We start from the raw sequence: 82,652 nt of genomic DNA, 5'->3' as shown, positions 1-82,652 counted from the left end.
CGAGCATCCTGTAATGGAAATTAACATCACTAAACTCCTTTTACGAAATTTGATCATTAATTGACAAGATTGTTTTTCTACAGTGTAAAAAAGCACTCCCATTAAGGAAGTGCTTTTGATGTTTATTCAAACTTCGTATCAGCTTTTTTATATTTAACTTCATAGAAACGAAGTAAATCTTTATAAATAATTGAGTTTGAATACTCAAGTGATTTATTTGCTTTTGCTAAGTCTTCTTTAGGTGGTTTTTGTCCTTTTAATTCTTCACCAGTATTTGGATCATACATCTTCTCGCCAGTGTAAATATATTTATCTGTAACGATTGTTCCGTCACGGAAAACTACAAAGTTTTTGTGTTTAGGAGAGAAAATATCATTACCAAAGTTGATAGATGTTTTATTTGGATTTTCACCTAATAAGTTTAAAATTGTAGGTTTAACATCAATTTGACCTGCAACTTTATGAATTGTTTCACCCTTAGTTTGTCCAGGTACATGGATAAAGAAAGGAACTTTTTGTAATTTAACATGTTCTGCAGGTGTAATGTCTTGTCCTAATACTTCACTCATTGCACGATCATGATTTTCAGAAATACCATAGTGGTCACCATACATAACAATGATTGTATTATCATATAAACCTTTTGCTTTCATTTCTTCAATGAAGTGTTTGATTGATTCATCTAAATAACGTACTGTTGTTACATAATTATCAACAGTTTGGTCTCCAGTTTTTAAACGTGGAATCATTAAATCCTCATCATTTAATTCGAATGGATAATGGTTAGTTAGTGTAATCATACGGTTGTAGAACGGTTTAGGCTCTGCTGCCATTTTGTCTACAGCTTGTTCAACGAAATATTTATCTTTTAGTCCCCAGCCAATTGAAGTGGCTGCAGTTACTTTAAAGTCAACTTCATTATAATAACGATCATAACCTAGACTTGGATACATCATATCTCGGTTCCAGAACGATTTATTATTTGAATGCATTACTGAAGTGTAATAATTTTGATCCTGTTTAAGAATCGCTGGTGTAGCAGTAAACGTATTACTACTGTTTGTAAAGTATACAGCACCACGATCTAATGGGAATAAACTATTATCAATTAAGAATTCAGCATCAGATGTTTTACCTTGTCCAGTTTGGTGGTAAAAATTATCAAAATAATAACTTTCTTTCGTAAATTTATTTAAGAAAGGCGTAATTTCTTGTCCATTAATTTTTCGTCCAATTACAAAATTTTGTAATGATTCTAATGAAACTACTACTACGTTTTTACCTTTATATTTACCATGTAATTGTGCATTCACACCTGTATCGTTAGCACGAATAAAGTTTTCGATTCCTGCTAATTCACTATCATCAGCCATCGCTTTTTGAGCAGATGTTTTTGATTGAATAACCATATCATATATATGATAATTGTATAATCCTAAGAATTTAACAATGTATTCTCTATCAAATGAACGTGTTAATAATTGTGGACGTTCAGTTTCTGCTAATCCAAGGTTAACTAAGAAAATAGCAACCGCTGCTAAGAAATAAGCTGTTCTAGCTTTCCCTTTAATGTTACCAGTAGTAAAGAATTTTTTACCCCAGAAATAATTAACAGCAATTAAGATAAAAATATCAGAAAAAGCTAAGATTGTTTTATAGCTGATCATTGCTTTGACACTTGAACCTAAATCCCCAAAGTTTCGAGTCATAAATAACACTGGAATCGTTACGAAATCGTCAAAGAATGAATAATAAGCAGTATCGGCTACTAAAATAAAGGACATGATTATAGTAATCCAAATAACTGCTCTATTTCGTTTTGGTCCTTTTGCAAAAAGAGCTATACCTATAAAAATTAATAATGAAGATATAGGAGCAATTATCAAAATAAATTCTTGCATTGAATTTTCAATTTCTAAATCAAAATAAAATTGGCTTAGAATAGTTGCTTTAATCCATAAAAGGAATACAGCAAGTAACGGGAATCCAAAGTTTTTAATAAACTTTTTCCACATATTCTGTTCCTCCTCTTGTTTAGACTATTAATCTATTTTATCTATTATAAAACAATGTTTGGCATTTCACATATCTATTTTATTGGCATTTAAATACCAAGAATTTTTGAAATGATTCATACAATTATTAGCTACTAAATGTATGGATCTAAAAATTTTATTTAACGTTACCTTAGGTTTTTTTCTAACGTCATTCAATTTATCATAAACTAGTTCCGTCGTCAAATAACTAATTTTTTTTTCAATTCAATACAATAAACATAATAAGGTACTTCAATTAGAAGCACCTTAAATTTAAGTTAAATTTCATTAGTAATAAATTTTTTTACTAAATAAGCTGCTCCAATTGCTCCTGCATCGTTCCCTAACTTGGCAATTGAAAGTTTTGTCGAATCTCGTACTGTTGTGAAAGCAAATTCGTCAAAATATTTCTTTAGAGGTTTTAATAACAGTTCACCTGCATTTGATACTCCGCCACCAATAATGATATTTTCAGGATTTAAAGTATTTCCTACTCCGGCTAAAACTAAAGCTAGATATCTCATTACATGATTAACGATTTCTTCTGCAACTTCATCACCATTTGAATAAGCATCAAAAACATCCTTAGCTGTAATTGGTGAATTATTCGACATTTCTTTTAAAACCGTTTCTTTTGTCGTATTTTGTAATTTCTCGTTTGCTATTCTAGCAATTCCTGTAGCTGAAGAAATTGTTTCTAAGCATCCCGTTTTTCCGCAGTTACATAATACTCCATTTTCAAGTTGTACTGTTATATGGCCAATTTCACCTGCAGATCCACTAATTCCATGTGCAACGTCCCCATTTACAATTACGCCTCCGCCGACTCCTGTTCCAAGCGTAACCATTACTACATCTTTTGCTCCATTTCCAGCACCTTTCCACATTTCGCCAACAGCTGCTATATTTGCATCATTATCAACGATTACAGGAATACCTGATTCCTTTTCTAGAATTTCCTTTAAAGGAAAATTAACCCACCCTAAATTTACTGCTGCAAATATAAGTCCATCTTCTAATCGAACCGAACCTGGAGCTCCAATACCGATTCCTGCGATATCTTCCTTTGTCTTATCCATCTGTTTAAGTTTTTCTTCAATTGCAATTGTAATTGTTTTAGGAATATGCTTACCACTATCAGATTTATCTGTTGGTACTTCCCATTTATCGATGAATTCCCCGTTATTTGTTAATAATGCCAATTTAATGCTTGTACCACCTAAATCTACACCTACAATCATTTTAGCCATAATGCCTTCTCCCTTCGCAGTGAAATCGTTTGCAATAGATTCTAAAAAAAACGATTTCTTCAAACCGTTTTATTTTTTATTTCATCCATTTCTTTTTTTAATATCATGGTAGCAATTTGTAAATCTTTACTTTCAAGTATATTCGCTAAAAATAATTCTTTTAGCTCATCTTGCATTAACATCAAGTCAGCTAATCGATCACCTGTATAAATAAAGGTGCCATAATTCTTTAGAAATTGTTGAATATCATATACGGATTTCATACTTAACTCCTATTATTTTATCTTTATAAACATGTAATAAGTATAAGTTGGAAACGATTACTCGTCAATGTGAAATACCAAACAAACCATTTATTTTGTAGGCATTTATAATTATTTTTTAGGCTTCATTACTTCTTCTAAAGCTAAATCATTTTTATATAAATATGTAGCGTATTTTATCCCGAGATATCTTATATGCCATGGTTCATAATTGTATTCAGTAATATCTACTTTGTCCTCTGGATAACGAATGATAAATCCAAATTCATGTGCATGTTCTGCAAGCCAAGTTCCTTCTTTCGTTTCTCCAAATCCTTGTTCAAGCTTGTTACCGAAATTTGGAGATGATACATCTATTGATAAACCAGTTTGATGTTCGCTTGTACCAGGCACAGCACTAAAAGATTGGGTCCAATCTTCACCATGAATTTGTACATAATAATTATACAAGCTTTTTTGTCGATCAAATGAGCGATATGCGGAAACTGGAGTAAGCTTTATGCCATTTGCTTCTGCTCTTTCAAATAATTTTTCTAAAGCATGAGCTGCCTCTTTTCTCATTAATGTCTTATCTTTGTTTACACCATGTAAAGGAACGATTGGATAAACTAGGTCTGGCGGTTCATACCCATCTGGTAGCTTCCTTTCTTTATTAACTAATACTAAATTAGATGTAGGATTCGTTACAGCTAATAATCCATTCTCAGCTTCGATCGCTGTATCATCGTAATTAGGAAATTTCAACGAAGTCTGTTTAGGCTTTTTTAGATGATGATTAAAATAATTTTGGTTTCCAAAAAATAGAGCTAGTCCAATAATGAATATTACTATTAATATCCATGCGTACTTACTATTTATTTTTTTCAAAATTACCTCCTTAATTCTTTTTGTTACTTTCACAATATTAAAAGATGGCATATTTTTCAAAGAATCTATACACTAAGACCTCTTTCAAATAGAAAGAGGTCTTCACACTGTTGAAAAATAATCTTGTCAATTTATTATCTAATAGCCTTTACTTAGAGTAACGTAACAGTTGTATAATAAACAGTTTGTAGATCAATTAATAACTAACTTTAATCTATAGACTAATCATTCGAAATTGTTTTTCTAAAAATTAACACATAATTCTAATGCACGTTTTCTCGATTGACCATTATATATTTCAACACTCTAACAAATAATACCTCTTTCAAATAGAAAGAGGTATTATTTGTACAAGTTTATAAAATAGGTTCCATCGTTTTTCTTAATGTGTCTACGGAGTTTTTAAACTGACGTTGTTCTAATTCATTTAAATCTAGTTCAACAACTTCTCGAATTCCACCACGATTAATTACTGCTGGAACGCCAATATATATATCGTGTTCTCCATATTGTCCATCTAAATATGCAGAAACCGTAATAATACTATTTTCATTTTTTAGAATCGCTTTTGTTAATCTAACTAAGCCCATTCCAATTCCATAGTATGTTGCACCTTTTTTCTTTATAATGTGATATGCGGCATCACGTGTATTTAAAAAGATTTCATCAAGCTCTCTTTGGCTGTATTTTGGATTTTTCTTTAATACATGGTGTACTGGTGAGGTACCAACATTTGTTTTAGACCAAACTGGTAGTTCACTATCACCATGTTCACCGATAATATATCCATGGATATTTCTTGCATCAACATTAAAATAATCGCCAAGCATATATCTAAAGCGTGCAGTATCTAAACTTGTTCCAGATCCAATCACTCTTTCTTTTGGTAATCCTGAAAATTTCCAAGTTGCATAAGTTAAAATATCTACCGGATTTGTGGCAATTAAAAAGATACCGTCAAATCCTGAAGCCATAATTTCTCCAACTATCCCTTTAAAAATAGCGCAGTTTTTTGCAACTAAATCTAAACGAGTTTCTCCAGGCTTTTGAGCTGCTCCAGCTGTAATGACGACCAAACTCGCATCTTTACAATCGCTGTAATCTCCAGCCCAAATTTTTGTTCTAGAATCTACAAAAGGCAAACAATGACTTAAATCCATTGCGTCCCCTTCCGCTTTATCTTTATTTAAATCAATCATAACTAATTCTTCGGCAACACCTTTATTTAACATACCAAAAGCATAGCTAGCTCCAACTGCTCCTGTTCCGATAAGTGCGACACGATTTATTTCTTTGTGTAACATAATATCCACCTCATTTGTGTTATAAAAGTGTAAGTAATTGTGACTTCTATATTATATATGTATTTCCACTCAAAGTTTGTGAAACTTTTTACAAATTTGTTACAATATTAGTCGTGTACAAATTTGATTATAATAAGACTTTAATTAAGTCTTATCTATTTTCAAACAAATCGTGTCACATTATGCACTTATTAAATTGCTTCTATTATTCTTGATTCTGTTAAAACCAACGGCATTTTAATATCATGTTTTTCTGTTGGTAGTTCATCAATGATTTGAATGTCATAAGCTAAGGCCAAGAGTTGTTTATTATAATCTTCTAAGTAACGATCATAATAACCACCACCATATCCTAGTCGTTCACCATTTTTTGTATATGCTACTCCAGGCACAATTATTAAATCAATAAGTTCTTTTCTTATTTCCTCGCATTTTTCTTCTATCGGCTCTTGTATTCCAAAATAACCTTTCTTTAAATCATCAAATGAATTGATTTTGTAAAAATGCATTTTTCTAGTCTCATGGTTGCATTTAGGCACAAGAACTGATTTATTCATTTCCCAACAAGCAGTGATTAAATACTTAGTATTTATTTCATGCTCCATAGGCATCGTTGTTGCTATAATTTCTGCACTCTTCATTTGTTCTATATTTAATAATTTTTCTATAATCTGTTGTGACTTTTCGTCTCTATCCGATACTGAAATATTTTTCAAGTTTTTCATCATAGAATTTCTAATTTCTTTTTTTTCCATAATATTGGCCTCCTTAGGTCAGGATCGAGTTTTCTTAAGTAAAAAGTTTTATTGATATGTATTCTAATTAAAATTATAAGTATTTAAATATAAAAAAAACAGTAGGAAAATTCCTACTGTTTATTTTGTTTCGCGATGAACTGTAACTTTTTTAAGTCTTGGGCAATATTTTTTAAGCTCAAGACGGTCTGGGTTATTACGTTTATTTTTAGTAGTGATGTAGTTACGATCTCCGCATTCTGTACATGCTAATGTAATATTTACGCGCATTTTATTTTCCCTCCTGACATAGTGACATAATCAGACTTGTATATAATAACATTCTTTCGCGATAATTTCCATAGTTTTTATTGATTCAATGTATTTCTTTTGATATTTTTTTTATTGAATTATGTACAAACCTATTCTCATAATTCAGAGTATATTTTTGAAAGACAGCTTGATGATGTAAAACACTGCCTTGATCGATTCGAATATTAGAACTAATCGACACATATGGGCCAATTACACAGTTCTCCTCAATCGTAACATCATTCCCAATAATAACGGGAGAAACAATCTTAACATTATTATTTATCGTTACATGCTCACCTAAAAAGATTCTTGGTAATATTTGAACAGCAGGAATAGGTAAGTTTAATTTCTCTTCAATCCAATCTACATTCAGCTTTGCAAATCTTCTAGGTGTCCCATAATCAATCCAATAACCTTTTAAATGAAAAGCATTTAAACAGATATTATTTTTTAACATTAAAGGAATCAGATCATTACTAATGTCAAAATAACGATTTTCTGGAATTTGATATAATAATTCAGGATTCATAATATAAATTCCCGTATTAACTAATTTACTAATTTCACTACCTTCATTCGGCTTTTCAATAAAATCGATTATTTGTCCATTTTTTACTTTTACATTTCCGTATGATCCACACTTATCAACTTGTTTTACAAACATAGAGAATCTACTTTTACTTTCTAAATGAGTTTTTAATGAATCTCTAATATCACCGTCAAATAAAATATCACCATTCACTAATAGAAAGGGTTCATGAAGAAAATGCTTAGATAGTCTTAAACAGCCAGCAGACCCTAAACTTTTTTCTTCTATAATATAATCAATTGAAACATTTTTTAATTTCATTGCATTGATCGTCTCGATTATTGCTTGGGACATATAATGAAGCTGAATGATAAATTCTTTAAACCCAAGTCTAGTTAAATGTAATATTAAATGCTCAATTGCTGCTCTATTTGCGATTGGTAATAGTGGCTTAGGAATGTTGTTAGTAATTGGTAAAAGCCTTTGACCGTATCCTCCAGCTAAAATAACAACCTTCATTTATTACCACCTCAATATCTTATACTAGTTAAAGAAGTATGCTTAATATTACATAAATATGACAAAAGGGCATTCAGGTAAATTTTGTCTGAACACCCTTTTAATTTATTTAACTGTTATAAACTATAGTCTTATATTATTGATTTAATAAATAATGTTTCCCTTTAACTAAATAATAAATATTCTCTGCAATATTTGTTGCATAATCTGCAATCCTTTCAAGATATCTGCAAATAAATGCCATTTGCATGATATTGGATACATGCTCAGGTGAATTTGCAATACTTGTCATTAAAGTTCTAACAGTAGTACCATATAGTTCATCAACAATATCATCAATTTCACCAATCTCTTTGGCTGCTTGTAAATCTTCTGTTCGGTATGCTTCTGAAGCTTTTGTTAACATATCTAAGCCAAGTTCATGCATCTTTTCTATATTCTCTAATGGTAAGTTTTCTTGACGACTACGAATACGAATTGTCGATTTTGCAATATTTACAGCATAATCTGCAACTCGTTCAAGATCATGAGCAATCTTAATAGCAGTTAAATTTCTTCTTAAGTCTACAGCAACTGGTTGTTGTCTTGTAATAATCACTAATATTAATTCATTCACTTCTTTTTCTAATTTATTGATGCGATCATCTTCGTCAATTACTTCTAAAGCTAGTTCAATATTTTCAGTACGAAATGCCTCCATACTTTTAATGACTGCTTTTTTTGTTTTCTCAGCCAATTCGATAATCATTTCTTGTAATGTTTTTAAGTCTGCTTCAAATTGATTTCTCATCTCTTTTCACCTGTTCCCTTCTATTATCCGAATCGTCCAGTAATATAGTCTTCAGTACGTTTATCTTTAGGTGTTGAGAACAGTTTATTTGTATCTGAGAACTCAACTACTTCACCGCTTAAAAAGAATGCAGTTTTATCAGAAACACGGGCTGCTTGTTGCATATTATGCGTCACAATAATAATACTAAAATCCTTCTTTAAATCGTGAATCAACTCTTCAACTTTTAAAGTTGAGATAGGATCTAGTGCTGACGTTGGCTCATCCATCAAAATAACATCTGGCTCGATTGCTAAACAGCGTGCGATACATAAACGTTGTTGTTGCCCTCCTGAAAGACCAAAAGCATTCTCATGCAAACGATCTTTAACCTCATCCCAAATTGCTGCGCCTTTTAAACTTTTTTCAACAATCTGATTTAATGTAGTTTTATCTTTAATACCATGTATTTTCGGTCCATATGCAACGTTTTCCCAAATTGATTTAGGGAATACATTTGGCTTTTGGAATACCATTCCTACGTGCGTTCTTAATTCTTCAACAGGATAGTTTTTATCGAAAATATCTTGTTCGCGGTAAAGGATTTTCCCTTCTGTTCGAACTGAAGGAACTAACTCAACCATACGATTTAACGTTTTTAAATAAGTCGATTTACCACATCCACTAGGTCCAATAATCGCAGTAACTTCATTCTCATAAATACTTAAATTTATATTTTTTAATGCTTTATCTTGTCCATACCATAAATTCAAATCTTGAGTATCATAAACAATTGATTTTTTTACGTTTGTATTTATCTCTTCAATATCATCGTTTTTAATTGTATTCTCTCTATTTAATGTCATTGTCATAACTTTCGATCCCCTCTCATCCTAAAGGAAGCTTTCTATTTTTGATAGATAAAATATTAACTAAACAATAGATAAAACTTATAATCGTTTAAATTCAGTAATACGTTACATGAATAATCATATTCTCAAACTATTAAACCTGTTTTAACCGAATGTAAAGATTATGTAAATAAGTTCAGAAGAAGAATGAAGAGTGTAAAAAAGGAGTTTTCCAAATAAAAAAAGAGAAGGGTTTAATCCCTTCTCTTCTTATTGATTTTTATTTTGAGTATCTTGGTTATCTTGACTATTTTGATTGTCTTGTGTGTCTTGATTATCTAAATTGTCTTTTGGTTCGTCATTATAAATAGATTGTCTTTCTTTTTTCAATTTAAAGTATTCATCCATAATATCTCGGCCAATGTATTTATTTACTGGTGCTTGGTCAGTTTGCAACCAAGGAACTACTACTACAAAGGCAATTTCAGGATTGTCATACGGAGCATATCCCATCAATGTTTCATTATAAGTTTTTTGTGGCCCATTGTATTTTTTACGATCTGGACCGTCGTAGACAGATTGGGCTGTACCTGTTTTACCGGCTATTTTATAGTCTACGCCTATGAAGTATTTGCGAGCAGTACCACCAGTCTCATTATATACTTTGATCAAACCTTGTTTAACATGATCGATGTATGATTGTTTCATATCTATTCGATTTAATACTTTAGGTTTTACTTCTGTTCTTATAACACCAGAATCTTCACCTATAGAAGGCTGTCTTATTTCTTTTGCAACATGCGGTTGAATTCTATAACCGCCATTAGCAATTGTAGATACATATTGAGCTAATTGAAGTGGTGTATAAGTATCATACTGCCCAATTGCCATATCTAGTAGGAAACCTGGGCTTTTGTCTACACCCTTAAATCCAATTGCTTCATTTGGTAGATCAATTCCAGTTTTAACACCAAGCCCGAATTGACTGAAACTGTTTCGGAATGTATCAAACGCTTTTACGTCGATATCTAAAGGCCTATTTTCAACATAATTTGCATGTCCAATAGCCATAGCCGTTCGGAACATATAAACGTTTGATGAATATTTTAAGGCATCTAAATCATTAATCCATCCGAAGTTTTTATATGACGCTTTTACTGGTGTTCCCGCAATTTTAATCGGTGTATCGAATTGCCTTTGTCCTGGAGTAATTGCTCCTGTTTGATAACCAGTTAAAAGAGTTGCACCTTTTACTGTTGAACCCATCTCATAAGATGAAGTAAGATTTCCTGTTGCGTAATCTACAACTTTATTTTTGCCTGTCTTTTTGTCTTTAACAATTTGCTTTCCAGACATAGCTAAAATTTCACCCGTTTTCGGGTTAATCATTGTAACAAATGCTCTGTCCAAATATCGACCATTTGACGTTGCTTTTGCTTGTAAAAGCCTATCTTTAATTATTGAATCAACTTTACCTTGAAGTTCCATATCAATTGACAGTACTAAATCACTTCCAGGTTCCCCTTCAGTAATCACTTTCGTATCAACAACATTTCCATTTGAATCAATAACATTTTGTGCCTTACCTTTTGTACCACGTAAAACATCTTCATATTGCTTTTCAATATAACTTTTTCCTACACGATCATTACGGTCATAACCCCGTGCTAAATAATAATCGACATTTTGAGCAGGTAATCCTTCTTTTTCAGAAGTAATATTACCTAAAATTGTTCGGAACGTATCACCATAAACGTATTTTCTTTCCCAATTTGTCGTTACATCTACACCTGGAAGCTGGTCCAAATGTTCACTAACTGTTGCATATTCTTTTTCAGTAACTCCCTCACTTTTAATTGTTTGTGGAGTTAGTGCATAACCAGCACTCATTTGCTTGTAAATTGCAAGTATCTGTAAGTCATTTGCACTAAGAGAATTGATATGATCAGCTGTAATTTTATCAATCTGTAAATTATAGTAAGCCTTATTGTAAGCAGCGTCATCATCTTTATTTTGGGCTTTTAGTGTTTTATCCTCTTCTTTTGAAACTAGTTTTTTTGCATCTTCAGGATTTGTTAATAACCAATAATCTTTTCGATCTCGTTCTGTTATTTTATTAGTTGGCATCTTAAGATAACTTTTTAACTTTGTAGCCATTGTTAATAACTCACCTGAAGTTGTCCCTTTTTTTCTTGTATACGTAATTGTACGTAAAGGCGTATTATCTACGACAACCTTTCCGTTACGATCTAAAATTTTTCCCCTTGGTACAGCTTGATCGACGGTCATATTTTCTGTACGCTCTAATTCTAATTTATAGTCTTCACCTTTAACAATTTGTACGACACCTAATCTTAGAATTAAAAAAGAAAATAAGACAAACACAAGAAAAAATAGTGTATTCAGTCGTGTTGGTAATGTGATTTTATATTTCTTAGGCTTATTCATTTTTTCTCCTCTTTTTTCAACAATTACTAATTCTACATATTAATATTTTAATGATTTGGAAAAAAGAATCACTGCTAAGTTTTTGACAATTTAGTGACAATACTTAAGCATGCTTATATTCTAATTTTCTCATTACGAAATAGACCAAAAAGTGTCCTGCACCAAATAAACACATTAATAATGGAATAACTTGTTCTGGTTGGAATAGTGATGTACATACAATGAAAACTGCAATAGAAAACATTCTACCGCTATTTAAATACACTTCACGTATTACGATATATTCCACTCTATATTCCCTGGCCTTATACGATTTTCCTATTATATCATATGTTAAAGATAAGTAAGGTACTAAAATGATTGGATATGCCAAAGAAATTATTGCACCGTAAATGATTAATAAAGGAAACGAAACTTTAAAAGCGATTACAAAAACAGCGCAGAATAATAGAAAACCACCAATAAATATAGCTTTCATTCTAAAATTTTCTTTTATAATCCTTGTAACAATATAATAGGTAATAAAGCTAATTAACGATGTAATTAATCCGTATTTCCCCAGAGCAAATTCACTTCCCGTAGATAAGTAAATATAAATTGAAATAACAAACATAAAAATCCCTTCACGAATCCCCTGAAAGAAATTAGCATAAGTTACTTTCCGCCAATTTTCATTTAATTTTCTTTCTTGAATGACGCGCTTAATATTGAATTCACTATCAAGTTCCCGTCTAACTAAGAAATAACTTAAGACTACTGCACATATAAATAAAATAACTGCAGCAAGAAACACAAAATGATAACCTTTATTTCCGATCATTGAAGAAATAATCGCTCCAGCTATAAATGGGCCAAGCATTCCCGTGAACGAATTAATTAGCCCTAAAAAACCATTAAAAAATTGTCTAGTTTCAGGTTCAGTAACTTCAAACGTTAATAAGTTAAACGCTAAATAGTAACAGCCATTACCTACCCCTAAAATCGCTCCAATCAAAATTGTTGCTAATAATGTCTTCGTTTCAAATAGTAAAACGACTATGTAGAATATCGCCAAAAAAGAAATACCCACTCTTAAAATGACAACTCGATCAATTGTTTTAGCTAATCTGCCTGCTATTACGAATGTAAGAGCTTGAAAAAATGCGATCGAAAATTGGTACGAAGCAATTGGTAAATAATTATTTGATTGCTTCCACAAATAAACATTTACAAATGTACTAGATAAAGCTGTCGCTAAAGTAAACAATCCACCGACACTCAGTAAAAGAACTAAATCTTTATTTAAATCTACGTCACCTAATAAAAATTTCCACTTACTCATATTAAACTCTCCTTTGTCTCATGAACTAGTTTTCCGAGTAAATGAAAATTTATCCTTTTTTGAAACATAAAAAAAAAACACTACTTAAATAAATTAAGTAGTGTTCATTTTTTATAAATTATTTAGCAGCTTGGTATAATTCTTCTACTTTTTCCCAGTTTACTACATTCCAGAATGCACCAACGTAATCAGGGCGTTTGTTTTGGTAGTTTAAGTAGTAAGCATGCTCCCATACATCTAAACCTAAGATAGGAGTTTTACCTTCCATTAAAGGTGAATCTTGGTTAGCTGTGCTAGTCACTTCTAACTCACCATTGTTTACTACTAACCAAGCCCAACCAGAACCGAAACGAGTTAATGCAGCTTGAGTGAAAGCAGCTTTTAACTCATCTAAGCTACCGAATTTAGCGTTAATTGCTTCAGCAACTTCACCAACTGGAGTGCCTGTGCCTTCTGGAGTTAATAAAGTCCAGAATAAGCTATGGTTAGCATGTCCACCACCATTGTTACGTACAGCTGTACGGATACCTTCTGGAAGTGCATCTAAGTTTGAAATTAATTCTTCAATTGAAGAAGTAGCTACTTCTTTACCTTCTAAAGCAGCGTTTAAGTTTGTTACATATGTATTGTGGTGACGAGTGTGGTGAATATTCATTGTTTCTTTATCAAAGTGTGGCTCTAATGCATCATAAGCATAAGGTAATTGTGGTAATTCAAATTTTGACATTTTTTATTTCCTCCCAAAGATAATAGTGAATTTCAATTTAAAGTTATCAAATATACCGAAAGATTTCAATAGTTATGCTTGAGAAAAGGGAAAGAAAGTAAAAAAGATTAATTTTTGGAAGAAAATTATTTAAGCGTTGGGGATCATAGAAGATATAAAAAACGAAAAAAGTCTTCAACATGAAAGTTGAAAACTTTTTCACTAATTAAGGAGTAAGAGGGATTCGAACCCCCGCGGGCTGTTACACCCCTGTCGGTTTTCAAGACCGATCCCTTCAGCCGGACTTGGGTATTACTCCATAATAAAATATTGGTAGCGGCGGAGGGAGTCGAACCCACGACCTCACGGGTATGAACCGTACGCTCTAGCCAGCTGAGCTACACCGCCAAACTATATAAATGGCTCCGCAGGTAGGGTTCGAACCTACGACCACTCGGTTAACAGCCGAGTGCTCTACCACTGAGCTACTGCGGAATAATTCGTGTTGTCCTTAAGACAATATTTAATTTATCATGTTTCAAACTAGACGTCAATACTTTTTATTATTTTTTTGATTATTAATTTATATTAATTATTTTTTAGTGAAAATAAATTGTTTTATCGAGATTTAAAGCCAAACTTAAGTACGATTCTTAAACCATTGTCTTGCTCTTCTTATTTACTCTTATCATTTTAATTAAAGTTTAATATTCAATGACCAAAAAAAGATTATAATATACAAAATAGCCCGAAAGTTACATAATAAATTTCGGGAAGTGAAATAACATTAAATAAGAAAGGATGAGTTTATGAATATATTTAAACAATTTTGGTTTAGTTTATACTCTCCAAAAACAATATCAAGATATAGACTCCAAAAAATCGGTAAAACAATCTTTTTTCTTTTCCTACTAGCAATTTTATATACTCTTCCGGGTTTCTTTTCATTTGAAAAAAATGTGAAGCTTCAGGTGAACAATGTTTCTGATTTGCTTAAAGACAATATTCAGTCAATTTCTTTAAACAAAGGAGCTATATCAATTAACGATAATACGCCGTTCGAACGAAATATCGGCGAATATAAATATGCTTTTTATCCAAATGAAACAGTTATACCTTCAAAATTAAAAAATGAACAATTTGCTGTTGTTGTTTTAAAAAATAGAGTAATTATTAAAAATGATAAAGGAGAGCAAGATTACCCTTACCCTTCATTAAAATCTACAAAAATAAACAAAGCAGACGTTTCAAAATTTATTAAAAATATTAAAGAAGCTCTTCCAGTATTTTTAATCGCATTATTTTCCCTATTTTATTTAGGCTCTTGTATCTTCATATTTATAGTTGCTACATTATTAGCGTTTTTAACAGCTTTATTTAAATCGACTAAGCACTTGCCTTTTAGACAACGCTTTGCAATGGTTTCGTATAGCTTAACACTACCTACTGTTATCTATTTATTGCTAGGGTTATTGAAAATAAATATTCCATTCCAAACTTTAATTTTTATTTTGATTACAGTTGGTATGTACACATTAACAATTAAAAATTTACCTTCTAAAAAATAATGTTTACTGAAGTGTGTTTCACACTTCTTTTTTTTTGCTAAAATATTTATTAGTCCAAGCTCCTAGTAGGAATATTCGTTGTGGACAAGCATATAGTCTACAAAAGGAGTGATTATTAATGAAAAAAATAGCTTTTTTACTAGGTTCTTTATTGCTTGCATATATAATATTTTTTGACCTACAAGTAGGGACAATCCCAACTAAACATATAGCTACAGTGGCAAAAGCAACAAAATCAGAAACAAAAGCAACCTCACTTCTAAAATATGAAAAAATTCAAGTTAAAAATGGTGACACTGTTTTAGGAATTATCGAAGACCTTAACCCTGATTTTAACCAGCCAATTAGCCAAATTACAAAAGATTTTAGTGCATTAAACAATGGACTTTCACCTGCTAAAATTCAAAGTGGAAAATCATATAAATTCCCAATTTACTCTTCACAAAAATAAAATTTGTGATATATTTCTTTAGAACCAGTTGATAAAAAGAGTAATCATGTAGAAAATATGATAATGTAGATTTATACAAAATAGAAATAAAGTTATTTTTGAAGGAGCGAGTTACTCGTGAACGAAATTACACATAGAAGTAAAACACGTGCAGTTAAAGTAGGTAATGTAGTTGTTGGTGGAGCGAATGAAATTTCGATCCAAAGTATGACAACGACAAAAACACACGATGTTGAAGCAACAGTTGCAGAAATTAAACGACTTGAAGAAGCTGGATGTCAGATTGTTCGAGTTGCAGTACCAGACGAAAGAGCTGCGAATGCAATTGCTGATATTAAAAAACAAATTAACATACCACTTGTTGCAGATATACACTTTGATTATAAATTAGCCTTAAAAGCAATTGAAGGCGGAGTAGATAAAATAAGAATTAATCCAGGTAATATCGGTCGTAAAGAAAAAGTTGAAGCAGTAGTGAATGCTGCTAAAGCTAAAGGAATTCCAATTCGTATCGGTGTTAATGCTGGTTCATTAGAAAAACGAATCTTAGAGAAATATGGTTACCCAACTGCTGATGGAATGGTTGAAAGTGCATTACATCATATTAAAATCCTTGAAGATTTAGATTTCCATGACATCATCGTTTCGATGAAAGCATCTGATGTAAACCTTGCAATTGAGGCATATGAAAAAGCTTCAAAAGCATTCAATTATCCTTTACATTTAGGTATTACTGAATCAGGCACTTTATTTGCTGGTACAGTTAAGAGTGCCGCTGGTTTAGGTGCAATCATTAGTAAAGGGATCGGAAATACAATGCGTATCTCATTAAGCGCAGATCCAGTTGAAGAAGTAAAAGTTGCAAGAGAATTACTTAAATCTTTCGGTTTATCTTCAAACGCTGCGACATTAATTTCTTGCCCAACATGTGGTCGAATCGAAATTGACTTAATTAGTATTGCGAATGATGTTGAAGAATACATTTCAACATTAAAAGTACCAATTAAAGTTGCCGTACTTGGATGTGCAGTAAACGGTCCTGGTGAAGCACGCGAAGCAGACATCGGTATTGCTGGAGCTCGTGGTGAAGGATTACTATTCCGTCACGGGGAAATCGTACGTAAAGTACCAGAAGCAACAATGGTTGAAGAACTAAAACGCGAAATCGATATCATTGCCAAAGAAAAACTAGCTGAACTAGAAGCAGCAAAAGGTTAATAATAACAAAAAGGTTAAGGACACTGCTCCTTAACCTTTTTATTTTTTCCTATCTTTTCAAATAGAATAATCTTGAGGACTAAATACCTTCAATTCATTAGGACGGACAAATACCCTTTCTCCAAGTTGAATATTTAGTTCGTAAAATAATTCATTCATCAGTTCAATTTCAACATAATCATTTGTATCTTCCCGTAGAACTTCCACATATACGATAGGTCCTACAGCATGAATATGAGTTACGATTGCACTGATCGACGTTTGATTTGTTTCAAATTTTTCGATTGTAATTTGATGAGGACGAACATAACCAGTAACCTCTTTATGTTCTTTATGTTCTTGTTCATCTAATTCGGGTAACGGGATTTCTAATCCTCCACTTATTAAGCTCCCCTTATTGATCCTTCCATGAAATAAATTTACTTTGCCAAGAAAATCATAAACAAACGGACTTGCTGGCGTATGGTAAACTTCTTCAGGTGTTCCGATTTGTTCAATCGTCCCTCCATTCATAATGACAACTCGATCTGCAACTTCAAGTGCTTCCTCTTGATCATGTGTTACAAATATACTCGTAATATGAATCTCATCATGAAGTTTACGTAACCACCTTCTTAAATCCTTTCGAACTTTTGCATCTAATGCCCCAAATGGTTCATCTAATAATAATACACTTGGTTCAACAGCTAATGCCCTTGCTAATGCAACACGTTGCCTTTGTCCACCAGATAATTGAGAAGGAAATCGATTAGCAAAGCTTTCTAATTTTACTAAAGATAGTAATTCCATCACTTTCTCATTAATTTTTCTTTTTAAAGGACGTGTAGCTCTTGGTCTAACCTTCAAACCAAAAGCAATATTTTCAAAAACAGTCATGTGCTGAAATAAAGCATAATGCTGGAATACAAATCCTACATTTCTTTCTTTTACCTGCACATTTGCTACATCCTGATCTTCAAAAAATATTTCACCCAAATCTGGATTTTCTAAACCGGCAATTATTCGCAACAATGTTGTTTTACCCGACCCGGATGGACCTAATAAAGCAACTAATTCCCCTTTTTTTATATTTAAATCAATTCCTTTTAAGGCAGTTTCATTTTCATAACTTTTTATTACATTTAAAACTTTAATTGACATACGATCCTCTCCTATTGTTTCTCTTCCTTTAGAACTTTCCATTCAATTATATTTTTAATAAGTAATGTCAGAATCGCAAAAATGGACATGAGTGACGCAACTGTATATGCTTGTGGAAATTGGTACTCATTATATAAATTTTCAATATGAAGTGGCATTGTAATTGTTTCTCCGCGAATATGCCCAGATACAACTGATACAGCACCAAATTCTCCAACCGCTCTTGCATTGCATAATATAACGCCATACAAAAGTCCCCATTTAATTTTTGGAAGTGTCACCTTCCAAAAAATATGCCATCCGTTCGCACCCAAAGTTAGTGCGGCTTCTTCTTCAGCACTCCCTGTTGCCTGCATAACCGCAATTAATTCTTTCGCTACAAAAGGCAACGTGACAAAAATTGTTGCTAGAACAATTCCTGGGGTTGAAAAGATGATTTTCAAATTATGTTCCTTTAACCAACCACCAAAAATCCCATTATTCGGACTAAATAATAGAACAAATAAAAATCCTGCTACAACTGGCGACACTGCAAAAGGAAGTTCAATTAAAGTTACTAATATATTTTTTCCTTTAAAATTATATTTCGTTGTAGCCCAAGCAATCGAAACGCCAAAAATCGCATTAAGTGGTAACGTAATAATCGTTACCAAAAACGTCAATTTAATTGCTGCTAACGTCTCATCATTTACAATCGCTTCTTTATAAACTCCAAAACCATCTTGTAAAGCCTTTATAAAAATGGAAACTAATGGAAGAAATAAAAAAAGCGCTAAAAAAAGTATGACAATACTAATTAAAATGATTGGAATCGCATTGCCGTTCAATTTTGCTTTTTTCACAGTACTAGCATTCACTTCTATTTTTCTCTCTATCTTAAATTCTCTTTCCATGCTTAACCCTTACCCCCTTGAACAAAAGCACGATTTGCGTATCTTTGAAAAATACTAATGATCAATAAGAGTAAGAAAGAAGTTACTAATAACACAATTGCAAGTGCAGTTGCACCCGAGTAATCATATTGCTCTAATTTTGTCATAATTAACAAGGGTGTAATTTCAGTCTTCATTGGCATATTTCCCGAAATAAATACGACAGACCCATACTCACCTAATGATCTTGCGAATGCTAAAGAAAATCCAGTCAATAATGCTGGTAAAATCCCTGGAAAAATTACCTTCCAAAAAATTTGAAAACGGTTTGCCCCTAGACTTGCTGCTGCTTCCTCAACATCTTTTTGAAAATTTTCAAGAACAGGTTGAACCATTCTAACTACAAATGGTAACCCGATAAATGTAAGAGCTATAATAATCCCAAGTGGTGTATAAGCAATTTTGAAAGAGAAAAATTTTCCAACCCAACCATCAGGAGAATACAATGTTGTTAAAGTAATACCAGCAACTGCAGTCGGTAATGCAAAAGGTAAATCAATGAATGCATCTACAATTCGTTTTCCAGGAAAACGATAACGTACAAGCACCCAGGCTACTAATAAACCAAAAACAGCGTTAATAATCGCCGCAATAAAGGCAGTTCCAAAACTTACTTTATAAGACATTAGTACTCTATGTTCACTAATAATTTTAAAAAATTTTGACCAACCTATATCGAAAGAATGTAAGAACAACATCGATACCGGAAGAAAAATAAAAAAACTTATATATAATATTGAAAATCCAAAGGTTAATCCAAATCCAGGTAGGATTCTTTTCCGCTTCTTAAACAAATTCTGTCAATCCTCCTTAAAATAAAAATCAAATAAAGAAGATTTGGTTTAAGCGCTAGTAAAACGCTCAATAAAGTCCAATGTCCTCCTCATTTTCCAATTACGTGATTATTGATAAATTTGGTCGAATACGCCACCATCATCAAAATGCTTCGATTGAGCTTTACTCCATCCTCCGAAATCTTTATCAATTGTTAACAATGGCAGGCTAGGATATTGTTCACTATATTTAGCGAGTATCTCTTTATCTCTCGGACGATAATAATTTTCGGCAATGATTTTTTGACCTTCTTTACTATAAAGATAAGATAAGTAGGCCTTTGCCACTTCTTCAGTTTTCTTTTCCTTCACATTTTTATCAACAACCGCGACAGGTGGTTCAGCTAGAATACTAATCGAAGGATATACAATTTTATATTTCCCCTCACCTAATTCCTTCACAGAAAGTAATGCTTCATTTTCCCATGCAATTAATACATCTCCAATTCCTTTTTCAACAAATGTAGTTGTTGAACCGCGTGCGCCAGTATCTAATACTGGAACGTTTTTATATAATTTCTTCATAAACGCTTTTACTTTTTTCTCATCGCCATTATATTTTTTGTCTGCGTAGCCCCAAGCAGCTAAATAATTCCACCTTGCACCACCCGAAGTTTTTGGATTTGGAGTAATTACTTGAACTCCTTTTTTCGTTAAATCATCCCAATCCTTAATATTTTTCGGATTTCCTTTCCTTACTAAAAAAACAATTGTTGATGTATAAGGAGTTGAATTGTATTTAAATTCTTTTTGCCAATTAGGGGATATTAGTTGTGCCTTTTCATTGATCGAGTCAATATCATATCCAAGAGCTAGTGTAACTACATCAGCATCTAAACCGTCAATTACTGCCCTAGCTTGCTTTCCAGAACCACCATGAGACTGTTTAATTGTTACAGTTTGGTTATGTTCTTTTTCCCAATATTTACTAAAAGCCTTATTATAATTTTCATATAATTCACGAGTTGGATCATAAGAAACATTTAACAATTCCACGTTTTTATTTGCTGCTTCAGTATTAGTAGCCTCAGATTTATCATCCTTCAAGGTCGCATACAATACTCCCGAAACTGCTAATACAACAACTACCGAGCTAATAATCCATTTTTTTGCCCCCACAATGTCTGCCCCTCTCAATTTCAATTTTCCGTTTTTTATTTGTACCCATCTCTACCTTCAACACATTAAAATCTCCCCTTTAAGGCACAAATGTAAAGAAAACTCTTCGATTGCCTAGCCTTTTAGGCGAAGGCAGAGACGTAGTTGCACTTATACTTTATTCCTATAATTGGCAGCTACACCGAGTACTCTTCATCGCTGCCAATTTATCCTTTTTAAAGTGCAAAAAGACCCTTAACTAATGAAAATAGTTAAGGGCCTTTGGTCTTCCAATCAGCCATATTGATTTTTTATATAAGCTTAATAATAAACACACTATTCCTATGTGTCAACTATGATTTTAGAAAATTTTAAATTATTTCTCTTGTTTTTCACTTTTTATACAATCCTCATTGTATACTCATTATATTTACTATTTACATTAAATTTTATGGAGGATTTCATGCTAATCGAGTCATATTTTAAACACATCCGTTTAAATAAAACCCAAACAATTTCATATTCCTCATTAAAACAAATTCATAAGCACCATTTACTTTCAATACCATTTGAAAATATCGATATTATTTCTCAAATACCGCTCTCAATGAATCCTTCTGAAATTATGAAAAAAATAGCTACAGGTAAGCGTGGTGGGATTTGTTTTGAAACGAATTCATTACTTTTTTCAGTCCTACACGAATTAGGTTTCAATGTATCTTTTATTTCAACTAAATTTTGGAATGAAGATAAACAGTGTTGGAATCCCGAATTCTCACATTTATCTATATTAGTAAAAATTGACGATCAAAACTATCTCGCAGACGTAGGAATTGGTAGCGGTTTTTTAGAACCACTCTTGCTTCGTGACTATTATGAATACTCAGATCCAAATGGATCCTATCGAATGATCGAACAAGACAATTCGAATTTCATACTTCAAAAATTCAATGGAACTTGGAAGGACTTACTATTCATTTCAATTATTCCAAAACAGCTCCAACAATTCGAAGAACAATTTAAGTACTTCCAAACTAGTAATGAAACCATTTTCACCCAATATAAAATCGTCAACTTATTAACGAAAGAAGGAAGAATTTCATTATCAGATCACCAATTAAAAGTAACCAAAAATCATAGAATCTGTATAACTGAGATAAAAAATCAAGATGAGTGGCAATCAATTTTTAATAATTTATTTAATCAAAAAGTAGAAATAAAAGGTTAAACGAATTGGCCATGCCCTGAACATTCCCCCTTTTCGCTCCTCAAACTTCTAATAAAATAGTTAATTTTAGCACAAATTAACTATAATCGAAGTGAAGGGAGCAATTAAGTTGAAAAATCGCGAAAAGGAAAACAGCATTATAAGAGAAAGAAGAGAAGACGAAATAAATAATATAAATCAGAGCAAAAAAAATAACCAACCACTTCCACAGCCAAAGGATATTGAAGAAATAGAATACTAAAGAAAAATAAAACCTTCTAATTTAGAAGGTTTTATTTTTCTTATTTTATTTTACTAATCATATGAATCACTTCTTCTACTATATATGGCACTTCTTCAAAAGCATTTCTCATATGTAACCTCTCAGTTAACTTATGGGCATCTTTTCCGAACGGTCCAATATTTAACACCGGTGCATTTAATTTTTCCATTAAACTAAAAGGTAAAGTATAACTGTCTCCCCATACTGGTGTGTTCAACTCGAATGCTGTCCATCCGCCAGACGAATCACTGTAATTAACATAACTTAAGTCACTTATTCCATTAAAATAGTGAATCCGTTTTACAGGTAAATTAAACTGATTACTAGCAAGCTCAGAAGAAAATTGAATACATTTCTCCACTAACTCATCTCCAGTAGAATTTATTGCTGGATAGTAAGGTGGTGCAAATAAAATGATAATAGCAGGTGCAAGTTCCTGACATTCAATCATTAAATTGTCTGCAATTCTAAATGACTTCTCACGATCATCCCATTCACTGTGCGAATGAATTTCTTTTTTAAGGTTTAACACATAATCCTCGCCGAGCTTCCTAGTTGCATATTGCTGTAAGTCTGCATATTGGATAACTTTTACTTTTCCAACTGGATTTACGTTATTTTTTTTGCAAATATTTTCATATTCAAAACTACATTCTTCAGCAGCTTCGTGTGCTACTTTTTCGAATAAAGTAAAAACTTCAGAAGCATTTCTTTTCATTAAAAACACATTGTATAGCGCACATGAACGAAAAGGTGTTTGAGTCGAATACTCCAACCTCAAGTCCTTCTGCTGTAATGTAACAGGTAACGGCGTCTTCTCACCAAAATCAATCTCTTGAAACTCCTCATTCCACTCCATTTTTTTAGTTAAAAAAGATGCAATGTATGGAGATGTTATGCCACTTAATGGTTCTCCAGCATGAGTTTCTTTACCATAAAATAATGCTGCTGGCATTATTTTGCCAATTGTACCAGAGTAAATATAATATTTTGGATCTCCTGGTTCTTGTGAAAATACGGGCTCACCATTTAAAAATAATTTAAAATTCAAATCATATTCTTCCTGAAGATTTACAAGAGTTGAGACCGCGTCACGCATTCCAGCCGAATTTACCTCTTCATCAGGAACAGTTAATAATAAAAGATTAATTGGCCATTCCTCAATACTCGCTTTCTCAATAAGACTCATATGCATCGCAAGTCCCATTTTCATATCCATCGAACCGCGACCAAATAAATATTCACCAGAATTCAAATCACTTTGGACTTCTTTTGATAATTCATTTAGCCGTTCATGAAATGCATTTGTTAAATCCTCTGTTTTTGTAGACAAATGTTCAAGCTCACCATATTCTTCTGTATTTACCGTATCAAAATGACTTATAAGACAAATCGTATCTTTTACATCTGGCCTTTTATACAATGCAGTTAAAAATTTCCGACCTTTATCTGAATCATGTAACTTCAGTTGATGTGGTAAGTCTTTAAAATATTGTAAAGCTGATAGCTTGTTTAATAAATTAACAGGAAATTGCCGTTCCCCATCTGTTAGCGTTATACTTTTCCAGCTTACTAGTTCTGTTAGTAATGTTTTCAAGTTTTCTGGTGAATTCCATAACATCTCATTCATAACTGTCCCCCATAATCATTCTGTAATTTAAGTTTCAATATCTCTAATTGGAAATGGGTAATGCGATCAATATCTCACCTATTCTATAAATGTAACTTAATACCTTTTTTAAATAGTAAAAACGGTAAAATAAAAAACCATCTATTTCTAGATGGTAAAATTAATAGCAGTATATATTCAAAGTAGTTCTTACAAACTTGATTGTCAGACTGATTACAAGCGCTTGGCACAGTCTTACGCTTAATATTGAGCACCATTTATATTCCATACAATAAAAGTACACACAAAAATTAGTCCAAATAAGAACATTACTATAAATCCCGATAATTTTGCTAACCCTTTTTCTTCTTTTATAATTGCTACTACACCAGTAATTAAGCTCGCAAAAAGACAAATATAATAAATATAAAATGATATAACCTTTATTGTATTTAAAGTTTCGATAGTAAATGCAAAAATCGCACTAATTAAACTACCTAAAACAAAGAAGTATGCTAACTTACCGATTTTTTGACTAAACTTTATTACTCCATTTGTAATAACTCCAAAACAACTAATTAGCGAAAGCCAAAAAATCCCTTCTAAGATTCTTCTGCTAACAATTGGCAATGAGTTCGCAAAATGTCCTATAAATGAAATAAATATAACAAACAATAATATGAAGACATTTCTTCTATATTTTTTGAGCTCCTGCAAACCACTCAGCCTCCTAGGCTATAAGTTTATTAAACATCTTGCCCTAATGCATACTATTCAACAATAGAGGCAATTCCCCTCTATTTAACGGATAGATTAACAAATAAAAAAAGAACAAAAGTTCCCGTTTTATGTCGGAAAAAATTTAAATTAATCTACATTGCAAACATATGTTCTTTATTTTATAATTTAGATATGGATAGAATAGAATATGGTAATGGATAGACAAGCATATTAGAATATTTAAGTTTCTTTCAAATTAATAAAATTAATTTTTAAACAAGGAGTGAAGTGGAAAATGTCATTAGAATTAATCCCTTATTTAATCATGGATGGAAATGCTCAAGAAGCAATCAATTTTTATGAAAAAGCACTTGATGCAAAGGTATTATTTAGTCAAACTTATGGAGAAATTGGAGACGATTCAGAAGGAAAGATACCGTCTGATGCTAAGAATTTAATCATGCACGCAACGATCCAAATTGGAGAATCAGTACTAATGCTTTCAGATACTTATCCTGGTTACCCGTTCCAAAGTGGAAACCAAGTAACAATTTGTATTTCTACAAATGAAATTGAAATATCAAAACGATTTTTTGAAGGCCTTTCAGAAGGTGGCGAAGTAGAATTACCATTACAAGATACTGGATTTAGCCCATGTTATGGTAAAGTAGTAGACAAATTTGGCGTACTTTTCCAAGTATTTACACACCCTGCCGGGCAGCAATAATATCTTTTATTAATTCCACACCTATTCGCGAATACATCGCTTGTTTAATTTTACATAGTTCTAAACTTCCATGTTAAAAGAAATTATTAGTTAGAAATTCATACATAATTTAGCAGCAAAAAAAAACGACTCGGTCAAATATGCCTGAGTCGTTTTAACAAATTATATTCTTCTTTGGATATATCTTACAACATTCGTAACTAATTTTCTTGGCATGAATCGAACAGAATTTGCTAGTATTTTATTCGTCATACCAGGAATCACAATTGTCTTTCCATCTCTAAATCCCCTATATGCTACTTTAGCAACATCTTTTACATTCCCTACTCCACTTTGGAATAAATTTGATTCATGCATATTGGCACGTTTTCCAAAATTCGTTTCTGTTGCACCAGGGCAAACAGCTGTTACTTTAACATTTGTTCCTTTCATTTCATTCGAAAGTGCTTCCGTAAAAGAAAGAACATAAGACTTTGTAGCATAATAAACAGCCATAAATGGTCCAGGTTGAAATGCTGCTGTAGATGCGATATTCATCACTCCACCTTTATTTCGATCAATCATCCCTTTTAAAAACAGTTTTGTTAGATGTGTAACCGTACGTATATTTAAATCAATCATGTTTAACTCATCGTCTAAATTTGTAGTTGCAAACTCTCCAAATAATCCAAACCCAGCATTATTCACTAAATAATCAACTTGAATAGTTTCGGCATTTAATTCCTTTTGTAAAGAAACTATTTCCTCTTCCTTAGATAAATCTTTTGAATGTAGATGAATCTTTACTTTCGACATTGATTCAATTTCACTTTTTACTTCCATCAAATTATCAATCGATCTTGCTACTAAAACTAAATCGAATCCATCCCTTGCAAATAAAATAGCTAATTCTTTCCCAATTCCTCCGGATGCCCCTGTAATCAATACGGTCTCATTTGACTTCATCGTTTTTTCTCCCTACTCTTCACACTTATATTTTTTATCATTTAATTCAAATTAAGATTATACGTTTAAACGTTTAAACGTATAGGATGAAACTTACTATACCTTATAAAAGAAAAAAAGACAATCATATATTGTCTTGAGAAACTTGGAATATTAGACTATTAATCTTTTTTTAAGTTTTCGTTTATCTTATCAAGCTTTGCTTCAACCCTCTGTATTTGCAGCCTATACTTTCTAATAAAACGAAAAATAAATACAACCAAAATAATAATAGCTACTGGTATTAAAAATACAATCAACTGAAAGATTAAATCTCCTATAGCCATACGATTTTCTCCTTCCTTATTTTAAGTGCATCAAAATAATTTCTCACTTTTAGTTAAAGTATAAACGAAATTGGAAAATTATGTAATATATATTTATACCTAAAATAAATAGAGAGTACAACCGTACTCTCTAAAGTGGATAGAATTCAACTACATTCTGGACAAAGACCGTATATTTCAAATTTATGGCTTTGTACTGTATAACCAGGTAAATCAACAGATAAATTGTCCATAGGGCATCTATAAATACTTTTTGTATTACCACAATCTAAACAAATAAAATGATGATGATGCTCTGAAGAAGAACACTTCGATCGAAAACGTTTTTCACCATCTAGTTCTGTAACTTCCACTACATCAACCTCAATAAATGTGGATAAATTACGATAGATCGTATCGAAGCTAAGTCCTTTGTATTTATCTTTTAATGCTTGCTGAATATCTCTTGCAGTTACATATTTATTTTGCCTAAAAATATATTCAAGCATATCATATCGTTTAGGCGTATTTTTGAAGCCTCTTTCTTTTAATAATTTTGATGCATCTGCTAATTTCATTTAATCACTACCTTTGACTTGTTCTTAATTTCTTCAAACTTAAAGTAAAAATAAGAATAAGGATTTGCAGGATCACAATCGTACCACCAGGCGCGAGATTTAAATTATAAGAAAGCAAAATACCTGCAACAACTGAAAACTCTCCGAAAATAATTGAAAAAATAATTGTTTGCTTAAAACCTTTTGAAATTCGTATGCTCGCTGCTACTGGTAAAGTCATTAGAGAGGATACTAATAAAACCCCTACAACTCTCATAGAAATGGATACTACTAAAGCAACTAATAAGATAAACAAATAATGAATCCATTTTGCATTAATACCTGAAGCAACTGCATATTCTTCATCAAATGATAATAGGAACAATTCTTTATAAAGTACTATGATAGATATTACTACAAAAACAGCTATAATTATGACAGTAATTAAATCTTCTTGTGACACAGCACTAACACTACCGAATAAATAACTAAATAGATCTGTATTAAATCCATTAGCTAATGAAATTAAAATGACACCTAATCCCATTCCTCCTGAAAGAATGATTGGAATTGCTAACTCTTGATAATGTTTATAAACACTTCTTAATTTTTCAATTAAAAATGCTCCTGCAACTGAAAATGTCATCCCCATAAATAAAGGGCTAATAAAGCCAGATGTAAAGAAAAACTTTTCAAGCAAAAGACTTGCTGCAACTCCTGATAAAGTTACGTGACTCAATGCATCAGAAATAAGTGATAATCTTCTAAATACAACAAATACACCTAATAATGGAGCCATAACCCCAATAATCATACCAGTGATTAATGTATTTCTCAAAAAATCATAATGAAAGAAATCCATCATATTCGATCTCCTCCATTCTCGTGATTGTGAGATAGTACATGCACAGAATGGCCATATAAAAGAGACAAATCCTTCTCAGTTGCATCTTTAAACTTATCTCGACTACCATGGAAGTGTAGCCTTTTATTTAAACATGCAACATGTGATACTTTATCAGTAATAATGCCTATGTCATGGGAAACTAATAATAAAGTAATACCAAGCTTAGTATTTAAATCGCTAAGTAATTGATAAAAGCTTTCTACATTTTCAGCATCTACCCCAACGGTTGGTTCATCGAGTATTAAAAGTTCGGGATTACTTACAAGTGCTCGCGCTATAAAGACACGCTGTTGTTGACCACCTGAAAGTTCGCCGATATTACGATTTGCAAATTCATACATTCCAACTGATTTTAATGCTTCAGCGACTTTTTGTTTATCCGAATTTTTAAAACCGTTAAACAATCCAATTTTAGAAACAAGACCTAATGATACTACTTCAAAAACCGATGCTGGAAAGCCAGAGTTAAAGCTATTCGCTTTTTGAGATACATAGCCGATCTTATCCCAGCTTTTCATTTTTCGAATATCAGTATCGAATATCTCTATTTTTCCTTCATCTGGTTGTTGGATACCTAATATACATTTTAGTAAAGTTGATTTGCCACTACCGTTTGGACCAACTAGACCTAAAAAGTCTCCTTTTTTTACTAGAAGATTAATGTCTGTTAATACCTTTTGACGTTCATAGCTATAAGACAAATCTTCAATTTTTATGATATTTTGACTCATTTATTAAAACACCTTCATCTATTTAGGAATAATTACGTTTTACTTCAAGTTCTTAGTATAAGAGAATACTTCTTATTTGTAAACAAAGAAAACTCGGCAAAATATTTATTCGTTTTTTAATTAATTTCATCTTTATTAAAACTTTAAATCCCTTAATTTTCCGATAAAATCTTTAATGTATTTTTAATAAATAAGACTAATCACTTTGTGACAAAAAATACAATATGTTACAATTAACATATAAATATAGATAAAGAGGTGGTTTTTTGAACGCAATTACACATCGTAAGCTTTCAAACTTTAAGATTATTAGACGGGGGTTTTTTATTACATTAGGGGCTGCTTTGATGGCAGCTTGCTTAAAAGCATTCTTTATTCCAACTGATATCATTGATGGTGGAATCGTAGGTATCTCTTTGATCCTCTCCCATATTACTTCGATTAATCTCGGTATTTTTCTATTCTTGTTAAACTTACCTTTTGTAATAGTAGGTTATAAGCAAATCGGTAAAACATTCGCTATTTCAACTTTATTTGGTATCACTGTACTTTCAGTATTTACCACTCTTTTTAAGGACATTCCTCATTTAACTAATGACCCTTTACTAGCTGCATTATTTGGTGGATTAGGTTTAGGAATTGGCGTAGGCTTAGTAATTCGTAATGGTGGCTCACTTGATGGGACTGAAATTATAGGAATACTTTTAACAAAATCATCACCTTTTTCAATTGGTGAGGTTGTTATGGCATTTAATGTATTTATTCTTGGAAGTGCAGGATTTGTATTTGGATGGGATAATGCTATGTATTCATTAATTGCCTATTATGTAGCATTTAAAACAATTGATTTAACAATTGAAGGGTTCCAGGATACTAAATCTGTTTGGATCATTAGTGATAATGATAAAGAAATCGGTGATGCATTAAATGCCCGATTAGGTCGAGGAGTTACATATTTTCATGGCGAAGGTGGCTTTATGGGTGAAGATAAAAAAATCATCTTTACAGTCATTTCAAGACTTGAAGAAGCAAAATTAAAATCGATTGTTGAAGACTATGATGAAAATGCCTTTGTAGCAATCGGAAATATAGCTGATGTTAAAGGTGGAAAGTTTAAGAAGAAAGCAATCCACTAATAGTAAACAATTAAGCTTGAATTCTATCATGAATTCAAGCTTTTCTATTTTAATAGTTTAATTGAGTTGTTTATTTAATTCGCTTTACAATGCCTTTGTTTTCCAGTAATAAGGTTTACTGAGAATAAGTTAGAAAGTTAAATGCGATTCTTTTAACAACGTTTAATGAACTCCACGATTATTATGTAGTTTTTGTCTTCTAGTTTCTTCTGAATCTCCTTATGAAATTGCAGAAATGTCACAGTTTTCTAACGCTCTCTCTCCCACTATTTTTATATTTTTTGAAAAATCAATTGAGATTAGTGTCCTATGCACATTATTTATAACAACCTTTCATAAAATTTATTGATGAAATATTTCACCTAAGAGGAGGTTCAGAATGAATATTATCCAAACTCTCATAAATAAAAAGGTAAATAGTATAACACCAAAGGATTTATTAAAATTAAGCCAACAATATCAAGTGTATATCACGCCTGATCAAGCCAATAAAGTGGCTGCAATATTAAACGGGAAAAATTATAATATTTATGACGCTGAACATAAAAAACAAATTCTTTCCCAAATTGCAAATGTTACCTCTAAAGCCACTGCACAACAAGTTGATATTATTTTTCAAAAACTAACTTAAGCTTGGTTAAAATGTTCATTAAAAAGCTTTAATTTATAACTCTACTCATTTCACAAATCATATAATGCTCATACAAAGAATCACCTAACTATTCTAAAACGAAATGAGAGGGATTAATATGGATTTGCATGAGCTACATTATGAAATAATTTATTTAGACAAAGAAACAGATGACGAAGTGAAATTCAAACACATGTTTCATATGGATGATTTAAGCCATAACTTAGCTCTTAATATCGCTAGTAGTTTAATCGAACGTGACAAGGCACATGTGGTCTATATTAAATTAATGCACTTAGACGAACATGATCACGAATTAGTTAGTAATGTTGTCACTGTGAAAAGAATTAAAGACGGAAAAATAATTGCATCATATTTGGATAGTAAGTTAAAGAAGGTTGTAGAAATAGAATTAAGCTAGATCGAACGGGCTATCTCATAAGTCGGATTAACTGACTTATAGGTGCCCTTTTTTTATTACTAGTGTTAGTTGGGGTATATCCTATATTGCTTTTTATTTCTAACTGATAATTTAAAAATAATTGACAGTTTTTAATTTACTTTAGTAAGAATAAGAGCATATTTGATCGTTTTTCATTTGAAGGTATCTATTTTTATCTGATTTTTAAGTCTTAATACCTCAAGGGGTATGGGTCATTTTGGATATTATTGGCGATTCTTAGGAATTTAATTGCAGTTTTGATAAATTTATTTGCGATTCTCTAATTTTAATTGCAGTTTTACTGATTTTAATTGCGATTTCCAGATTTTATTTGCAGTCCAATAATAAAACCAGCCCCAATATTTAAAATGAGCTGGTTTTCTTTGAATTAAGCTTTCAATAATTCTTGAATTAAGTTTTCATTGAATTCTTGATTGCGTAACATTTCAATTTCTAATTTATACGGTGGTACCTTGTTATTTTTATCTTCACCAACATATGGAGTTTCTAAAATTTTAGGGATGTCCATTAGTTGTGGATGATGAACAATATAGTTTAATGCTTTAAATCCAATCGACCCAAATCCAATGTTCTCATGTCGGTCTTTTCGACTTCCCATTGGATTTTTACTATCGTTAATATGAAGTACTTTTATTTTATCGATCCCAATTAAGTGATCGAATTGCTGTAAGACACCATCAAAGTCATTAACGATATCATAACCAGCGTCATTAATATGGCATGTATCAAAACAAACTGATAATTTATCGTTGTAGTGTACACCTTCCATAATTCTCGCTATTTCTTCGAATGATTTACCACATTCTGAACCTTTTCCAGCCATTGTTTCAAGCGCAATTTGTACTGGAGTTTCAGCTGTTAATACCTCATTTAAACCTTGAATAATTCTGTCGATACCAGCATCTTCACCAGCACCTACGTGAGCACCTGGATGTAATACGATTTGTTTTGCGCCTAATGCTGCTGTACGGTCTATTTCTTTTTGTAAAAATTCAACACCTAATTCATAGGTAGCTGGATTTGTAGTATTTCCAATATTGATAATATATGGTGCATGGACTACTATATCAGCAATTCCATTTTCAGCCATATGTTTTAAACCTGCTTCAATATTTAAATCTTCAATTGCTTTACGACGTGTATTTTGAGGCGCACCTGTATACACCATAAATGTATTAGCACCATAGCTTGCAGCTTCTTCACTAGCGGCTAAAAACATCTTCTTACCGCTCATTGAAACATGAGATCCTATTCGTAACATTCTTTCAGCTCCTACCTTAATTAATCATACTTACCATTTTAACATGAAAATCAATCATGGTTAAATTGTTCGCCTGCTTATAAAAGAAAAAGAAAGGAATATTCTTCCTTTCTTTTTCAAACTATCTACTCGTTTTTCTTTTTACATTATTTTTAAATGATTCTCTTTGTGCATTCAATTTACGTTTATAGCCAGGTTTAACTTTAGATGGCTTTTTAATTGCTTTATTAGCAACTGCATCTAAATTACGATCTGTTTTTTTACGAAGCTTACGTTTTGCGCGTGGACCTAAATCAACCCACTCACCTTTTTTAAGTTCACGATGTTCAAATGTAATACCACGGTCTTGAAGCTTGTCTAATGCTTGATCATCTTCTTGGTCATAGATAGTAATCGCAGTTCCAGAGAAGTTTGCACGCCCTGTACGTCCTACACGGTGTACATAAAAGTCTAAATCTGCTGGTAGTTCGATATTTATTACATGACTTACACCTTCAATATCGATTCCTCGAGAAGCTAAGTCAGTGGCAACAATATATTGGAACTCTAAATCTTGAATTTGCTTCATCATTTTTTTACGTTCACGAGGAGTTAAATCTCCGTGAATTTGACCAACTTTTAAGCCATATGATGATAATTGAGAAGCAACTTCTTCAGCCTTTTTCTTCGTATTTGTAAAGACAATTGCTAAATATGGCTGAAAACTTAATAAAATATCTTTAGCCATTTTAACTTTGTCTTTATGTCTGCTTGGAACAATAATATGTTCAATTTTCTGAGCTGAAAGTTGTTGCGGATTAATATGAATATGTTCAGGATTGTCCATATACTTTTTCAAAAACGGTTTAAGCTTCTCAGGAATTGTCGCCGAAAAAACAAGCATTTGTAGTTTCTTTGGCATTTTTGATGCAACTTGGTCCACATCATGGATAAATCCCATATCTAACATTAAATCCGCTTCATCCACTACTAAATACCTTGTAGTATGAACTAATAATACATTATCATTTACTAAATCTTTAATACGTCCAGTAGTCCCAATTACAATATGTGGCTGTTTTTTAAGTTTTTCAACAGTACGTTTGTAGTCGGTTCCTCCAACGAAGTTTTTTGCAGTTAATTGCTCATCTTCTGGACAACATTCAATAATTGCTTGAACATCATTATAAATTTGAGTCGCTAATTCACGAGTTGGAGCAGTTATTACTAATTGCACTTGATCTAAAGATGGATCTAATGTATTAATTGTCGGAATTAGGTATGCATGAGTCTTTCCTGACCCTGTTTGCGATTGACCGATTACACTACGTCCAGTTTTAACTTGAGGAATGATCTTTTGTTGAATTTCTGTTGGTTCTGAAAAGTGTTTCTTCTCTATCGCTTCCAAAATAAATGGTTTTAATTGAAAATTTTTAAATGAAATTGCCATATAACTCACCTTCTTAATTTAAACTTTCTATGTAATGAGGAATCTATCTCCTCATACAAAATAGCTACAATTATCTATTATACAATAGATTTGCCCAATAAAGCTAATTCTAATTTTTCTTTCTTCTTTAGTAGCATTTTAATTTTTATTCTGTCCTATACTAACCATTTCAAATTATGTGCATAGCCTAAGTAATAAAGAGTATTTTTGAAAGGAGGTATTAGATTGGGATTACTAGATAAATTTAAGAAAAAAAATAAACAGCCTTTTCCTATGAACGGTCCAAATTTTTATAATAGTTATCAACAGCCTTATCAAAATTTACAGAATCCATACGGTGCAAGACCAAATTTTGATCAAAGATATCCATATCCCCAATCACCGCAGCAACCTTTTCAGCAACATCACCAACAGTTTTATCCACCTGTCCAACAAATTGTTGGGCAACAAGGTCATTATCAGCAACCAATATCATATCAACCGCAGTTAAACGCACATCAACAATATATAAGCCAAAATAAAATTTTACAACCTGTTCCTTTTCAAAACCAGCCAGTAATGCAGCCACAGGGCGGTAGTAATTATCAGCAACAAGGATCACAAAATCAATATCCAATGACTGGGCAACCACCCGAAAAAGAAAATGATGGCAGTCCAGGGTTTTTCTCGCGATTAATGGGAGGAGACACTTCTATTACAGGTGTCATCGGTGGTATGCAAAAAGCTGTTCAAGCAGCTCAACAAGTCACGCCAATGATTCAACAATACGCTCCTGCTATTAAAAATTTCCCTTCAATTTATAAAATATTTAAAGCAGTAAATACCGACGACCCGATTGACGCAAAAAAAAGTAAAAAAAATGAGACAAATGGAATAGTTGAGGTTGCGCAAACAGAAGAAACAAAACCAAAAAAAAGAAAAAAAGCTCCAATTAAGTCAGAAGTAGTAGAACCATCTCATCATATTGAAGAAACTGCATCAAACGTAAATCCAAAACCAAAATTGTTTATGTAAATTTTCTTTTTCTTTGTATAGTAGCAGCTCCCTCCTTTATAATAAAAAATGACAACAATATTATAAAGGAGGGGCTACTCCATGAAAGTTATTAAAGTTACCCCACGAGGCTATTGCTACGGAGTTGTAGATGCAATGGTCATTGCTAGAAATGCAGCTAAAGATCCATCATTACCAAGACCAATCTACATACTTGGTATGATTGTTCATAATAAACATGTTACAGACGCATTTGAAGAAGAAGGTATCATTACTTTAGATGGTCCAAGCAGATTAGATATCCTAGATAAGATTGAAAAAGGTACTGTTATTTTTACGGCTCACGGAGTTTCTCCAGAAGTTAAATCAAAAGCAATTAAAAAAGGGCTTACGACGATTGATGCGACTTGTCCAGATGTAACGAAAACACATGATTTAATTAAAGAACGAATGGCTGAAGGCTATCACTTTATTTATATTGGTAAAAAAGGACATCCGGAACCAGAGGGCGCAGTCGGAATAGCACCTTCGATTGTTCACCTAATTCAAAATAAATCTGATATTGATGCTTTAGAAATTCCTACTGATAAAATTATCATTACAAATCAAACAACTATGAGCCAATGGGACGTAGTTGAATTAATTCAATACGCAATTAAAAAGTATCCGACTGCTCATGTTCATAAAGAAATTTGTATGGCAACTCAAGTTCGTCAAGAAGCAATTGCTGATCAAGCAAGCCAAGCAGATCTAACAATTGTTGTAGGCGACCCAATGAGTAATAACTCAAATAGACTTGCACAAGTTTCGCATGAAATTGCAGGAACAAAGGCATTCCGTATTTCAGATATTACTGAACTTCAGTTAAAATGGTTAGAGGGCGTTGAGACTGTAGCAGTTACATCAGGAGCTTCTACTCCAACACCAATCACTCGAGAAGTTATCGCATTTTTGGAGAAGTATGATCGAAACGATGAAAGCACTTGGGATACAAGATCAGGAGTAGAATTAAGTAAAATACTACCTAAAGTTAGAATAAAAGACTAAAAAATAGGACTTCTGGATTTTTATCCCGGAAGTCCTATTTTTTGATTCGCAAAAAACGTTTAAATAAATGTAAATGGATCAGTGTGGATCGTTGAAGCGAAAATTTCACAATTCATGTTTTTTTCTTTTAATTTATTATCTAAAAGACGTTTAACACCTGATTTCATTACTTTTTCAATATTGTGACCTGCATCAATTATATTTAAATTAAGCATTTTCCAATCCTGTGCCACGTGGTAATATATATCACCACTTAAATAAACATCTGCACCGTTTCTTTTTGCATGATAGGCAAACTTATTTCCGTCTCCACCTACAATCGCAACCTTTTTGACACGATCACTTAAGTTCCCTACCACTCTTACACCTTGTAAATCTAATTTTTCTTTTACATAATGCGCAAATTCTTCTAATGAAATTTCTTCTTTAAGGCTTCCAATTCTCCCAATCCCGAATGTTTTGCCTTCATTTTCTAGTGTGTATGTATCATATGCTACTTCTTCATACGGATGAGCTTTTTGCATCACTTTAAGCACTTGTTTTAATTTTAATTGCGGAACAACTGTTTCAAGCTTTACCTCATCAACTTCTTCTAATTGACCCTGTTGCCCAATAAATGGTGTTGTCCCCTCTAAAGGCATAAATGTCCCTGTACCATTCGAACTAAAGCTACAATGGCTGTATTGACCAATATGACCTGCTCCAGCATCACAAATTGCATTTAATACAATTTCAGCATGTGTTTTCGGTACATATACAATTAATTTAATTAATTTTTCTACATATGTTGGAGCGAGAACATTCGTATTTTCTAATTGTAACGCTTCGGCTAAAAAATCACTCACACCGTTTTCTGCAATATCAACATTTGTATGTGCTGCAAAAACAGCTATATCATGTTTAATACAAAGTTCCACAATTTTACCCGGTTCACTGTCTGTTTCAATCTTTTTTAATGGGCGATAAATAATAGGATGGTGAGCAATAATTAGGTTAGCACCAATTGAAATTGCCTCTTCTACCACCTCTTTTGTGACATCTAATGCAATTAATACCTTTGTCACTTGTTTTGATAATGTACCTATTTGAAGACCATTTGGATCACCTTCCTCAGCTAAATGCTTAGGGAATAGCTCTTCAAATTGCTGTACTACTTGAAAACCATTTATCGATTTCATGAAAGCACCTCTTTTATCCACTCAAGTTTCTGTTCAACTTCTTTCATTTTCTGAACTGATTCCTCTGTTTGTTTTGCTGATTCAAGTTGAGTTAAGATTCTTTCAAAATTATTTTTTTCATGCTCCCATCTCTTCTTAAATGCATCATTTTTGTTTTTTAATAAGTAAGGACCTATAAATAGCTCCATATCTTTCTTTTCACTGTATGCACTATTTGGATTTGATTTAGAAGCTACTAGAATCTCATAGATTTTTCCATCCTCTTCTAATATATCTTCTTCCACAAGAGAATATCCTTCATGATCAAGCCAGTTTCTAATTTGATATGCACCAATATTGGGTTGCAACACTAACGTTTCAACACCTTGAAGTTTTTCTTTACCTTTTTCTAATATGCTAGAAATTAAAGAACCACCCATTCCAGCTATTGTTATGACATCTACTTCGTTTGGTACTAAAACTTCCAGTCCATCTCCCATTCTCGCTTCGACAATTCCTTCTAACCCACTTTGACGAATCGTAGATCGTGCTGAATTATATGGACCTTCAGTAATTTCCCCTACAATTGCTGAGGTACACCTTTTATTTAAAACTGCATAACAAGGTAAATAAGCATGATCTGATCCAATATCAGCTAATTTCGTGCCCTCTGGTATGTAATCAAATACTCTTTTTAAACGCTTTGATAAATTTACTTCATTCATAACAAAATCACCATTTCATTTTATTTTCATAACATCATTTTACACTATAGTAGTCAAGAAACCAAAATGACCTCTTCTTATCGAAGAGGTCATTTCAGACTGCCTGACAAACGCTCGCTTACTTTGTTGCTTCGGCCGCTTTCGGTGCTCATTACCGTCTTAGGTAACTCCGCTCCTCTTCGACCTTCGCACCTCGAAAGACAAGCGTTTACAAACAGTCTGAAAATCAAATTTTTGTGCTTTGACTAAACAGTGAAATGACCCCTTCTATCGAAGAGGTCATTTTATATGCTTGCTTATTTTTTCTCAGATAACCATTTAGCAACAGCATCCAATTGTGGTCCTTGTAGTAAACCAGCTGGCATTCCGCCTTCTTTACCGTTTTTAAGAATGTCTTTGATTTGATCTTCTGAGTATCTTGAACCTACTTTAGTTAAGTTTGGTCCTACAACCCCTTGTAATTGATCACCATGACAGCTAACACATGTTTGAGCATATATTTCATCTGGCTTAGTTGATGCAGTTTGCGCCGGTTTTTTATCGCCGTTAGCAATTTCATCAGCCTGTTTTGCTCCTTTTAATGAAATAATTAGCATGACTGCGATTCCTAGTGCTGCAATTAGAGCAAAAGGAATTAATGGATTTCGTTTCATTATGATCCCCCTTATGTAACCCCTTAAAAAAATAAAATTAATTACTATAACATTATTATTGTATACGATTAAAAACAATAAAAAAAGTATTATATTGGATAAATTTAAAAATTGTTAAACGATTTCATAATTATATGAAACCTTCCTACTATAAAGAATTAAATTCTGTATAGCATAATTACAAATTATATTTGTATAAACTCACCTCTTGATAAATGAAATAAGTAAGTTTTTTTAAGAAACCATTTAAAACCATCGTCACCCATTAAACTTTTATTTTGATTTTAATCATTTTCACAAAAAAAGCTTAAGCAAAAGATTCAACCCATTTTATTATAAATCTCTAATAATTAATTGCTATTACGATATAGGTAATATGTCTATAAACCATTTATTTTATATTTAGTAGTATTGAACTAATTATAAAAATTATTAAAAAAGTATGGAAAATGAGTATTTGCAAATTTAAAGACAATTCTGTAAAATAAAGTAAATAGGTATCCAATTGTTTAAAATGATGGAATTACTACTAGCATATCCATAATTTATAATAACCATTTTTGCTTAAATTATCCTTTGATTCATCTTTAGAATAAATTATTAGAAGACAACCGTTTTAGCATTACTTAGTATGTAGCATAGCACTACAATTATATATTTAGTACGGACATTCGATATGTTTTGACAAAATTTTTATCGTGACATATTTACTAATTAAAACGTTTTCATTTTTCATTTTTTATTTTTTAGATAAAAATAAAAAAAGTTTACCCAATAAAGGATAAACTCTTTTTTAAACATCCTATTCTAAGAAATCTTTTAGACGTTTGCTGCGGCTTGGATGACGTAATTTACGTAGAGCTTTTGCTTCAATTTGACGAATACGCTCACGTGTAACTCCAAATACTTTACCAACTTCTTCTAAAGTACGAGTGCGTCCATCATCTAAACCAAAACGCAGGCGTAAAACATTTTCTTCACGATCTGTTAGTGTATCAAGAACATCTTCTAATTGCTCTTTTAGCATTTCATAAGCTGCATGCTCAGCTGGTGAAGTTGCTTCAGAATCTTCAATGAAATCACCTAAGTGTGAATCATCTTCTTCACCGATTGGTGTTTCTAATGAAACTGGCTCTTGAGCAATTTTAAGGATTTCTCTAACTTTTTCTGGTGGTAAATCCATTTCTTCACCAATTTCTTCAGGAGATGGCTCGCGACCTAGATCTTGAAGCAATTGACGTTGAACACGAATTAATTTGTTAATTGTTTCGACCATATGAACTGGGATACGGATTGTTCTTGCTTGGTCTGCAATTGCACGAGTAATCGCTTGACGAATCCACCAAGTCGCATATGTACTAAATTTATAACCTTTGCGATAATCAAACTTTTCAACGGCTTTGATTAATCCCATATTACCTTCTTGAATAAGGTCTAGGAACAGCATACCGCGTCCTACATAACGTTTTGCAATACTTACTACTAAACGTAAGTTCGCTTCTGCTAGGCGTCGTTTCGCTTCCTCATCGCCTTCTTCAATACGTTTCGCTAAATTGATTTCATCTTGTCCAGAAAGTAAATCAACTCGGCCAATTTCTTTTAGGTACATACGTACTGGGTCGTTAATTTTTACTCCAGGCGGAACACTTAAATCATTTAAGTCAAATTCTTCTTCCTTCTCTAATTGAGTTCCTCTAGGTTCATCATCAGCGTCACCAACAATATCAATACCTTGTTCACCTAGTTGCTCATAAAATTCTTCAAGTTGATCTGAATCAATTTCAAATCCGTTTAAACGATCTGCAATTTCTTCATATGTAATTACACCACGTTTTTTACCATTTTCAATTAATAATGCTTTTACTTGATCAAGTGTTACTTCTGTTTCCGTATCTTTAGAACGAGCCGATTTATCAGCCATCTGTTCCCCTCCTTCGAAAAGTTCGCGAATCATTTAACATATTTCATACTAGATCTTAGCTGTGTGATTTGTTGGAGAATCGTTGCTGCTTTTACAAAATCTCCTTCACGTTCGGCTTTTTTCAGATCTATTTCTTTTTCACGTATACGTTGTTGTTTATCATAGTTGTTTAATGCATCTAAATAATCCTTTAACTCTCGCTCTGTTAGTTCAGGTGCTATCTGTAAATTGACAATTTTTGAAACTACTTCAAGTAACCTTTTTGAAGGAAGGTAATTCATAAATTTACTAATATTAGACTCATTGCCCTCTTCATAATAAGCATAAAGATGGATTATAATCTCGGAATAATCATTATTGTAGAATAGACCCTGATATTGCTGTCTTACTTTTTCAGCCACGTCACTGCTATTTAACATATGAGCTACAAGTAATTGTTCAGCTCTAACATGTGCAGGAAGAAGTGTCTTTGTAGTAATATCGCGTTTGATATCAGTTTTTACTTCTGTTACATTAGATATACGATTTGCCTGATTACTATATTGTCCAAATTCCTTCTTAAGTACTTCAATCGAGATAGAAAACTCTTTTGAGAGTTGATTTAAGTAATAATCTTGTTCGATCAGTTGACTTAGTTTAGCAATTTCTTGTAGCATTTCTTTTATATACTGAAATTTAACAGTTTCATCTAAAAGATTTTTTCCTTTTCGATGATATTGCATTTTAAAACTCATTAATGATACACTAGCTTCAATAATAGAGGTATTAAATTTTTCCGGACCAAATCTTCTTACATATTCATCAGGATCTAAGCCATCAGGCATTTGTGCAACTTTAATTGTAAATCCTTCTTTTTGAAGAACTTTAGCTGCTTTTTCAGTTGCGTTAATACCAGCCTGATCTGAATCATAGCAAATAATAATTTGATCAACAGATGTTTTCAAGACTTTCGCTTGATCCTCTGTTAATGAAGTTCCCATGGTTGCAACTGCATCATGGACACCAGCTCTAAACGCAGAAATGATATCTGCAAAACCTTCCATCAAGATTGCCCGATTTTGCTTTCGCATGACATTCTTTGCTTGGTAAAATTGATATAATAATCTTCCTTTATGGAAAATTGAAGATTCAGGACTATTTAAATATTTTGGTGACCCTTCACCCATTATTCTTCCACTGAATGCAACAATTTTTCCTTGATGGTTATGAATTGGAAAAATTAATCTATTTCGAAATCGATCATAGTAATTACCATCACGTTCACTTCGAACAACTAGACCAGCTTTCTCCATGATTGGCATTGGATAGCCACGTTTTTCTAACACCTTAGTAACAGCATCCCAAGAATCTAAAGCAACACCGAGCTCAAAATGCTTTATTTCCTCTCTAGAAATTCCTCTGTTAAGTAGGTATTCTAATGCCTGTTTACCTTCTGTTGTGTTAACTAATAGATGATGATAGTACTTTTTGACAAACTCATGAGCTTCAAGCATAATGCCTTGCTCAGTAGCTTGTGGATTCTTGACTGTGTCAACTGTATCTGAAGGTAAAGTGATATTTGTCCCTTTTGCAAGCTGATGGACAGATTCTTGAAAGTTAAGTCCTTCAAGCTGCATAATGAAAGAAATCGCATTTCCTCCAGCACCGCATCCAAAACAATGAAAAATTTGTTTTTCAGGAGACACAGAAAACGATGGTGTGCTTTCTCCATGAAAAGGACAAAGTCCAAAATAATTTCTTCCTTGTTTTTTCAGAGGAACATACTCACTTACCACATCAACTATGTCAACTGACTGACGAACCTGTTCGACAAGTTCATCGGGAATTCTGTTTCCCATACTGACAGCTCCATATACTATTTTATTCGATAAAACTCTCCGTATTCCTTCATGATTCGACAAAAATATTTCCATATATTTTAACTTAAGTTAATTCACCATATTAAGCCATATATGAATTAATAATTATCTAAAAAGAAGTGCTAAACAGTAGTTCATAAGCATTGCATTCAACTGCTAAGTTCTGGTTTTCATTAACCCATTTATTTATCGCTTATGATTAATTTCTACACGTCTTTTGTAATTCCTTCAAAACATGTATCGATTTATGTAGTTTTATTTCCATCTTTCAATAAACTAGGAAGCACATATTCATAGTTTATTCGTAAGTATAAAAAGTTAAACCTATTATTAGTTCATTTCATACAATTTTTTATTATAATCTATTTTAATTAGGAAATCTAGCAATAAGTACTAAAGAAATTTAACTTTTACATACTTTGCTAATTTATGGAAATTCTTATTATAAAGATGAAAACACATTAGATTACTCTAATGTGTCAGTCTAAAAAAGATCTATCATCATTTTTAATTTCAAAAAAATTATCTAATCTGCTTATTTTGGTAATAGTAATTTAATATTACATTAGCAGACTCTTCTACTGCTTTACTTGAAACATCTACAACTTTACAGCCAATTTGTTTAACCACATTATTGAAATGTTTTAGTTCTTCTTCAATTCTTGAAATATTAGCATAACTAGCTCCATCGTGAAGTCCTAATGAAATTAATCTTTCTTTTCGAATATGGTTTAACTTTTCTGGAGAAATCATTAACCCTATGCACTTTTCTTTTGGAACTTTAAGTAGTTGTTCTGGTGGATCAACTTCTGGAACTAAAGGTACATTGGCAACTTTAAATCCTTTATGAGCAAGATATTGTGATAAAGGAGTCTTTGATGTTCTCGATACACCGATTAAGACTATATCAGCTTTTTCAATACCTCTTGGGTCTCTTCCATCATCATATTTAACCGCAAATTCAATTGCCTCTATACGTTGGAAATAATCTTCATCTAGTTTGCGAACAACACCAGGTTCATTTCTAGGTTCAAGTTTATGAATCGTTGAAATTTTATCGATTAACGGACCGATTAAGTCATATACGATTACACCAGCACTTTGCGATTCTTCTAATAATTTCTTTCTCATATCAGGTTTTACTAATGTAAATACAATAATACCATTATTTTCTTTTGCTACTTGAACTATTTCAATTAATGTTGCATTATCTTCAACGTATGGTACACGTCTAATCTCGAATTTTTGATGAAATTGACTAATAGCCGCCTTTACGACATGCTCTGCTGTTTCACCAACAGAATCTGATACAACATAAACGATTGAATTGCCCATATGTTCACCTCTTAACTTTACTAAAACATATCATTGTTCATTAAGTCTACAATCGCACGAGTAAAATTTGTTTTTGTAAATCGACCAATTACCTCAAGTCCATGCTCACTTTCACGAACAACAGGGACAGCATCAATTTGTTTTTCAATTAAACTCTTAGCTACATTATAAATTGTATCATCTTTATAGCAAATTGTAATGTTTGGCATCCTCGTCATGATAATATCTACAGGTAATGTATGCAAATCTTTATTTCCTATACTTGCACGGAGTAAGTCTTTTCTAGAAAGTACTCCTGTTAAAATCGAATTTTGATCTACAACAAATAGCGTTCCTACATCTTCAAGAAACATCGTAACAATCGCATCATACACTGATGAACTTCGATCTACTACAACAGGAATCGCCTGAAATTCCTTTACAGTCAATTTTTTTATTCTATCAATTACTTGTGCACCGCTTGTTCTTCCTGTGTAATAATACCCTACTCGTGGTCTTGCCTCTAAAAAACCAGTCATTGTAAGAATAGCTAAATCCGGGCGAAGCGTAGCTCTTGTAAGTGCTAGCTTATCAGCTATATGTTCACCTGTAATTGGTCCATTACTTTTTACAATTTCAAGTATTTGAGTTTGTCGCTTTGTCAGTTCGATTTTCCTCACCCCTAACTATCCAATATGTTATACTCTCTAATAAATATTATATACTATTTTTACAATTTAAAAAAGAAAGAAGGAAATAGGTAGCCTATTTCCTTCCTTAGGTTTCTGAATTTTTATTAGTTTTCAGAAAATTATCCATATTTTTTAATTGCTCTAAAAATTTACGTGACTTTAAATAGATTCCACTATATTCATCATAGTAAGAAAATAAAATTTGTTGTAAGTTTTTCTTTGTTGCTTCACTAACCTCAATTTTTCCAAGTCGATTTACATCAAAATGATAAAATAACCTCATTAACTTAACCGACTTTTCAGTAACAGAAAAAGCATATGGATCAGTCTGTTTACAACGCTGACATAAAAACCCACCTTCTTTAACAGAAAAGGCTACAAATATATTTTCATTTGCACTACATCTACAATTCACACATTGATCAAAAAATGGGTGATATCCTAATACAGGTATCATTTTCGTCATGAATAAATAAGTCAAAACTTCAGAGTCTGCACCTTCATTCATGTGCTGTAGTAATTGAAGAACCAATTCAAATAAATACGGATTATTTTTTTTCTCTTCAACCGCTTTATCAGTAAGCTCTACAACAATCGAAGCATACGCAGTTGCAACTAAATCACTTCTTAATTCACGAAATGAATCAATCAGTTCTCCTTGACTTAATGTACCTAAACCAGATCCTTTTTGAATTAAAAATGACCCATATGTAAAGAGTTGTGTAACAGAAGCAAGTCGACTATTTGTCTTCTTTGCTCCTCTTGCCACAACTCCTATCTTACCTAATTCTCTTGTTAAGAGAGTAATAATAACATTTGATTCTCCATAAGCGTTTGCCCGTAATACAATTCCTTCTACACGCTGTAACAATTAACTCACCATCCAATTGGATGAAGGTTAAGTATGTAGGGAATCAATATCAGCTATTTCTTCATCAATGTAACTTTTCTGATCCACATGCTCCTGTTCAAGCTGCTTAAACAATAGATATGTCTCAACATTTCCAGTTTTAGAAAAGACATCCCAGGTAAAATTCAACATTGAGAAACCACCTTTCAAGAATAGCTACAACTCATTGCTCATTACCTATAGCCAATTACTTTCCCTGCTTACTTATAATGTGACCTTCTCTCCCGATTTTCATGTGTATAAAATTTATTAAAATAACAAATAAAAAGCTTGCAAAACCAAGAAAAATATGTTGGGCTTTTTTGAACAAATGGTAATATTACTAGACCCTATTGCTTAAGCACTATTCCCTTGATTTTTTCCTTTTAATACTCATCCTCACGGAAACCTAAATCTCTTAATTGAGACATACGGTTACGCCAATCTTTTTGAACCTTAACCCATAACTCTAAGAATACTTTTGTATCAAGCAAGTTTTCTATATCTAAACGAGCACGCTTGCCAACCTCTTTTAACATGCTACCTTGCTTACCGATAATGATTCCTTTTTGGGAAGACCTTTCAACGACAATTGTTGCATTCACGTATATTGCATTTCCTTCTGGTCTTCTTTCAATTTGCTCAATAATAACAGCAATTGAATGTGGAACCTCTTCTCTAGTCAAATGCAATACTTTTTCTCTTATTAATTCTGAAATGATAAATCTTTCAGGGTGATCTGTTACTTGATTTGCAGGATAATATTGCGGACCTTCTGGTAAATAAGTTTTAATAACTTTTAATAAGCGATCGACATTATTCCCTTGTAATGCTGAGATCGGAACAATTTCAGCAAATTGAAATAAATCTTTGTATTTATTGATTAAATCAAATAACTGTTCAGGATGAATTGTATCAATTTTATTAATAACTAAAATTACTGGACTACGACTTCCCTGCAGTTTCTCAATAATGAATTCATCTCCACGACCAAATCCTTCATTGGCATTTATCATAAATAAAGTAGCGTCAACATCCTTAATTGAATCTTGAGCTACCTTTACCATAAAATCACCAAGTTTGTGTTTTGGTTTATGGATTCCTGGCGTATCTATAAAAACGATTTGTGCATCATCTTCTGTAAAAACGCCTTGAATTTTATTACGAGTAGTTTGAGGCTTATCACTCATTATAGCTATTTTTTGACCTATTACTCGATTTAGGAATGTACTTTTCCCTACATTTGGTCTACCTATAATTGAGACAAAACCTGATTTATAACTTTCTTTATTCATTCAAATCCTCCGATGTAAATGCTCCTGGCAATAATTCTTTTACTGTTGTTTCTTGGATTGCTCCATTTAAGTTCGATAAATATACTACTGTATCTGGACCAGCAAGTTCAAATAAAACTTGACGGCATGCCCCACATGGTGCAACAGGTCCCTCGGTATCAGCGACTACTGCTACTGCTGAAAACTCCGTAATGCCATTTGAATATGCTTTAAATAATGCAGTTCGTTCTGCACAATTCGTTAGACCATATGATGCATTTTCTATATTACAACCACGAATAATTTGACCATCCTTTGTAAGCAATGCTGCACCAACTTGAAATTTCGAATATGGTACATATGCGTTTAATCTAGCTTTTATCGCTTCATTTATAAGTTGTTGTTTATCCATCTATGTAGCCTCCTATTATAAGCCCGAACACGAAAGTGGGGGTCTTATTAACGTAGTATAGTAAAATACGGAAAAAATAGCAAAGCACCTATAATGATTGAAACGATTGCAGCTACTAACACCGCCCCAGCTGCAACATCCTTCGCTTTTTTTGCTAAAGGATGTTTATTAGGTGATGCTAAATCTACAACTGCTTCAATTGAAGAATTAACTAACTCTAGCGAAATGACAATTGTAATAATAAGCAGAAGGATTAACCAATCTATTCGACTAATATGTAAATAAAACGCAAGGCCGATTGAAATAAGTGCTGCAAATAAGTGGATTTTTATATTTCTTTCATCCTTAATGACTTTAAAAATACCACTAAATGCAAAACCAAAAGATTTAAGTAAGTGCGTTCTTTTTTTAGAGTCTTTCAAGGCCATATTTTTCTAATATTTCCTTTTGTTTTGTAAACATCACTTTCTCATCGGCTTCATTCATATGATCATAACCAAGTAAATGTAAACATCCGTGAACTGATAAAAAACCTAATTCACGGCGGAACGAATGACCATACTCCTCAGCCTGTCTCTTAGTAGTAGGAATTGAAATGACAATATCACCTAAAATACGGGGTAAGTCCACTCCAATGATTTCAATTTCGCCTTCTCCTAATTCTTCCATTGGAAATGAAATAACATCGGTAGCACGGTCTTTCTCTCGGTACTCTTTATTAATTTCATGAATTCTTTCATCATCTACAAATGAAACTGCAATTTCAACTTCACCCGTTACACCCTCATATTCAAGTGCGCACTCTAGTAAACCCTTTATATCAGATTGCTGTTCTTTAGTCACTTCATTTGTTTCATCTATAAAATCAATTTCTAATTGAACCATTATTTCACCTTATCTTTCATCTGGATACTGTATTCTTGAATGGAAAGTTCCTTTTAAAGTCTCACACAATGATTTCTCAACAATATGCAATTCTTTTAAATTTAATTCACACATTGCAAACTGACCATCATTTAAACGATCATGCATAATCGAAGAAACTAATACTTCGATTTTTTCCATATCAGGGTCCTTTAACGAACGAACTGCTGCTTCAACACTATCAGCAATTCCTACAATTGCCGATTCCTTAGAATGAGCTTTTGGACCTGGATATCTAAAATCACTTTCTTTAACATCAGTATTCGTCTCTTTTTCCTTATAATAAAAATACTTTAATAAAGTTGTACCATGATGCTCCGCTGCAATATCAATAATATCTTTTGGCAAATTATATTTTTTTAGTATTATTACACCATCACTTACATGCCTTAAAATGATATCTTTACTTTGAATCGGTTTAATACGATCATGAGGATTATGACCACCCATTTGATTTTCAATAAAGAATCCTGGATTATTCGTTTTACCGATATCATGATAATATGCTCCCACTCTAGCTAACAAACCATTTGCACCGATCGCTTCACAAGCACCTTCAGCTAAATTTGCAACCATTATACTATGATGATATGTACCCGGAGCCTCTAATAATATTTTTCTTAATAAAGGATGATTTGGACTGCCTAACTCAACAAGTTTAAATGAGGACACCATTCCAAACGAATCTTCTACAAAAGGTAAAATCCCCATTGTAATGACACTTGATAAAACTCCGGAAGTAAGTCCCATTAATAAATAAATTCCAATTTCTACCGATGAATATTGACCATTCCGAATTAAGATCAAAGAAAACAGAGTAGCAATATTAACAAGCGAAATTAAAAATCCTGCATGGAGAATCATTGAACGCTTATTTTTAACCTCATTCAAAAATAAAACGGCGATAGAACTAAATAAAATATAAATTCCAGTCGAGTAATTAATCGCACCATTTACATCTTCGTTAAACATTAAACTACCGCAAATAGAGAAAATAATCGACGAAACCATTAAATATCGATTACCTAATAAAAACTTTATCAATAAAGTCCCAATCGCAACCGGAGCTACATATACAAGGCCAGAAAACTCAACTTTTTGAAACAAGCTTACAATTTTCAAAATTAAGATTGTAAAAATTACAATGCTATAGTATGTAACGATGTATATATTCCCTTTTTCTTTTAAAGTTGCCGTTTGCTTCAATATGAAGTACGCCAATACTCCAATTAATAAAATTAATCCAATATAGGGCTGGATTGACTGTTTGTTTTTTATTAAGCCAACTAATTTTAATTGATCATATTTTTCCTTTGTAATTGTTTCTCCCGCTTTTACTAAGACTTGTCCTTGTAAAATATAGACACTATCTACACTTTCACTTTCTAGACGCTTTCTCTCTTTTGTCTCCTCTGCATCAAAAAAGTAGTTTGGCACAATCGCAAATTCACCAATTGAGATCATCGCATCCTTTAGTGAAGGATTAACGCTTACATATGATAATTCGTTTCTTAGCTTCCCACGAGATTCTTCGATTTGGTTCGTCGTAATTTCTTCAGACATGACATTGTTAATAGCTGTATTCAACGAAGCTTTCGTAATATTTAACTGTTCTTCTGACGATCTAACTAAAGTGCTAAATACACTATCTTCTAAGTTTTTACGAATATCGTCAGGCAGTTTTTTCTTAACATCACTTGTTTCTTTATCAATTAATGCTTGTCCTGTAGGATTATCACTCTTTGCATTTTCATTTTTCACTTCTGTTACAATATCAAAAATTGAATTGACTATATCGATCCGTTTTTGTGTATAACTTTCCTCATATTTATATACATCCTCAACTCTTGCTGCAGCCTCAAGTCGCTTTTTAGCAGTTGCTCCTTTGTCCTCAATCGTGATAGGTGAATAAATATTATCATCAGCAATTGATAATAGCTGAATGTCGTATTTTACCGGTCTAACATGACTAACTAAAAGAAGAAAACTTAATAAGCTGAATGCAATAGTACATAGTAATATGACAAGAGTTTGATTCTTAAAACGCTGAATTAAAGCTTGCAAACTATTCATTGTTTCCCCTTTCTAGAAATGCACCTCATCATAAAAATACGAAATGACCCTATCAATGTAGGGTCACTACGAATCATTCTTTTGCTAAATCATAAGCTTGAATAATCTTTTGTACTAGTGGGTGACGAACTACGTCAGTTTGTTCCAAGATTGTCATACCAATACCCTCAACACCTTTAAGTGTATTTTGAGCTGATATTAAACCAGACTTTACTCCTTTAGGTAAATCAATTTGTGAAGGGTCACCTGTTATAACCATTTTAGAGCCAAATCCTAAACGGGTCAAAAACATCTTCATTTGAGCCATTGTCGTATTTTGAGCTTCATCTAAAATGACAAAGGCATCTTCTAAAGTACGTCCCCTCATATAAGCTAAAGGTGCAATTTCAATTGTTCCTCTTTCAATTAGACGCACAGTATGCTCTTGTCCTAAAACATCGTGTAGAGCATCGTACAATGGTCTTAAATATGGGTCAACCTTTTCCTTTAAATCTCCTGGTAAAAATCCTAAACTTTCTCCAGCTTCCACAGCAGGTCTTGTTAAAATAATTTTACTTACTTTATTATTTTTTAATGCTTGAACGGCCATGACAACTGCAAGATATGTTTTACCTGTACCAGCAGGTCCAATTCCAAATACTAAATCATTTGATTGAATTGCACGAAGATAATGTCTTTGTCCAAAAGTCTTAACTCGAATTGGTTTACCTTTTGAATTCTTTATAATTTCTTCGTCATACAACCTAGCAAATGATGACAACCTTCCTTCTTTAGCCATCTGAATTGAGTACGTAACATCCCTCGATGTAATACTCACTCCATTTCGAATAACCTCTAAAAGAGCTTGAATGATTTGCTCAACAGTTTTCACATCTTCATTCGTACCTGAAACTTGTACAGATTGACCACGTGACACAATCTTAACATCAAGCAAATTTTCAATTATTTCTAGATGCTTATCGTTTGTACCAAATAAGGCAATTGCTTCGTTTGGATCCTCTAGTTGTTGATTAATCGTTAGTAGTTGTTCTGGCATTACTCAGTCCCCTTGAACAATAGTTTTCGTTTTTGTGATATCTTCTAAAACTTTATAATACATTCTTAAATTAACTTTACCATTGTCTATTGACTCGTGCAAAACTTTTTCTTGTAAAATCTTGGCATCTGGACTTAACTTTTTCATTAATTCCTTCTTACCAATTTGTTTTCCAAGTTGAGCAGCCTGCACTTTAGAGTATGTTCTTACATATTTTTCACTTTCCAGAATAGTTTTTTCACTAAAAAAGATCGGCAATTTCCATTTTAAAAATTTAAATTGATACGTACTACTTTCATCTTCAAAAGACTTATATTTATTCTTATCAAAACCCCAAAATTTTATTTTATTTTCCTTAGTTCCAATATAATAACTAGTTTTCCTTTCTCCTGTAAGCACCGTAAACGGAGTATCTAAAGGAACACTAATAATTTCCTCTCTCCAAACTTCCCCCATGATTTTACCAACTGCTGGGACTAAAATAGGATGTTCTTCTGTTCCGATTATTCCAGATACTAATATTTGACCTTTTTTCACAAAGTCATTCTTTACTACAAGCGGTTTCCCCTTTTCAACAAACATACTTGAAATAACAGCTTCTTCACTTGCAATAATATGTCGTGGACTCAATGCCTTCTCAGGTTTAGGTATATGCTTTTCAACTACCTCAAAATGAAAGGTAGTCCCATTTAATTGTACACCAATCCAGGTTAATGTTGGATTATCATCTTGGAGCTTTTTCTGGATTGTTTGCATTCTAGGTAAAGTAAATTGAGATGCTCCAGTCTTAACACCCATCGCAGTTAAATCTTTCCGAAGTTTATATTCCACTTCAGGTGAAGCACCCTTTATATCTATTCGCCAAACCATATTTGAAAGTAAAAATAAAACAACTAAAAAGCCAACAACCCCTACAACAAATCCAAAATACTTCCATGCTCGTCTAACTTCAAAAGGCAGCCCCTTCCTGCCAATAAAATAAACCTTATACTCTTTTTTCCGAGGAATATTCTTGATCCGTTTATAATCTTTCAACTCAATTGTAAACGTGATTGAATTTGTTCCACTTTTCTTCACATCACGAAGTGGAATCCCCTTTCGCATACAATCATTTAAAAAACGTTCTGGTCCAAGCCCAATCACCTTTACTTGAACCATCCCCGTAAGATTTGAAGTCCATTGGTTTTTCATCCTAATCCCCCATGTTCATTAGACTGATCATGGTGTAAGTTCTAGATGCTATTCATTAATAAAATACACATGCTCAATTTCGCCTTCCAACAAAATCTCCTCAGGCAACATCGTCTTCAAAACAAAATCTTTCCCCTTAATCAACAACTGCCCCTGCTTCATTAACAAACGCAATTCATTGTCTGAATAAACAAGTAGCCCTCTATGGTTTTCAATATAAATATGTAGTTGTCCTAACATCGTAATACGTGGCAATTCCAATAGTACATCTGGTGGTAAGTCCATCTTACTTGACATCCATGTTTTTAAATTATGCGCTAATCTTTTCAAGATAGACTCCTCCCCCTTTCATATCATATTTATGATGAATTTTAAGAAGGTATGATATAAAAAGAAAAAGGTAACGGAAATTTAAGATGAATATTGGATTTTATAAAGCTGCGGTTTATTGATTTTAAATTATGGTGAGGAAGGTGGGATTTATGCGTACTGGCGTGTTTTTGTGTTGAGGAAAATCAATCCATTGCTAGGAGTCGAATGTTTTTCCCAAGAGCCCTTTTATAGTGTTATGACATAGAAAAAAACCGAGAACAAATAACTTTTCTCGGTTTAAATTTATATACGTTTTTACATCCTTCTTTGGAAAGTAACATCTTGATAAACATCTTGTTTTCCTTGTGAAGTAGCAACCCACCAAAGTACCCCTTGTGTGAGAAAGAAAAGACTCCACATTACTACAAGACCAATTGAAGTTATATCACTATTCCCATCACCGTATATCCCTTTGACTGTAACATAAGTGATGAGTACACTCACTATCAAACCTACCAACTTAATTGGTAACGGCCTTTTAGCCATAGTTGTATCCATTTGTGGTGAATCATTTGTTTCTGTTATGAATGGTTTTTTATTTGATCTAGCATAGTCATGTACCCCTTGTTTAATCTCATCTTGTAATCGTTCTTCGTCACCTATTGCCATTTCTTTCGTAATATAGATTAATGTAAATGCAAATGGTACGACAATTATTAACCAACCTAAAGCAAATGCTATTCCACCAAGATCATTGTGTAAGTCCCCAAACGGTGTCATTATTCATCTCTCCTTTACCCAATAGGCGATAAACAAATGCTTTGTTCATCTGAATTCATCATACCGGATAACATTATTCTTATATGTGATATAAATCACACACTTAGTTTAATATTGAAGAAAATATTAATAATTTTTTTATTGACTATTTTGATTGGAGTTTTCTTTATGCCGGAATTATGTAGATTTTAAAAGAGGTAGAAATTTACAACCATACTGGATATGTGGAGATCAATTAAAGGATAAAGTTTACACCACGACTGAATATGGTGCAAATGTAGGATTGTGGATAAGAATATTTATCGGAGAAATTAGGTTAATTTTTTAGTGAACTGAAATGTTTTCGTAAAAATTTAGCAGATTTATGTGCTTTATTTGACTGAAGCATCATTTTGAAGGAGTTAATTGCAGTTTTGAATTTTTTATTTGCAGTTTTTGGAAATTTATTTGTAGTTTCGAAAAATTCATTTGCACTTTCGAAGATTTTAATTGCAGTCGGTGAAATTTATTTGCACTTTTGAAGATTTTAATTGCAGTTTTAATGAAATTTAATTGCACACTTGATGATTTTAATTGCAATAACTCAAAAAAATAAACGTCTATAAATAGACGTTTATTTTAACAGACTTGCTACAGCCTTATTCACAGAAGAGCCATCAGCTTGTCCTTTTACTTTAGGCATAACTGCACTCATTACTTTCCCCATGTCAGCTTTTGATGTAGCACCGACTTCTGAAATTGTAACACGTACAATTTCAAGAAGTTCCTCTTCAGATAATTGTTGAGGCAAGTATTCTTTTAGAATCAGTAACTCTTGCTTTAATTTATCCACAAGGTCTTGACGACCAGCTTTTTCGAATTCCAGGAGGGAGTCTTTACGTTGTTTCACTTCACGAGTTAAAATTGTTAACTCTTGATCAGCTGACAATGTCACATTATTCCCTAAGCTAATTACTTCATTTTGTAATGACGCTTTCACCATTCGAATAACTGCTAACTTGTCTTTGTTTTTTTCCTTCATCGCTTGTTTCATATCTGAATTCAAACGTTCGAGAAGACTCATAGTAACACCCTCTCTTAGAATTTACGTTTTCTCGCTGCCTCTGATTTTTTCTTACGTTTTACACTTGGCTTTTCATAAAATTCGCGTTTTCTTGCTTCTTGTAGCGTACCAGTTTTAGAAACTGAACGTTTAAAACGACGAAGAGCATCTTCTAAAGATTCGTTTTTACGAACGACTGTTTTAGACATCTTACTTTTCCCTCCCTCCAAGCTACCACTTACAATCAATAAAACACTGCAAAAAAGAACACTTTTCCACATGTCTTTTACGATTATAATACATAAACTATTGATAGGTCAACAGGTAAATGTCAAGTTTGAAACTTAACACCCTTTGCCATTAATAGGAATCAATAGCCTTCTGTTGCTACGTTTCCTTGGACAATCGTGATTCCATTACTTGTACCTATTCGAGTTGCTCCCGCTTTAACCATTTCATTTACACTTGCTAAATCACGTACTCCTCCAGATGCTTTCACTCCAATATCTGGTCCAACTGTTTTTCTCATTAATGCTACATCCTCAACAGTTGCACCACCAGTTGAAAATCCTGTAGATGTTTTAACGAAATCTGCTCCAGCTTTTACAGAAAGCTTAGAAGCCATTTCTTTTTCCTCATTCGTTAAAAGACTTGTTTCAATAATTACTTTTACTAATGCTTTACCTTTTGCTGCATTAACAACCGCTGCTATATCTTGTTCAACAGTATCATAGTCCTTATCCTTTAATGCTCCGATATTGATCACCATATCGACTTCCCCGGCTCCATTTTCAATTGCATTCTTCGTTTCAAACGCTTTCGTTTCTTTTGTATTCGCACCTAGAGGAAATCCAATTACAGTACAAACTAATACTTCAGAGCCCTTTAACAAACTTGCACAATGACTCACCCAAGTTGGATTCACACAAACCGAAGCAAAATTATGTTCTTTTGCTTCTTGACATAATTTTTCAATTTGAGATTTAGTTGTTTCAGGTTTTAAAACTGTATGATCAATCAATTTATTGATATTAGTTGTCATTTTGTAGTGCTCCTAACTTATGTTTTTTCAAAATTACTCTCTTAAAGACACTGAAATATCAGCATACATTATTATTTGTTTTTTAATTTTAATTATGTGAATCGATTTAATAACTATTAAAAAAAATTCAAAGCATCAAATTTAAATAGATGCATTTGAATTTTTTTCGATTGTTTTATGATTGTCTTTTACTTTAAGCATCATGAAGAATGAAACTGTAATAAAGAAAAAACCATACAAGAACATGAATTTGAATCCAATTAGATCCATAATTGCACCTAAAAATGGTGGTGATATAATATTGGCAATAGATGAGAATAAATAATATAAACCTGTGAAAGTTCCAATAAATCCAATCGGTGCCATCTCAGCTAAAAAAGGATATGAATTAATGTTTACTAATGCCCAAAAACATCCCATAACCAAAAAGACTATTCGAATGTATAATAAATCCTTTAAGAAAAATAAAACAATAAACCCAATCATGATTCCAAATACACCAATTAATATGCTGCGTTTCTTACCAATTTTTGTTCCTATAAACCCGGCAGGAATGGCAAAGATTAAAAATGCTAATGATATGAAAGCAAATGAAAACGCTGCTGCACTAACTTTTACCCCTAAATAAACTTCCCCATAACGTGTAAAAAAGGTTTCAATTCCATTAAATCCCGTGAACCAACTCAGAATTGCTAATAATAGAAATAATGCACTTTTATTCTGAATAGCTGAACGAAAACCTTCTCTTAATTGTACCTTTTCTTCAGACTGCTCATAATTTAAGACATCTCTTTTTTCTCTAATAAAGAAAAAAAGAATTAAAAAACTAAATAACATTAAAAATCCTGCCAAGTAAAAAGGAAAACCTTTATTTAGATCCCACAAAATTGAACCAATAAAGAATGCAATTAAAGCACCAATTCCACCCATAAAATTGATGACACTATTCGCCTTGCTTCTTTGTTCAACTCTTGTTAAATCAGGCATAAGTGCTATAACTGGAGAACGGAAAATACTCATACTTAAATTCATAAAAACAATAAAAAAAATCAACATAAAAAGTGTTTTATGCACTGGAATTAAAAAGGTAAATAATGCTGCAAGTGGCATACCGACCATTAAAAATGGCATTCTTCTACCAAATCGTGTATCTAAACGATCACTATACATTCCAACGGCAGGTTGTAAAAATAATGCAAAATAATTATCAAACGTCATAATAAATCCAATTAAAGCAGATGACTTTAGATAATCGCTTAAAAGTTTTGGCATAAAAGCATTATAGACTGACCAAGTAAGACTGATTGCAAAAAATCCAAATCCTAAAAGCAAAATCTTTTTGTAATTTAGTTTAGTCATTCGAATTTCTCTTTTCTTTTATCTGTCTAAAAACATTTTCTAATTGAGTTCGATCCAATGACACAATCATTCCCCCTTATTCTCAGTATAGTAGGCCATCCAATCAAATATTTACCCTTTTTTCAATTTTAATAAAATATTAATTTTTTAGTAAAAGTTCATTTAAATATGCTGTTTCATAAAAAAAAAGGTGTTTAAAACCGACAAAAAAACCTAGCGTAAACACTAGGCATTTTCCTTAATCATTTTAATAATATAAAACGTACAACCAGCAATAATGCCTCAGGCAACCACCAATTAAAAAAGATAATAAGTAAATCAATATTCCTCCAAGATAACTCTTTTACTCGCAGTTTACATTCTTTCTTCTAAGGCTTTCGCGGTATTACTTGTTACTACTTCCTTCTCATCCTTCAACGTACCAAAAATCCCATCAAAAATAGGTGTTGATACGCCATACCAAAAGTTTTCATTTTTAAAATGATGCAGGATATGTAGCTTTTTAATATGTCGTCCTACTTTCGTTATTGGTTTAATTGGCCTGTGAGCTACATAATGCTTCCATTCGTACACTAGTAACATTAAAACTAAACCTGAACCAAATGCGATCGTTTGAATTAGATCTCTAGATATCAAAAAATAAATTATACAAAGTGATCCTAAATTCGGAATGCTGTACCATATCGGTAAAAATAACAATTTCAAATCATCTGGATACGTATGATGATCATAATGAATTCTTTTCATAAATTTAAGAAATAGTTTATTTTTTGGTGCCTTTATGTGGAAAATAAACCGATGAGTTACATACTCACTAAACATAAAAAACATTATTCCTATTATGAAAATTAAGACAGTAAGCCACGAAAAATGAAATCCTATACTATAAATAATCCCAATTAAAAAAAGTAGCCCCATCACAATAATATCGAAATGAAGAAAAAATTCTCGATATAGTCCCTTCATAAATTCCCCCCTTATCTATACCTAAATTATCTTAATATCAAATTTATATTTCAATATTATTTATGAAATTCCTTTTTAAGGGGTATTCACGCTGATTATTAATTTTGAATAAAGCACTGGTCGGTGAAGATAATAAAAATGATAACCAAAAATACGTAAAAGGGAGATCTTTATGGAAAAAAGGAGATATTATGTATCCGTTCAAGCAAAAACAATTGTTCCGAATCAAGGGGACGCACCTTATGAGTTAGAAATCGATGCTACGATTGATGAAAAACATAGACTCGAAAGAATTTTTCGTGAGATAGACAATTACGATGAGGCTACTGGTGTTCAAGCAGCATTTTTACCTTCATTTACAAGTAGTAGTCAAGAAAAAAGTCTAGAATTATACAATGGGTATGACTATTTTTTAAAACAAGCCTACTCAATGATATATGAATTAGGTACTGAGGAAACACGTGCCCATATACGCCAAATGAAAATTTTAAAATAAAAAGAAAGCTCNNGAGCTTTCTTTTTATTTTAAACATCAATTACTTTTGTATTTGCAATTAAATCATGTAGTGTTTTGCGATCTGCAGAAAAAATGAAAAACGGATCAACAAATGCAATAAAACCTACAACTAACGAAAAATATGGTATTTTAATGTATCCTAAAACGAAAAAAATTTCTCTTATAAACATCGTCTTTAAATTTACTTCCTGATCATCGTTCTTAACGATTGCAATATTTAACCAACGCTTTCCTAATGTTTGCCCTTTCCAAACAAATGTAGGGATCAAAATATAAAATATAATGACACTAATAATGGATAGTAGAGAAGTCGAAATATCAAATTTGTCTACTCTAGTAGGATCAAAAAATGTTGAAAACTTTGTCATTCCAGTAATAATAGAAATGGCAAAAATAAAAAGAAAACTTATAAATCCATCAACCAATATTGCTAATAACCTACTTGATCTACTTGCTAATTTAGAATATGATTCCAATAAAATCTCCACCTTCAGTTTCTAAGCTGTCCTTAACGACAGTTTAAATTATACAGAATTTTTAATTGGAAAAATATAAAAAGCCTAATAGAAAGTACCTATCAGGCTAATAAATATCGATTAAGCTTTTTTATGTAGATTCAATTATACACCTGGAGCATCAACTAGTGTCCAAGTAACAATTGCTTCATGATTACCTATTGTTGCTGAACCACCAGGAATTTGTAATGTAACATTATTATTTACTGCACCATCATTAACATCAGGATTTGGGCCTAACCATCTTGTTAACCAAGTACCAAGTCCTGTACCCTCTTCAGCAGTAACAACTGAAGATTCAGTTAATCCATCTGTATTTAGTGTAATTGTTTGAACAGGCGTTGGGCCAGTTCCACTACCTGGTGTTACAACTGATCCATTTTTAAAGGTAAGAACCGCTCCGGGTAGTGATTCAGATGCACCGTTTGTAAACTTACTAGCTTTTGCTGTCACTTTCCACCCTGCACCAGTACCTCGGCGATCAGAAACTTGGATAAAAGGCTTTTTAGATGTAGAAGAATAAACATGATCACTAGTTGAAACTTCGTTCGAACCAAATTGAACTGAAGAAACAAAGTCCAAAGTTAACGGACCTGTCTCACCTGTAGGAGGATCTGTTGGATCAGTAGGACCAATTGGCTCTAATGGAGTTGCTGGGTCGGTTGGATCTACTGGTGTTACTGGACCAGAACCTTCTGTAAAATTAATAGCTGCTTTTGATTTTGCTTGAGACGTAACAGCTGCAAATGATGTATTTGCGGCTCCTACAAGTGTTGAAAAACTTACTACGCCAATTGCTACAATTTTTGAAACCTTCATTTAATCAAAACCCCTTACAAAAAAATTCTTCGTATAAAGATGCTTTCAAAAAAGAACTCAACATCTATCTAGAAGTTACAGCCAATTATAGTAAAGTAAAATACAATTGTCTGTGAATAATTTGTGAAAACGTTCACTTAAATTTTACTTTTAATTTTACAAATCCCCTAAATATAAGAGATTTAATAGAGTCAAAAATGAATATTAAGTGAAATAATTCACGTAATTATATTAATTTCAATTCAAAATCTCCAATTTACCAATTAAGATTCACTGCAAAAAAAGAAGCCTACTTAAATATAAGTAAACTTCCAAATTAAAATTTTATTAAAAAATTACTAAAATTTTGGAATTAGAAAAAATAAATCTTGTTCTCCTAATCCAAAAGTACTTGATACACTCAAGCTTTCCCTATTTACTTTTAAGTGTTATTTCCCACTCTATACCTGTATCAATTCCGTATTCATCAGTAAACGAGCCTTGATTTACAGCAACTGCCATTTGATCTAGACTGTTTGCATATAAGATTGGTTCTCCAATTGCTACATCAGCAAATGATTTTCCATATTTCACGGCATGTTTGTATACTTTTCTTCCTTGGTGTGTAATTAGTACTTCGACAAAGTCTCCATGAGAAACGCCTTGTTTGAGAAAATCTGATCGTCCAATATTCGTCCAAATACTACCATAGCGAACATCAAGTATATCAATAGTTCCTGTTATCGAATGGTTTTCACTATGACATTCTTTAATTGGTAATTTTATGTATGAATTTGAATCTACTTCTGGACCAATATTTTCGAAGTCGATTATTCCAGAAGCTAATCTTGCACCTGTAAAAGCAAATATATCTCTCCCATGGAAAGTATAAGATTCACTTGAATTTGGTAGTCTATTAATTTCTTCGTCAATGACTCTTACTTGGTTGATTCCATATATTTTACCAACATGTGTTAATGTTCCGTTATCAGGTGTGATAATGAAGTGGTTCGTATTTGTGCGAGCCACTATACTTCTACGATCTGAGCCTACACCTGGGTCTACTACTGAAACAAATACTGTTCCAACTGGCCAGTAATTCATTGCTTGTACAAGTCGGTAAGAAGCTTCCCAAATATTGTATTGAGGTATATCATGGGTCAAGTCGTAAATCTTTATATCTTGATTTACACTACAAGAAACACCATACATAGCGCTAACTGCTCCATCTAGTAATCCAAAATCTGACTGAAACACTAATGCATTTCCCATCTAAACACCCCTAATTGTTCGAATATTTAAAATTAAATATAAATTCAATCTATTATTTAGTCAATGATATTATTCGTATTTATTGAATGTATTTAATTATAGCTTTGCTTTTCTTTAATTATTAAGTTGGAATTGTATAGTTTTGGTAAATTCTAATTCTTTTAACCTTAATGTCTGTTTCGATGGTTCCCTTAAACTTCAAAATAAAAAAGATATAGTTGTTAGAAACTATATCTATTATTAACATTAGCATTTAAAAATATATAGTTTTGAAATGCTGGCATATAAACATTTAAAATTTACATTTAGTGTCCCCTGGGTTTGTGTAATAATGTATTCTAAATTAAATAACTTGGATACAATTTGGGGAACTTTTTAATTTAACTGGCTAGGTGTTAATTAAAATTTGACTAATTACTTCTATATTAATAGCAATCTTCCTATTAAATGTTTGCTAGATGCCTCATAGGTTCTGCATTGTATATCCCCCTATTAATTTCTAAACAATAACAACTAAAGCACTAAAAAAAGAATTGGTTACATATAGGAAAATAGCACTCACTATTTCATCTGATGGATTTTCCCTATACTTTAGTAACACTTCAATTAACTTTAAAAAGGTAATTTAGTCCTCTATAACGAATAGTTAATTTGTGGAGAAATATAGGGAGGCTATCTATTGTACACCTTTATTGAATTATTATGTCTTATAGGAATCCTATTTTTTATTATTTTGGGGATTAATTCTTTCTTTAAAATGAATGGAAAGTCTTTAAAGAATTTTATTATGACTGGGGCCTTATTTGTTTTATTTATTTTAACCTCTTTTACGGATCCTTCAAATGAACTAGAACAAAATGAAGCAACAGAAATAGACATAAGTAATAAGCCAACTAAAATAGTAAATAAAACTGAACACTCTAATCTAGATACTGGTCATAAAGAAAAAACAAAATTATCTAAACCTAAAAACAGTGAGATCTTAATTAAATCCTGTAAGAATAGAGTAGAATGCAAATCGAAATCGGATAAAGCACCTATCCAAGAACCCAAAAAAGTGAAAATAGAAAAAGGAACATATAGAATTGTTTTTATGGTATACGGGTTAATGTGATAGATTTATTTTGAGGTTGAATCAGTTATACAGTTAGAAGTGCTTTAAAATTAAATTGGGGGCTATATGGGAGGTTGTAGTTACCTCTCATCTAGCCCCCAATTTTATATTGATTCATTTAAAAAAGGTGAATTATTTTGGAGTGAAGAGTTGAATTAATTCTGCGCAACTAATTTTCCTTAGTAGATCGAAACTTGCCCAACTACAAACACGATCCTCCCAAGCTACTAAGCAATGATTATCTTTAGTTTCCATAACCGTTCCCACAGCACCATCTAAGCTAAACATAACATAGTTGCCTATCGAGAACATTTCGATCACCCCAATCTAAATATAATTCCGTGCCCACCTTTCGGATATTCCCATTTAATATTTTGATGAGGACAGCCTATTCTACAGCTTCCACATTCATGACATCCCTCGTATCCAACATGCATTCGAATATTTTCCCATTTATAAACCTCTGCTGGACAAAATATCGTACAGATTTTATCAGGACATTTTGTCATACAAATATCGGAATCAAGTACAGTTAAGTGCGATTTTGTATCGGCATTAAAACGAACGAGATACTGCTTTTCTTCGATCGTACTTTCTTTTTTTGTCTCACTCATTTATTTCATCACCTTCCATGCTTTGTATACATCTTTCGCAAGCTTAAGTTTAGCCTTCGCTCCTCCTATATTACTCATAATATTCTTTTGTTTTTCCCATTTAGATTTACCATCTACTGTAAACATTTGGCTGGCAGATTTATTTAATAGTGGAATATATTGCTCGAAATATTGAGGGAATTTTTCAAAATGATGTGTTGCATCTTTATATTTTTTCAAATCCTGTCCTACGAAGCTATTTAGTAATTTATCAGCGTACGGTTTTAAAGCAACATCAGAGTAGTTATCGATTGCTTTTGCTTCGATAATGGTCTCTGCTGCTAATCGTCCAGATGTCATTGCCATATTTGAGCCTTCACGATGAATTGCGTTTACTAATTGTGCTGCATCACCAATTACTAATACTCCGTTTCCTACCAATTTAGGAATTGATTTGTACCCACCTTCTGGAATTAAATGAGCAAGGTATTCTTGAGGTTCGCTTCCTTGAATATACGGTCTAATCATCGGATGATTCTTAACGTATTCGAGTAAATCATAAGGTTTCAATTTGTTTTCAATCATTCCTGATAATAATGTACCGACACCAATACTAAGAGAATCTTTATTTGTATATAAAAATCCTGTGCCAACTATGCCTTTTGTCGCATCTCCAAATAGCTCGATTGCTACCCCTTGGTTACCTTCAAGACCAAATCGATCTTGAATTATTTTACTATCCAGCTTTAAAATTTCCATTGTAGCCAAAGCGACTTCATCTGGTCTCCATTCTTTATGGAAACCTAAAGATTTTCCTAAAAGTGAATTTACGCCATCAGCCAGAACTACCACATCGGCATATAAATCACCATCTGGTCGATCCGTTCTTACCCCAACTACCATATCGTTTTCAACAATACACTCTAGAACAACTGTTTCATTGATTAATAATGCACCTTGTTCTACTGCTTTTTGAGCAAACCATTGATCAAACTTTGAGCGAAGAACAGTAAAATTATTATAAGGTTCTTCAGCAAATTCAAGACCTTTATATCCAATGGTTGTAGCGGATTGTTTATCAAGCATCATAACTCTTTGCTCTACAATCACACGCTCAATTGGTGCATCCTTCCAAAATTCAGGTATAACGTCCTCCATCATTTTACGATACAATACGCCACCCATAACATTTTTCGAACCTGGATACTCTCCTCTTTCAATAAGGACAACATTAACACCATTTTTTGCGAGCTCGTATGCACATGAAATTCCTGCTGGGCCTGCTCCAACGACAATTACATCAAATTTTTCCGGCATGATCGTGATTTTCCTCCTTTAAAGAAAAACTTTCTTGGAATTGGTTAATCAGCATTGGTACAATTTCAAATGCGTCTCCTACGATGCCGTAATGACAAGATTGAAAAATTGCCGCATTCGGATCTTTATTTATCGCAATAATGAGACCTGAATTTTGCATGCCAACAATATGTTGTATTGCCCCAGATATCCCAATTGCAAAATAAATTTTTGGTGTGACCGTCAAGCCAGTTTGACCTACTTGATGATGATGTTCAACCCAACCAGCTTCAACTACATCACGACTTGCTCCAACAGCCGCTCCAATCGATTCAGCAAACATATGAATCAACTGAAATCCGTCTTTACTACCTAATCCTTTGCCACCTGCTACGATAATATCTGCTTCGTCAATGCGAACCTTCTTAGTTGTTGCACGTACAATCTCTAATACTTTTGTACGAATATCTTCTTCTTTTAAATCAATTTCCTCTTCGATCACAACTCCTTCAGCACCAGGAATCGGAGCGAGCGCTTTCATTACCTTTGGACGAACTGTAGCCATTTGAGGTCTATATTTCTTACAAAGAATAGTTGCCATTATATTTCCACCAAATGCAGGTCGACTAGCTAATAATAGTCCTGTATCTTCTTCAACATCTAATACAGTTGTATCGGCTGTTAAACCTGTAGGTAAGTCAGTGGCAACTGCACTTGCTAAATCCTTCCCTTTAGAAGTTGCACCATACAATAAGATTTCAGGCTTATATTTGTTACAGCATTCTAGTACTGCTTTCATATAAGACTCAGTACGATAATCCTTAAAAATTGGATCATCATATACATAAACAATGTCAGCACCGTATTCAAATAACGTAGGGGCTAATGATTTCACATTTTCACCAATTAATAATCCTGCCAATTCGCAACCACGTTTTTCTGCTAATTCTTTACCAGCTCCAAGCAATTCAAGTGACACGGGTGCTATGACTTTATCGTTTTCTTCAATAAACACCCAAATACCTTTGTACTCTGAGAAATCCATTTATACCCCTCCTTTCACTTCAAATAACTCTTTCTTCTCATTTAAAATCTTTATCAGTTCATTTACTTTTTCTAATGAAGTTCCTTCAAAAACCGTTCCACCTTTAGCCTTTGGTGGAGCCCATACTTTCGAAACAATTGTTGGTGAACCTTTTAGACCTAATTGTTTAATATCAATATCTTCTAAATCCTTCACTGCCCAAATGGTCGGGTTATACCTTGCAGCCTTTATCATATTTGTAAGTGATGAATAAGGAACTTCATTGATTTCCTTCTCAACTGCAAATAAACAAGGTAAACTCGTTTTAATCACTTCATGTCCATCTTCTATTTTTCGATGAACAATTGCATAGCCTTCATCTTTATTAATTTCTTGAACCTTCTTAACTGATGTTAACGGCGGTATATCTAAACGACGAGCAATACCTGGTCCAACTTGTCCAGTATCACCGTCAATTGTCATCTTTCCGCAAATGATTAAATCAATCACTTGAATTTGTCCTATTTTCTCAATCGCCTTTGTCAAAGCATAACTTGTCGCTAAAGTATCTGCCCCAGCAAATGCACGATCTGAAATCATATACCCTTCATCTGCACCGATTTCAATACATTTTCTGATAGCTTTTACAGCAGGTGGTGGCCCCATCGTAATAACCGAAACTGTTCCACCATATTTATTCTTAATTCGAACAGCTTCCTCCACAGCATGAGCATCATACGGATTTAATATTGCTGGAGCACTTGCACGGTCCATTGTATTCGTTTTAGGATTCATCTTAATGATCTTCGTATCAGGCACTTGTTTTATACAAACCACAATATGTAACACTTTTTCACTCTCCCTTTTTCTTCCCGTCTCCCATAGTTAGTAAATGTACATGTTGTTCAAATATATTATTTTTATTGAAAAAATATGATAGAAAGCAATGAAAAAATGAGAAACGAAAAAAGAGAAACGAAAAAAAGAGACATTCACAACAAGTAGTTGAAAATGCCTCTTTATATAATTTAAATTCATTAACCAACTAATAGTTGGATTGTTATACCTGAAGGGTCCTTTGTAAAGGTAACGCCATTTTCTACAAAAACAAAAGCTCCCATATTCTTTAAACGATCTACTACCACCGATTTTTCTTCTTCACTTGGAAATAACAACGTAAAATTCTTTAATCCTGCACTACGATCAGAAGGTGCAATTCCTCCTGCACTATGCCAAGTATTTAAACCGATGTGATGATGATAACGTCCAGTTGAAATAAATAACGCCTGGCTTCCATATTTCGTTACAACATCAAATCCAAGCCCTTCACAATAAAACTTCTCTGTGTTATTTAAATCAGAAACTTGTAAATGGATATGCCCCATAATTGTTCCTTTTGGTAGTCCAATAAAAGCTTCATTCTCAGTAAGTGCCAAAAGCCCCTCTACATCTAATCGTTTACTATCCATAACGACATACTCATTATGCCATTGCCAATTCTCTGATGGACGATCTGCATAAATTTCAATACCATTCATATCTGGATCCGCTAAATAGATTGCTTCACTCACTAAATGATCCGAACCACCTTGGAGTGGATTTCTAGTTTCAATCAGATGCTTAAGCACAATACCTAAATCTTTTCGAGTAGGTACTAATAAGGCAAAGTGATATAATCCTGTATTTTGCTCATTTCTAGGTGTAACATTATCTGGCTGCTCTAATTTAATTAAAACATTTACCCCATCCGCTGTTAAACTAGCATTTGTAGTTGAATGTTCCAAAACTTTTAAACCAATAACCTCTTGATAAAACGCTAATGAACGCTCTAAATTTGCAACTTTTAATTCAACTGTTGGAGCATAAACCTTTGGCTTTTGATGAAAATTCATTTTAATTTACCTCCTCTAGAAAATAGTACAATTAATGTTAACACTAACAGAATGAATGGAGCCATTGCAACACTCATGCCTTGACCCGCATGTAAATGAGTAAATACAGCTCCTACCATAATAATTGCTAATCCAACTGAAGCAAGCTTACCTAAAATCAACTTCCAATAACCAACTAATAAACCGATTGCACCTAACACCTCAAATGAACCAATTGTATACATCATCCCTTTTGAATAACCATAAACCTCTTTAAAATCATGTAACATCTGAGTATTGCCACTTAATTTCACAAATCCGGACATTAGAAATGCAATAATTAAAATCCCTTGAATAATTCGAGTAAACCATTTCATTTAAAAATCTCTCCCTTTTGTTTGTTTTTTACTGAACTTATATTAAGCACAGTTAACTTTAGAATGTTTTTACTGTTCTTAATTTAGAAACAGTAAAAATTAAAAAAATAGTGTTGTTTATGCTAGTTGGTTACTTTTTGTAAGTGCGTTTGATTTAAGTACAGTATATGCGATAACTGTTCTCATTTCAAGTGCATTTTTATTTTTTGTTTAACCATTATCTTAAAATTAGAATTTGGAGGCTTGTTGAAATCCTTTGGGTGAATGAAGTTTTTCAAAAAATATAATTGTTTGATCAGACTAATACCTTGTAAAAAATAATTAGTTATTTATATCTCCTGTTTCCAGCTTCTTGTTTAAAACCATATAATCATTTCTACTAAAAGAGATTGTTACTCGATCTAATCGATCCCCACTTGGATATAAAAATAATTGTTGATTGAACTTTATGCCTAAAGGTACAACTGTTTAATAAATAAGATTTAATATTTTAAAACTGTCTAGATCTACTCCTTCTTTCAAATGATTTTTAACATGGATAATTACAAAATCATCAATGCTTTCAAACCTAGGTTTTCGGGAAGAAGAGATATTATTAGCTTTACAAAGCCTTTTTAATAGATCTTGATAATAATCATTTTGTTTCATATAAAACACCTCACTTTTTATTATTTTATAGAAGCATTAGATACTCTAACATCCGCAAGTGAAAATGCTGATCAAGAATTACTTTATGGATGCTTCATACTGACCAAATAAATAGAAAGAGATAGTAAATGAAGGGCAGTTTCATTGTTTTTAATTGGAGAATTGGTATTTTTATTTGCAGCTACCTTATTTTAATTGCTGTTTTAGTAATTTTAATTGCGCCTCACTCGTTATTCGTAGACTTGACAGCTTTATTTGTACACAATGGTTTTTATATGTATTCGTTCTATCCCCAATAAAATAAAAATATCGTACATTCAAATGTACGATATTTTCAAAGTGATTCGATTGTTTTATGACTGGCACGTCTTACAAAATCCGCCAAAGTATAGTTACATAAAAAGCCAAGTAAGTGCTCTTCTGCTTCAATTGCAAATTCTGAAAATACGTTGTTCATTACACGTCCACTAGTACAATCAGATGTGGATTCAATTAGTGCGGTTGATAGAGGTTCTGTCATTTGTAGGGCAATGTAGACTTGTTTTAAAGTAATTTCCTCAGGTGACTTAGCTAATAAATAGCCGCCATCTCGTCCTTCTCTTGCTTCTACTATTTTTTCTTTTACGAGGGGAGCCATGATTCTTCTCATAAATGAAACACCTGATCTAATATGTTTTGCGATTGCTTTACTTGGTGTAACCCCTTCTGTTGTTGCTAGTAAAACTAATGCCTGAATAGCAAATCCGAACCACTTAGGTGTAACGGAATTTTTACAACTTGACATCATTTATCACCATCCAGTGATATTATTATCCCCCGTTTTTGTTCCCCTTGCAAGTATATAGTAGTTTTTAGTCTTGTTTAAATGTAAGTAGAAAACGATTTACTGGATGGATCTAGTTGTTTTTAGACAATAAAAAAAGGATAGAAAGTTTGCTTTCCATCCTCATTTTTTATTTAACGAGCATAACCGCCTAGGCTTTGTTCTGCCATTTGAACTAGACGTTTCGTAATTTCCCCACCAACTGAACCGTTAGCGCGTGAAGTTGTGTCTGGCCCTAAGTGCACTCCAAATTCAGAAGCTATTTCGAACTTCATTTGCTCAATTGCTGAATTTGCATTTGGTGAAGCATATTGATTTGAAGATCTTCTGTTTGCCATGTTGTTGACTCCTTTGTCTTTTGGATGCTCTGATGTTGTTTATCAGATTAAAGATAGTATGATTCTAAAAATTTATTCTATACATTTATTTACAAATTTTTTTCTTTTTACCAAAAGTACTTCTTGTTACCATATGAAGTTTTCCTGTATAAATATTTCCAAGTTCAAAAACTTGTATTATGTCTTTAGATTTTCTATAATCTTAGCATACTGTATATAATTAAAACACAGTTTATCAAATGAAAACGTCGCGTTATTTCCATATATTGAAAATTGTTTTTTAGGAGGAAAATTTTATGATGAATAATCGTTTCCAAGATAAAGTTGCTAAGAATTTAAGTGAGATACCTTTATCTGTATTAGACTTAGCACCAGTTGTTGAAGGAAGCACTCCTGCTGATGCTTTTAAAAATAGTCTTGATTTAGCACAGCATGCTGAAAAATGGGGATATCACCGTTACTGGTTTGCCGAACATCATAATATGCCTGCAGTTGCAAGTTCAGCTACTTCCGTTGTAATTGGACATATTGCAAGTGGAACATCAACGATTCGAGTTGGTTCTGGGGGAATCATGTTACCAAATCATGCTCCATTAGTCATAGCAGAACAATTTGGAACATTAGAATCACTACATCCAGGTCGTGTTGATCTCGGATTAGGTCGTGCCCCTGGTAGTGATATGTCAACAACAAGAGCGTTACGTAGAGATTTACGCAGCCATGAAGACTTCCCTGCTCAATTAGAGGAATTACGTAATTACTTTAATCCCCCAGGTGGAATAGGCAGCTTGACAGTTCAAGCTGTACCTGGTGAAGGTTTAAATATACCAATTTGGTTACTAGGATCTAGTGGTTTTAGTGCTCAGTTAGCTGCTGAATTAGGTTTACCATTTGCATTTGCAGCACATTTCGCACCAGACTACACAGTCCAAGCAATGCAGTTGTATCATAATAACTTTAAACCATCTGAAACTTTAGATGAACCCTATGCAATGATTGGCTTAAATGTTGTCGTTGCTGACACAGATCAAGAAGCAAAAAAACTTTTCACAACACAGCAACAATCATTTTTAAACTTAGTACGAGGCGGTAAACCAGCTCTTTTAAAACCACCAGTTGACGATATGGATGAAATTTGGAGTCCATTTGAAAAAGAAACACTTGAAAATCAAATGAAACTATCTGCTATTGGTACAATCGAAACCGTGACTGAAAAACTACAAACAGTATTAAATATAACAAAAGCTGATGAGATTATGGTAAATGGTTCTGTTTTCGATCATGCAGCACGCTTATATTCATATGAATTATTAAGTAAAGTATCAATATAAATAAAAAAAGGAGAGTATTAGATGCTCTCCTTTTTTTGTATAGATGCCCTTATTATTCCTGCTCCTTTAAAGCTTCTTGTTCGACTCTTTGTACAAATTCATGTACAGCTCTTAAATTATTCCCCTTTGGATTAGCTAGCTTTAACATTGCTCGTCCGATAAAATTTACTCCAGCATTCGTGCCTTCATAAATAAATTTTGTATGTGTATCATCGATTTTTTCTAATGTAAATGTCAGATTCGTTTCAAATGCATTTGCTAAAACAAAATGGATTTGCTTTTTTTTATATGATTCAGTATCCTCGTATGCTAATGTTTCAACAATATAAGATTCAACACGTTTTCCTTCTCTATAACTTTGCTGATGCTTTGCACCTACTTCGTTTTCGTTTTTATCGATCAAATTATGCTCTTCAACTTTTGGCATTATTTTCTTAATATTTCTATCTAAAAATAGACTCCACACTTTTTCGATATTTGTATGAATAACAATGTCTTCTTTCCATTTAATCATTATTTGTATTCTTCCTTCCTGAAGCAATATGTATATCTATTTCGCACAATTTAAAATACTAGTTCTATTATACCGAAATATGTTTTCATATCATAAAAAAAGCCCTCTCATTTAATGAGAAGACTCTGATTTTTATTTAATTTATCTTAAACTTTTTCGGTATTTATATTGGTTCCATTGAAAATGAATATAGCATCCTATGCAAAATCCATTGATTGCGATAAACGATGCTAATGCGACCAAAATTGAAAACACATAAAATAATACGTTCCAACCAACTAATGCTCCAATAAATGCTAGGGATAAGCAGGTTATTGCAATTGTTTGATTAAAATTTTGTTGACCTTTATCCTCTTGCGGATAGCTCGAAGGTTTCTTTTTTAAAAAACGTTTAGCAAATTTTATGATTGGATGGAAATCAAAAAGTAATCCACTAAGTCCACTTATTAAAGGAATAAGTAGTAGCCAGTACTGACCAGTGATCCAAGTTAATATAACAGAAATAAAGATCGTCCATTGATTTGTACGAACTAAAGGTAATGGAATTGTATTAATTTTTAGATTAGACATACCAAAAAACCAACCTTTCGTATCGGAATAATTAAGTATAATCATAATATGATTCCAGAAACAATACAATCCATAAAATCTGAAAAAAGTAAAATTATTAGAAAACAAACGGCTCTGTTGAATTTTTAATGTTGATTTTTGAACTAAAAAAGGTTGTCTAATTAGACGACCCTTAGGCACTCTTATTCAACTAAAACATTACGTTAATTGCTTAAACCCTGTCAAAATTTTGATAGAACCCTTCGATTATATATTTTCAATAATATCTCTATAATATTGTCGTAATGTTTCCTTTAAATCAGTAGGCTCTATGATTTTTACTGTTTGTCCTAATCTGGCAAGATATTTAATGATAAAGCCAAGTTCATTTGGCTCATATGTACCAATAAGATATGAATTTTCCAACTCGTAGATTAATTCCATGGATGGATAATGTTCCTGTTGAAATAACTCTATTCCTACTTGATTAATCAACCATTTAAATTGTATTGCATTTTCTGACGGCTTCCAAAGTGAATGGGAATTTTGCTTAGTAATTTCTTTTAATTCCTCCAATGGTTGAACGGTTGTTATTTCAGCTGAAGAGATACGATCACAGCGAAAAACACGGTAAGCCGTTTTATCCATATCATATGCTTGACAATACCAATATCCCTTCATTACGTATATAGCAATCGGGTGAATAATACGAAAGCTGTTTTGATATGTTATTTTTAGTACAATATTTTGAACAGCTGCCATTAATAATATTTCTAAATGTATGCTTTCTTTGATTTGTACAGTCTGTTGAAAGGATACGCGATTTTGCATCCTCTCTATATCTTGTTTTTGACATTCCGACAGAACATTTATGAATTTTTCATGTATTGTACGATAGGATACTTGAAAAGGTAAATTTGAAAAGCTTCCTAGTGCCTGCATTGCAAAGTAAAGCGCAAGGATTTCTTGATTATTAAAATAAATAGGTGGAAGCTTCATTTGATTAAGTAAACGATATCCTCCATAACGACCATATTCTGCATAGATTGGAGCTCCAATTTCTTCTAAGGAAGCTACATCTCTTAGAGCTGTCCTTTTTGATATCTGAAATTCCTGCATTATATCTTGAAGTGTAAAATGCTGCTTTTGATTGATAAACCGAAGTATTTGATTTATTCGTTCTGATTTTTTCATAAAAACACCTCTTAATGGTGCCTAGATTTGTCACCTTTAGGCACTACACTAGTAAGTGTAATCAATATTGATGTAGGAAACAATCCAATCCCATTTATCTATTGGATTACTAACCTGATTAAAGATTAAAAAAAGCAAATTACACTAAAATCTAAAGGAGTTGTTTAATTTGACAGTACAATTGAATTCATTTTTGTTGATGGATGGAAATGCAAAGGAAGCTATTGATTTTTACAAAGAATCACTCGAAGCAAATCTTTTATTTTGCCAAACATTTGGGGATGCACCAGAAGATCCAAAATCCCCTCTACCAGAAAAATTGAAGGATTTAATATCACACGCAATATTAAAAATCGGCGAGACCAATATCATGATTGCTGATATGTTTCCAGGTTTACAATATCGAAACGGCAACAATGTTAACATTTGTATTACTACCAATGAAATAGATAAAACAAATAAGTTTTACGACTTGTTGAAACAAGAAGGTCAAGTGGTGATGCCACTGAAACAAGTTCATTTTAGTCCTGCCTACGCTATTGTAACCGACAAATTCGGTATTACCTTTCAAATTTTTACAGCACGATCAGAAGAGGCTGTAAAAAGAGGTCATCAAAAAGAAAATAAAACGTTTTGAACTTATTTAACAACAGGCATCTATTTAATACCTAATTTTAAATTAGGTATTTTTTTATAGGTAATAAAAGTTGTATTAGTTACACTATTGACCTTACTCTTATTAATTATTATGAAGAGGAATGATCTCACGAATCGTTTTGTTTTTAAACTTGTACTCGACCATGACTTCGATTTTTTCATTCTTCTCAGGCTTACTTCCAAAATCAAGAAAACCACTATCGTTTACCTTCGAATTACTTTGCCAACCACCTCCGCCAGCTTCCGTTTCACTGTTCACCAGATAAGCGGAATTTAGGATAGTAGCTTTGTTATAATCCCATGCTGTACCTGTCCAACGGAAATCACCATCCTAATATTCTTCTTGTGTATTAGATAAAACGGCTTGTATATTTCCGTCTTTTGTTGTACCTACCCATATATCTTTAGCGCCTACTACTTTTGGATCCCTCGATAAACTAACGTTAATGATTAATAAGATAACCGCTAGTATAGCAGATACAGACAATATTTTTATCATTTTCCCACCTCGAATTTACTCACTCTATTAAACTATATTCTTAGAAAATCATACCAATAAGTCGGAATAATCGTAATTGGGGGAATATCACCTTTTTACAGAGAATTTTAAATAAACCTTATTCCACTAAATTGCCATTTTGCACATTAAAAAGACCACCGAAGCAACCGTTCCTTATTAAAAATACGTTAATTACTTAAAATAAAATGAAATATTGAAAATTAAATATGCAGCGGTAACCTTAACTATAATTTTTGAGTTTCCACATAACCCATAATTTTTCTCTCTTATATGTAAAAGACATTTTTAAAATTTCCTTTATTGTACCAACGCAGTAATTGTTTGTAATTTGGGGGGAATTTTGCGTTTTTTTGAATGTATATCCAACCAATCCTTGTTTAACAAAACTACCATTTACTTTAATAAGAAAATCAACAATCCACTCTAACAAAGCCAAACAAAAAAAACGATCTAAATGATCGTTTCAGTTTTAATTTTCAATTAATAGGTGCCCCATATTTAACAGGATATAAGCTTCCTTTATATGCGAAAGATATATTTCCTGTTTCTTCTGATACAACTAGGGCAAGTGCATCGCTTTGTTCGGAAATTCCAACCGCTGCTCGGTGCCTTGTTCCAAGTTTTTTATTATCGTATGTAATTTTAGAAAGTGGAAGTACATTACCTGCTGAAATGATCATGTTATTTTCAACTAGTACTGCTCCGTCATGTAACGGACTACCTGGATAAAAAATTGATTCTAATAATGCTGGAGACAGTTTTGCACCGACGTGTATACCAGAACTCATCAATTCTTCAAGTGAGTCGTCTCTCTTTACAACAATTAATCCGCCATGTTTGCGTTTGGATAAGTGTTGAACTGTGATTGCCAATTCATCAAAGATATCAGTATACGGAGAAAGATATGAATTTAAATAAAATGAGGCTGCATCCATTTGTAAATTATTAAAGACGCGATGGATATTTTCAAATTCAGTTAAAATGCCGCATCCTTTATTTTCAATTCTTCCAATCATGCCTTCGATTTTTAAATTAAGTTGAGTTAGTGTTTTTGTTATATTTTTTCTTACAGTGGGATTTAATTGAGACTCGAATTCATCCATTTCAATTTTTCATCTCGCTTTCGAACCGAATTACCTCCACTTAAGTTTCCCAAAGTTGACTATGTTATACCAATCATTACCATACTTGAATCAATGACAATTGATGGTACGTAACGAACTTGAGTTGATTATCTTGCTGCCTATGCTTCAACTTCTATTTTAATGTCTGGATTTGCTAAAGCTGATACATAAGCATAAGTTGTTGCAGGTGGGTTACCAGAATGAAATTGGCTCCAACAGTTTTGTACCTACCAAAGTACAGGTCCAACAGATTGGGGAAAATACAAAAATTTAAGGCTATAAATTTTGGAATAGTTTAACTATTAGTTATTTATACATGATATTATGAAAATGAAAGGTGGTGATATTGTGGTATGGTTTATTGTAATTGTAATTGTAATTATTGGTATAATACTTAAAATGAATAGCACTTCTAGCCATAACGAAGAAAAACATTCTCCTGAAGAAATCGTAGAAATTGCAGAATTCGAACTTAAATTCAGGTCAGAATTTGCAAAAAATAAAATGTTATTAAAGAGTGGTAGGATAACAGATAGACAATCCATGGAATGGTCAAAAAACTTATTGGAAGAACACAATGAAATTCAAAGAAGATACAATATAACACAAGAAAAAATGTCTGAATACTATGAACTTGTTTATTCTAAATCAAGCGTGCGTTTATCATAATTAAAATTATTTTTAATCCTTAGTAAAACTAGGGATTTTTTTGTAGCCCCTAAGTTCCGGACACACTTGACCTGGCCTCCTTTTTTCTTTCAAAAAACCTCAAATGCCATAAACATTTGAGGTAGTCACTTTTTATGTATACATATTATCTTAATAATTCTATTACTCTAGCTAATCCTGTAGGTGTTATTGAAATATTAAATAATGAAGCAATTTCTTTTTGATCTATGTCACTTTTAATCCAAGTTAAACCGTTTATAAATCCTTGCATTTCCAATTCTATTAATGCAGGTTCGACATCATCTATTTCTACTCCTACTTCATTATGAAGCCCTTTTTCAAAGTCTGGCTCTTTTTCTTGAAGTTCTTTAAAAATAGCCAATAGCATTAATCCTGCATCTGAAATCTTACTACCCAGAAAGAACACCACCTTTTTAGACTATTTATTCGACAAAAGGTGGTAATTTCCTTTTTTTGCTAATTTTTCTACTTATTTAATAACTTATTTGTTTTTTCAACGAGCTTTTGAAGATCCATCGGCTTTACTTGATTATTATCTAGTTTATATTTTTGTTTAAGTAAAATGATTCGTTTTACACTCTCGTTTATACGTTCTTCTGAAATTGTTTTGTTTTTCACGGCTGTTTCGATTTCTTTATAAACAGCTTTTACTTTGTTAGGATCATGAGCAACCATAATGATATCACTTCCAGCTAAAATGGAAGTAACTGCTGCTTTTTCTAAATTATAATTTTTTCCAATTGCATCCATCGTCATATCATCCGTCATGACCACTCCATCATATTTTAAATCATTCCTTAACATTGAAGAAATGATCATTTTAGACATTGAAGCCGGGTATTTGGGATCAATTTTTGGTAATAAAATATGTGCAACCATAACAGCATCTGCGTTTTGGTTGATTGCGTCCTTAAACGGTATTAATTCCAATGATTTTAAATCAGTATACGATTTGTTTACAACTGGTAATTCTAAATGGGAATCAACTGAAGTATCACCATGGCCCGGAAAATGCTTTACAACCGGGATGATTTTCTCTGATTGAATCCCTTTCATTGTTTGTATTCCTAAATTACTTACTATTTTTGGATTATTACTAAATGAACGATCACCAATGACCGGATTTTTAGGATTACTATTTACATCTAAAACAGGTGCAAAGTCCATATTTAAACCAAAAGCTTGAAGCTGTTCTCCTAGTATTTGACCAATTTCAAATGAGAATTGGCCATTATTTTTCTTTCCAATTATTTCGTTTGACGGGATCTCACCAAGATTTCCTGGTAAACGTGATACCCTCCCACCTTCTTGATCAACTCCGAATAAGATCGGTAAATGATTATTTCGATTAGCAGCCTTTATAGAATTTACAAGTTTTACCGTTTGACTGTTATTCGTTAGATTTTCATTGTAAAAAATAAATCCACCAATATGATATTGTTCAACTAGTTCTTTTAAACTATTTGAGTAATTCGATCCGTAAAAACCTGAGATAATCATTTGACCTATTTTTTCTTGAAGTGTCATCGCATTTAAAAGCCGATCTAGATTAGTGCCAGTACTAGGATTAAGCTGCTCAATCATTGATACTGAAGTATGATGCAATGTTGGATTATTATTTTCACTAGTTGGTCTTGATAAGATAAACTTCAGTTCAATATGATTTGGCAGTTCATAAACTAAAATAATTTGATCAACTTGTTGGTCCTTATAATATTTAATCTTACTTGGCTTTTTTAATTGTTTCATAATATCGTCATAGTGAATTTGTTGTAAATTAGAATCATATGATCTTACTTCATAAATTCGATTATGATGATCATATCCTACTGCAAATCCCTGTTTTTGATAGGTTAAGTAAGTACCATTAGCAACCTGATCTTTTTGGGTAGATTCCCCAAACTGCTCCGTTACATCTTTTAAAGCAGTCTTCCCTACTTCTATATTATTTTGGTTTGGAATTTCTCCTAGTTTAGCGCTTGAAAGTATCTTATTTAAAATTTCTTCCGTTGAAAGTTGACTCGAATGATTAGTCTCCGTTTCCGATTGATGATTTGTTTTATTTGGATTCGATTTTGATGAATCTTGGAAAACTTTATCTTTCAACGCAAAGTAAACACTTGTACAAACAATTAACAATAGTATTAATAAAAATATAGTTTTTTTGATAATATTCTCCTCCTAAAATATTATTTTTCCCCTCTTTACTTACTTATATTTCCATTAGTTAAGTGGGCACCTTCTAACCAATAGGTGCATACGATGAGAAAGATTAACGAGGAGGGACTAATTAGCATGACCAGTAAAAAATCCCATGAAATGATTCAACCTATAAACTACAAAAATCAAAATATGGATCAAAATATGGATCAAAATATGAATCAAAATATGAATAATCCTTACTATGATTATCACCAATATTGGTATAACGAATATCAATCATATCCTATTCATCAACAGCATCATTCAATTGACCAATCTGACATTTTTTATCGTCAGCATGCTCAAGCTACTTTCGTTTTAGTTCACGGCTCATGGGTTGATCCATTCTTCTGGCATGGAATAACAAGAGAACTACAAAAAATGGGACATATTGTTCACACACCACAGTTGCCTGGGCATGGTACCGATAAAGATAAAAATGTAAATCATGAGATGATTACAAAACAAGTTATTCATTATATAACGTCTAATAAGCTTAATAATATAATTTTGATAGGTCACAGCTTTGGTGGTACTGTCATACAAAAAGTCGCTGAACAGCTTCACGACCGAATTAAACGATTAGTTTTTTGGAATGCTTTTGTTTTAAATGACGGCGAAAGCCTGGCAGATCAATTTCCACCACAAGGACAAAAATTCCTTTTAGACTTAGCAAAACAATCTTCTGATAATACAATCAAACTACCATTTCAATACTTCCGAGATGTGTTTGTTAACTTGGCTGATTTACAAACGGCGCGGCAAATTTATAATGCGACAACACCTGAACCGGCAACGCCCCTTGTCGAAAAGCTAGATTTAAAAACGTTTTACCAATTATCTACTCCACGAAGCTTTATTAATTTACAAGAAGATACAGTAGTACCTGCAGGCGAAAATTCAGGTTGGTATCCTCATATAGCTAGTAGATTAGGAGTTTATCGTTTTATACAAGGAAGTGGCGACCATATGTCAACTGCAAAAATGTACCCAAGAAGAATGGCACAATTAATTGTAAATGCCTCACGAGATTAAAATGGACTTTGCTAGTTTATGATTGTATCACTTAATTTATTTACCTTTAAGTGAAGTGAATTGATTTAACTTCATTTAAAGGTAATTTAAATTAGATTTAATCCTATTAATATATATTTAATATTTTTGTAACATGTAATATACTAATAGTATGAAAATTTTAATATTATATTATTAGGAGACCGAAATGAATAAATTTAAGAAAATCGCAACTATAGCAACTGCAACAACTCTATCAGCAGGTATTCTATTAGGTATGCTACCAACAGAAACCCAAGCAGCAACTAATACTAAAGTTGTCCAAGCTCAAAATGATTTAAAAAAACAAGTAAGCTCTTATATTAAAGTATTGAACAACTTAAAAAGTGAAATCTATTATACAGATCAAGATGTTTATGATTATTATAAAGAACTACAAACTGATGTTACTTTATTTAATAAGTACGGATATACAGGTAAAGATGAACTAGTGAAAAAAACAGCGAGCTTTAAAACAAGAATTGATAAAGCGCGAAAAGATAATGCAGCGGTAGATATGAAAAAAATAACAGCACAGTTTAATACATATATTAAAAAAGTAGATTCAAAGGGTGCTAAAACATACTTTACAACTCAAAAAAATAAATTGACGGCTATTAGAAATTACCAAAACCACACATATAATACGATTGAGTCATATGTATACGATATCGAGGATCAAATTTATACGGAAAATGAAATTTATATTCGTAAGCAATTACCTGCTGAATATAAAAACTATGAAACTGAATATTCTTTAGTAAATCAGCACTTTTATGGGATGACATCTAAAGAACAAGAAATTATTAGCTATGCATACGATGTTCTTGACATGGATTACACAACACATCGTCAAATCGAAAAAGATCTAGATTCTATGTTTGATAAGTATTTTAAAGATGGTTTTGATGAGCTCTATGATATGGAAGATAATGAAAGCTTAGATAATGCAATTCAAAAAAGAGATGTAGCAAAATCAAAAGTTGCTCTTGTAAATGCAACTGCCGTTTTTAAAAAATTTAATACTTATTACAATCTATTTGAAGCTGAGGCCAACACATATAAAACAAATCTAACAGTTAAATTCGCTGATAAAGTAAAAAATGCACCTGCTACACAACAATAAGATCAGCATCTAAATAAAAACAGTCCTTTGTTTGAAAATCATCTTTTCCAAAGGACTGTTTTTTATGTTTAACTTGATTTAATTTTTCTTGTTTCGTTTTTGTTCTACGCGTATTTAAATCTAACATCGCAAATGAACTTCTACTTAATTCTGGATTTCGGTTACCTTCTCTAACTAGTTTGTCTCGTAATTTTCTTGCTTTTGATTTACTCATTCTTTCCACCTCTTTTAACTTTATTCTTCTATTATATACATGCTTTCAAACTTTTCCACTAACACTTCATAATTTATTTTTTTGAAATTGGAATAAAGTGATTAAATAAACCAACAACTTTTATTTCCTTGTCTAAGGCCTTAACCTCGTAAACTGAAAAAAAGACATAATCTTTTTTAGTTGTAACCTTACTAATAAGTTTTTCACCTAATAAGTCAATCCCAAAATCAACATATTTATTTTTTGATTCCAATTTAAGTTGATCCTTTGCCCAAGTGACAAACTCTCCTTTAGATGGATTTGTTTGTGCAGAAATAATTAAACAGATTGCTAAAGCCCCGATAACAAGTAATTTTTTCATAAAGTCACCTTTTCATTATTTTTACTATTTATATGATAAAGGATATTACTGAATTGTCCAGAAAATATCCATATTTATTAATAAAATGTCTAGAAAAAATAAAAAAGGGTCCTAATTGCGACCCCTGAAAGTAAAAACGAGTTCATTTTGAAACTTATTTAATTACTGCATTTTTTACAATTTTTGAATCTAAAAATGGAATCACTGAAAAAATTTCATTAATGCCATGTTTTGAGATAGCATCTAAAGCAAGTTCATTAAGCAGGTCACCTTCAATAAATGGACAGATTGGTGCTAATGACTTGATTCCATCTAATTCATAACTCTTTCTTGCGCATTCATCAATTATCTCATCACTAATAAATGGCGCCATCGATGCTAGTCCATTTATACCATTTGTTTCAAACTCTTTCTTTGCACATTCATCGATTATTTCGTCACTGATAAATGCTGCCATTGATGTTATTTCTTTTATGCCATTCAACTCAAACTCTTTCTTTGCACATTCATCGATGATCTCGTCGCTAATAAATGGTGCCACCTGAGTTAATCCTATTATTCCATTTGTTTCAAACTCTTTCTTTGCACATTCATTCATTACTTCTTCGCTGATAAAAGGTGCAACTCGAGTTAATCCTTTTATTCCATTTGTTTCAAACTCTTTTTTTGCACATTCATTCATTACTTCTTCGCTGATAAATGGTGCCAAAGTTGTAAATCCTTTTATTCCATTCGTTTCAAACTCTTTCTTTGCGCATTCATTAATTACTTCTTCGCTGATAAATGGTGCCAAAGTTGTAAATCCTTTTATTCCGTTCGTTTCAAACTCTTTTTTCGCTAATTCATCAATTAACTCTTGACTTATAAACGGTGCAACTCGTGTTAATTCTTCAATTCCATTGGATTCAAACTCTTTCTTCGCAAATTCATCAATTACATCGTTACTAATATAAGGTGCTATCCTTGATAATTCTTTGATTCCATTCGAATCAAATTCTTTCTTTGCACATTCATCGATTAGATTTTCACTAACAAATGGAGCAATATCCGCTGTATCACTAATCGTAAGATCATTCTCAACGTTTCTAAAAACTAGATCTGCTTGATCGATATTAAGAATCGGTGCAATATTTAAAAATTCTTCTTTTTCAACTTCTAACTCAAATGAAGAATCAGGATTATCTTTCCCAATTAAATTATTGATCAACTTAACACCTTTTTCATTTCCTAAAATTTCATCAATGCTTACATTAAATATTTCAGCAAGCTCAGGTAATTTTGAAATATCAGGCATTGTCTCTCCACGTTCCCAGTTACTAATTGCTTGAAAGCTGACACCTAATTGATCAGCTAGCTTCATCTGTGTAATCTTGTTTACCTTTCTTAATTGAGCGATTTGTCTACCTACTTTTTTCATATCAAACATTTATATCACCTCTATTTAAAAGTTAATTTCATTGTATCTAATTAATTGAATAGTTAAAATCAAGTGTTACTTGAATTGAGGAAAAATGGACTCAAGTAATACTTGAGTTTCTAAAAAGGCTGCCATTTTAGTAAAGTTTTGTATTTAAATTAATGTAGCTTTCAGCCTTGAACTTAACTTAATGCTCAATTTATTATAACAATTTTTATAAATATAAGTATTTGAATTTTCAAGCAATAAAAAAAACAACCCAAAATGAGTTGCCTTCGGAAATAGCATTTAGATTAATCTTTTGTAGTCCATTCGTAAAGTGCTTCAAAATTTAATTTTTCTAACCAATGTCGTTCCGCTAAAATAACTGGGTGAATCAATATATCCTTCCGATTTGAATCATCACAAAAATTAAATAATTTATCTTTATAAGGTTCTAGCAGATCTAGAACTTCTTTTATTCGCCACTTAAATCGTTTACTTGAACCCCAACCTACTATAATAATGTCTGCGTTACTAATCGCTAATTTAATTGCTTCATCGTTATGTTCGCCAACTTCGCATTCTTTCCCTCTTAGCTTTGTTGAATCCGGTTCCATTAATGCAAAAAGATTTACTAGTTCTAGCGAGCCGAAGTTACCTTTCTTATAATCTATAAAAAAGTTAAGACATCTCGCCAATATATAATCACTCTTTAGATGATTCGCTCGACAAGGATTAAGTAATACAAGAGTAGCTTTCTTTTTTGATTCATCCCAAGTTCTTGTAAGCGAATATCGCATTAATTTAT

General features: G+C 32.3%; 92 protein-coding genes and 3 tRNA genes (1 of these 95 cut by a window edge). 18 read left to right on the top strand and 77 right to left on the bottom strand.

The genetic code is table 11. The features are described from left to right. Positions 1-122 precede the first annotated feature (122 nt). The 16 genes from CN946_RS09380 to CN946_RS09305 form a co-directional block, all read right to left on the bottom strand. Complete coding sequence (locus CN946_RS09380; RefSeq protein WP_098860875.1) at positions 123-2,015, bottom strand: LTA synthase family protein; 1,893 nt, start codon at positions 2,013-2,015, stop codon at positions 123-125. 299 nt (positions 2,016-2,314) lie between these two features. Next, on the bottom strand, positions 2,315-3,289 hold the full coding sequence (locus tag CN946_RS09375; RefSeq protein ID WP_098860889.1) for an ROK family glucokinase: 975 nt from the start codon (positions 3,287-3,289) through the stop codon (positions 2,315-2,317). Between the two features lie 56 nt (positions 3,290-3,345). Beyond that, positions 3,346-3,549, bottom strand: a complete 204-nt coding sequence (locus CN946_RS09370) for a YqgQ family protein (protein WP_098428842.1) — start codon at positions 3,547-3,549, stop codon at positions 3,346-3,348. Positions 3,550-3,660: 111 nt separating this feature from the next. Further along, entirely contained in the window at positions 3,661-4,416 is a 756-nt protein-coding gene (locus CN946_RS09365) for a M15 family metallopeptidase (RefSeq protein WP_286133884.1), read from the bottom strand. A gap of 356 nt (positions 4,417-4,772) precedes the next feature. Further along, entirely contained in the window at positions 4,773-5,720 is a 948-nt protein-coding gene (locus CN946_RS09360; protein WP_056475030.1) for an L-lactate dehydrogenase, read from the bottom strand. Positions 5,721-5,911: 191 nt separating this feature from the next. Then, positions 5,912-6,475 (bottom strand): 5-formyltetrahydrofolate cyclo-ligase, encoded by a 564-nt coding sequence (locus tag CN946_RS09355; protein ID WP_098860873.1) that lies wholly within the window; start codon positions 6,473-6,475, stop codon positions 5,912-5,914. Positions 6,476-6,595: 120 nt separating this feature from the next. Continuing rightward, entirely contained in the window at positions 6,596-6,745 is a 150-nt protein-coding gene (gene rpmG / locus CN946_RS09350; protein WP_056475024.1) for a 50S ribosomal protein L33, read from the bottom strand. 85 nt (positions 6,746-6,830) lie between these two features. Continuing rightward, complete coding sequence (locus CN946_RS09345; protein ID WP_098860872.1) at positions 6,831-7,817, bottom strand: nucleotidyltransferase family protein; 987 nt, start codon at positions 7,815-7,817, stop codon at positions 6,831-6,833. A 136-nt stretch (positions 7,818-7,953) separates the two neighbouring features. Next, positions 7,954-8,607 carry a phosphate signaling complex protein PhoU gene (gene phoU / locus CN946_RS09340; protein WP_098428847.1) on the bottom strand — a complete coding sequence of 218 codons (654 nt, stop codon included), beginning with the start codon at positions 8,605-8,607 and terminating at the stop codon, positions 7,954-7,956. Between the two features lie 23 nt (positions 8,608-8,630). After that, complete coding sequence (gene pstB / locus CN946_RS09335) at positions 8,631-9,452, bottom strand: phosphate ABC transporter ATP-binding protein PstB (RefSeq protein WP_483295380.1); 822 nt, start codon at positions 9,450-9,452, stop codon at positions 8,631-8,633. 255 nt (positions 9,453-9,707) lie between these two features. Further along, on the bottom strand, positions 9,708-11,885 hold the full coding sequence (locus CN946_RS09330; protein ID WP_098860870.1) for a peptidoglycan D,D-transpeptidase FtsI family protein: 2,178 nt from the start codon (positions 11,883-11,885) through the stop codon (positions 9,708-9,710). A gap of 103 nt (positions 11,886-11,988) precedes the next feature. Beyond that, positions 11,989-13,206 (bottom strand): MFS transporter, encoded by a 1,218-nt coding sequence (locus CN946_RS09325; RefSeq protein ID WP_098860869.1) that lies wholly within the window; start codon positions 13,204-13,206, stop codon positions 11,989-11,991. Positions 13,207-13,324: 118 nt separating this feature from the next. Further along, the gene (locus CN946_RS09320) at positions 13,325-13,933 is read right to left on the bottom strand and encodes a superoxide dismutase (protein ID WP_098860868.1); all 609 of its coding nucleotides are present in this window, start codon (positions 13,931-13,933) and stop codon (positions 13,325-13,327) included. A gap of 208 nt (positions 13,934-14,141) precedes the next feature. Then, positions 14,142-14,231, bottom strand: a tRNA-Ser gene (locus CN946_RS09315). Positions 14,232-14,243: 12 nt separating this feature from the next. After that, positions 14,244-14,320: transfer RNA gene (locus CN946_RS09310), tRNA-Met, on the bottom strand. A 12-nt stretch (positions 14,321-14,332) separates the two neighbouring features. Next, positions 14,333-14,407 (bottom strand) — tRNA-Asn (locus CN946_RS09305). Between the two features lie 314 nt (positions 14,408-14,721). On the opposite strand from CN946_RS09305, the gene CN946_RS09300 reads away from it, so the two are divergent. The 3 genes from CN946_RS09300 (at position 14,722) to ispG (ending at position 17,149) form a co-directional block, all read left to right on the top strand. Continuing rightward, on the top strand, positions 14,722-15,480 hold the full coding sequence (locus CN946_RS09300) for a DUF1189 domain-containing protein (protein WP_098860867.1): 759 nt from the start codon (positions 14,722-14,724) through the stop codon (positions 15,478-15,480). Positions 15,481-15,598: 118 nt separating this feature from the next. Next, positions 15,599-15,931 (top strand): hypothetical protein, encoded by a 333-nt coding sequence (locus tag CN946_RS09295; protein ID WP_098860866.1) that lies wholly within the window; start codon positions 15,599-15,601, stop codon positions 15,929-15,931. A 117-nt stretch (positions 15,932-16,048) separates the two neighbouring features. Further along, positions 16,049-17,149: a flavodoxin-dependent (E)-4-hydroxy-3-methylbut-2-enyl-diphosphate synthase gene (gene ispG / locus CN946_RS09290; RefSeq protein ID WP_098233313.1), complete on the top strand. Its 1,101-nt coding sequence runs from the start codon at positions 16,049-16,051 to the stop codon at positions 17,147-17,149. A gap of 57 nt (positions 17,150-17,206) precedes the next feature. Here ispG and CN946_RS09285 read toward each other — a convergent pair whose 3' ends face one another. The 4 genes from CN946_RS09285 to CN946_RS09270 form a co-directional block, all read right to left on the bottom strand. Beyond that, positions 17,207-18,289: a sulfate/molybdate ABC transporter ATP-binding protein gene (locus CN946_RS09285; RefSeq protein WP_098860865.1), complete on the bottom strand. Its 1,083-nt coding sequence runs from the start codon at positions 18,287-18,289 to the stop codon at positions 17,207-17,209. A gap of 11 nt (positions 18,290-18,300) precedes the next feature. Beyond that, on the bottom strand, positions 18,301-19,182 hold the full coding sequence (gene cysW, locus CN946_RS09280) for a sulfate ABC transporter permease subunit CysW (RefSeq protein WP_098860864.1): 882 nt from the start codon (positions 19,180-19,182) through the stop codon (positions 18,301-18,303). A 2-nt stretch (positions 19,183-19,184) separates the two neighbouring features. Then, positions 19,185-20,015: a sulfate ABC transporter permease subunit CysT gene (cysT, locus tag CN946_RS09275; RefSeq protein ID WP_098860863.1), complete on the bottom strand. Its 831-nt coding sequence runs from the start codon at positions 20,013-20,015 to the stop codon at positions 19,185-19,187. A 108-nt stretch (positions 20,016-20,123) separates the two neighbouring features. Next, complete coding sequence (locus CN946_RS09270; RefSeq protein ID WP_098860888.1) at positions 20,124-21,176, bottom strand: sulfate ABC transporter substrate-binding protein; 1,053 nt, start codon at positions 21,174-21,176, stop codon at positions 20,124-20,126. Positions 21,177-21,615: 439 nt separating this feature from the next. On the opposite strand from CN946_RS09270, the gene CN946_RS09265 reads away from it, so the two are divergent. Next, a complete protein-coding gene (locus CN946_RS09265) occupies positions 21,616-22,380 on the top strand; it encodes an arylamine N-acetyltransferase family protein (protein ID WP_176547275.1) in 765 nt (254 codons plus the stop codon). A gap of 109 nt (positions 22,381-22,489) precedes the next feature. Beyond that, positions 22,490-22,621: a hypothetical protein gene (locus tag CN946_RS23805; RefSeq protein ID WP_286133883.1), complete on the top strand. Its 132-nt coding sequence runs from the start codon at positions 22,490-22,492 to the stop codon at positions 22,619-22,621. A 40-nt stretch (positions 22,622-22,661) separates the two neighbouring features. Here the strand turns inward: CN946_RS23805 and CN946_RS09260 are convergent, their stop codons facing one another. Together CN946_RS09260 and CN946_RS09255 are read right to left on the bottom strand one after the other, a co-directional pair. Next, positions 22,662-24,272: a M20/M25/M40 family metallo-hydrolase gene (locus CN946_RS09260; protein ID WP_098860861.1), complete on the bottom strand. Its 1,611-nt coding sequence runs from the start codon at positions 24,270-24,272 to the stop codon at positions 22,662-22,664. A gap of 240 nt (positions 24,273-24,512) precedes the next feature. Next, positions 24,513-24,968, bottom strand: a complete 456-nt coding sequence (locus tag CN946_RS09255; RefSeq protein ID WP_098860860.1) for a hypothetical protein — start codon at positions 24,966-24,968, stop codon at positions 24,513-24,515. 298 nt (positions 24,969-25,266) lie between these two features. Here CN946_RS09255 and CN946_RS09250 point away from each other — a divergent pair, with 298 nt between their 5' ends. Next, complete coding sequence (locus tag CN946_RS09250) at positions 25,267-25,698, top strand: VOC family protein (RefSeq protein WP_098860859.1); 432 nt, start codon at positions 25,267-25,269, stop codon at positions 25,696-25,698. Between the two features lie 162 nt (positions 25,699-25,860). On the opposite strand, the gene CN946_RS09245 is transcribed toward CN946_RS09250, so the two are convergent. The 5 genes from CN946_RS09245 to CN946_RS09225 all read right to left on the bottom strand — a co-directional run bounded on the left by CN946_RS09245 (position 25,861) and on the right by CN946_RS09225 (position 29,143). After that, positions 25,861-26,643, bottom strand: a complete 783-nt coding sequence (locus tag CN946_RS09245) for an SDR family NAD(P)-dependent oxidoreductase (RefSeq protein ID WP_098860858.1) — start codon at positions 26,641-26,643, stop codon at positions 25,861-25,863. A 161-nt stretch (positions 26,644-26,804) separates the two neighbouring features. Further along, the gene (locus CN946_RS09240) at positions 26,805-26,969 is read right to left on the bottom strand and encodes a DUF4083 family protein (RefSeq protein ID WP_098860857.1); all 165 of its coding nucleotides are present in this window, start codon (positions 26,967-26,969) and stop codon (positions 26,805-26,807) included. Positions 26,970-27,115: 146 nt separating this feature from the next. Continuing rightward, complete coding sequence (locus tag CN946_RS09235) at positions 27,116-27,526, bottom strand: Fur family transcriptional regulator (protein WP_069034156.1); 411 nt, start codon at positions 27,524-27,526, stop codon at positions 27,116-27,118. A gap of 7 nt (positions 27,527-27,533) precedes the next feature. Then, positions 27,534-28,370, bottom strand: a complete 837-nt coding sequence (locus CN946_RS09230; protein WP_098428863.1) for a metal ABC transporter permease — start codon at positions 28,368-28,370, stop codon at positions 27,534-27,536. Next, a complete protein-coding gene (locus CN946_RS09225) occupies positions 28,367-29,143 on the bottom strand; it encodes a metal ABC transporter ATP-binding protein (RefSeq protein WP_098860856.1) in 777 nt (258 codons plus the stop codon). The genes CN946_RS09230 and CN946_RS09225 overlap by 4 nt, the downstream gene beginning before the upstream one ends. Before the next feature lie 266 nt (positions 29,144-29,409). Between CN946_RS09225 and CN946_RS09220 the strand changes: the two genes are divergently transcribed. From CN946_RS09220 to CN946_RS09210, 3 genes are all read left to right on the top strand, one after another. Then, complete coding sequence (locus CN946_RS09220; protein ID WP_098860855.1) at positions 29,410-30,279, top strand: YitT family protein; 870 nt, start codon at positions 29,410-29,412, stop codon at positions 30,277-30,279. Positions 30,280-30,658: 379 nt separating this feature from the next. Continuing rightward, positions 30,659-30,910: a DUF2624 family protein gene (locus tag CN946_RS09215; RefSeq protein ID WP_097974270.1), complete on the top strand. Its 252-nt coding sequence runs from the start codon at positions 30,659-30,661 to the stop codon at positions 30,908-30,910. A gap of 118 nt (positions 30,911-31,028) precedes the next feature. After that, positions 31,029-31,331: a hypothetical protein gene (locus CN946_RS09210; RefSeq protein ID WP_098860854.1), complete on the top strand. Its 303-nt coding sequence runs from the start codon at positions 31,029-31,031 to the stop codon at positions 31,329-31,331. A gap of 409 nt (positions 31,332-31,740) precedes the next feature. Here CN946_RS09210 and CN946_RS09205 read toward each other — a convergent pair whose 3' ends face one another. Together CN946_RS09205 and CN946_RS09200 are read right to left on the bottom strand one after the other, a co-directional pair. Continuing rightward, the gene (locus CN946_RS09205; RefSeq protein ID WP_097974268.1) at positions 31,741-32,634 is read right to left on the bottom strand and encodes a deoxyribonuclease IV; all 894 of its coding nucleotides are present in this window, start codon (positions 32,632-32,634) and stop codon (positions 31,741-31,743) included. A 121-nt stretch (positions 32,635-32,755) separates the two neighbouring features. Next, positions 32,756-34,063: a DEAD/DEAH box helicase gene (locus CN946_RS09200; RefSeq protein ID WP_098860853.1), complete on the bottom strand. Its 1,308-nt coding sequence runs from the start codon at positions 34,061-34,063 to the stop codon at positions 32,756-32,758. Between the two features lie 225 nt (positions 34,064-34,288). Here CN946_RS09200 and vrrA point away from each other — a divergent pair, with 225 nt between their 5' ends. Beyond that, complete coding sequence (gene vrrA / locus CN946_RS09195; protein ID WP_098860852.1) at positions 34,289-35,077, top strand: VrrA/YqfQ family protein; 789 nt, start codon at positions 34,289-34,291, stop codon at positions 35,075-35,077. A gap of 81 nt (positions 35,078-35,158) precedes the next feature. After that, entirely contained in the window at positions 35,159-36,103 is a 945-nt protein-coding gene (locus CN946_RS09190; RefSeq protein ID WP_098860851.1) for a 4-hydroxy-3-methylbut-2-enyl diphosphate reductase, read from the top strand. Between the two features lie 59 nt (positions 36,104-36,162). Here CN946_RS09190 and CN946_RS09185 read toward each other — a convergent pair whose 3' ends face one another. The 23 genes from CN946_RS09185 to CN946_RS09075 form a co-directional block, all read right to left on the bottom strand. Continuing rightward, positions 36,163-37,281 (bottom strand): Nif3-like dinuclear metal center hexameric protein, encoded by a 1,119-nt coding sequence (locus CN946_RS09185; protein ID WP_098860850.1) that lies wholly within the window; start codon positions 37,279-37,281, stop codon positions 36,163-36,165. After that, the gene (locus tag CN946_RS09180; protein ID WP_098860849.1) at positions 37,278-37,985 is read right to left on the bottom strand and encodes a tRNA (adenine(22)-N(1))-methyltransferase; all 708 of its coding nucleotides are present in this window, start codon (positions 37,983-37,985) and stop codon (positions 37,278-37,280) included. Before CN946_RS09180 ends, CN946_RS09185 begins: the two co-directional genes overlap by 4 nt. A gap of 296 nt (positions 37,986-38,281) precedes the next feature. Next, positions 38,282-38,638, bottom strand: coding sequence for a cytochrome c550 (gene cccA, locus CN946_RS09175; RefSeq protein WP_056474948.1), 357 nt, complete (start codon positions 38,636-38,638; stop codon positions 38,282-38,284). A gap of 802 nt (positions 38,639-39,440) precedes the next feature. After that, positions 39,441-40,559: an RNA polymerase sigma factor RpoD gene (gene rpoD / locus CN946_RS09170; protein ID WP_069034168.1), complete on the bottom strand. Its 1,119-nt coding sequence runs from the start codon at positions 40,557-40,559 to the stop codon at positions 39,441-39,443. Positions 40,560-40,588: 29 nt separating this feature from the next. Further along, positions 40,589-42,397 (bottom strand): DNA primase, encoded by a 1,809-nt coding sequence (dnaG, locus tag CN946_RS09165; protein WP_098860848.1) that lies wholly within the window; start codon positions 42,395-42,397, stop codon positions 40,589-40,591. Positions 42,398-42,940: 543 nt separating this feature from the next. Next, the gene (locus CN946_RS09160; protein ID WP_098428875.1) at positions 42,941-43,753 is read right to left on the bottom strand and encodes a pyruvate, water dikinase regulatory protein; all 813 of its coding nucleotides are present in this window, start codon (positions 43,751-43,753) and stop codon (positions 42,941-42,943) included. Positions 43,754-43,773: 20 nt separating this feature from the next. Further along, a complete protein-coding gene (ccpN, locus tag CN946_RS09155; RefSeq protein ID WP_098428876.1) occupies positions 43,774-44,412 on the bottom strand; it encodes a transcriptional regulator CcpN in 639 nt (212 codons plus the stop codon). Between the two features lie 97 nt (positions 44,413-44,509). Beyond that, positions 44,510-45,295: a DNA repair protein RecO gene (gene recO / locus CN946_RS09150; RefSeq protein WP_098860847.1), complete on the bottom strand. Its 786-nt coding sequence runs from the start codon at positions 45,293-45,295 to the stop codon at positions 44,510-44,512. A gap of 27 nt (positions 45,296-45,322) precedes the next feature. After that, complete coding sequence (locus CN946_RS09145) at positions 45,323-45,466, bottom strand: YqzL family protein (protein WP_069034173.1); 144 nt, start codon at positions 45,464-45,466, stop codon at positions 45,323-45,325. Positions 45,467-45,699: 233 nt separating this feature from the next. Next, positions 45,700-46,608, bottom strand: a complete 909-nt coding sequence (era, locus tag CN946_RS09140; RefSeq protein WP_098860846.1) for a GTPase Era — start codon at positions 46,606-46,608, stop codon at positions 45,700-45,702. Beyond that, positions 46,601-46,999 (bottom strand): cytidine deaminase, encoded by a 399-nt coding sequence (locus CN946_RS09135; RefSeq protein WP_098428880.1) that lies wholly within the window; start codon positions 46,997-46,999, stop codon positions 46,601-46,603. Before CN946_RS09135 ends, era begins: the two co-directional genes overlap by 8 nt. Before the next feature lie 47 nt (positions 47,000-47,046). Beyond that, positions 47,047-47,427 carry a diacylglycerol kinase gene (locus tag CN946_RS09130; RefSeq protein WP_098860845.1) on the bottom strand — a complete coding sequence of 127 codons (381 nt, stop codon included), beginning with the start codon at positions 47,425-47,427 and terminating at the stop codon, positions 47,047-47,049. After that, positions 47,408-47,884 (bottom strand): rRNA maturation RNase YbeY, encoded by a 477-nt coding sequence (ybeY, locus tag CN946_RS09125; protein WP_098860844.1) that lies wholly within the window; start codon positions 47,882-47,884, stop codon positions 47,408-47,410. Before ybeY ends, CN946_RS09130 begins: the two co-directional genes overlap by 20 nt. A 9-nt stretch (positions 47,885-47,893) precedes the next feature. Beyond that, positions 47,894-49,996 (bottom strand): HD family phosphohydrolase, encoded by a 2,103-nt coding sequence (locus CN946_RS09120; RefSeq protein ID WP_098860843.1) that lies wholly within the window; start codon positions 49,994-49,996, stop codon positions 47,894-47,896. A gap of 73 nt (positions 49,997-50,069) precedes the next feature. Then, positions 50,070-51,032, bottom strand: a complete 963-nt coding sequence (locus CN946_RS09115; RefSeq protein ID WP_097974242.1) for a PhoH family protein — start codon at positions 51,030-51,032, stop codon at positions 50,070-50,072. Between the two features lie 3 nt (positions 51,033-51,035). Further along, on the bottom strand, positions 51,036-52,223 hold the full coding sequence (gene yqfD, locus CN946_RS09110; protein WP_098860842.1) for a sporulation protein YqfD: 1,188 nt from the start codon (positions 52,221-52,223) through the stop codon (positions 51,036-51,038). A 48-nt stretch (positions 52,224-52,271) separates the two neighbouring features. Beyond that, entirely contained in the window at positions 52,272-52,520 is a 249-nt protein-coding gene (gene yqfC, locus CN946_RS09105; RefSeq protein WP_088011443.1) for a sporulation protein YqfC, read from the bottom strand. Positions 52,521-52,850: 330 nt separating this feature from the next. Further along, positions 52,851-53,315, bottom strand: coding sequence for a hypothetical protein (locus tag CN946_RS09100; protein WP_098860841.1), 465 nt, complete (start codon positions 53,313-53,315; stop codon positions 52,851-52,853). A 613-nt stretch (positions 53,316-53,928) separates the two neighbouring features. Beyond that, complete coding sequence (locus CN946_RS09095) at positions 53,929-54,378, bottom strand: GatB/YqeY domain-containing protein (RefSeq protein WP_069034181.1); 450 nt, start codon at positions 54,376-54,378, stop codon at positions 53,929-53,931. 14 nt (positions 54,379-54,392) lie between these two features. Beyond that, positions 54,393-54,566: a 30S ribosomal protein S21 gene (gene rpsU, locus CN946_RS09090; protein ID WP_003152957.1), complete on the bottom strand. Its 174-nt coding sequence runs from the start codon at positions 54,564-54,566 to the stop codon at positions 54,393-54,395. Between the two features lie 161 nt (positions 54,567-54,727). Further along, positions 54,728-55,399, bottom strand: a complete 672-nt coding sequence (deoC, locus tag CN946_RS09085) for a deoxyribose-phosphate aldolase (protein ID WP_098860840.1) — start codon at positions 55,397-55,399, stop codon at positions 54,728-54,730. 141 nt (positions 55,400-55,540) lie between these two features. Next, entirely contained in the window at positions 55,541-56,758 is a 1,218-nt protein-coding gene (locus CN946_RS09080; protein ID WP_098860839.1) for an MFS transporter, read from the bottom strand. Between the two features lie 354 nt (positions 56,759-57,112). Then, positions 57,113-57,724, bottom strand: a complete 612-nt coding sequence (locus tag CN946_RS09075; RefSeq protein ID WP_098860838.1) for a sterol desaturase family protein — start codon at positions 57,722-57,724, stop codon at positions 57,113-57,115. Between the two features lie 172 nt (positions 57,725-57,896). Between CN946_RS09075 and CN946_RS09070 the strand changes: the two genes are divergently transcribed. Continuing rightward, positions 57,897-58,220: a hypothetical protein gene (locus tag CN946_RS09070; RefSeq protein WP_098860837.1), complete on the top strand. Its 324-nt coding sequence runs from the start codon at positions 57,897-57,899 to the stop codon at positions 58,218-58,220. A 29-nt stretch (positions 58,221-58,249) separates the two neighbouring features. Here CN946_RS09070 and CN946_RS09065 read toward each other — a convergent pair whose 3' ends face one another. The 3 genes from CN946_RS09065 to CN946_RS09055 all read right to left on the bottom strand — a co-directional run bounded on the left by CN946_RS09065 (position 58,250) and on the right by CN946_RS09055 (position 60,826). Beyond that, entirely contained in the window at positions 58,250-58,717 is a 468-nt protein-coding gene (locus CN946_RS09065; protein WP_176547274.1) for an RDD family protein, read from the bottom strand. A gap of 144 nt (positions 58,718-58,861) precedes the next feature. Beyond that, positions 58,862-59,575 (bottom strand): WxL domain-containing protein, encoded by a 714-nt coding sequence (locus tag CN946_RS09060; protein WP_098860835.1) that lies wholly within the window; start codon positions 59,573-59,575, stop codon positions 58,862-58,864. A gap of 411 nt (positions 59,576-59,986) precedes the next feature. Further along, positions 59,987-60,826: an SAM hydrolase/SAM-dependent halogenase family protein gene (locus CN946_RS09055; protein ID WP_098860834.1), complete on the bottom strand. Its 840-nt coding sequence runs from the start codon at positions 60,824-60,826 to the stop codon at positions 59,987-59,989. A gap of 679 nt (positions 60,827-61,505) precedes the next feature. On the opposite strand from CN946_RS09055, the gene CN946_RS09050 reads away from it, so the two are divergent. Next, positions 61,506-61,940 carry a hypothetical protein gene (locus CN946_RS09050; RefSeq protein ID WP_098860833.1) on the top strand — a complete coding sequence of 145 codons (435 nt, stop codon included), beginning with the start codon at positions 61,506-61,508 and terminating at the stop codon, positions 61,938-61,940. 132 nt (positions 61,941-62,072) lie between these two features. Here CN946_RS09050 and CN946_RS09045 read toward each other — a convergent pair whose 3' ends face one another. From CN946_RS09045 to CN946_RS09000, 10 genes are all read right to left on the bottom strand, one after another. Further along, the gene (locus CN946_RS09045) at positions 62,073-62,252 is read right to left on the bottom strand and encodes a tudor domain-containing protein (protein WP_025568179.1); all 180 of its coding nucleotides are present in this window, start codon (positions 62,250-62,252) and stop codon (positions 62,073-62,075) included. 5 nt (positions 62,253-62,257) lie between these two features. Further along, positions 62,258-62,554, bottom strand: a complete 297-nt coding sequence (locus CN946_RS09040) for a ferredoxin family protein (RefSeq protein WP_025568180.1) — start codon at positions 62,552-62,554, stop codon at positions 62,258-62,260. Further along, the gene (locus CN946_RS09035) at positions 62,555-63,850 is read right to left on the bottom strand and encodes an FAD-dependent oxidoreductase (protein WP_098860832.1); all 1,296 of its coding nucleotides are present in this window, start codon (positions 63,848-63,850) and stop codon (positions 62,555-62,557) included. It lies immediately after the preceding gene. Further along, positions 63,834-64,874 (bottom strand): electron transfer flavoprotein subunit alpha/FixB family protein, encoded by a 1,041-nt coding sequence (locus tag CN946_RS09030; RefSeq protein ID WP_098428894.1) that lies wholly within the window; start codon positions 64,872-64,874, stop codon positions 63,834-63,836. Before CN946_RS09030 ends, CN946_RS09035 begins: the two co-directional genes overlap by 17 nt. Continuing rightward, the gene (locus CN946_RS09025) at positions 64,875-65,702 is read right to left on the bottom strand and encodes an electron transfer flavoprotein subunit beta/FixA family protein (RefSeq protein WP_098860831.1); all 828 of its coding nucleotides are present in this window, start codon (positions 65,700-65,702) and stop codon (positions 64,875-64,877) included. It abuts the gene before it with no gap. Positions 65,703-65,890: 188 nt separating this feature from the next. Beyond that, complete coding sequence (locus CN946_RS09020; protein WP_098860830.1) at positions 65,891-66,745, bottom strand: VOC family protein; 855 nt, start codon at positions 66,743-66,745, stop codon at positions 65,891-65,893. Next, positions 66,742-67,101, bottom strand: a complete 360-nt coding sequence (locus CN946_RS09015) for a DoxX family protein (protein ID WP_098860829.1) — start codon at positions 67,099-67,101, stop codon at positions 66,742-66,744. Before CN946_RS09015 ends, CN946_RS09020 begins: the two co-directional genes overlap by 4 nt. 468 nt (positions 67,102-67,569) lie before the next feature. Next, positions 67,570-67,749, bottom strand: a complete 180-nt coding sequence (locus tag CN946_RS09010) for a hypothetical protein (RefSeq protein WP_098860828.1) — start codon at positions 67,747-67,749, stop codon at positions 67,570-67,572. 334 nt (positions 67,750-68,083) lie between these two features. Beyond that, on the bottom strand, positions 68,084-68,533 hold the full coding sequence (locus CN946_RS09005) for an RrF2 family transcriptional regulator (protein WP_176547273.1): 450 nt from the start codon (positions 68,531-68,533) through the stop codon (positions 68,084-68,086). Positions 68,534-68,706: 173 nt separating this feature from the next. Then, positions 68,707-68,910: an alpha/beta-type small acid-soluble spore protein gene (locus tag CN946_RS09000; protein ID WP_056474875.1), complete on the bottom strand. Its 204-nt coding sequence runs from the start codon at positions 68,908-68,910 to the stop codon at positions 68,707-68,709. A gap of 296 nt (positions 68,911-69,206) precedes the next feature. On the opposite strand from CN946_RS09000, the gene CN946_RS08995 reads away from it, so the two are divergent. Continuing rightward, positions 69,207-70,241 carry an LLM class flavin-dependent oxidoreductase gene (locus CN946_RS08995; RefSeq protein ID WP_483295378.1) on the top strand — a complete coding sequence of 345 codons (1,035 nt, stop codon included), beginning with the start codon at positions 69,207-69,209 and terminating at the stop codon, positions 70,239-70,241. A gap of 52 nt (positions 70,242-70,293) precedes the next feature. Here CN946_RS08995 and CN946_RS08990 read toward each other — a convergent pair whose 3' ends face one another. The 3 genes from CN946_RS08990 to CN946_RS08980 form a co-directional block, all read right to left on the bottom strand. Further along, the gene (locus CN946_RS08990) at positions 70,294-70,755 is read right to left on the bottom strand and encodes an SRPBCC family protein (RefSeq protein ID WP_098860826.1); all 462 of its coding nucleotides are present in this window, start codon (positions 70,753-70,755) and stop codon (positions 70,294-70,296) included. Between the two features lie 141 nt (positions 70,756-70,896). Then, a complete protein-coding gene (locus tag CN946_RS08985) occupies positions 70,897-71,325 on the bottom strand; it encodes a DUF4395 domain-containing protein (RefSeq protein ID WP_098860886.1) in 429 nt (142 codons plus the stop codon). Positions 71,326-71,571: 246 nt separating this feature from the next. Next, positions 71,572-72,498, bottom strand: coding sequence for a helix-turn-helix transcriptional regulator (locus tag CN946_RS08980; protein WP_098860825.1), 927 nt, complete (start codon positions 72,496-72,498; stop codon positions 71,572-71,574). Between the two features lie 169 nt (positions 72,499-72,667). Between CN946_RS08980 and CN946_RS08975 the strand changes: the two genes are divergently transcribed. Then, on the top strand, positions 72,668-73,135 hold the full coding sequence (locus CN946_RS08975) for a VOC family protein (protein WP_098860824.1): 468 nt from the start codon (positions 72,668-72,670) through the stop codon (positions 73,133-73,135). A gap of 102 nt (positions 73,136-73,237) precedes the next feature. Here the strand turns inward: CN946_RS08975 and CN946_RS23420 are convergent, their stop codons facing one another. From CN946_RS23420 to cdaS, 3 genes are all read right to left on the bottom strand, one after another. After that, positions 73,238-73,414 carry a hypothetical protein gene (locus CN946_RS23420; protein WP_176547272.1) on the bottom strand — a complete coding sequence of 59 codons (177 nt, stop codon included), beginning with the start codon at positions 73,412-73,414 and terminating at the stop codon, positions 73,238-73,240. 72 nt (positions 73,415-73,486) lie between these two features. Beyond that, a complete protein-coding gene (locus CN946_RS23415; RefSeq protein ID WP_176547271.1) occupies positions 73,487-73,654 on the bottom strand; it encodes a hypothetical protein in 168 nt (55 codons plus the stop codon). 497 nt (positions 73,655-74,151) lie between these two features. Next, a complete protein-coding gene (gene cdaS, locus CN946_RS08970; RefSeq protein WP_098860823.1) occupies positions 74,152-74,778 on the bottom strand; it encodes a sporulation-specific diadenylate cyclase CdaS in 627 nt (208 codons plus the stop codon). Between the two features lie 369 nt (positions 74,779-75,147). Here cdaS and CN946_RS08960 point away from each other — a divergent pair, with 369 nt between their 5' ends. Then, positions 75,148-75,468: a hypothetical protein gene (locus tag CN946_RS08960; protein ID WP_098860822.1), complete on the top strand. Its 321-nt coding sequence runs from the start codon at positions 75,148-75,150 to the stop codon at positions 75,466-75,468. Positions 75,469-75,613: 145 nt separating this feature from the next. Here the strand turns inward: CN946_RS08960 and CN946_RS08955 are convergent, their stop codons facing one another. Both CN946_RS08955 and nagZ read right to left on the bottom strand, forming a co-directional pair. Next, positions 75,614-75,850, bottom strand: coding sequence for a hypothetical protein (locus tag CN946_RS08955; RefSeq protein ID WP_049813506.1), 237 nt, complete (start codon positions 75,848-75,850; stop codon positions 75,614-75,616). 104 nt (positions 75,851-75,954) lie between these two features. Beyond that, positions 75,955-77,595 carry a beta-N-acetylhexosaminidase gene (gene nagZ, locus CN946_RS08950; RefSeq protein WP_141546885.1) on the bottom strand — a complete coding sequence of 547 codons (1,641 nt, stop codon included), beginning with the start codon at positions 77,593-77,595 and terminating at the stop codon, positions 75,955-75,957. Positions 77,596-77,784: 189 nt separating this feature from the next. Between nagZ and CN946_RS08945 the strand changes: the two genes are divergently transcribed. Both CN946_RS08945 and CN946_RS08940 read left to right on the top strand, forming a co-directional pair. Next, positions 77,785-78,726, top strand: a complete 942-nt coding sequence (locus CN946_RS08945) for an alpha/beta hydrolase (protein ID WP_286133882.1) — start codon at positions 77,785-77,787, stop codon at positions 78,724-78,726. Positions 78,727-78,913: 187 nt separating this feature from the next. Further along, positions 78,914-79,870, top strand: coding sequence for a hypothetical protein (locus CN946_RS08940; RefSeq protein ID WP_098860820.1), 957 nt, complete (start codon positions 78,914-78,916; stop codon positions 79,868-79,870). Here the strand turns inward: CN946_RS08940 and CN946_RS08935 are convergent. The 4 genes from CN946_RS08935 to CN946_RS08920 all read right to left on the bottom strand — a co-directional run. Next, a complete protein-coding gene (locus tag CN946_RS08935) occupies positions 79,857-80,084 on the bottom strand; it encodes a hypothetical protein (protein ID WP_098426819.1) in 228 nt (75 codons plus the stop codon). The genes CN946_RS08940 and CN946_RS08935 overlap by 14 nt on opposite strands. Before the next feature lie 73 nt (positions 80,085-80,157). Beyond that, positions 80,158-80,445, bottom strand: coding sequence for a DUF4359 domain-containing protein (locus CN946_RS08930; protein WP_098860819.1), 288 nt, complete (start codon positions 80,443-80,445; stop codon positions 80,158-80,160). 154 nt (positions 80,446-80,599) lie between these two features. Continuing rightward, complete coding sequence (locus CN946_RS08925; protein WP_098860818.1) at positions 80,600-81,871, bottom strand: helix-turn-helix domain-containing protein; 1,272 nt, start codon at positions 81,869-81,871, stop codon at positions 80,600-80,602. A gap of 284 nt (positions 81,872-82,155) precedes the next feature. Beyond that, on the bottom strand, positions 82,156-82,652 hold the 3' portion of the coding sequence (locus CN946_RS08920; protein WP_098426816.1) for a DUF1643 domain-containing protein. The gene runs 70 nt beyond the window's last position; only the last 497 of its 567 coding nucleotides appear in the window; its start codon lies off the right edge, out of view — the gene reads right to left on this strand; the stop codon is at positions 82,156-82,158.

It is taken from the genome of Bacillus sp. AFS053548 (genome assembly GCF_002575105.1).
In the GTDB taxonomy this organism is placed as follows: Bacteria; Bacillota; Bacilli; order Bacillales; family Bacillaceae_G; genus Gottfriedia.
This window is presented reverse-complemented; position numbering and strand designations above follow the sequence as displayed.

Bases quoted from the DNA above. Each gene is read 5' to 3' on its own strand.
- CN946_RS09200 (WP_098860853.1), bottom strand. From the start codon at position 34,063: ATGGCAATTTCATTTAAAAATTTTCAATTAAAACCATTTATTTTGGAA.
- CN946_RS09045 (WP_025568179.1), bottom strand. From the start codon at position 62,252: ATGTTCTCGATAGGCAACTATGTTATGTTTAGCTTAGATGGTGCTGTG.
- ybeY (WP_098860844.1), bottom strand. From the start codon at position 47,884: ATGGTTCAATTAGAAATTGATTTTATAGATGAAACAAATGAAGTGACT.
- CN946_RS08940 (WP_098860820.1), top strand. From the start codon at position 78,914: ATGAATAAATTTAAGAAAATCGCAACTATAGCAACTGCAACAACTCTA.
- pstB (WP_483295380.1), bottom strand. From the start codon at position 9,452: ATGACATTAAATAGAGAGAATACAATTAAAAACGATGATATTGAAGAG.
- CN946_RS09075 (WP_098860838.1), bottom strand. From the start codon at position 57,724: ATGAAGGGACTATATCGAGAATTTTTTCTTCATTTCGATATTATTGTG.
- CN946_RS09295 (WP_098860866.1), top strand. From the start codon at position 15,599: ATGAAAAAAATAGCTTTTTTACTAGGTTCTTTATTGCTTGCATATATA.
- CN946_RS08925 (WP_098860818.1), bottom strand. From the start codon at position 81,871: ATGTTTGATATGAAAAAAGTAGGTAGACAAATCGCTCAATTAAGAAAG.
- CN946_RS08980 (WP_098860825.1), bottom strand. From the start codon at position 72,498: ATGAAAAAATCAGAACGAATAAATCAAATACTTCGGTTTATCAATCAA.
- CN946_RS09370 (WP_098428842.1), bottom strand. From the start codon at position 3,549: ATGAAATCCGTATATGATATTCAACAATTTCTAAAGAATTATGGCACC.
- CN946_RS08990 (WP_098860826.1), bottom strand. From the start codon at position 70,755: ATGATTAAATGGAAAGAAGACATTGTTATTCATACAAATATCGAAAAA.
- dnaG (WP_098860848.1), bottom strand. From the start codon at position 42,397: ATGGGAAACAGAATTCCCGATGAACTTGTCGAACAGGTTCGTCAGTCA.
- CN946_RS09035 (WP_098860832.1), bottom strand. From the start codon at position 63,850: ATGCCGGAAAAATTTGATGTAATTGTCGTTGGAGCAGGCCCAGCAGGA.
- CN946_RS09080 (WP_098860839.1), bottom strand. From the start codon at position 56,758: ATGACTAAACTAAATTACAAAAAGATTTTGCTTTTAGGATTTGGATTT.
- CN946_RS09250 (WP_098860859.1), top strand. From the start codon at position 25,267: ATGTCATTAGAATTAATCCCTTATTTAATCATGGATGGAAATGCTCAA.
- CN946_RS09245 (WP_098860858.1), bottom strand. From the start codon at position 26,643: ATGAAGTCAAATGAGACCGTATTGATTACAGGGGCATCCGGAGGAATT.
- CN946_RS09055 (WP_098860834.1), bottom strand. From the start codon at position 60,826: ATGGGAAATGCATTAGTGTTTCAGTCAGATTTTGGATTACTAGATGGA.
- yqfD (WP_098860842.1), bottom strand. From the start codon at position 52,223: ATGAAAAACCAATGGACTTCAAATCTTACGGGGATGGTTCAAGTAAAG.
- CN946_RS09060 (WP_098860835.1), bottom strand. From the start codon at position 59,575: ATGAAGGTTTCAAAAATTGTAGCAATTGGCGTAGTAAGTTTTTCAACA.
- CN946_RS09180 (WP_098860849.1), bottom strand. From the start codon at position 37,985: ATGAATGAAGTAAATTTATCAAAGCGTTTAAAAAGAGTATTTGATTAC.
- CN946_RS09010 (WP_098860828.1), bottom strand. From the start codon at position 67,749: ATGAAACAAAATGATTATTATCAAGATCTATTAAAAAGGCTTTGTAAA.
- CN946_RS09210 (WP_098860854.1), top strand. From the start codon at position 31,029: ATGGATTTGCATGAGCTACATTATGAAATAATTTATTTAGACAAAGAA.
- CN946_RS09015 (WP_098860829.1), bottom strand. From the start codon at position 67,101: ATGAAATGGTTTACTCGAATTATTCAAGGGATTTTAATTATTGCATTT.
- CN946_RS09005 (WP_176547273.1), bottom strand. From the start codon at position 68,533: ATGTCAAGTTGTAAAAATTCCGTTACACCTAAGTGGTTCGGATTTGCT.
- phoU (WP_098428847.1), bottom strand. From the start codon at position 8,607: ATGAGAAATCAATTTGAAGCAGACTTAAAAACATTACAAGAAATGATT.
- CN946_RS09300 (WP_098860867.1), top strand. From the start codon at position 14,722: ATGAATATATTTAAACAATTTTGGTTTAGTTTATACTCTCCAAAAACA.
- CN946_RS09285 (WP_098860865.1), bottom strand. From the start codon at position 18,289: ATGTCAATTAAAGTTTTAAATGTAATAAAAAGTTATGAAAATGAAACT.
- CN946_RS09355 (WP_098860873.1), bottom strand. From the start codon at position 6,475: ATGGAAAAAAAAGAAATTAGAAATTCTATGATGAAAAACTTGAAAAAT.
- CN946_RS09185 (WP_098860850.1), bottom strand. From the start codon at position 37,281: ATGAAATCGATAAATGGTTTTCAAGTAGTACAGCAATTTGAAGAGCTA.
- CN946_RS09020 (WP_098860830.1), bottom strand. From the start codon at position 66,745: ATGAATTTTCATCAAAAGCCAAAGGTTTATGCTCCAACAGTTGAATTA.
- rpoD (WP_069034168.1), bottom strand. From the start codon at position 40,559: ATGGCTGATAAATCGGCTCGTTCTAAAGATACGGAAACAGAAGTAACA.
- era (WP_098860846.1), bottom strand. From the start codon at position 46,608: ATGAATAAAGAAAGTTATAAATCAGGTTTTGTCTCAATTATAGGTAGA.
- CN946_RS09330 (WP_098860870.1), bottom strand. From the start codon at position 11,885: ATGAATAAGCCTAAGAAATATAAAATCACATTACCAACACGACTGAAT.
- rpmG (WP_056475024.1), bottom strand. From the start codon at position 6,745: ATGCGCGTAAATATTACATTAGCATGTACAGAATGCGGAGATCGTAAC.
- CN946_RS09215 (WP_097974270.1), top strand. From the start codon at position 30,659: ATGAATATTATCCAAACTCTCATAAATAAAAAGGTAAATAGTATAACA.
- CN946_RS09235 (WP_069034156.1), bottom strand. From the start codon at position 27,526: ATGAAATTAGCAGATGCATCAAAATTATTAAAAGAAAGAGGCTTCAAA.
- CN946_RS09225 (WP_098860856.1), bottom strand. From the start codon at position 29,143: ATGAGTCAAAATATCATAAAAATTGAAGATTTGTCTTATAGCTATGAA.
- cdaS (WP_098860823.1), bottom strand. From the start codon at position 74,778: ATGGATGAATTCGAGTCTCAATTAAATCCCACTGTAAGAAAAAATATA.
- CN946_RS09040 (WP_025568180.1), bottom strand. From the start codon at position 62,554: ATGAGTGAGACAAAAAAAGAAAGTACGATCGAAGAAAAGCAGTATCTC.
- CN946_RS08945 (WP_286133882.1), top strand. From the start codon at position 77,785: ATGACCAGTAAAAAATCCCATGAAATGATTCAACCTATAAACTACAAA.
- CN946_RS08985 (WP_098860886.1), bottom strand. From the start codon at position 71,325: ATGTCTAATCTAAAAATTAATACAATTCCATTACCTTTAGTTCGTACA.
- CN946_RS09345 (WP_098860872.1), bottom strand. From the start codon at position 7,817: ATGAAGGTTGTTATTTTAGCTGGAGGATACGGTCAAAGGCTTTTACCA.
- CN946_RS09115 (WP_097974242.1), bottom strand. From the start codon at position 51,032: ATGCCAGAACAACTACTAACGATTAATCAACAACTAGAGGATCCAAAC.
- CN946_RS09325 (WP_098860869.1), bottom strand. From the start codon at position 13,206: ATGAGTAAGTGGAAATTTTTATTAGGTGACGTAGATTTAAATAAAGAT.
- yqfC (WP_088011443.1), bottom strand. From the start codon at position 52,520: ATGTCAAGTAAGATGGACTTACCACCAGATGTACTATTGGAATTGCCA.
- CN946_RS08935 (WP_098426819.1), bottom strand. From the start codon at position 80,084: ATGAGTAAATCAAAAGCAAGAAAATTACGAGACAAACTAGTTAGAGAA.
- CN946_RS09135 (WP_098428880.1), bottom strand. From the start codon at position 46,999: ATGGATAAACAACAACTTATAAATGAAGCGATAAAAGCTAGATTAAAC.
- cccA (WP_056474948.1), bottom strand. From the start codon at position 38,638: ATGAAACGAAATCCATTAATTCCTTTTGCTCTAATTGCAGCACTAGGA.
- CN946_RS08930 (WP_098860819.1), bottom strand. From the start codon at position 80,445: ATGAAAAAATTACTTGTTATCGGGGCTTTAGCAATCTGTTTAATTATT.
- CN946_RS09260 (WP_098860861.1), bottom strand. From the start codon at position 24,272: ATGAATGAGATGTTATGGAATTCACCAGAAAACTTGAAAACATTACTA.
- CN946_RS09130 (WP_098860845.1), bottom strand. From the start codon at position 47,427: ATGGCCTTGAAAGACTCTAAAAAAAGAACGCACTTACTTAAATCTTTT.
- CN946_RS09145 (WP_069034173.1), bottom strand. From the start codon at position 45,466: ATGTTGAATTTTACCTGGGATGTCTTTTCTAAAACTGGAAATGTTGAG.
- CN946_RS09230 (WP_098428863.1), bottom strand. From the start codon at position 28,370: ATGATGGATTTCTTTCATTATGATTTTTTGAGAAATACATTAATCACT.
- CN946_RS09265 (WP_176547275.1), top strand. From the start codon at position 21,616: ATGCTAATCGAGTCATATTTTAAACACATCCGTTTAAATAAAACCCAA.
- CN946_RS09070 (WP_098860837.1), top strand. From the start codon at position 57,897: ATGGAAAAAAGGAGATATTATGTATCCGTTCAAGCAAAAACAATTGTT.
- CN946_RS09030 (WP_098428894.1), bottom strand. From the start codon at position 64,874: ATGGATTTCTCAGAGTACAAAGGTATTTGGGTGTTTATTGAAGAAAAC.
- CN946_RS09160 (WP_098428875.1), bottom strand. From the start codon at position 43,753: ATGGGCAATTCAATCGTTTATGTTGTATCAGATTCTGTTGGTGAAACA.
- CN946_RS23415 (WP_176547271.1), bottom strand. From the start codon at position 73,654: ATGATAAAAATATTGTCTGTATCTGCTATACTAGCGGTTATCTTATTA.
- CN946_RS09240 (WP_098860857.1), bottom strand. From the start codon at position 26,969: ATGGCTATAGGAGATTTAATCTTTCAGTTGATTGTATTTTTAATACCA.
- rpsU (WP_003152957.1), bottom strand. From the start codon at position 54,566: ATGTCTAAAACAGTCGTTCGTAAAAACGAATCTTTAGAAGATGCTCTT.
- cysW (WP_098860864.1), bottom strand. From the start codon at position 19,182: ATGGAAAGAGAATTTAAGATAGAGAGAAAAATAGAAGTGAATGCTAGT.
- CN946_RS09095 (WP_069034181.1), bottom strand. From the start codon at position 54,378: ATGAGTCTTCTCGAACGTTTGAATTCAGATATGAAACAAGCGATGAAG.
- CN946_RS09360 (WP_056475030.1), bottom strand. From the start codon at position 5,720: ATGTTACACAAAGAAATAAATCGTGTCGCACTTATCGGAACAGGAGCA.
- CN946_RS09380 (WP_098860875.1), bottom strand. From the start codon at position 2,015: ATGTGGAAAAAGTTTATTAAAAACTTTGGATTCCCGTTACTTGCTGTA.
- CN946_RS09320 (WP_098860868.1), bottom strand. From the start codon at position 13,933: ATGTCAAAATTTGAATTACCACAATTACCTTATGCTTATGATGCATTA.
- CN946_RS08995 (WP_483295378.1), top strand. From the start codon at position 69,207: ATGATGAATAATCGTTTCCAAGATAAAGTTGCTAAGAATTTAAGTGAG.
- CN946_RS09205 (WP_097974268.1), bottom strand. From the start codon at position 32,634: ATGTTACGAATAGGATCTCATGTTTCAATGAGCGGTAAGAAGATGTTT.
- CN946_RS09190 (WP_098860851.1), top strand. From the start codon at position 35,159: ATGAAAGTTATTAAAGTTACCCCACGAGGCTATTGCTACGGAGTTGTA.
- CN946_RS09120 (WP_098860843.1), bottom strand. From the start codon at position 49,996: ATGAATAGTTTGCAAGCTTTAATTCAGCGTTTTAAGAATCAAACTCTT.
- CN946_RS09100 (WP_098860841.1), bottom strand. From the start codon at position 53,315: ATGACACCGTTTGGGGACTTACACAATGATCTTGGTGGAATAGCATTT.
- CN946_RS09000 (WP_056474875.1), bottom strand. From the start codon at position 68,910: ATGGCAAACAGAAGATCTTCAAATCAATATGCTTCACCAAATGCAAAT.
- deoC (WP_098860840.1), bottom strand. From the start codon at position 55,399: ATGACAACTAATATCAATAAATTGATTGATCATACAGTTTTAAAACCT.